Origin of the sequence: Streptomyces sp. NPDC050636, assembly GCF_040654775.1 — a bacterium.
In the GTDB taxonomy this organism is placed as follows: domain Bacteria; phylum Actinomycetota; class Actinomycetes; order Streptomycetales; family Streptomycetaceae; genus Streptomyces.
Window position 1 is genome coordinate 1 of the sequence record NZ_JBFAIP010000023.1, and the last position, 103527, is coordinate 103527.

Consider the following 103527-nt stretch of genomic DNA (forward strand, 5'->3'; position numbering starts at 1 on the left):
CATCACCCAGGACCGCAACGGCCGCGCCCACGCCTGGAACGCCGTCAACCACAACGGCAAGATCACCTACGTCGACGCCCAAACCGGCCAACGCAACAACAAACCCCTCCACGACGGCACCAACGGCGTCCACGCCATCCCCCTCACCCCCAACCGTCGGCCTCTCCACGCTGGCCAGCCCACCACAACTCACAGGTCGGCCGACCGCCGACCGTCTGCCGAGCCGGCTGGGACCAGCAAGGAAGAAGACTGGGGGCAAAAAGATCACGAGAAATTCGATGAAGAGAGGACACGCGGAACCGCGCCGTTCAATACCAGGCAGGGTCCAGACCACAGGCACTACAGCACCCCGGATGATGACGGCATGCTGCCTGAGGAGTCGCAGCGACGCCTTCGCCTCGCGCTGGATGTCCGGCAAATCGGCCTTCAACATGTCCTCGATAGGCTTGAGGGATGGGCGAATGACGGCTCCCTGTATCGCGTGGCCGATGAAGCAGCAACGAACGGTAAAATTACCCATAGCAAGCTTTGTCAGCTCCTGGGAGACGGCTTCCGTGACCTGGACGACGGGACCAAACTCGCGATCGTTGCGTCCATCGGGCGATTGAGTTCCGCCTACCATGGGGCCCATGCGGTTGGTGTGAGCCCCGAACCAATGGACCCTGGCAGAGTGCGGCCTTCAGCTCCGGCAGGAACGCCAAGGCATCCAGGCCATGCCTTGCACGAAACGCACCTCGTCGGCAACGGAGACGGCCCTACAGCGGACGCCCGAAAATATGCGGTAATAGAGGAAGCCGGTGGCGCCGACGCGGATTCAGCAGCCATCGCCAAGAAAGACGCGGAGTTCCGGGAACTGCGAAGGCATCACGGCACGGGTAATTTGCAACCAGACATGTCCGGTAAGAATTACGCCGCTGTCATGCTGGTGGAACGAGACAAACACGGAAATGTGACGGACATCCATTACGTCGTCGACTCTTCAGTTCCATCAGCTGGCAGCCCGCACCATATCCCCGATCATTCAGAGCCTCATCTCGGCGAATGGATACTCGATATACAGAAGAAATATTCACAGTACGAACTCGCGCAACTTTACACGGAATTTGAGCCATGCGGAGATGGAACTGGCACTGGCGGGGCAAACTGCTCCGACTATCTCACATATGACATGTGGCGCGGAGACGACGATGATCGCTTTTCCAAGAAAAGGGGGCGAGAATCAAGAGACCCGGAAATTCTCAAGAATCCCCCTGAGCGGCCATTGATCGTCTACTACGGAATTGGCTACCGGAAGCCACCAACAGACGACGAGCTGGTTCCGAAGCAGGACCTACTGGAAGCCGAGAGGGCAACCTGGCGGGCCAAGGAGGCGGTAGAAGAGGCCAAGAAGAATCAGAGTCCCGACCTCAAAGCGGCACGTGCCGCACAAAGGGTGGCAAACAAAGAGTTCAAAGAGGCGAAGGAGGCCGTCAAGAATCTGGGAAGCGATGGTAACGACGCTCGCGCCGAGCTCAAGAAAATGTACGACAGCGATATGAACAAATTCCGTGGCGAGCTGGCGCGAATCTGGATGGCAGCAGCACGAGCAAGGGAAAATGGCGTTGCACCGCCGCCCATCACTCCGGGATCCGGCGAGGAAGATACCTAAGAGCAGGTAGCCTTCGCAGGAGACTTGTGATACCGATCGGAAACCGCCTGTGAACTCATCTCAATCTGTACGGGAACAGCTGGACCTGTGGCTGTCGGAGCCTCGCCACAGGGGCGGCACGCTTCTGCTGCGAGGAGAGGAGAGCGTCGGTACGAGTGCACTGCTGCGCGACGTCTGTCGCGATGCTCCCGGCGCCGTTCTGGTCGACTGCCGGGGACTCACGGCCGAAGAAGTAGCGGAGAAAGCTCTCTCTGGTTTGGGAGTGGCGGCAGAACAGGCGCGCGCACGCCAAAGCCTGGGGAATGCCATTGGGCATGTCCAGCATGACGGCGTTCTGGCACTCGCCAATGCTCAGTGGGCGGGGCCAACCATTACGTCGGTGGAGCCGCTACGCATCGCCCTCACAGTGGCAAAGCGCTTCGGGAAAACAAGGCACCACGACATACGAGTCATCGTCGAGGGCGATGCTGCGCGCCTACGGATTCCCTCACTCCCGCTTCGTCCTGAGTTGATGATCACTGATCAGACGACTACATGCACCGGGCTCGAACGGGAGCCCGTGGTTCAGCGGCACTCGGCGCTTCGTGCTCTTGCGGCGGCGGAGACGCGGTGGGTGGCACTACCCGTCTGGTCCGCCTTGTGCGAGGCGCTCGGCACCCCGATGAGAGAGGAGGACTTGCGGGACGTCGCTTCGAACCGGCCGGATCTGCTGGCCGTCAGTTTCGATGAGAGCGGCGAAGAGCGTGTGCACATCATCTCGGAGGCCGTCCGGTTGCGGATCCGGGAACTCGATGAGGCCACCGCCCATGACCAGCATCGCATTGTGCGCAGACTTTCGGCCGAATCGCCGGCCGGCTCAGTGGAACGCTATGTCGCGCAGGCTTTGCCTGTACATGCCGCGCTTGCCGGGGTGATGGAAGAAATCCTGGCCGACGGCGGTCTCCTGGTGCGGGTGGATCGGTATGCGCTCCTGCAGGGACTGGCCGTCGCCTGGCCGGACGGGGTACCTCAGGGCAGCATCGCGACGGACATCCACTACTCCGAGCGGGAGGGAATCGATCCCCGCTCGCACGGTGATTGGATCTCCTGGTTGCATTGGGCTGCCGTGACTCGAGGCCTGACCGAAGTGGCGTCGGGGCTGGCGGCTTCTGCCGTCGACATGCCCTGGCGCACTCTCTGGTCACGATGGCGCCCGCACGGCACGTTCGGTCGAATTCCCAGTGAAGTGGGCAAAATCCTCTTCTACGACCAACTACAGGCTGGAGTCATTGGCGAAGAGCCGGTCGCGGCGGCACGCAAAGTACTTCAGTGGGACACCATGGGCGGCCCGCTGGACGACCGCTACCTCGAGCGTGCATTCCGTGTCACTGATGGCATCGAAGTGACTCCCCCCGCCCCACTCCAGCTCCATTACGAGAACGGCGAAGAGGTACGCATAGGCGGAGCCAGCGGGTGGGTCAGCGCTGCATCGGCGGAGGTGCCGGAGTATCCGGAGACATCTCCGCCGTGGACGCCTCGCACCGGTGATCCAGTAGTACCCGCCGGTGCTGGGCGATGGCTCATCGGAGGTCACGGGGGGCTCTACGCGGTCGAGCTGCAAGCGTCGACGGACCCAGATGTCGACATGAGGGCCCGAGGACCCCTCCTTGGTCCTGTCACTGACATGGCTACGTGGCAGTGCCCGGAGGCTGCACTTGCCGCTGATGGCCCATCACGGTTTTGGCTAGAGGGAATCTTCGGCAGCGGGGCGTGCCGAACAGTGCAGGAGTCAGACCTGCCCGCAGGTGTACGGAATGAAAGGGCACGGCGCTTCCTCACCACCGTCGGGATGCCGTCCCTCCCGAAGGAAATCCCCTTCATGTCCACGGTCGCCCTGGATGAGCAGGGATTGGTGCCCGTGGAATGGCCTGCGGATGCACCCGCCCCCGAGAGCGAAGGCCCCTTCTATCATCTCGGTTTCTGGACAGGAGGAATGGTCCTTCTGGACGGAAGCAGCGGTGCAGTGCTTCAGGATACGAACAGCGGTTATTCGTCAGAGGTGTTGGCCAGTAGCCTTCTCCAATTCACTACGCTACTCGCCCTCTATCGAGAGTATTTCACTAGTCTCTTCTCGACAGAGGCGGAGGTGCGGGATGCACGATGGAGCCTACGGGAATGGGCTGAACGAATTGACCCTGTCACGGAAGACGGCGACCACTGGGATGATGTACTTGATGGCTCCTTGGACGACCCGAATTCGCACTAACCACACAAGGCTCACCAAATGAAGGCGAGCCGGAGTCGACGGAAAGACCAAACTTCCTTTCCACTCGGTGAAGGCGTCGATGGCCTGGCCCGATGATCGTGACGAGGAATTGACATTCAAAAACCTCGCGTACAACGCCGCGTGCAGCTACGGGGAGGCGCCTGACCGGGACTGGCTGTCGTGTGCCTTGGAACATAGGCGACTCACTGGTGCTCGCCGGGCCAGGGCACTATCAAGGGGCTTGTCGAGGGTGACGACGAGGCCAATCTCCTGCCCAATCACTTACTCACCGCCCACAAGCGCATTGACCGAGTGAGGGCGAAGGCTCCCGCCCGGGCATACGGATTCCACAGTCATTGAGAGCCAGACAAACGGAAGACGCCCCGGCCCCCGAAAGCAAACCTCGCGTCAGCTCACCCTGAGCCCGGGCAACAAGGAGAAACCTCATGCCGGAGAACGAGCCGTCCGAGCCCGGGAATCCCGTGCCGACGACCGCCGAGGAAGCGCTGGAAATTGCTCGTACCCGCTTCCGGCCCCGCTGTCACGATGGCACCCCTGCATCCGTGCACGTCGAGGAATTCGATATCGGCTACGTCATCTACGCCACTTTCCCGCCCACCGAACCTCCTTCCTTCGGCGGCAGCCACCTCGTCGTCTCCAAAGCTGACGGGAAGCTCACCTACGTACCCAACTTCCCCCCGAAATCGGCGATCGCCCGCTACCGCAGGCGCCACCACCCCAACCCCTAGTACGGCTTGCGCTCCAACCGGGCCATGCCTCAGGTGAGTTCGTCGGCAAGAAGGTCCATCAGAAGACCGTCCGCCCAGCCGCCCGTCCGGTAGTCGCGCCCGTATGCACGCATGATGCCGACTGGCTTGAAACCGACCTTGCGGTAGCTGCTAATTGCTGCTGCGTTGGCTACGGCGGGGTCGATGGTCAGGCGGTGGTGGCCGCGCTCGTGGATCAGCCAGCGTGCGAGGGTACGGACGGCGTCCGTGCCGAGGCCGTGGCCGTGGCGGCTTGTCGTGAGGAAGATGTCGATGCTTGCGTGGCGGAATTCGGGGTCGGTTTCCTCGGAGAATTGGATGGCGCCGATTACCTGCCCGTCTAAGAGGATGGCGAGCATGTCGTCGTAGTCGTCAGGGACCGACCACCAGGCGGCGACTTCCGGTTCGCGGACGATCCGGTCGAGGGTTGCGATGTCCTGCTTCGCCGTCGGCCGCAGGACGACCACCGCCCCCTGCAGCTCCCAGTCACTACCCATGTCCGTGTTCATATCGCAGCTCCAGTTCGCACCACACCGTCTTGCCGACGTCGAGCATATGGATGCCCCAAAGGCCAAGGGGTGGTGCAACGACGCGCCGCTTCCTCCGATGCAGGAGTGCGCCGGCCTGGAGAGTGCCGCCAAGATCATCAAGACGTGGCAGGTCGTCTTCGTTCCGGGGCTGCTGCAACCCCCGACTACGTACGCGCGTTGAACTCGGACGACCACTTCGTGACCGGACGGCTGGCCCGCCAAGCCCGGCTCGTGGAAGACCCTCCGCTCCGCCTCCAGGCCGTCGTGCACGAGGCCGTGCTGAGGAACCTCGTCGGCGGCGTTGACGTAATGCGCGGGCAACTTGAGCACCTCACCAACCTGTCCCAGCACCCGAACATCAGCGTCCAAGTGCTCCCGTTCAGCATGATGAACTGCTCGAGTGAGTCGCAGGCCAAGCCCTCAGCCAGAGCGATTCACACGCGTTCATCAGCAGCCTCAGCAGGGAACTGTGAGCCATGCGCGAGTTCAGATACCGCAAGTCCAGCTACAGCGATCACGAGGCTGAGTGCGCCGAGGTAGCCACCAGCATCCCTCGCGCCGTCGCCGTCCGTGACTCCAAAGACCCCGACGGCCCGATACAACAGCTCGATCCCGCCTCGTGGACGGTGTTCCAAGGCGCCGTCGCCGGAGGCTGGTTCGAGCCGCAGAGGCCGCGCCGCTAGATCCATCGCCCGCAGCCGGCTCGCCGCGGATTGTCAGTGGGTCGCGCGACAATGGCGACATGACCGACAGCAACGACAGCAACGCCGGAGACGCCGGGGACGACAGCGACCACAGCGACCACAGGGTCGAGGAAATCCTCGCCGACGATGCCAAGATCGCGGCGCACGCGCGAGCGAACATGCTGGCGCTCGTGTCCGAGCTCACCGAGCGTGGATGTGAGGAGCCCTTGGCCTATCTCGACGGCGGGTATGCCGACGACGAACGGCCTGGATGCGTCGAGTTCACCTTGGAGTGCCCGGAGGGGTACGAAGGGGATCTCGTCATGCCCGGCGTGCCCCTCGCGATCGTGAAGAGCCAAGCCGCAGACGGGCAATGGGCGCTGCAGCACAACGATGCCCCGTACGCCTGGAACGACCTCGTGGAGGAGCTGTCCGCCTTCGACGCGGCTCGACGCACCATCTGGTCGAATACGGATCTGCTGGTGGGCGAGCTCATGAAGCGGGGGCTCCCGATCCAGCCTGCGGACGTCAGATCCGACGCGGACGCCAGCGGCAACTCCTCGGAGTCGTACAACATTGTTGTGAACGAGAGGAAGGTCAGGGTCTCCGTGCCGGACATAGCGGTGGGTCCGGGGCTTTCCCAGGAGATGTATGTGGACGGCTACCCGCATGCCTGGGAGTCGGCGCTGGACGCGATATTCGCTGCTGCGGGGCAGCCCGGGGCGGATTCGTAAAGGTGCAATGCGTACTTCACGCGGGTGGGGCAGAGTGGGCGCGGCACCACATGGTGATCGACGATCAAGAAGAGTCACGACCGCTGAAGACTCACGGCCGCTGAAGACTCACGGCCGCTGAAGAGCTACGGCCACTGAAGAGTCACGGCCGCTGAAGAGCTACGACCACTGGACGAGTTACTAGAGCTGCGACTGCTGGGGGCTGACAGTCATGACGAGCTTAGGAAACGGCATCGGACGGCGGCGCCTGCTCTCCGCCTCCGGTGGGATCGCGCTCACCGGAGCGCTCGCCGCATGCGGCTCCAACACCGGGCGGGGTGGTAGCGGCTCAGGTCCGGCGATCAGTCAGTGGTACCACCAGTACGGCGAGCCGGGCGCCGAGCAGGCCGTGAAGCGGTACGCCGCTGCGTACAAGAAGGCGAACGTCACGGTGCAGTGGCGGCCTGGGGATTACGACCGGCAGAGTGCGGCGGCCTTGCTGACGGACTCCGGGCCCGACGTTTTCGAGGTCAACGGGCCGCTGCTGAACCAGATTCAGGGTGGTCAGGTCGTTGATCTGACGGCCGAGGTCGAGTCGGTGAAGGATGACTTCAATCCGGCTGTGCTCGCGCCGAAGATCTGGCAGGACAAGGTTTGGGGGATCCCGCAGGTCGTGGACATGCAGATGCTCTTCTACCGGAAGAGCATGCTGAGGGATGCCGACCTCGAACCCCCGCAGACGCTTGACGAGTTGGTGGATGCGGCCAAGAAGCTGACCTCGAAGCTGAGCGCCAAGAAGGTCAAGGGGCTGTTCCTCGGGAACGACGGCGGGGTCGGGGTGCTCAGCGGGACGCCGCTCTTCGCCGCCGGGCTGAGTCTGATCAGCGAGGAGGGGGGTAGGGCCAAGGTCGGGTTTGATGATCCGGCTGCTGCTCGCGTCCTCGGGAAGATCCGCCAGCTGTACGCCGATAAGTCGCTGCTTCTGGGTGCCCCTACGGACTGGTCGGATCCGGCCGCGTTCATCCAGGGGCTGACCGCGATGCAGTGGTCGGGGCTGTGGGCGCTGCCGCAGATCAAGAAGGCGCTGGGGGACGACTTCGGGGTGTTGCCGTTCCCGAGGGACGGCGCGAGTGGGAAGCCGTCCGTACCGGTTGGTGCGTATGCCGCGGCGGTCAGTGCGCGTAGCAAGCACAAGGCGGAGGCCAAGGCGTTCGCGAAGTGGTTGTGGGTGGAACGTAGCGACTATCAGCTGGACTTCGCGCTGTCGTATGGGTTTCATATCCCGGCTCGGATCTCGCTCGCCAAGAAGGCCGAGGAGTTGCAGACAGGTGCGGCGGCGGACGCGGTCCGGTTCGCGACCGAGTACGGCTATGCCGAGCCGCTGCTGTGGACCAGCGCGGACCGTACGGCCTACCAGGACGCGCTCAGCCGCATCATCAAGGACGGTGCGAACCCGGAGAGTGAGTTGAAGGCTGTCGTGCGCAAGGTCAATGCCGAGCTTCAGCGGGTCAAGAAGACGTGACAGCCACCTCGTTCGGTGCCCGGCTGCTCGGGCCGCAGCGGCGGAATCTGTGGTTCTGGGTCTTCGTCGGGCCGTTCGCGGTCGGGCTGGGGCTGTTCACATACGTGCCGTTGGCGTGGAGCGTTTACCTCAGCTTCTTTGATGCGCACAACACGGTGAGCCCGTCGACGACCGACTTCGTCGGGCTGGGCAACTACGGGACGATGCTGAGCGATGACGCGTTCCTGGGGAGTCTGGGGACGTTTCTGCTGTTCACGGTGTTCATCGTGCCGGCTACGTATGCGCTCTCGCTCGGGCTCGCGCTGATGGTCAACCGGCTGCGGTTCGCCCAGGCCTTCTTCCGGTCGGTGTTCTTTCTGCCGACGGCGTGCTCGTATGTCGTCGCCTCGCTGATCTGGAAGTTGTCGATCTTCAACGGGGTGCGGTTCGGGTTGGCCAACACCGTGTTGGGACTTTTCGACACGGACCAGACCGCCTGGCTGTCCACCACCGACCCGCCCTGGTACTGGCTGGTCATCGTGACCGTACGGCTGTGGTTGCAGGCCGGGTTCTACATGATTCTGTTCCTGGCCGGGCTCCAGCGCATATCCCCGCAGTTGTACGAAGCGGCGGCGGTGGACGGGGCACGGCCGGGCTGGCAGGTGTTCCGGTACATCACGTTTCCGCAGTTGCGGGCCACTTCCGTGGCGGTGGTGCTGCTGCTGGTGATCAATGCGTTTCAGGCGTTCGACGAGTTCTACAACTTGTTGAGTGATGCGCGTGGCTATCCGCCGTATGCCCGACCGCCGTTGGTCTATCTCTACTACACGGCGCTGGGACGGGAGCAGAACCTCGGGCTGGGGAGTGCGGGTGCAGTGGTTCTGGCGCTGATCATCGCGGTGGCGACGATCGTCCAGGCCCGCTGGTTCGGACTCGGACGTAAGGGAGAGGACTGACCGCCCATGCATGACGCTCTCACCCGGGCCGGCCGTGCGCTGCGGGTCGTTCTGCTCATCGCCCTCGCGCTGCTCTTCCTGATCCCGTTCTATCTGCTGGTGCGGAACGGGCTGGCCACGGAGCAGGACATCACCGCGCCTGACTGGACCTTCTTTCCGCAGGACATCCAGTGGTCGAACCTGACCGAGGTCTTCCGGGATCCGAACCTCCCCATGGGGCGGGCGCTGCTCAACTCCACGCTGATCGCGGTGTCGACGACGGTCGGTACGGTCGTGCTGGCCTCGCTCGCGGGGTACGGGCTGGCGCGGATTCCGTACCGGCATGCGAACGTCGTCTTCTACGCGATCCTGGGGACGTTGATGGTGCCGGCGGCCGTGACGTTCGTGCCGAGCTTTGTGCTGGTGTCGTCGCTCGGGTGGATATCCACCCTGCGCGGGCTGGTCATTCCGACGCTGTTCAGCGCGTTCGCCTGCTTCATCTTCCGGCAGTACTTCCTGGGCTTCCCGAAGGAGCTGGAGGACGCTGCGCGGGTCGACGGGCTCGGCTACTGGCGTACGTACTGGCGCATCGTCGTCCCCAACGCCCGGCCGGTCTTCGCGGCGGTCGGCACCATCGTCTTCATCGGCGCCTGGAACGCGTTCCTGTGGCCGCTGGTGATCGGACAGGACCAGGAGGCGTGGACGGTCCAGGTCGCGCTGTCGACGTTCACCACTGCGCAGAACCTCAATCTGCATGAGCTGTTCGTGGCCGCGGCGGTGTCGATCGCCCCGTTGGTGGTCGTGTTCTTGCTGCTCCAGCGGTACATCGTGGCGGGGGTGGAGCGTAGTGGCATTGATGACTGAGGTAGCGGCCCCGATGAGTGATGCGTATCGATGAGTGATGGGTACCGACGAGTGATGGGTACCGACGAGTGATGGGTACCGATGAGTGTTGGATCTCGATGAGTGACGCATTGAGGACCCTTGTATGAGGGGGTACGGTGCGTGGCATGAGCACGCACCCGATCGTCCGTGAGGTGGAGCCGCGCGACCGCGGCCCCCACGGCGAGTGCGCGCCCCGCGGCATGAGCTTTCTGCGCCGCCGTGGCCGGGTGGGGTCTCCCCCGGCGTGTTGTTTCCGTACGGCCTGAGCAGCCCGAAGCCTCTGACGGGCGTTTCGGCCGGCGCCTCGCGTCGTAGCTCCACCGCTCCCCTCCCCCCAGTACGGGTTTTCCGACCTCCCTTTCCCCTCCAGGAGGACAAGTTGACGCCCTTCGCCAACCCTTCAGCTCCCGCCACCCTCCCCACCCTCCGCCCCCACCGCATCCCCGCCGACGGTCTCTACGAAGGCCGCCGCATCCTGCGCCGTACCCCCGACGGCTGGGATGACCGGGCGTACGAGCTCTTCGAGGTGGTGCCTCAGGGGGCCACCATCGGGGCCGAAATCCGTGGTCTCGACCTGTCCCGGCCGGTGTCGTCGGCGCTGCGCGACGAGCTGAACCGGGCACTGCTGGAGTGGAAGGTGCTGTTCTTCCGCGGGCAGCATCTCAGCTCCGCCGCTCAGCGCGAATTCGCCCGCAATTGGGGCGAGTTGGAGACCAATCCGCTACTGGCGAGGGGCGATTCGAAGGAAGTGGTGCGCTTCGACAAGGCGGTCGACGAAGCGGCCGGCGAGGTCCCCACGTTCGAGAATATCTGGCATGCGGATGTTACTTTCCGCGAGCGCCCGGCGATGGGTGCGGTGTTGCAGCTGCGCGAGGTGCCGCCGTCGGGCGGCGACACGATGTGGGCCGATATGGCGGCGGCGTACGAGAATCTCGCGCCGGAGGTCCGAGAGCGGATCAACGGGGCGATGGCTGTGCACGACTATCTGCCGGGCTTCTCGCGCTTCTACTCGGCGGCTCAACTCATGTCGTTCCAGGCGGAGTTCCCACCCGTTGAACATCCGGTGGTGCGCTGTCATCCGGAGACCGGGCGGCGGATGCTTTTCGTCAATGCTTCGTTCACAACTCGGATCGTGGGGCTTGAAGAAGCGGAGAGCGACCGGCTGTTGCGGCTGTTGTTCCAGCAGGCGCACGTTCCGGAATTCCAGATTCGGTTCCGCTGGAAGGCGGGGGATGTCGCCTTCTGGGACAACCGCGCCACGCAGCACTATGCGGTGAACGATTACGGCACTGACCGACGGGTTGCCGAGCGGGTCGCCATCGCAGGGGATCGCCCGTACTGAGCGTCCCCCATCGAGTCCCGCACCGAGCGGTCCCACCAAGTCCCGCGCTGAGCGATCCCCTCGACGTCGCCGTCGTGCGCAGCCTCACGCCAACCGCTCATAAGCCGCCGCCTCCGCCGGCCGCGACCCGCGCAGCAGCGCCGCGCCCAGCGGCGTCAGCGTGTGCAGCACCGCGTTGCCCTGGCGCAGGGTGACCAGGAGGCCGGCCTCGCGCAGTACCGTCGCGTGCTGACTGGCGGACGCGACGGAGACATCGACGCGGCGGGCGAGTTCGCTGGTGGTGCAGCCGACGCCGATGCCCTGGAGGATCGCTGAGCGGGTCTGGCCGACGAGCCTGCCCAGGCAGCGATCCGACCGGGGCGGTGGTGTCAGCCGGGGCGCCTGATGCTCGACGGGGTAGACGAGGACGGGCGTCAGTTCCGGGTTGTGGAAGGTGACCGGGGTGCGACGGCAGAAGTAGGAGGGCAGGAGGAGCAGGCCGCGGCCGTTGAGGTACAGGTCGCGGTCCACTGGGTAGTCCGCCTCCAGGACGGGCGCGCGCCAGCGCAGCATCGGCGGGAGCGAGGCCAGCAGCCGGTCCGCGCCGCCGTCGAGGAGCGCCCGGCCACGAGTCGCCCGGTCGGCCTCGATACGGCCCTGTACGCGCGGCCAGTACGGCGCGACGGCCGCCTCGTAATAGCGCTGGAGCGTTCCTGCGAGCCGACTCAGCGGGCGCGTCTCCCCCTCGGCCATCGCCCGTATCCACGACGGGAGCGGGCGGGCGGTGGAGAGCCGGGAGAGCTCGTCGTGCAGCCGCGCGGCGGGTGTCTCGCGCAGCGCGGACAGCGCCTCGTCCATGCCGAGGAGCCCTTCGGCGGGCGTCAGGAAATCGGGAAAATAGCCGCGGGTGGGAACGAGCGGCGCCAGCAGTCGCGCTTCGCCATTCAACCTTCCACGGGTTTCCGAGCGCCATTTCCCGAACGCCGAATCGTCACGTCGGTCGCGTAGTCGGTGAAAGCTTAAGACGGTCTCCCACAGCGCGTCAGGGCGTGCGGCAATCCGCACGCGTGCCAGATCGAGTCCACTGAAATGGACGCGTAACACCGAACCCCCACACTAGGTTTTCCCACTCGGCCCCCGGCACGCCTGAGTATGCACGCCAACACGCGCGGTCACCATGCCCTTTTGGCCAGAGTTGAAACGGGTCGCGCCACCGGGCCGGTGGCAGGAATGCTGTACTCAATTCAACGGCGGTGCGAACGGAACGGATTGCTCGATCCCGTGGGGGGTGATGGGCAAATAACCGACCGCTCAGCAGTTCCGTTGAAGGCCGCCTTCCCTCGCCGACTGGGATGGCGGCAGCTCCCGAGGGGGGAGTCCGGAGAAAAAGCGAGGGCGGGACCTCCGCACAGGTCCCGCCCTCGTTGGGGTGCCGGAGCCGACAGCGAGGCTGAGGGTCGGCTGCCATACAGTGCCGGCTCCGGTGGTTCTGGCAGGGCTGCCACCGCGCGCGTGGCAGCCCCCTACGGGTCAGCGGCTGTCGCTGCCCTTGCTCTCGGCCGCCGCGCGGCCCGCCTCCAGTCGTGCGACCGGAATGCGGAACGGGGAGCAGGAGACGTAGTCCAGGCCGACCTCGTGGAAGAAGTGGACGGACTCCGGGTCGCCTCCGTGCTCACCGCAGACACCGAGCTTGAGGTCCGGGCGGGTGGCGCGGCCCGCCTTGGCGGCGCTGCGGACCAGCGAGCCCACGCCGTCCTTGTCGATGGTCTCGAACGGGCTGACGCCGAAGATGCCCTTCTCCAGGTACGCGGTGAAGAAGCTGGCCTCGACGTCGTCGCGGGAGAAGCCCCAGACCGTCTGCGTGAGGTCGTTCGTACCGAAGGAGAAGAAGTCGGCGGACTCGGCGATCTGGCCGGCCGTCAGCGCGGCGCGGGGCAGCTCGATCATGGTGCCGAGGGTGAGCTTGAGGCTGACGTCGTAGGCCTTCTCGACCTCGGCGATGACCTGCTCCGCCTCCTCGCGGACGATCTCCAGCTCCTGGACGGTGCCGACCAGCGGAATCATGATCTCCGCACGGGGGTCGCCCTTGGCGTTCTTCCGCTCGGCGGCGGCCTCGGCGATCGCGCGGACCTGCATCGCGAACAGGCCGGGGATGACCAGACCGAGCCGTACGCCGCGCAGACCCAGCATCGGGTTCTGCTCGTGCAGCTTGTGCACGGCCTGGAGGAGGCGCAGGTCGTTCTCGTGCTTCTCGTGGCGGGCCTCGGCCAGTGCCACGCGCACCGACAGGTCGGTGATGTCGGGCAGGAACTCGTGCAGCGGCGGGTCCAGCAGCCGTACGGTCACCGGCAGCCCGTCCATGGCCTCGAACAGCTCGATGAAGTCGGCCTTCTGGAGCGGCAGGAGGTCGCCCAGCGCGGCCTCCCGGTCGGCTTCGGTGTCGGCCAGGATGAGGCGTTCGACCATCTCGCGGCGCTCGCCGAGGAACATGTGCTCGGTGCGGCACAGGCCGATGCCCTGGGCGCCGAACCGGCGGGCGCGGGCGGCGTCCTCGGCGTTGTCGGCGTTGGCCCGTACGCGCAGCCGGCGCACCCGGTCCGCGTACGCCATGATCCGGTGGACGGCCTTGACCAGCTCGTCCGCGTCCTCGGCGCCGGCGTGCATGCGGCCCTCGAAGTACTCCACGACCGGGGACGGCACGACCGGCACCTCGCCGGAGTAGACCCTGCCGGTGGAGCCGTCGATGGAGACGACGTCGCCCTCCTCGATGACGGTCCCTTCCCGGGTCGTCATCCGGCGGGCCTTGGTGTCGACCTCCAGCTCCTCGGCGCCGCAGACACAGGTCTTGCCCATGCCGCGGGCGACGACGGCGGCGTGCGAGGTCTTGCCGCCGCGGGAGGTGAGGATGCCCTCGGCGGCGATCATGCCGTTGAGGTCGTCGGGGTTGGTCTCCCGGCGGATGAGGATGACCTTCTCGCCGGACCGGGACCACTTGACGGCGGTGTACGAGTCGAAGACGGCCTTGCCGACCGCGGCGCCCGGCGAGGCGGCGATGCCGCGGCCGATCATCGCGGACTTCGCGCCCAGGTCGAAGCGGGGGAACATCAGCTGCGCGAGCTGCGCGCCGTTGACCCGCTGGAGCGCCTCGGCCTCGTCGATCAGGCCCTGGTCGACGAGCTGGGTGGCGATCCGGAAGGCGGCACCGGCGGTGCGCTTGCCGACCCGGGTCTGCAGCATCCAGAGCTTGCCGCTCTCAATGGTGAACTCGATGTCGCACAGGTCCTTGTAGTGCGTTTCGAGCGTCTCCATGATCTGCATCAGCTCGTCGTACGACGCCTTGTCGATGCCTTCGAGGTCGGCGAGCGGCACGGTGTTGCGGATACCGGCGACGACGTCCTCGCCCTGCGCGTTCTGCAGGTAGTCGCCGTAGACGCCCTGGTGGCCGCTGGCCGGGTCGCGGGTGAAGGCGACGCCGGTGCCCGAGTCGGGGCCGAGGTTGCCGAAGACCATGGAGCAGACGTTGACCGCGGTGCCGAGGTCGCCGGGGATGCGCTCCTGGCGGCGGTAGAGCTTGGCGCGGTCGGTGTTCCACGAGTCGAAGACCGCACGCACGGCGAGGTCCATCTGCTCGCGCGGCTCCTGCGGGAAGTCCCGCCCGGTCTCCTTGGCGACGATGTTCTTGAACTGGTCGACCAGCGCGCGCAGATCGGCGGCGTCCAGGTCGACGTCGACGGTGACGCCCTTGGCCCGCTTGGCCTCGTCCAGCGCGTCCTCGAAGAGCTCGCCATCGACGTCCAGCACGGTCTTGCCGAACATCTGGATGAGGCGGCGGTAGGAGTCCCACGCGAACCGCTCGTCGCCGGCCTGCGTCGCAAGGCCGGAAACCGACGCATCCGACAGGCCGATGTTGAGGACGGTGTCCATCATGCCGGGCATCGAGAACTTCGCGCCGGAACGCACCGATACGAGCAGCGGGTCGTCGGCCTGGCCGAGCTTCTTGCCCATCTTCCGCTCAAGGGCGTCGAGGTGCTCCGAGACCTCGGCACGCAGTGCCGCGGGCTCCGTGCCGCTCTCCAGGTAGACCTTGCAGGCTTCGGTGGTGATCGTGAAGCCCGGAGGGACGGGAAGTCCCAGGTTGGTCATCTCGGCGAGGTTGGCGCCCTTGCCACCGAGGAGGTCCTTGAGGTCCTTGTTGCCCTCGGTGAAGTCGTAGACGAACTTCGTGGACGCAAGCTGGGTTACGTGGGGATCTTGTGTTTCCGACACGGGACTGGACTCCTCGCGGACGGCTGCCCTGACGGCGAGGAACATACCCAGATCGAAGGCTCATGGGTACGTCCACTTGGTCGACATGTGTGCGTAACCCGCCGTCAGCCAGCAGATCGAAAGTGATCTATCGCTTGAAGGTGAGTTCACTAGCTGAATGCATCACTCCGCTACGGAGTCGAAGGAGGGCCTCTTCGCTACTCAGAGCAATGGATCTCTTGATCACTCGAACGGATGAAGCGTGGCACCCGGTGCCATCATTGGAGAGGTGGAGTCCTCCGATGAGCGCTCATCTGAGCGCACCCCCTATCAGGGGTGGCGAGAATCACGCGTTCCGGGGGCACTGGATCCCATCATCCGGACCACTGCCGGACCCGACCCGACAACGCCTCCACCAGGGCTCGCGGGCATCGCCGGCCCCGTTCGCCGGGTGGCGCAACCCCCGTTCCGGGGCGATCCAGGTGCTCATTCGAGCCACCTGGCGCGGTGCCCTGTGCATCGGGATCAAGCCATAGTTCACGAGGTGGCGGGAACGGCACGTCGACGTGCGGGGTCGTATACCGAAGGGGCCTGTCCCACGGACCCCTCGCCGCCAGGGTGCGCCTACCGGGACAGCGGACTGTCCTCGCGCCCCGGCACGCCCGGCACGTCCGGCACTCCCTGCGCGTCCGTCACCCCCGGCATACCCTGCGCGTCCGTCACCCCCGGCACGCCCTTGGCCCGCCGTCCGCTGCGCCGTGGCCGCGGGTCCGCGCCGTCCAGGAGTTCCAGCCGGCGGTCCGCGCCGTGCGTCTCGACCTGCACCACGATCCGGCGCAGCAGATCCGCCAGCGTCAGCACCTCGTCATCGCTCAACGCATCGGTGACAAAGGCCTCTTCGGCATGGAACTGCGGGAAGGTCCGGGCCATCAGCCGCTCCCCCTCGGGCGTGAGCGAGAGCAGCGCGAGCCGGCCGTCGGTGGGGTGGCCGTTGCGTTCCATCAGACCGCGGCCCTGCAGCGTACGGGCGACGCCGGTGAGCGTCCCCTTGGAGATCCCGGCTTCCTCGGCGACCCGGCGGGTCTCCGTCTCCCCCCGGATCCACACCACCCACAGCACCACGAAGGAGGTCCAGGTCAGCTCGGCCGCGCGCAGCACCGAGTTCTCGAAGTGCTGCCGTACGGCGGCCGCAGCGCGGTAGATGTTCGCCACCGCCGCCATCCGCTCATGCCGGACGGGCATATCGCCGAGCCTGGCCCGTACCGCCTTCTCCGTGTCCCCGATGGACCGATACCCGCTCACCACGGCGTCTCGCGTCTCCTCGCTCCGTACCCCGTACGGGCTGGAACGGTAGCGCGGGCCGGGCGCCCGGCGGCGTCACCCGCCCGACGTGTCCAGCTCCGCGTCCGCGTCCACGCCCGTGCAGTCGTACGGGTCGTCCAGCCAGCCGTCGGGGAGCACGACCCGGTTGCGGCCCGACGTACGGCCGCGCGGGCCGTCGGCGCCGACCGGCCACGGCTGGTCCAGGTCCAGCTCCGACAGCAGCGCGTCCAGCTCGTCGAGGGATGAGGTGACCGCGAGGTTCCGGCGCATCTCGGAGCCGATCGAGAAGCCCTTGGTGTACCAGGCGACATGCTTGCGGAAGTCGATGACGCCGCGCGCCTCGTCGCCGATCCACTCGCCGAGCAGCGTGGCATGCCGCAGCATCACGGCCGCGACCTCCTTGAGGGTGGGCGCTGCGAAAGCAACATCACGGCCGCCGGCCTGGGGTCCGGTGCCTTCGAAGGCCGCCACCAGATCGCCGAACAGCCACGGCCGCCCCAGGCAGCCGCGCCCCACGACCACACCGTCGCAGCCGGTCTCCCGCATCATCCGTACCGCGTCGTCCGCCGACCAGATGTCGCCGTTGCCGAGCACCGGGATCTCCGGGACATGCTCCTTGAGGCGCGCGATGGCGTCCCAGTCCGCGGTGCCCCCGTAGTGCTGGGCCGCCGTCCGCCCGTGCAGCGCGATCGCCGTGACGCCCTCCTCGGCCGCGATCCGCCCCGCGTCGAGATAGGTGATGTGGTCGTCGTCGATGCCCTTGCGCATCTTCATGGTCACCGGCAGCGCGCCCGCGTTCGCCACCGCGTCGCGCAGGATCGAGCGCAGCAGGTTCCGCTTGTAGGGCAGCGCGGAGCCGCCGCCCTTACGGGTCACCTTGGGGACCGGGCACCCGAAGTTCAGGTCGATGTGATCGGCGAGGTCCTCGTCGGCGATCATGCGGACGGCCTTGCCGACGGTGTCCGGGTCGACGCCGTACAGCTGGATCGAGCGCGGCTTCTCGGTCTCGTCGAAGTGGATCAGCTGCATGGTCTTCTCATTGCGCTCGACCAGCGCCCGAGTCGTGATCATCTCGCTGACGAACAGGCCCTTGCCGCCGCTGAACTCCCGGCACAGCGTCCGGAAGGGGGCATTGGTGATCCCGGCCATCGGGGCGAGCACCACCGGCGGCTGCACCGCGTGCGGTCCGATCTGCAGCAAAGTCATGGAGGCGGATTCCTTCTGCTTCCTTCGGCGGGGAGGGGCCGCGGCCGACAGGCTTTCCGGCCGCCGCGACCTCCCATTGTCCCGCACCGCGCGACCGGCCTCGTCAAGGCCGGCGGCACCATATCGTTGTAGCGTTCAACCATGCCTGAGCTCAGCCGGCGGAGGCGCCACCTCGTGCTGGCGATCTGCTGTTTGAGTCTGCTGATCGTCAGCCTCGACAACACCATCCTGAACGTCGCGCTGCCGACCCTCCAGCGCGAGTTGCACGCCTCGGTCTCCGGCATGCAGTGGACGATCGACGCGTACACGCTGGTCCTGGCGTCGCTGCTGATGCTGTTCGGTTCGACCGCCGACCGGCTCGGCCGGCGCCGGATCTTCGTGATCGGCCTGGTCGTCTTCGCGATCGGCTCGCTGCTGTGCAGCCTTGCGCCCGGTCTGGACTGGTTGGTGGTCTTCCGGATGGTGCAGGCGGTCGGCGGCTCGATGCTCAACCCGGTCGCGATGTCGATCATCACCAACACCTTCACCGAACCCCGCGAGCGAGCCCGTGCCATCGGGGTGTGGGGCGGCGTCGTCGGCATCAGCATGGCGGCCGGGCCGGTCATCGGCGGGCTGCTGGTGCAGAGCGTCGGCTGGCGCTCGATCTTCTGGATCAACGTCCCGATCGGCGCGCTCGCGCTCTTCCTCACCCTGCGCTACGTCCCGGAGTCGCGCGCCCCCAAGCCGCGCCGGGTGGACCCGGTGGGCCAGCTGCTGGTGATCACACTGCTCGGCTCGCTGACCTACGCGATCATCGAGGCCCCTGAAGCGGGCTGGCTGTCGGTGAAGATCCTCGCGTTCGCCCTACTGGCGCTGGTCGCGTTGGGCGGCCTGATCGCGTACGAGAGACGGCGCCGGGAACCTCTGATCGACCTGCGGTTCTTCCACAGCGCGCCGTTCAGTGGGGCGACGGTCGTCGCGGTCTGCGCGTTCGCCGCGCTCGGCGGCTTCCTCTTCGTCAACACTCTCTACCTCCAGAACGTCCGCGGCCTGTCCGCCCTGGATGCCGGCCTCTACATGCTCCCCATGGCCGGCATGACGCTGATCTTCGCGCCGCTGTCCGGGCGGCTGGTCGGCAGCCGCGGGCCCCGGCTACCGCTGCTGCTGGCGGGTACGGGAATGTGCCTGAGCGGGCTGCTCTTCGCGGGGTTCGACGCCCAGTCGACGACGGCGCTGCTGTTCACCGGCTATGTGCTGTTCGGTATCGGCTTCGGCCTGGTCAATGCCCCCATTACGAACACGGCGGTGTCGGGGATGCCGCGCGCGCAGGCCGGTGTGGCGGCCGCCGTCGCCTCCACCAGCCGGCAGGTCGGACAGACGCTCGGTGTCGCGGTGATCGGCGCGGTGCTGGCGAGCGGGACGCATGCGGCGACGGGCGACGGCGACTTCATCGCGGCCGGCCGCGCGGCGTGGTGGATCATCAGCGGCTGCGGCGCGGCCGTCCTGCTGCTGGGCGCCCTGACCACCGGCCAGCGGGCGCGCGCCACGGCCCGCCGCACGGCCGAGCTGTTCGAGGAGGAGCCGCCGCGGGGGCACAGTACGGCGAGTGCGAGTTCGTAGGAACGTAGTCGCCTTCGTAGAACGTAGTCGCGTTCGTAGGCAGGTAGACGAGCCCGTGGTAGGTAGACGAGCCCGTAAGCAAGTGGGCAGGTGGACCGCTCAGCCCCGGGCCAGCGCCATTTCCTGGAGCCGTTCCAGGCGCTCCCGCGACGTCTCGTCCACGGGGGTGTAGGTCACCAGCTTGGGGCCCGGGTTGGGGCCCGTCCACAGGCTGGTGGCCGAGAGCTCCATGGCGCCCACCCTCGGGTTCTGGAAGACCTTGGTGCTGCTGACCGGGCGTACGACCTCGTGCCGCGCCCAGATCTCACGGAACTCCGGCGACGCCTCCGACAGCCGCGCGACCAGCGCCTTCCAGGCCGGTTCCGCGACATGCTCGGCCATTGACGCCCGGAACTTGGCGGCCATCATGCGCACCGTGGCATCCAGATCGGCCATGGTCGCCCGGTACTCGGGGTGCGTGAACGCCAGCCACATGCAGTTGCGGTCCTCCTCGGGCAGCGCGTCGAGGTCGCACATCAGCTGCCCGTAGGTGCAGTTGTAAGCGAGGATGTCGAACCGGCTGTTCTGTACGACCGCGGGGAACGGCGCGAGCTGGTGCAGGACCTGCCGCATCGCCCGCGGGACGCTGGTGCATTCGGTGCCGGGCAGCGGATCGACCGCCCCGGCCAGCGCGAACAGATGACGGCGCTCGGCGCGGTCGAGCAGCATCGCGCGGGCGACCGCGTCCAGGACCTGCGGTGAGACATGGATGTCCCGGGCCTGTTCGAGCCACGTGTACCACGTGACGCCGACCGCGGCGAGATGCGCGACCTCCTCGCGGCGCAGCCCCGGGGTACGGCGGCGGCTGCCGCGCGGCAGGCCGACCTGCTCGGGTGTGATCCGCTCCCGCCGGCTGCGGAGAAACGCGGCGAGCTCGGCCCGGCGGACGGCGTCGTCGCCGCGCGGGGCGGCGATCGCACCGCCGGTCGCACCGCCGGTCGCGTCTTTGGTCCCGGTCCGGCTCGCGGTGGCCTGCGTCATGGTCACATCCACGGTCATGCTTCCAGAGTGCCGGAGTCGCCATCCGGTTGCCAGGTAGCACTGGTACCAGGATAAGAAGACTCTGGTACCCCTTTGAGCGGTGGACGATCGTCGTATCCGTGAGCGATACCGATACCGATACCGATACCTATACCGATACCCGCGTACAGACCGCCACCGACAGCCGCGTCACGGCCGCCGTCCCGGAAGACGGCCCGGCCCGCTCCCTCTCGGTCACGACCGTGCTGACCCCGCTGGGGCTGCTGACCGTCCTGCTCGGCGCGGCCCTCCCCATGATCGACTTCTTTATCGTCAATGTCGCGCTGCCGACCATCGACCATGACCTGCACGCGGGGCCCGCGGTCCTGGAGATGGTGGTGGCGGGCTACGGCGTCGCCTACGCCACTCTGCTCGTCCTCGGCGGGCGGCTCGGCGACATGGTCGGGCGCCGCCGGCTGTTCCTCTGGGGTCTGGCCGCCTTCGGCCTGACCTCGCTCGCCTGCGGACTCGCCCCGGACGCCTGGACGCTGGTGGCCGCCCGGGTCACCCAGGGGGCCGCGGCCGCGCTGCTGCTGCCGCAGGTGCTGGCCACCATCCAGGCCACGACCACCGGCAAGCGGCGCGCGAAGGCCGTCAGCCTGTACGGCGGCACGGCCGGTGTCTCCAGCGCCGTGGGCCAGGTGCTCGGCGGGCTGCTGGTCTCCGCCGACCTGGCGGGCTCCGGATGGCGCGCGGTCTTCCTGGTGAACGTCCCGATCGCGGCCGCGGCCTGGCTGCTGGCCGCCCGCACGGTTCCCGAGACCCGTTCCCCGCACCCGACCCGGGTGGACGCCCCGGGCACGGCGCTGCTCGCCGCCACGCTGATCACCCTGCTGCTGCCGCTGACCGAGGGCCGGGCAGCCGGCTGGCCCCTCTGGTCCTGGCTGCTTCTCGCCGCCTTCCCGTTCACCGCCGCCGCGTTCGTCATCATCGAGCGCCGCGCCGAACGCATGGGCCGTACGCCGCTCGTCCCACTGTCCCTGCTCCGTATCCCCTCCGTACACAGCGGCCTCTCCATGATGGTCCCGTTCTCGGTGGGCTTCGGCGGCTTCATGTTCGTGGTGGCCGTCGCGCTCCAAACCGGCCTGCACTACGGGGCGTTCGCGGCCGGCCTGTCCCTGGCGCCGCTCTGCGTCACGTTCTTCCTGGCCTCACTGGCCGGTCCGCGGCTGGTGCGGCGCTTCGGGCGGCGGGTGGTGATCACCGGCTCGCTGATCCAGGCCATCGGGCTGATCACCCTCGCTCTGACCGTCCGCGCGGGCTGGCCCGACATATCGGTGGCCGGCCTCGCGCCGAGCATGGCGGTACTGGGCATCGGCCAGGGCATGGTCCTGCCGGTACTGATGCGGATCGTGCTGAGCGAGCTGCCGGTGGCGCAGGCCGGGGTGGGCGGCGGCGTCATGGTCACCACCCAGCAGTCGGGCCTCGCGCTCGGCGTCGCCACGCTCGGCACCCTGTTCTTCTCGCTGCTCCCGTCCCTCGGCATACGCGACGCGCTGATCGCGGCGCTGCTGGCCCAACTGGCGATCGTGCTGGTCACGACGGTGCTGGCGCTGCGGCTGCCGCGCGCCGTGCGCTGACGGGTCGGCGGACGGGAGCCTTACGGCACCCCTGCCCCTTCCGGACAACTTTACGGCTGACAGATATTGAAATCTGTCAGCCGTCATGTCATGGTGGATGCACGAGCCGCCCCATCGCGACCCGTTCGCACTTCCACAACCGGCTCCCGCCCCGCCTCCCACCCCGTTCAGGAGCACACCGTGCAGACCCGCACCCTCGGCACCACCGGCCCGCAGACCGCCGCCCTCGGCCTCGGCTGCATGGGCATGTCCGCCCTCTACGGCGACGCCGACCGCGCCGAGTCCATCGCCACCGTCCACGCCGCCCTCGAAGCGGGCATCACCCTGCTCGACACCGGCGACTTCTACGGCATGGGCCACAACGAACTGCTCATCAACGAAGCCCTGCGCACGGCCCCCGCGGCCGCCCGCGAAACGGCGCAGACCAGCGTCAAGTTCGGCGCCCTGCGCACCGTCGAAGGCGCCTTCACCGGCTATGACGGCCGGCCGAACGCGGTGAAGAACTTCGCCGCGTACTCCCTCCAGCGCCTCGGCACCGACCACATCGACATCTACCGGATCGCCCGTGTCGACCCGGCCGTGCCGATCGAGGAGACCATCGGTGCCATCGCCGAGCTGGTCGAGGCCGGACACGTCCGCCATATCGGCCTGTCCGAGGTGGGCGCGGACACCCTGCGCCGGGCCGCCGCCGTCGCCCCGATCTCCGACCTCCAGATCGAGTACTCGCTGCTCTCCCGCGGCATCGAGGACGAGATCCTGCCCACCGCCCGCGAGCTGGGCATCGGCATCACCGCCTACGGCGTGCTGTCCCGCGGCCTGATCAGCGGCCACTTCACCCGCGACCGCAAGCTGGCCGCGAACGACTTCCGTGGCATGAGCCCGCGTTTCCAGGGCGAGAATCTCCACCGCAACCTCGACCTGGTGGACGCGCTCCGCAAGATCGCCGAGCAGAAGGGCGTCACGGTCGCCCAGACCGCCATCGCCTGGGCGCTCTCCCGTGGCGAGGACATCGTTCCGCTGGTCGGCGCCCGTCGCCGGGACCGGCTGACCGAGGCGCTCGGCGCCGCGGAGGTCACGCTGGACGCCGAGGACCTGGCTGCGATCGAGCGCGCGGTACCGGCCGGTGCCGCCGCGGGCGAGCGGTACCCCGCCGACCAGATGGCCCACCTGGACAGCGAGCGCTGACCGTCGGGGCGGGTGCCGGGGGCGCCAGGTACCGTCCCTAGGTACCTGGCGTACGCACCCGCCGGGTGTCCCCGCACACCGACCCCGCCCGCTCCTCTCCGAAAGGCCGGCCCGCCCCATGCCCCCCGAGACGTTGACCCCCGAGCGCATCCTCGAAGCCACCGAGGAGGTGCTGCGTCGCTACGGCCCCGCCAAGGCCACGGTCGTCGACGTGGCGCGCGCCCTGGGCGTCAGCCACGGCAGCGTCTACCGCCACTTCCGCACCAAGGCGGCGCTGCGGGAGGCGGTCACGGAGCGCTGGCTGAACCGTACGAGCGAGGAGCTGTCGGCCATCGTCACGGCGGCGGATCCGGCCCCGGACCGGCTGGACCGTTGGCTTACCGCCCTCTTCGAAGCCAAGCGGCACAAGGCGGGCGACGACCCCGAGCTCTTCGCCACGTACATGACCCTGATCGGCGAAATCGGCGGTGTGGTCGACCGCCATATCACCGACCTCGAAGCCCAGCTCACCACGATCATCGAAGCCGGTGTCACCGAGGGCGCCTTCAACACCCCCTCCCCCACGACCTCCGCCCGCGCCGTCTTCAACGCCACCGGCCGCTTCCACGACCCCTGCTACGCCCCGGAATGGTCCCGCCCCACGATCACCACCGACTTCGAGGCGGTCCGATCACTGATCCTGCGAGGCCTGACGAGCTAGCGTCCGCCGCCGCCACGCGGGCGAGCAGCGCCTAGCCCCCCACCCCCAAGAAGTGCAGTACCGCCAGCACCCGACGGTGGTCGGCGTCCGCCTTTGGGAGGTCGAGTTTCGCCAGGATGTTGTTGATGTGTTTGGCCACCGCGCTTTCGCTCACCACCAGTTGGGCGGCGATGCCCGCGTTGGAGCGGCCCTCGGCCATCAGGGCCAGGACGTCCCGCTCGCGGGCGGTGAGGCGTTCCAGGGGGTCGCTCGACCGGCGGACCAGCAGCTGAGCGACGACCTGAGGGTCCAGGGCCGTGCCGCCGGCCGCCACCCGGCGCAGCGCCTCGATGAACTCCTCGACGTCCGCGACCCGTTGCTTGAGCAGATAGCCGACCCCGCTCGTGTTCGTGGCGAGGAGATCGGCCGCGTAGCGCTCCTCGACGTACTGGGACAGCAGCAAGACGGCGGTGGCAGGCCACTTCTGGCGGATGGCGAGGGCGGCGCGCACTCCCTCGTCCGTGAAGTCGGGCGGCATCCGGACATCCACCACCGCGATGTCCGGCCGGTGCTCCTCGACCGCCGCCAGCAGTCCCTGTGCGTCCCCCGCCTCCGCCACCACCTCGAACCCGGCCATCTCCAACACCTTGACCAGCCCGATCCGCAGCAGAACGGAGTCCTCGGCGATCACGGCACGCCTCACATCGGGCACGGCAGCTCCACGCTCATCATGGTCGGGCCCCCCACGGGGCTGCTCATCCGGAAGGTTCCGTCCACGGACCGCACACGCTGCGCGAGCCCCTTCAGACCGCTCCCCTTGGACGGATCGGCGCCGCCCGCACCATCGTCGGCGATCACCACCCGCAGTATCCCGCCGAGCCGGGTGACCGTCACATCGGCCCGGGTCGCCTCCCGCGCATGCTTGGCGATATTCGTCAGCGCCTCGGAGACGACGAAGTACGCGACCGCCTCGACCGCCGGCGCGGCCCGCTGCGGCAGCTGCGGCGGCAGGTCGACCCGCAGCCGTACGGGCAGCGGGGCACGGGCCGCGAGCCCCGACAGCGCCGCGTCCAGCCCGAGTTCGTCCAGGACGGCCGGGTGCAGTCCGCGCACGAGATTGCTGAGCTCCTCGATCGCGTCCTTCGCCTCGCGGTGCGCCGCGTCGATGACCTCCCGGGCCTCCGGAGGCAGATCCGTGAGCGTCGCCTTGGCCAGCCCGAGGTTCAGGGCCAGCGATACGAGGCGCTGCTGCGCACCGTCGTGCAGGTCGCGTTCGATACGGCGGCGTTCCGCGTCGGCGGCGTCGACCGCGCCGGCCCGGCTCTCGGTGAGGTCCTCGACCCGGCGCGCCAGGTCCTCGCTCGGGCCAGGTCCCAGCAGAGCGGGCCCGAGGTGTGCCTCCAGGCGTACCAGGGCTGCAGCGAGGGCGGGGACGGCGGCGAGCGCGGCGAGGCCGGAGAGGGTGACGTAGAACGCCTGGGTGCTGTAGCCGGGGTGGTCGACCCGCCACTGCCAGGGAACCGCCCATATCCATACGTACACCGTGGCGGCGGCCAAGCCCGCCAACAGCAGGGACAGCAGCAGCACTTCGAGCCCACCGAGCAGCGCCCCGACCAGGCAGTGGTAGCCGAACCGGCGCTGCGACCGCTGCCACCCCGGACGGGGGATGTCGATGCCGAGCAGCTGCCGGAAGCGCCAGCGCTGGGCGGCGGTCAGCGCCGGTGCGGAGAACACCGTCAGCACCAGCGCGAACCCCAGGACCACCGGCACGCTGTTGTCGTTCCCATTGATGATCTCCCACACCAACCCGAAGATCATGAAGAGCAGGAACCCCGTGACGAGGTGCAGCGGCACCCCCAGGGCAAGGAAGGACGTATCGCGGGTCAGGCGGGTGAGCGCGCGCCGCAGCCGGGGCGGGATGTTCATGATCCGAGGCTATGCGGCGGCCATGCCGCGCAGCCATGAAGGCAGGTTCCGGAACCGGGGTGCAACTAGTGCCACCCCAAGTCGGACAGCGGCATTACTGACTGTGGCCGACGGAAACCGGAGTGTTGATCACGAGCCCGAATGCCGGGTTCGCGACAGCCGAAAGAGGCACACTCCATGGCCCTCATCGCCTTCAACTCCCCTGTATCTCACGGCAGTTACGCCCACCGCCCGGTGCGGCTCAGCGCCGCGCGCCGCTGGCAGGGGCGGATCCTGACGGGTGCCGGACTGGCTCTGCTGCCGTGGCTCGGCTACCTCGCCGGGACGCTCCCGCCGGCCGAGGCGGCGGCCTGGGTGGCGCTGGACACGTTGGAGGCCGCCTGCCTCCTGACGGCCGGCACCCGGCTGCTCCGAGGCGAGCCGGGCCATCGCGCGGCCGCGGCGGCGGCCGCGCTGCTCCTCACCGCCGACGCCTGCATCGACGTGGCGACCGCCGCCCCCGGCACGGAGCTGGCGACCGCCATAGCCATGGCCCTCGGCGCGGAACTCCCGCTGGCGGCCTTGTGCGTGGTGCTCGCCGCACACAAAGGCGCCGGCCAGGCCCGAAAGAATCCGAGCCCGGCCGGCGCCTCGCGAGAACCGGAGAACTAGCAGCCGAGGAGCCGCGCACCCAGGTACGACTGGATCTGGTCCAGGCTGACCCGCTCCTGCTTCATCGTGTCGCGCTCGCGCACCGTGACGGCGTCGTCGTCGAGGGTGTCGAAGTCGACCGTGACGCAGAACGGGGTGCCGATCTCGTCCTGGCGGCGGTAGCGGCGGCCGATCGCGCCCGCGTCGTCGAACTCGATGTTCCAGTTCTTGCGCAGGTCGGCGGCGAGACCCTTCGCCTTCGGCGACAGCTGCGGGTTACGGGACAGCGGCAGGACCGCGACCTTGACCGGCGCCAGGCGCGGGTCGAGGCGCATGACCGTGCGCTTCTCCATCTTGCCCTTGGCGTTCGGCGCCTCGTCCTCGATGTACGCGTCGAGCAGGAAGGCGAGCATCGCACGGCCGACACCGGCCGCGGGCTCGATGACGTACGGAGTCCAGCGCTCGCCGGCCTCCTGGTCGAAGTAGGAGAGGTCCTGGCCCGAGGCCTTGGAGTGCGAGGAGAGGTCGTAGTCGGTGCGGTTGGCGACACCCTCCAGCTCGCCCCACTCCGAGCCGCCGAACTGGAAGCGGTACTCGATGTCGGCGGTGCGCTTGGAGTAGTGCGAGAGCTTCTCCTCCGGGTGCTCGAACCAGCGGATGTTCTCCTCACGGAGACCGAGGTCGACGTACCAGTTCCAGCGCTGCTGCATCCAGTACTCCTGCCACTCCTCGTCCTCGCCCGGCTTGACGAAGAACTCCATCTCCATCTGCTCGAACTCACGGGTCCGGAAGATGAAGTTGCCCGGAGTGATCTCGTTCCGGAAGGACTTGCCCATCTGCGCGATGCCGAACGGCGGCTTCTTGCGCGAAGTCTGCTGCACCTGCGCGAAGTTGGTGAAAATACCCTGCGCGGTCTCGGGGCGCAGATACGCGACCGAGGCGGTGTCCTGGGACGGGCCGAGGTGGGTGGAGAGCAGGCCGGAGAACTGCTTGGGCTCGGTGAAGCCGCCCTTGTTGCCGCAGTGCGGGCAGTTGATGTCGGCGAGGCCGTTGTCGGGGCCGCGGCCGTGCTTGGCCTCGTAGGCCTCCTCCAGGTGGTCCGCGCGGAAGCGCTTGTGGCAGGAGGTGCACTCGGTGAGCGGGTCGGTGAAGGTGGCGACGTGGCCGGACGCCTGCCACACCTCGGGGGCCAGGATCACCGACGAGTCGAGACCGACGACGTCGTCGCGCGAGGTGACCATGGAGCGCCACCACTGACGCTTGATGTTCTCCTTGAGCTCAACGCCGAGGGGGCCGTAGTCCCAGGCAGCACGGGTGCCGCCGTAGATCTCACTGGAGGGGTATACGAAGCCACGGCGCTTGCTCAGGCTGACGATGGTATCGATCTTGTCGGCGGCCACGGTGCTCTCTTCATTACGACGACGAACAGCGAATGGCTCAGGGTACCGGCGGCCGTACCCTCCGGATCAAATCGGTTCCGGACCTCTCGCCACCGGTGCGCGACCCGCCTGGTCCGACTATCTGCTTTGTTGACAATCGTTTCCAGTTTTGTTGAAAATGACTGTCATGAACATACGCCGCCGCATATCCACCGCCGCTGTGGCCGGAGCCTCGGTGCTCGGGCTCCTGGCCCTCTCCGCCTGCTCCTCCTCCGACGCCGCGGGCAGTGGCGGCGGCAAGGTGAAGGTGACGGCGTCCTTCTACCCCATGGAGTTTCTCGCCGCGCAGATCGGCGGGAAGCACGTCGAGGTGACCGACCTCACCAAGCCCGGTACCGAGCCGCACGACCTGGATCTCACCGCGCAGCAGACCGCCCAGGTCAGCGAGTCCGACGCGATCTTCTACATCAAGGGTCTGCAGCCCGCCGTGGACGAGGTCATCAAGCAGTCCGGCGTCGAGAACGTCGTCGAGGCGACCTCCCTCACCAGCCTCAAGGAGCACGGCACCGAGGTCGACAGCCACGGGCACGGAGAAGAGGAGCACGGGCACGAGGACGAGCACGCGCACGAGGAAGAAGGCGGCAAGGACCCACACATCTGGCTCGACCCCGTGAAGTACGCCGAGGTCGCCAAGGGTGTGAATCAGGCCCTCGCCAAGGCCGACCCAGACCACAAGGCCGACTACCAGAAGAACACCGACGCCCTGGTGAAGAAGCTGGAAGGGCTGGACGCGGACTTCAAGAAGGGCCTGAAGAACCGGGGCTCGGACACCTTCATCTCCACCCACGCGGCCTTCGGCTACCTCGCCGAGCGCTACGGCCTCACCCAGGAGGCCATCAGCGGCCTCGACCCCGAGTCCGAGCCCAGCGCCAACCGCGTCAAGGAGCTGCACACCCTCGCCAAGGAGCACCACGTCTCCACGGTCTTCTTCGAGACGATCGCCAACCCGGCCACCGCGAAGGCCCTGGCCGGCGATCTGCGCCTGAAGACCGATGTCCTCGACCCGATCGAGGGGATCTCGGCCAAGTCCCGCGGCAAGGACTACTTCGGCGTGATGCGGGCCAACCTCGCCGCGCTGCAGAAGGCGCTCGGCAGCAAGTGAGCATGCCAGCCACCCCGCACATGACGGAGGCCTCCATGAACCAGCCGCTGCACCAGCCAGTCATCGACCTGCGCGGGGCCACCGCGTCGCTGGGCGCGCGCCCCGTGCTGCGCGGCGTCGACCTCACCGTGCGCTCCGGTGAGGTGGTCGCGCTGCTCGGCGCCAACGGCTCCGGCAAGTCCACGGCCGTACGGTCGGTGATCGGCCAGGTGCCGCTCACCGGCGGCGAGCTGTCACTGTTCGGCACGGAGTTCCGGCGCTTCAAGGACTGGGCCCGCGTCGGCTATGTCCCGCAGCGCACCACCGCCTCCAGCGGCGTCCCCGCCACCGTCCGCGAGGTCGTCACGGCCGGGCGGCTGGCCCGTACGAAGCTGGGGGTCCTGCGCAAGGCCGACCGGGCCGCCGTGCACCGCGCCCTGGAGCTGGTGGGCATGGCGGACCGCGCCGGGGACTCCGTCAACGCGCTCTCCGGCGGCCAGCACCAGCGGGTGCTGATCGCCCGCGCGCTGGCCGGCGAACCGGAACTGCTGATCATGGACGAGCCGATGGCCGGCGTCGACCTGGCCAGCCAGGAAGTGCTGGCCGCGGCGCTGCGCGCGCAGGTCGGCGCGGGCACCACGGTGCTGCTCGTCCTGCATGAGCTGGGCCCGCTGGAGCCGCTGATCGACCGTGCGGTGGTACTGCGGGACGGCTGTGTCGTGCACGACGGCCCGCCGCCCGAGGCCGTCGGCCAGCACGCGCTGCCCGGTCACGACCATGTCCATCCGCACGCCGACGCGTCCGCGGAACCGATCCGGACGGGGCTGCTGACCTGATGGAAATCCTGAACTACGCCTTCATGCAGCGGGCCCTGCTCGCCGCCCTGATCGTCGGCGTCACCGCGCCGGCCATCGGCATCTACCTCGTCCAGCGCCGCCAGGCCCTGATGGGCGACGGCATCGGCCATGTCGCCCTCACCGGCGTCGGCCTGGGCTTTCTGCTCAACACCAGCCCGGTCTGGGTCGCCACCGCCGTCGCCGTCCTCGGCTCCGTCGTCATGGAACTGATCCGCTGGTACGGCAAGACCCGCGGCGATCTCGCGCTGGCCATGCTGTTCTACGGCGGTATGGCGGGCGGTGTGATGCTGATGAGCCTCTCCGACGCCGGCTCCAACGCCAACCTCGGTACGTATCTCTTCGGGTCGATCACCACGGTCTCGCCGGAGGACATGACGACGATCTGTGTGCTGGCCGCCCTGGTGCTGCTGATCACGGTCGGCCTGCGCCGTCAGCTGTTCGCGGTCTGCCAGGACGAGGAGTTCGCCCGGGTGACGGGGCTCCCGGTGCGGCTGATGAATCTGCTGATCGCGGTCACCGCCGCGGTCACCGTCACCGTCGCCATGCGCGTCGTCGGCCTGCTGCTGGTCAGCGCGCTGATGGTGATCCCGGTCGCGGCCGCCCAGCAGATCAGCCGCAGCTTCGCGATGACCTTCGGCCTGGCCATCGGGATCGGCGTCGTGGTCACCCTCGCGGGTACCACCACCTCGTACTACGTGGACGTACCGTCCGGCGCGACCATCGTGCTGCTCGCCATCGGACTGTTCGTGGTCTTCACGGCGCTCGCCGCGCCCTTGGCGAAAAAACGCGCCAAGGCGGCCGCAGGAACGGCCAAGGGGTGCACCCTGGAGGTGTCGGGCAGCCGGACCCCGGCGGACGACGTCAGCGTGTGATCAGTGTGCTGAGCATGCACGGCGGCGCGGCACCGGGATCGGAGCGTCGTAAGCGACAAGCCAGGGATCCGATCACCACCTGGCACAATGGCCGGACGTTCCCCCACGCCTTCAGGGCGCGGGAGGGGCCCCCACGGGGGAAGAATCCGACGTCCTAGGGAGGCAACGGTGGCGACGAGCGCGGGATCTCCGGTACGCGGCCGGTCGACGCGGCAGCGGACCGCGGTTTCGGCCGCACTCGACGAGGTCGACGAGTTCCGCAGCGCGCAGGAGCTCCACGACATGCTCAAGCACCGGGGTGACTCGGTCGGGCTGACCACCGTCTACCGGACGCTGCAGTCCCTGGCCGATGCCGGCGAGGTCGATGTGCTGCGCACCAGCGACGGCGAGGCCGTCTACCGCCGGTGCAGCACCGACGACCATCACCACCACCTGGTGTGCCGGGCCTGCGGCAAGGCCGTCGAGGTCGAGGGCCCCGCGGTCGAGAAGTGGGCCGACCAGATCGCCGCCGAGCACGGCTTCCGTGACGTCGCGCACACCATCGAGATCTTCGGTACGTGCGGCGACTGCGCGGAGCGGTCCAAGGAGCAGCAGTAGCACCACGAACAGCACGAACGGGCCGTCTCCCAGGGGAGGCGGCCCGTTCCGCGTGTGTACGCCGTCCTACTTCGCCGACTGCCCGTCCGGCGCCGCCCCGAACCGGCGGTCGCGCCGCGCGTACTCAAGGCAGGCGTCCCACAGGTTCCGCCGGTCGAAGTCCGGCCACAGGATGTCCTGGAAGACCATCTCGGCGTACGCGCTCTGCCAGATCAGATAGTTCGACGTCCGCTGCTCGCCCGACGGCCGGACGAACAGGTCCACATCCGGCATGTCCGGGTAGTACATGTACTTCGCGACGGTCTTCTCATTGACCTTGGACGGGTCCAGCTTTCCGGCCCTCACATCCGCCGCGATCGCCGCCGCGGCGTCCGCGATCTCCGCCCGACCGCCGTAATTCACGCAGAAGTACAGCGTCATCGCGTCATTGTTCTTGGTCTGCTCCTGCGCGACCTGGAGCTCCTGCACCACGGACTTCCACAGCTTCGGCATCCGCCCGACCCACCGGATGCGGATGCCCAGCGCGTCCATCTCGTCCCGGCGCCGCCGGATCACATCCCGGTTGAAGTTCATCAGGAACTTGACCTCGTCGGGCGACCGCTTCCAGTTCTCCGTCGAGAAGGCGTACAGCGAGAGGTTCTTCACGCCCATCTCGATGCAGCCCTTGAGCACGTCCAGCACGACGCCCTCGCCGACCTTGTGGCCCTCGGTACGCGGCAGCCCGCGCTCCTTGGCCCACCGGCCGTTGCCGTCCATGACGACCGCCACATGGTTCGGGACGAGCTCCCCGGGGATCTTCGGCGGCCGCGCACCGGAAGGGTGCGGCTCGGGCGTCTCGTACTCACGTCGATTACGGCCCAGAATCCCGCGTCGTGCCATGCGGCCCACATCTCCTATGTGTCGGATGCGTCGTGTACGTCGTGTACGTCGGTCAGCTATTTCTCTACGTAACGGAGGGAGCGCAGGCCCCGCTCCAGATGCCACTGCAGATACGCCGCGACGAGCCCGCTGCCCTCCCGGACATGCCGCGCCTCGCAGGCGTCCGCCGTCTCCCAGTCGCCGGTGAGCAGCGCGCCCAGGAGCCCGATGGCCTCAGAGGAGGGTACGACGCTTCCCGGCACCCGGCAGTCGCCGCATACGACGCCGCCCGACGCCACCGAGAAGAACCGGTTCGGACCGGGCAGCCCGCACTTGGCGCAGCTGCCGAAACTGGGTGCGTAGCCGTTCACGGCGAGTGAGCGCAGCAGGAAGGCGTCCAGCACCAGATGCGGTTCGTGCTCGCCGCGGGCGAGCGTCCGCAGCCCGCCGACCAGCAGCAGATACTGCTGCACGGCCGGCTCGCCCTCGTGGTCGGTGAACCGCTCGGCGGTCTCCAGCATCGCGGTGCCGGCGGTGTAGCGGGCGTAGTCGGTGACGATCCCGCCGCCGTACGCCGAGATCGTCTCGCTCTGTGTGCACAGCGGCAGCCCGCGTCCGATCAGCTCGCCGCCGCGCGCGAAGAACTGCACATCCACATGCGAGAAGGGTTCCAGCCGCGCCCCGAACTTCGATTTCGTCCGGCGCACGCCACGGGCCACCGCACGGACCCGGCCGTGGCCCCGGGTGAGCAGCGTGATGATCCGGTCCGCTTCTCCCAGCTTCTGGGTGCGCAGCACGATGCCGTCGTCGCGGAACAGACTCATGGAACCCATTCTCGCGCATCGGCGGGGCAGCCATCGGCCCCCTGCCCCGCGCCCCGGAATGACAGGGCCACATCACACCATCGTCCGGGTCATCGCGGGTGGAACGTGACCTTCCGTACTTCTCAGAACGCCGCTGGGGAACCAGCTCACGGCTCGTCAACTCCCCGGTAGCATCCGGTGATGATCGGCAGAAAATCGCCGTGACGGCAGGCCGACCCAGTACCCCATACGAGGATCTCGATGACATCCATACCGGAGGCGCTGTTGTGGTGCCTCAGCGCAGGTACGGCCGCCGCCGTGATCTTGGCGGCGCTCATGGTCCGCGCACGGAAGCAGTGCGCCGACCTGAGACAGCGCCTCACCGCCTCTGAGGAGCAGAACAGCGCCACGCTCCACAGCAATACGGAACTGTCGGCCCGGCTGCGGGCCACCGAGGCCGAGATCCGGCATCTGGCCGGGGCGCGGCTCCCCGACCTCACCATGGCGCTCGCCCATCCGCATGTGCCCGTGCGCGGGCTGCTGGACTCCCGGTTCGCCGGGTCGGAGACGGATCACGCACTGACCGCCGTACTGGACCAGATCGGCGAGGCGGTCACCAACGAGCGGCAACGCGTCGACGCGGCCGCGCAGTCCACCCTCCGCGGCGCGACCACCACCATCCAGGCGCTGCTCTACCGGCTCCAGACGGCCCTTCAGACCATGCAGCACCGCTACGACGACCCGCAGATCGCCCAGGACCTGCTGGACGCGGACTTCCTCAACGAGCAGGCGCTGCGCCGTATTCAGGCCACCGGTGTGGTGTGCGGCGCCTGGCCGGGGCTGACCCGCGAGGACTCCTACCTCGCCGAGCTGGTCGTCGGCGCCACCTCCCGGCTGCGCGGCTACGAGCGCGTCCAGGTCAGCAACCAGCTGCGCGACCCGGTCGCCGTCGTCGCCCGTGCCGTCGAACCGATCGCGATCACCGTCACCGAGCTGCTGGCCAACGCGCTGCACCACTCGCACCAGGAACTGCCCGTCACCATCACCCTCCAGCAGGGCAACAAGGGCGCGTCGGTCATCATCGACGACTACGGCGTGGGCATGCACGACGACGAGATCAAGCACGCGATGGAGCTGCTGTCCGGTGACGACGGCCTGCTGCTGACCCAGCTCGGCGACCCGCCGCGGTCCGGTTTCGCAGCCGCGGGCCAGCTGGTGCGGCAGTACGGCTTCGGCGTGCATGTGGAGCCGTCCCCGTACGGCGGTGTGCGCGCGGTCGTCTACATCCCCGGCGATCCCCTCCTCACCGTCCTCGACGAGAGTGCCCAGCCCATGTCCGTGATGGCTCCGCAGCCGCACCGTTCGGGTGTGCCGGACCGGTCCTCGTCCGTGCTGCCCACGGGTGCCGCGACGCCCTCCTCGGCCGCCGCACCCGCCCCGTCCACCGCGCGGCACGCCTCCCCCAAGGACCTTCGACAAGCTCCGGTCCAGGGGGGACCCCCATCCCCGGCTCCGGACCCGGCGGCCCGGCTCGATGCCGCACCCGCCGCACCCGACGCCCCCGCCGACGGCGAACTCCCGCGCCGGCGCCGCCGTCAGCCGACGTCCGAGCTCGAACAGAACGCCCCCCGCGCCGAATCGATTCCCCCGCGCTCCCCGGAAGAGACCGCCTCCCGCTGGGCCGCACTCCAGCAAGGCACCGAATCCGGCCGGGCCGCAGCCCAGTCAGAACCCCCTCGCAGTCCCGAAGGGAACGCCCACTGATGAACAGCCCCACTCGCCGCCGTGTCACCGAGGACAAGTCCTGGGTGCTGGCACCCCTCCTGGAGCTGCCGCATGTTATCCACGCAGCCGTCATCTCCGGCGACGGATTCATCGAGGGCGCCTCGCCCGGTCTGAAGCGCGACGCCGCCGAGGGCGTCGCGGCGATGATGTCCGCGCTCCAGGGCGCCGGGCGCGCCGTCACCGCGGCGTTCGCCGACCAGGACGACGCCAGGCTGCGGCAGACCGTCATCGAGTCCGAAGAGGGCTGGGTCTTCGCGATCCCGGCGGGCGAGAACACCTGCCTGGCCGTCTTCGCCGCGCCCGAGGTGAACATGGGCGTGGTCGCGCACCATATGCAGATCCAGGTGACGACCCTGGGCAACAAGGTCATGAACAGCCCGGCTCGGGACCTCGGTAATTCGGCATGACCCCGCGCCAGAGCAACAGGCGCCTCGTACCGGCCTATCTGGCGACCGGCGGACGCGCCCGACCCAGCCGCAACACGTTGGACCGGCTCTCCCTGCTGCACAGCGCGGGGATGCCGATCACCAGTGAGGTACGTCCGGAAGAGCGCCGGATCCTGGAGCTGCTCCAGCCCGGCGCCCTGTCTCTGGCCGAGGTCGCAGCCCACCTCCACCTGCCCGTCAGCGTGGTGAAGGTGCTGGTGGCCGATCTTGTCGATGCCGGCCGCCTGCACGCCCGTGTCCCCATCCCCGAAGCCGAGCAATTCGACCGGCAGATCCTGGAGAGGGTTCTCGATGGACTCCGCTCTCTCAAGTCCTAGCACCGGCGCCGCACCCGGTCCCCTCACCGGCAGCATGTACCTTTCCGGCGACGACCAGACGCTGGTCAAGCTCCTGGTCGCGGGGCCGTTCGGGGTCGGCAAGACCACACTCATCCGTGCGCTCTCCGAGACCCCGCCGCTGCACACCGAAGAGGTCATGACGCAGACCGGCGCGATCGTCGACGATCTCGCCGGTGTCCGGGACAAGACCACCACCACCGTCGCCATCGACTTCGGGCGGCTGACCCTGCCCGGGGACCTGGTGCTCTATCTGTTCGGCACGCCCGGACAGAGGCGCTTCCGTCCCCTGTGGCAGGACATCGCCCGTGGCGCGCTGGGCGCCCTCGTCCTCGCGGACACCCGCCGGCTGGCGGACTCCTTCGAGGTGATGGACATCGTCGAGGAGGCCGGGCTGCGCTACGCCGTCGCGGTCAACACCTTCCCCGACGCGCCGCAGTACGACGTCGAAAAGCTCCGCGACGCCCTCGATCTGCACCCCGAGACGCCGCTTGTGCTGTGCGACGCCCGCGACCGGGACCAGTCCGTCGACGCGCTGATCGCGCTCGTCGGCCATGTCCTGGCCCACACGCCCCAGGAGAACCAGAACTCGTGACTTCCCCGCACCAGCCGGGTGCCACACCGCCACCGGGCTGCCCGGCACACGCCGCACCACCGCCGCGGGGCGCTGCCCAGCCTCCGGCCCAGCCCGACGCACACGCGCCGGTGAAGCTCTACGGACCGGACTTCGCCGCCGACCCGGACCGCTTCTACCGGCACCTGCGCCAGTACGGCGCGCTGGCGCCCGTCGAGATCGCGCCCGACGTGACCGCAATGCTGGTCACCGACTACCGGGCCGCACTGGACCTGCTGCACGACGACAGCACCTGGTCCAAGGACTCCCGGGCCTGGATGCAGACCGTCCCGGCCGACTCGCCGATCATGCCGATGCTGGGCTGGCGCCCCAACGTCTTCTTCAGCGACGGCGCGGCGCACCACCGCTACCGCGAGGTCATCACCGACAGCTTCCGTCTCGTCGAACCGCATGAGCTGCGCGCGCGTACCCACCAGGCCGCGGACACCCTCATCCAGCAGTTCGGCGCGCGCGGCGAGGCCGACCTGATCGCCGAGTACGCCCGCCTCATCCCCCTCCTCATGTTCAACGGCCTCTTCGGCATGTCCGACTCCTACAGCGAGCGGCTCATCGAGGCCATCGCCGGGATGCTGGAGGGCAACTCCCCCGAGGAAGCGGCCGCCGCCAACGAGGCGTTCACGACGTGCATCATGGAGCTCGTCGGCGCGAAGAAGGCACAGCGCGGGCCGGACCTGACCTCCTGGTTCATGGACCACCCCAACGAACTGTCCGACGAAGAGCTGGTCCACCAGATCATCCTGACGATGGGCGCGGGCAACGAACCGCTCGCCAACCTCATCGGTAACGCGCTCTCCCGGATGCTCTCCGACGACCGCTACTACAACACCCTGTCGGGCGGCGCGCTGACCGCACACGACGCCATCAACGAGGTGCTGTGGCACGACCCGCCGCTCACCAACTACTCCGCCCACTTCCCACTGCGTGACGTGTTCTTCCACGGCACCTGGGTCCGCGCGGGACAGCTGGTGATGGTGTCCTACGCGGCCGCCAACAACCAGTTCGGCACCGGGTCCCTGGACCGGCCCGGCTCGGGCAGCGGCTCGCACCTCTCGTGGGCGGCGGGCCCGCACGCCTGCCCCGTGAAGCGACACGCACTGCTGATCGCCACCACCGCGATCGAGCGGCTCACCGCCTGGCTCTCCGACATCGAACTCGCCGTGGAACACAGCGAGTTGGTGTGGCGCAACGGCGCCTTCCACCGGGCACTCGCCGCCCTCCCCGCCCGCTTCACCCCGATCACCCCCGACCAGGCAGGAGCCACCCCATGGCACAACAGGGACAGCAGCCCGTCGTCATCGACCCGGTCGGAGCCGATATCCACGGAGAGGCGGCCCGCCTCCGCGAGCTAGGCCCGGCCGCCCTCGTCGAACTCCCCGGCGGCATCGAGGCCTGGTCCGTCACCAGCCACACGCTCCTCAAGGAACTCCTCACCGACGCCCGCGTCTCCAAGAACCCGCGCGAGCACTGGCCGGCCTGGCAGCGCGACGAGATACGCGGCAGCTGGCTGCAGTCCTGGATCGGCGTCACCAACATGTTCACCGCGTACGGCGCCGACCATCGGCGGCTGCGCAAACTGATCGCCCCGGCGTTCACCGCCCGCCGCACCGACGCCATGCTGCCGTGCGTGGAGCGCATCACCGCGGCGCTCCTGGACGGCCTCGCGGACGTCCCCGCCGGCGAAGTCATCGACCTGCGCGAGGCGTTCACCCACCCCCTCCCCATGCAGGTCATCTGCGAGCTGTTCGGCTACCCGGAGGGCGAGCCGCGCGCCGAACTGGCCCGCCTCGTCCAGGCCATCATGGACACCACGGCCACCCCGGAGGAGGCCAGCGCCACCGCCGCTTCCGTAGGCGCGCTCCTGAGCGACCTGGTGGCCGGCAAGCGGGAACGGCCCGGCGACGACCTGACCAGCCTCCTGGTCTCCGCCCGGGACGACGACGGCGAGCGGATGACGGAACAGGAGCTCCTCGACACCCTGCTCCTCGTCATCGGCGCCGGTCACGAGACCACCGTCGATCTCCTCGGCAACGCCGTCACCGCCCTCCTGACCCACCCCGACCAGCTCAAGCTGGTCCTCTCGGGCCAGTCCTCCTGGGACGACGTCATCGAGGAAACGCTGCGCTGGGTCCCCAGCATCGCCAGCCTCCCGCTCCGCTTCGCCGTCGAGGACATCGCCATCCCGGACGGCCCCACCATCCGCAAGGGCGAAGCGATCCTCCCGGCATACGCGGCGGCCGGCCGCGACCCCGGGTTCCACGGCGACACCGCCTCCCACTTCGACATCCAGCGCCAGGCCGGCGAACACCTGGCCTTCGGCTACGGCGTCCACCGCTGCCTCGGCGCCCCCCTGGCCCGTATGGAGGCCCGAACCGCCCTCCCGGCCCTCTTCGCCCGCTTCCCCGACATCCAACTGGCCGCCCCTGCCGAGGACTTGGTCCCCACCGGCGGCTTCATCTCGGGCGGCTACCGGACGGTGCCGGTGCGGCTGACGCGAGGCTGACCCGCTCCGCGAGCTCTGCGTGCGCGACCCCGCCACCTTCCGGGTGGCGGGGTCGCGGCGTTCGGGCCGGGGTGTGTCAGGACGGCGTACGCGCCGCCGCCAGCAGCCGGTTGGTGTCGGCCGGGCGCAGCAGCAGGGCGGCGCCGACGGTGCTCAGAACCTCGCGTTCGGCGGGGGTGTAGGAACCGTCGGCCAGGGCGATGCGGGCGCCCTGGAGGAGGAGGGACTCGCGGCCGGCCGGGGCGAGGTGGGGGGCCAGCGGCTCCAGGGACTCGTGGAGCTCTATGGCCAGTGCGGTGCCGCACGGGTCGAGGCCGTTGTGGCCGCACTCGCCGCCGGTCACCGCGTCGTAGGTGCCGGTGAGGCGGCCGGTATCGGCGGCGAGGGCGGCGAGGAGGGTGAGCAGCTGGTCCTCGGAGCAGTCGGCGAAGCCCGCCGCGCGGACCGTACAGACGGCGGTGTCGCGTACGGCGCTGGAGGAGGTGCCGCCGGCGGCCAGCAGGGCGAGCGTGATGGTGTGGACGGCGTCCCGGAGCATTGCGGAGAAGCGGACGGTGGTGGGGTGGTCCAGGGCGTCCAGGCCGAAGTGGCCGTGGCAGGCGGAGCATGCGAGGACCGGGCCCGCGGCGCCGCGGGAGAGGACGGGGACGCCGAGGACGGTGAGCCGGCGGCGGCCTGCCTGGCGGAGGTAGTTGCGGTCGCCGCCGCAGTCCGGGCAGAAGAACTCGCCATCGGCGACGGTACGCCAGGACGTGCGCACGCCCATCACACACATCTTGTGCATCACGTCAGTCCTCCGTAACTCTCCCGTACCCCCCAAGGCACGGGAGATACCCCCACGACCCCATCGCCATGTGGGACGTGATGTTAGCCACATCGGTGATGCGGCGTCAGCACCTCTCACCGGACTACTGGCCGGATGGCGAAGGGCCCCACCCCTCCGGAGGGAGCGTGCCGAGGCCCGTTGACGCCGGTCATGACGCAGTGCAGGACGCTGTCAGGGCGCAACCGGGAGCCGGGGGAACATACGTACGTCACCCGTGACGGGCATCGGGGACTTGGCCTGAACCATGGGGTTGGCGGGGCTGCCGGGAGTGGCCGGCAGGCCCCGCCGAACGATGGGGGTCCCCCCGCGCCGTTCAGGCGTGGGGGAAGGTCAGCGGCCCGCGCGGTTGACCGCCGAGACGATCGCCTTGATCGAGGCGCGGACGATGTTCGCGTCGATGCCGACGCCCCACAGCACCTTGTCGCCGATCGCGCACTCGATGTACGCGGCGGCCTGGGCGCCGGCGCCCTCGCTCAGGGTGTGCTCGCTGTAGTCCAGCAGGCGCACATCCACGTCGACGGCGTGCAGCGCGTCGAAGAAGGCGGCCAGCGGGCCGTTGCCGGTGCCGGTCAGCACCGTGTCGGCGCCGTCCACCACGGCCTCGACAGTGAGCGCGTCGGTGCCCTCGCTCGTCGACGAGGTCTGGGCGGTGCGCAGCGCGATCCGGCCCCAGGCGTTGTCCGGCGTGGGCAGGTACTCGTCCTGGAAGACCGACCAGATCGCGGCCGGCGTGACCTCGCCGCCCTCGGAGTCGGTCTTCTCCTGGATGATCCGGGAGAACTCGATCTGCATCCGGCGCGGCAGGTCCAGCTTGTGGTCGTTCTTCAGGACGTAGGCGATACCGCCCTTGCCGGACTGCGAGTTGACGCGGATGACGGCCTCGTAGGAGCGGCCGACGTCCTTGGGGTCGATGGGCAGGTACGGGACCGCCCACTCCAGATCATCGACGGTGACGCCTGGGCCCTGGGCGGCCGCGTCGGCCTCCATGGCGTCGAAACCCTTCTTGATGGCGTCCTGGTGGGAGCCGGAGAAGGCGGTGTAGACCAGATCGCCCGCGTAGGGGTGGCGCGGGTGGATCTCCATCTGGTTGCAGTACTCGGAGGTGCGGCGGATCTCGTCGATCTGGGAGAAGTCGATCTGCGGGTCGACGCCCTGGGAGAAGAGGTTCATGCCCAGGGTGACCAGGTCGACGTTGCCGGTGCGCTCGCCCTGGCCGAACAGGCAGCCTTCGATGCGGTCCGCGCCGGCCATGATCGCCAGCTCGGCGGCGGCGACGGCGGTGCCGCGGTCGTTGTGCGGGTGCACCGACAGGCATACATGCTCGCGGCGCGACAGGTTGCGCGACATCCACTCGAAGCGGTCGGCGTGGGTGGACGGCGTGGAGCGCTCCACGGTCGCGGGCAGGTTCAGGATGATCTCGCGGCCGGCCTCGGGCTGCCAGACGTCACAGACGGCCTCGCAGACCTCCAGGGCGAAGTCCAGCTCGGTGTCGGTGAAGATCTCCGGGCTGTACTGGTAGCCGAAGATCGTCTCGTCGCCGAGGATCTTGTCGGCGTACTCCATGACCAGTCGGGTGCCGTCCACCGCGATCTGCTTGACCTGCTCCTTCGAGCCGCGGAAGACGACCCGGCGGAAGGTGGGGGCGGTGGCGTTGTACAGGTGGACGGTGGCGCGGTGGGCGCCGCGCAGCGATTCCACCGTCCGCTCGATCAGTTCCTCGCGGGCCTGCGTCAGGACGGAGATCGTCACGTCCTCGGGGATCGCGCCCTCTTCGATGATGGAGCGGACGAACGCGAAGTCGGTCTCGCCGGAGGACGGGAAGCCGACCTCGATCTCCTTGTAGCCCATGCGCACCAGCAGGTCGAACATCTCGCGCTTGCGGGCCGGCGACATCGGGTCGATCAGCGCCTGGTTGCCGTCCCGCAGGTCCGTCGACAGCCAGCGGGGGGCGACGGTGATGCGGTTGTCCGGCCAGGTGCGGTCGGGGATGTCCACGGCGTCGTACGGGCCGTACTTGTGGACCGGCATCCCGGAGGGCCGCTGCAGCTGAGTCGCGTTGGTGACCGGGGTGCGGCGGCCGACGGCATTGTCTGCGGGGCTCGACGGATTCGTCATGGTGCGTAGGGCTCCTCGTGTGTCCACTGGGTAGGGACGGCCGACGGGGCGAAAGATCGCAACACCGAACTCCGCGGGGAGGGGGTCGGCCTACGACTACAGGCCCTCGCCGCGGCAGCTAAGGAGAAGCAGCCCGAAACGCATGATGCACAGCACCCTAGCCGAGGTACGCCGTGAGTGGCGGTCGCGTATCAGTATGCGGGACCGGACGGACGTAACAGCAGAATTGCGACCAACCACACGTTTTCAGGAATCTTGGCGGCAGGCAGTGACAGCAGGGTCACACAATGCCACCGTTTTGTTCATGGACTCCACTGTGACCCCACGCACCCCGGCCTCCCCCGTCTTCTGCACCATCATCCCGCCGCACGTCCTCGACGCCCTGGCGCGGAACGACGACCCCGCACGGCACGAGCCCGCCCGCCGCACCCTCGACCACGACCACCGGCAGCGCACCCGGCGCCGCGAAGTCGCCGCCCGCGGCTTCACCCCGGGAGATCCGGGCGCCGCGGCGGACAAGCCCCACCGCACCATCTACGACGCCGAGCACCGGGAGGAACTGCCCGGCACAAAGGTGCACTCCGAGGGCGACAAGCCCGCCAAGGACGCCTCCGTCAACCGCGCGCACGCCGGCCTGGGCGCCACGTTCGACCTGTATCTGGAGGTCTACGGCCGGAAGTCCATCGACGGCGCGGGCCTGCCGCTCGACGCCACCGTCCACTACGGCGAGAAGTACGGCAACGCCTTCTGGGACGGCGAGCGGATGGTCTTCGGCGACGGGGACAACGACCTGTTCCTGGACTTCACCATCCCCGTCGACGTCATCGGCCACGAGCTGACGCACGGCGTCACGCAGTACACCGCCAACCTCGACTACGAGGGCCAGTCCGGCGCGCTGAACGAGTCGGTCTCGGATGTCTTCGGCGCCCTGATCAAGCAGTACGCCCTCGGCCAGAGCGCCGACCAGGCCGACTGGCTGATCGGCGCCGGGCTCCTCGGCCCGGGCGTCGACAACGGTACGGCGCTGCGCTCCATGAAGGCACCCGGGACCGCGTACGACGACGATGTCCTGGGCAAGGACCCGCAGCCCGCGACGATGAAGGACTTCGTCGAGACGGAGGACGACAACGGCGGGGTGCACATCAACTCCGGCATCCCCAACCACGCCTTCTACCTCGCCGCCACCGCGCTCGGCGGCAACGCCTGGGAGCGGGCCGGGCAGATCTGGTACGACGTGCTGACCGGCGGCGAGCTCGCCAAGAACGCCCGGTTCGCCGACTTCGCCGCGCTCACCATCGCCGCCGCCCGCACCCGGTTCGGCGACGGTGACGAGCATCAGGCGCTGCTCAAGGCCTGGTCGCAGGTCGGAGTGACCGGCAAGGACACCGGGAAGGCGGCCGGCGAATAGCGGCACCGCGGCCGCCCCGCCGCCGTACCGGGTAGGAGGCCCTCATGCGCATTCAGATCCGACGTACCGGTGGCTTCGCGGGCATCGAGCGCCGCGCCGAGGTCGACACCTCGGAGCGGCCCGATGCCGGCGACTGGCACACCCTGGCCGAAGAGTCCGTCGCCGCCGCCCATGAGAAGCCCCCGGGCGGGGTGCCGGACGGCTTCAGCTACCAGATCACCGTCGACGGGCGGACGGTGTACTGCTCCGACCCCCGGTTGACCGACGCACAACGGAAGTTGATCACCCGGGTGATGAAGGAGGGCGGCTGACCGACGGCCGAAGGGGGCGGGCGCCTCAACTCCCCGCCCCCGCACACCCGTTACGTGCACATCCCTTACGCGCGCATCCCTTACGCGCACATCCCTTGACAGTGTTACCGGCGGTTACGAAGATCCGTCCATGACAACGGTGCCGCACGATCCGCGTCGACCGCTCCCCCGCTTCCCCCGCGACTTCCTGTGGGGCGTGTCCACCTCGGCCCAGCAGATCGAGGGGGCGGTGGACGAGGACGGGCGGGGGCCCTCGGCCTGGGACGCGTTCACGGCCGAGGCTGGGCGGGTCAAGGACGGGTCCGATGCCCGCGTCGCGACCGATCACTATCACCGCTACCGCGAGGATGTCGCACTGCTCAAGGAGCTCGGGGTCGGGGCCTACCGCTTCTCGGTGTCCTGGCCGCGGGTCGTCCCGGACGGCCGCGGCGCGGTCAACGCGGCCGGGCTCGACTTCTACGACCGGCTGGTGGACGAGCTGCTGGCGGCGGGGGTCGAGCCGGTGCCGACCCTGTTCCACTGGGACACTCCGCAGGCGCTCGAAGCCGGTGGCATCGGCGGGTCCGCCGCGACTGGTGGCTGGCTCGTACGGGAAACCTCCGAGCACTTCGCGGCGTACGCGGATGCCGTGGCGGCCCGGCTCGGGGACCGCGTCGACCGGTGGATCACGCTCAACGAGCCCGCCGAGCTGACACTGCTGGGCTACGGCCTGGGGCAGCACGCGCCCGGCCGCCGGCTGCTCTTCGACGCGCTGCCCGCCGCCCACCACCAGCTGCTGGGCCACGGCCTAGCTGTCCAGGCGCTCCGCGCCCGCGGCGCGACGAACATCGGCATCGCCAACTCGCACGGCCCGACCTGGTCGGCGTCGCGGTCCGAGGCCGACACCGGCGCCGCCGACCTGTACGACCTGCTGCTGAACCGGCTGTTCGCAGACCCGGTCCTGCTCGGCCGCTACCCGGACGAGGAGCTGGCGGCGCTGCTGCCGGGCCCCGTCGCGGACGACCTCAAGATCATCTCCCAGCCGCTGGACTGGTACGGCATCAACTACTACCAGCCGACACTGGTAGGCGCCCCGGACCCGGCGGCGACCGCCCCCACCGACTTCGGGGGCATCCCCCTGCCACCCGAACTCCCCTTCTCCCCCAGGGAGATCGAGGGTCGTCCGCGTACCGACTTCGGCTGGCCGGTGGTCCCCGAGGCGCTCACCGAGCTGCTGCTGTCCTTCCGCGAGCGGTACGGGGCGAGCCTGCCGCCGGTCATGATCACCGAGAACGGCTGCTCGTACGACGGCACCGAGGACCCGGACCGGATCGCCTTCCTCGACGCCCACCTGCGGGCCCTCCACGACGCGATATCCGCCGGAGTCGACGTCCGCGGCTATTTCGTCTGGTCCCTGATGGACAACTTCGAGTGGGCCGAGGGGTATGCGCGGCGGTTCGGCCTGGTGCACATCGACTACCGGACCCTGGCCCGTACGCCGAAGTCCTCCTACCACTGGCTACGGGACGCGCTGCGCGACCAGGCCGCCCGGGGATGAGCCGGGCGGGCGGGGCCGGGAAGCCCCGCGCCGCCGCGGCGGCTCCGCCGGCGCTGGCGGAGCCGTCGGCGCTGGCGGAACCGTCCGAGCGGGCCGGCCGCGGCTGGACCGCCTCGCTGTCGCTGGCGAACTGCGCGATCTGGGCCGGCTGGTACGGCCCGCTCCAGATCCTGCTCGCCCTCCAGGCCGCCGAGGTCGCGCCGCCCGGCACCGCCAAGGAATCCGTACTGGCCTGGGTAGCGGGCCTGGGCGCCGCGGTCTCCCTCCTCGCCAACCCCCTCGTCGGCGCGCTGTCGGACCGTACGACGTCCCGCTACGGGCGCCGTATGCCGTGGGTCCTCGCCGGGGTGCTGGGCGGGGCCGCCTCCCTGACCCTGCTGGCGTCGGCGCGGACCGTCCCGCTGATGATGCTGGGCTGGTGCCTGGTGCAGCTCACGCTGAACGCGGCCTTCGCGGCGGTCACCGCGGCCGTCCCGGACCGCGTCCCGCACCTCCAGCGGGGCGCGGTGGGCGGCTGGCTGGGCGCCGCGCAGATCCTGGGCGTTCTGGCCGGCACGGGGCTGGCCACCCTGGCAGGCGGATTGGTGGCCGGCTACCTGGCCTGCGCTGCCTTCACGCTCCTGGCGACCCTCCCGTACGTCCTCCTCCACAAGGACCTGGTGCTGCCGGCCGACCGGCGCCCGCCCTTCACCTGGCGGGCCTTCCTCGCCGGCTTCTGGATCAGCCCGCGCCGCCATCCCGACCTGGGCTGGGCCTGGCTGACCCGCTTCCTCATCAACCTCGGCAACGCGCTGGCGCTGCTCTACCTGCTCTACTACCTGCGGGATGCGCTGCACCACCCCGACCCGGACGGCGGGGTCCTCGTCCTGACAGCGGTCAACGGCGCAACTCTCCTCGGCACCGTCGTCATCAGCGGAATCTGGTCCGACCGGGTCGGCCGCAGGCAGCCGTTCGTACTGTGGGCGGGCGCGATCATGGCAGCGGCCACCGTGCTGCTGGCGGCCTGGCAGACCTGGCCGGGGGCGCTGTGCGCGGCGGCGCTGCTGGGCGTCGGCTTCGGCGTCTTCACCTCGGTCGACTTCGCGCTGATGACGGACGTCCTGCCGGCCGCCGCCCACCGCGGCAAGGACCTGGGCATCATCAACATCGCCAACTCCCTGCCCCAGGTGGCCGCCCCGGCACTGGCCGCGCCCCTCGTGAACCACCTGGGCGGCTACCGGGTGCTGTATCTGGTCGCCGCGGCGATCGGACTGCTGGGTGCGGTGCTGGTGCGGCGGGTACGGGGGGTGGCTTAGGGCCTGCCCGATGGGTGGGGGTCGGGCCCGCGGCGTGCTGCCGCACCGACTGCCCGCCTGGTGCTAGAAGCCCAGCTTGCGCAGCTGCTTCGGGTCGCGCTGCCAGTCCTTGGCGACCTTGACGTGCAGGTCGAGGAAGACCGGCGTGCCGAGGAGCGCCTCGATGTGCTTGCGGGACTTCACGCCGACGTCCTTCAAGCGCTTGCCCTTCGGGCCGATGATGATGCCCTTCTGGCTGGGGCGCTCGATGTAGACATTCGCGTGGATGTCGAGGAGCGGCTTGTCGGCGGGGCGGTCCTCGCGCGGGATCATCTCCTCGACGACCACCGCGATGGAGTGCGGGAGCTCGTCGCGTACGCCCTCCAGCGCCGCCTCGCGGATCAGCTCGGCGACCATGACCTGCTCGGGCTCGTCGGTGAGATCGCCCTCGGGGTAGAGCGCCGGGCTCTCGGGGAGCAGGGGGACGAGGAGGTCGGCGAGGAGGGAGACCTGGGTGTCGCCGACCGCCGAGACCGGGATGATCTCGGCCCATTCGATGCCCAGCTCCTTGCCGAGCTGGTCGATGGCGATCAGTTGCGCGGCCAGGGCCTTGGAGTCGACCAGGTCGGTCTTGGTGACGATGGCGACCTTGGGGGTCTTCTTGATGCCGGCGAGTTCGGTGGCGATATAGCGGTCGCCGGGGCCGAGCTTCTGGTCGGCGGGCAGGCAGAAGCCGATGACGTCGACCTCGGCCCAGGTGGTGCGGACGACGTCGTTGAGGCGTTCGCCGAGCAGCGTGCGCGGCTTGTGCAGACCAGGGGTGTCGACGAGGACCAACTGCGCCTCGGGGCGGTGCACGATCCCGCGCACCGTGTGGCGGGTGGTCTGCGGCCGGTTGGAGGTGATGGCCACCTTCGTGCCGACGAGAGCGTTCGTGAGGGTGGACTTGCCCGCGTTCGGGCGGCCGACGAAGCACGCGAAGCCGGCGCGGTGCGGGGCGGAGGAGTCTGTACGAACGCTCATGGCGCCCATTCTCCCCGATCCCCGGGGACTCTCCGACCACCGGCCGGTCGTCGTCGCCACGGGAGCCGCGCCGGACGGGGCGCGGGATACGGGCGAGGGTGTAGGCGGACAGCTCGATCCAGGCGGCGGCACGGTTCTCCGCGATGTGCGCGGGGGCGGGTGCGGCTGCCGGGAGGAGGGCGGGTCCCTCGTGGGAGGAACCCTGCCGGTCCTCGTCCAGGGCCTTTCCGACCCTGCCCCATCGGACAGGCCCTACGCCTCGCCCGCCGGCACCGTCGTGCGCAGGGCACCGTCGAGGCCCGCGACCAGAACCGGCGTCTCCGGGCCGCCCAGGTCGCGTACGGCGGCGCGGTCGGCGTCCGCGGCGCTCTCGGCCTCGGTGACAACGGCCGCGGCCTCCAAGGACGTGGCCCCGCTGGCGACGGCCATCGCCACGGCCGTCTGCAACGCGCTGAGCTGCAGCGAGTCCAGGGCGACCGTGCCCGCGACGTAAGTGCGGCCGGTCTCGTCGCGTACGGCGGCGCCCTCGGGCACGCCATTGCGGGCCCGCGCCGAGCGCGCGAGCGTGATGATCTTGCGGTCTTCGGGGTCCAGCGGTGCGGCTTCGCTCATACGGGCGAGCATATGCGGGGCACGGCGGGACGGCCTCAAGGGGCGGGCGGGCCTCATGGGTTACGGCCCTCATGGGGGTACGGCGTCGGCCCCCGCCCGCCGGCCCGCCGGCCCAGGACGTTTCCCTGGTCGCGGCCGGCCTGCGGCGGGTCCGTACCGGGCGCCGAGGCCGCGCCCGCAGGGATTGCTGCGGCCGACTCCGTACGGATGCTGACGAGGGCGGCTGCCCCGCTCCCCTGCACCGGGGCAACCACCCTTCAGCACCGCCCGGTCAGCACGCCGGGATCACACCGGGGATCACGTCGAACCGCTGCAGCTCACCACGAGGGAGCTGCCGGTGCCCGAGCCGGAATCCTTGTCGATGGACTTGCCGTCGACGAGCATTTCGCAGGCGACCTTCCCCTTCTTGCTGGCGTCCACCGGCCCGACCGAAATACTCGGGAAGCGGTCCGGGTCCACCTTGTACGTCTTGGACCACGGCGCCTTGACGTTCTTGATTTCCTCGCTGTGGCCGCTGTCTTCCGTGGTACCCCCCAGGGTCAGATCCAGCGGCAGGTCCGAGGTCACCTTGAACTCGACGGAACGCTTGCCGTCGCCCGCCGCGGAGCCCCCTCCGCCGCCCTTGCTCTCCGAACTCCCGGATTTCTTGTCGCCCTTGGAGCTACCGGAGTCGTCGGAGCCACTGGAGCAGCCCGTCAGCAGAGCCGCCACGGCGACCAGGCCGACCGCGGCATTGAGTGCACGCATACTGCTTCAACTTTCCTCTCACGCAAAACGGTTGGCGCTTTCGGCAACCGGCCCGAGCGATCTTTCCATGGCGCTCACGACGGAATCCAGCTTCCCGAAACATGGAACTCAGAACATTTCCAGTGCACTCGGGATCAGGAAGAAAGCGTGAAAGAGTGGTGATGAATACCAGAGGGTTTACCGGAGGATTTACCGGAGGAATTCCCGGAAGGCAAGGGATCGGTCGGCGGACGACCACCGCATCAGGACGGCTACCGCATCACGACGGCTGCCGCATCAGCCGTCGGACCGGCCGCCGGACCGCTGTTCGTCGGCCCCGCTCCCGCCCTCCGAGCGCATCGGTTCACACAGCACCGTGATGATCTTGTTGCGGCGACCGGCCGGCGATTCGGCGGTCAGCCGCAGCCCCTTCAGGCCCGGGTCCGAGGCGTGGTCCGAGAGATCGACCTCGGCCGTGGCACCCGCGATCGGCACCCGCCCGAGAAGCTTGGCGAGCAGTCCGCCGACCGTCTCGACGTCCTCGTCGTCCAGCTCGGCCAGGCCGTAGAGCTCACCGAGGTCACCGATGTCCAGCCGGGCGGTGACGCGGTAGCGACCGTCCCCGAGGTCCTCGACGGGCGGCAGCTCCCGGTCGTACTCGTCGGTGATCTCGCCGACGATCTCCTCCAGGATGTCCTCGATGGTGACGATGCCGGCCGTGCCGCCGTATTCGTCGATGACCACCGCGACGTGGTTGCGGTCCTGCTGCATCTCACGCAGCAGATCACCGGCGTTCTTGGTGTCCGGGACGAACACCGCCGGACGCATCGCCGAGGAGACCAGCTCGGTTTCGGCGTCCCGGCTGATGTGCACCTTGCGGGCCAGGTCCTTGAGGTAGACCACACCGACGATGTCGTCCTCGTTCTCGCCGGTCACCGGGATACGGGAGAAGCCGGAGCGCAGCGCGAGGGTCAGCGCCTGGCGGATGGTCTTGTAGCGCTCGACGGCCACCAGGTCCGTACGCGGCACCATCACCTCGCGGACGAGGGTGTCGCCGAGCTGGAAGACGGAGTGCACCATCCGGCGCTCCTCGTCCTCGATCAGCGACTCCTTCTCGGCGAGGTCGACCAGCGAGCGCAGCTCCGCCTCGGAGGCGAACGGGCCCTTGCGGAAACCCTTTCCGGGGGTGAGGGCGTTGCCGAGGAGGATGAGCAACTGCGGGATCGGGCCCATCACTCGGGCCAACGGCAGCAGGACGTACGCGGCGGCGGTCGCGGTGTTGAGGGGGTGCTGGCGGCCGATGGTGCGCGGGGAGACGCCGACGGCGACGTAGGAGACCAGCACCATCACCGCGGTGGCGACGGTCAGTGCCTGCCAGGTCTCCTCGAAGGAGCGCAGACAGGCGTAGGTGACGAGGACGCCGGCGGCCATCTCGCAGCCGACCCGCACCAGCAGCGCCACGTTCAGATAGCGGGTGGGGTCGGCGGCGACGGCGGCGAGCTTGGCGCTGCCGCGGCGGCCGGATCTGACGGCTTCCTCGGCGCGGAAGCTCGTCGTACGCGCCAGACCGGCCTCCGCGCAGGCGGCGAGCCAGGCGATCACGACGAGCAGGACCGCTACCGCGATCAGCTGGGTGGTCATCGGAGGTGCCCGGTCAGCTCACGGTGGGGGCCGGCGAGGGGCCGGTCAGGCCCTTCTCCGCGCGCCAGCCGTCGATGATCGCCGCTTGCAGGCCGAACATCTCGGCCTTCTCGTCGGGCTCTTCGTGGTCGTAGCCGAGGAGGTGCAGTACGCCGTGGACGGTCAGCAGCTGGAGTTCCTCGTCCATGGAGTGCCCGGTCGGCGCCTCCTCGCCCTGCTTCTTGGCGACCTCGGGGCAGAGCACGATGTCACCGAGGAGCCCCTGCGGGGGCTCCTCGTCGTCCTTGGCCGGCGGACGCAGTTCGTCCATCGGGAAGGACATGACATCGGTCGGGCCGGGGAGGTCCATCCACTGGATGTGGAGCTGCTCCATGGCCTCGGCGTCCACGACGATGACGGACAGCTCGGAGAGCGGGTGGATGCGCATCCGGGCGACGGCGTAGCGGGCGACGTCCAGGACGGCCTGCTCGTCGATGTCCGTGCCGGACTCGTTGTTGACGTCGATCGACATGTACCTGGGTCTTACTTTCCGTTGCGGCTGTCGTACTTCTCGTACGCGTCGACAATACGGCCGACGAGCTTGTGCCGGACGACATCCTGGCTGGTGAGGAGGGAGAAGTGGACATCGTCCACGCCGTCCAGGATCTCCCGGACCTGGCGCAGACCGCTCTTCGTACCGCCCGGGAGGTCGACCTGGGTGACGTCACCGGTGATGACGATCTTCGACTCGAAGCCGAGGCGGGTGAGGAACATCTTCATCTGCTCGGGGTTGGTGTTCTGCGCCTCGTCGAGAATGATGAACGCGTCATTGAGCGTACGACCCCTCATATACGCCAGCGGCGCCACCTCGATCGTCCCCGCCGCCATCAGCCGCGGAATCGAGTCGGGGTCGAGCATGTCGTGCAGCGCGTCGTAGAGCGGGCGCAGATACGGGTCGATCTTCTCGTAGAGGGTGCCGGGCAGGAAGCCCAGCCGCTCGCCGGCCTCGACCGCGGGGCGGGTCAGGATGATGCGGTTGACCTGCTTGGCCTGGAGCGCCTGCACGGCCTTGGCCATGGCGAGATAGGTCTTGCCGGTGCCGGCCGGGCCGATGCCGAAGACGACCGTGTGGTGGTCGATGGCGTCGACATAGCGCTTTTGGTTGAGGGTCTTGGGGCGGATCGTGCGGCCACGGTTGGAGAGGATGTTCTGGGTGAGCACCTCGGCGGGCGTCTCGGCCGCCCCTTCGCCGTTCTCCGCCGCGCGCAGCATGGCGATGGAGCGTTCCACTGCGTCCTCCGTCATCGGTTGTCCGGTGCGGAGCACCAGCATCATCTCGTCGAACAGGCGCTGGATGAGAGCGACTTCGCGGGCGTCGCCGACAGCGCTGACTTCGTTGCCCCGGACATGGATGTCGGTCGCCGGGAAGGCCTTTTCGATCACGCGCAGTAGCGAGTCTCCCGATCCCAGGACCGTGACCATCGGGTGCTTGGCCGGGACCGTGAACTGGGCGTGCGCCTGCGGTTGCGTGGGTGTCTGAGTCATGGGCCGGCTCTTGGCCTGCTCATCCCTCTCTCTGCACTCGACTCCTTGGGATACCAGAGTACGACGGTGCACTGACAACACCCGAGGGCTTTTCCACGGCCGCCCGCGGAGCGCGGCCGTCCCCCTCCGCCCCCTCCGCCGCCCGGCGCCGCTCAGGCCGGCCGGCGGAAGCCGATCGTCGGGACGGCGCGGGCCAGCGGGGCCGGCCGGTACGCCGCCGGCAGCACCGCGTCGAGGAACCCGTACTGGCGGCGCAGCCCGGCCGACGCCCCCGCCTCGCACCCCCGGACCCGCTGCCACCACGCGGCGATCTCCGCCCAGCCCGGTGCGGCGAGCGAACCGCCGAATTCCTGCACCGACAGGGCGGCGCTCAGCCCCGCGAAGGCCAGCCGGTCGGCGAGCGGCCAGCCGGCGAGGGTGCCGGTGACGAACCCGGCGACGAAGACATCTCCGGCGCCGGTCGGGTCCAGCGCCTCGACGTCGATGGCGGGCACCTCGGCGGTGTCCCCGGTCCGCCCGTCCACGGCGCAGGCGCCCTCCACGCCCATGGTGACCACCGCGAGCGGGACCCGTTCCGCGAGCTTGCGGGCGGCCGCGCGCGGGCAGTCCGTGCGGGTGTAGCGCATCGCCTCCTCGGCGTTGGGCAGGAACGCCTCGCAGTGTTCGAGGTCCGCGAGGTCGGCCGGGTCCCAGCGGCCGCTGTCGTCCCAGCCCACATCCGCGAAGATGCGGCTGCCGCGGCCGGCCGCGCAGCCCAGCCAGCCCTCCCGCCTGCCCGGTACGAGCGAGGCGACGCAGGCGCGGGACGGCGGCGGGCAGCCCGGCGCGTGCTTGCCGTCGAAGGCGGATTCGGGCGGCGGCGCCTCGTGGCCGTGCGACACCATCGTGCGTTCGCCCTCGTACGCCATGGAGACGGTGACCGGGGAGTGCCAGCCGGGGACCGTGCGTGACAGCGCCAGGTCGATGCCTTCGCCCTGCTCCAGGGCCTCCCAGCAGTATTCGCCGTACATGTCGTCGCCGAACGCCGCGGCCAGCGAGGTGCGCAGCCCGAGGCGGGCCAGCGCGGTGGCCATGTTCGCGACGCCGCCGGGGCTGGAGCCCATGCCGCGGGCCCAGGACTCGGTGCCGCGTACCGGGGCGGAGTCCAGGCCGGTGAAGATGATGTCCAGGAAGACCGTGCCGGTGAGATAGACGTCGGTGCGCGGGTCGCCGTCGGCGCGCACCGCGGCCAGCGGATCGAGCACCGCCGGCACGGCACCCGTGTGCGCGGGTACGGGAACACCCGGGACATCTGTCGGGACACCGCGTGGACCACTGCTCACCGTGCTCGCCCCTCTCGCTCCAGCAGGTGCCGCCAGTGTGCCTGATGCTGAGGTACGTTCCGCCCCATGAGGCTCTCGATTCTGGGCGGTGGCGGTTTCCGGGTGCCGCTGGTCTACCGCGCGCTGCTGGACGACCCGGCACGCTCCGTCTCCGAGGTGACGCTGTACGACACCGATCCGCTGCGGGTGACGGTGATCGCCGACATCCTGGCCGGGCTCGCGGAGGGGCGTCCCGAGCCGGTATCCGTACGAGTGGCGAAGGATCTGGACGACGCGTTGACCGGCGCCGATTTCGTCTTCTCCGCGATACGGGTGGGCGGCACGGCCGGGCGGATCCGGGACGAGCGGATCCCGCTGTCGGAGGGCGTGCTCGGCCAGGAGACGGTCGGCGCCGGCGGCGTCCTGTACGGCCTGCGGACGATCCCGGTGGCGCTGCGCATCGCCGAACGGGTCGCCGCCCTCGCGCCGCGGGCGTGGGTCATCAACTTCACCAATCCCGCGGGCATGGTCACCGAGGCGATGTCCCACGTGCTGGGTGACCGAGTCATCGGGATCTGCGACTCACCCGTAGGGCTGGTGCGCCGGGCGGCCCGCGCGGCCGGCGCCGACCCGGCGGCGTTCCGGGACACAAGCCGGGTCTCGTACGACTACGTGGGGCTCAACCACCTCGGCTGGCTGCGGTCGTTGACCGTCGACGGCACCGAGCTGCTGCCGGAGCTGCTCGCCGACGATGCCGCGCTCGGCTCCTTCGAAGAGGGCCGGCTGTTCGGTCCCGACTGGCTGCGCACCTTGGGCGCGCTGCCGAACGAGTATCTGCACTACTACTACTTCCGCCGGGAGACCCTGCACTCCCTGCGGGACACCCACGAGACCCGTGGTGAGTTCCTCGACCAGCAGCAGGGCCGCTTCTTCGAGCGGGCCGCGGCGGCGGGCGGCCCGGACGCGGCGTACACGCTGTGGGAGCGGACGCGGCTGGAGCGCGAGGAGACGTACATGGCGCACAGCCGCGAGGCCAGCGGCGGCTGGCAGCGCGACAGTCATGACCTGGAAGGCGGCGGCTACGACCGGGTCGCGCTGGCCCTGATGCACGCCATCGCGGGCAACAGCGGCGCCCGGCTGATCCTCAACGTCCGCAACGGGACGACGGTGCCGCAGCTGGCGCCGGACGCGATCGTGGAGACGGTGTGCGAGGTCGGTTCCCAGGGCGCCCGCCCGCTGCCCTGCGGGCCTCTGCGCGAGGACCAGTTGGGGCTGATGCTCCAGGTCAAGGCGGTGGAACGGGCGGCGGTGGAGGCCGCGACGTACAAGGACCGGGGCGCTGCGCTGCGCGCGCTGGCGCTGCATCCGCTGGTGGACTCCCCCGCGGTGGCCGCCCGCATCCTGGAGCGGGCGGCCGAGGAAGAGTGACGTCGGGGCGCGGGGCTGGGCGGCACCTTGCCGATCAGGTCGTGAGCCAACGGAATACCGCCCACCGACCCCGCGTTGTGGCCCCGCAGGGGGCTCTCGCGTCCCCTACGGGATGTGTTCGCCCGCGCCCTAGGGACACTCCACGTCCCTCCCGCGGCGGAGCCGCTATTGGCGCAGCACCCACTCCTCCAGGTGCGGCGCCTCGTCGCCGATGGTCGTCGAATCGCCGTGGCCGGTCCGTACCTCCGTCTGGGGCGGCAGGGCCAGCAGCCGGTCCCGGATCGACTCGATGATCGTCGGGAAGTCCGAGAAGGACCGGCCGGTGGCGCCGGGGCCGCCCTGGAAGAGGGTGTCGCCGGTGAAGACCGTGCCCAGGTCGGGTGCGTAGAGGCAGACCGCGCCGGGCGCATGGCCCGGCGTGTGAATCACCGTCAGGTCCGTGCCGGCGATGGTGAGCACCTGACCGTCCGCCAGTTCCGCGTCCGGGGCGTTGTCGGGGTGGGTCTGCTTCCACAACGGCAGGTCGTCGGGGTGCAGATGGATCCGGGCGCCGGTACGGGTGGCCAGCGTCGGCGCGGCGTCGATGTGGTCGTTGTGGGCGTGGGTGCAGATGATCGCGCGCAGCGTCCGGCCACCGAGCGCTTCAAGAATGGCGTCGGCGTCGTGGGCGGCATCGATGACGATCGCTTCCTCGTCATCGCCCACGATCCACACGTTGTTGTCGACGTCCCAGGTGCCGCCGTCGAGCGAGAAGGTGCCGGAGGTGACGAGGTGATCGATACGGGCCGTCATCAGAGCGTCACCACCGAACGCAGCACGTCGCCCGCGTGCATCCGCTCGAAGGCCTTCTCCACGTCCTCGATGCCGATGGTCTCGGTGACGAACGCGCCGAGGTCGATCCGGCCCTGCTGGTGCAGGTCGATGAGCATCGGGAAGTCGCGGGACGGCAGGCAGTCGCCGTACCAGGAGGACTTGAGGGCGCCGCCGCGGCCGAAGACGTCCAGTAGGGGAAGTTCCAGGGTCATCTCCGGGGTGGGGACGCCCACGAGGACGACGGTGCCGGCCAGGTCGCGGGCGTAGAACGCCTGCTTGTACGTCTCCGGGCGGCCGACCGCCTCGATGACGACATCCGCGCCGAAGCCGCCGGTCAGCTCGCGGATCGCGTCGACGGGGTCGGTGGTGCGGGAGTTGACCGTGTGGGTGGCGCCCATGGACCGGGCGGTCGTCAGCTTCCGGTCGTCGATGTCCACCGCGATGATCCGGGCGGCCCCGGCCAGCCGCGCGCCGACGACGGCCGCGTCGCCCACGCCGCCGCACCCGATGACCGCGACCGAGTCGCCGCGGCCGACCTTGCCGGTGTTGATGGCGGCACCGATCCCCGCCATCACCCCGCAGCCCAGCAGCCCGGCGACGGCGGGCGCGACCTCCGGGTCGACCTTGGTGCACTGCCCGGCGGCGACCAGCGTCTTGTCGGCGAACGCGCCGATGCCGAGCGCCGGGCTGAGCTCCGTACCGTCCTTCAGCGTCATCTTCTGCTTCGCGTTGTGCGTGTCGAAGCAGTACTGGGGGCGGCCGCGCAGACAGGCCCGGCACGCGCCGCACACCGCACGCCAGTTGAGGACGACGAAGTCCCCGGGCGCGACGTCCGTCACACCGGCACCGACCGACTCCACGACCCCGGCCGCCTCGTGCCCGAGCAGAAACGGGAAGTCGTCGTTGATGCCGCCCTGCTTGTAGTGCAGATCGGTGTGGCACACCCCGCACGCCTGGATCTTCACCACGGCCTCGCCGGGACCCGGATCCGGCACCAGGACCGTCTCCAGCCGGACCGGTTCGTTCTTCCCCGGCGCGATGACGCCGCGCACTTCCTGTGCCATTCGGTCAGCCCCTCTCAAAGATCAGGTACGGGACCACTGTGGCGCACAGCCACAAGCCGTGCCACACCGTACGCGCGCAGGGCGACGGCGCACAGGATCACGGCCGACGCCGCCATACCGTGGGCCGCCCGGGTCACCAGCGCGGGACGGCGGGGGTGACCCAGCCGGGGTCGGCCAGCCGCATGGCGGCGGCGTCGTCGCGGGAAAGCAGCGTGCCGTCGTCGGCCAGCCAGCGGCGGTGCAGTACGGCGAGCCGGTCGCGGTCGAGTTCGACGCCCAGGCCGGGGGCGTCGCTGACGTCGAGGCGGCCGCCGCGGAAGGTGAGCCGCTCGGTGAGGACGTCCTCGGTCTGCCAGGGGTAGTGGCTGTCGCAGGCGTGGTCGAGGTCGGGCACGGTCGCCGCGACCTGCGTCATGGCGGCGAGGCTGATGCCCAGGTGGGTGTTGGAGTGCATGGACAGGCCGACGCCGAAGGCGCGGCAGACGGCGGCGAGTTCGCGGGTGTTGCGCAGCCCGCCCCAGTAGTGGTGGTCGGAGAGCACGACCTGGACGGCGCCGCGGGTGAAGGCCTCGGCGATCTCGTCGAAGGTCGTGACGCACATGTTGGTGGCCAACGGGAGTTCCGTGCCGGCCGCCACCTCCGCCATCCGGTCCGTGCCGCTCACCGGGTCCTCCAGGTACTCCAGGACGTCCCCCAGTTCCTCCGCCACCCGGAGCGAAGTCGGCACGCTCCAGGCGCCGTTGGGGTCGAGGCGCAGCGGCCGGCCGGGGAACTCGGCGGCCAGTGCCTTGATGGCCGCGATCTCCTGCGCGGGTTCGAAGACACCGCCCTTGAGCTTGAAGGACGTGAACCCGTAGGTGTCCGCGAATCGGTGCGCCTGGGCGACGATCCCGGCCGGGTCGAGCGCCGCGCCCCAGTCGTCGCGCGCACCGCGTCCGCCCGGATGGCCGGCCCACCGGTAGAAGAGGTACGCGCTGTATTCGACCTGGTCGCGGACCTTGCCGCCGAGCAGCGCGTGGACGGGCAGGCCGGCGGCGCGGCCCCAGGCGTCCAGGCAGGCGACCTCGAAACCGGAGAGCACCGAGAGCCGCAGCTTGTCGGCGGTCTGCACACCGCGCAGCCCTCCGGCGTCCACGGTGTGCGCGCCGGTCGCGGCCGGGGAGTCGCCGCACACCTGGGCGGCGAGCGCGGGCAGCCCGTTCAGGTCCGTGACCGTTCTCCCGAGCAGCGCACCGGCCAACGGGCGGGCCAGATCGAGGTACTTGGTGTCCCCGTAGGTCTCGCCGAGTCCGGTGACGCCGCCCTCGGTGACCACCTCGATGATCAGGCGGGGGGTGTACGGCTGGTGCACGCCCTGGGTGTTCAGCAGCGGTGGGTCGGCGACCAGGATCGGCGTGAGCCGGACCTCCGCGATGGTGAGGTCCTTGGAGGCAGCTGGGTCGGCCATCAAGACACCTGTCTTCGTATGTAGACGATATCCACGTATGGGACTGGAGGTTAGGGAGCGCCCAGGAGGGCGTCAATACCCGCACCAGCAGCACCCCATCCGGAACCCTCCCCTCCGGCCAGCCTTTGCCAATCGTTGAATCTTCGCGCGTAGATACGGAAATGAGCCTCTGTTAGACCTACCTGGGTCTGGGTTTGGCTGTTTCACCTACCCGGGTCCCCCACACCTCCCGAAGGAGCCGCGCATGCCCCGCCCCGCCCTCTCCCGTCGCGTCCGCCTCGGCGGCGCGGCGGTCGCCGCCCTGGTCACCGGTACCGCCGTGTTCGGCGTCGGCCAGGCCACCGCCGAGCACTCCGTGCCGCACACCGACAAGGAGATACCGAACCTCACCCAGGTGCAGGACAAGATCAAGGCGTACTACGGCGACACGGTGACGGCCGACGGCCAGCACTACGCCTCCCCGGACAGCAACTACGCCCGCCAGGTCCGCGGCATCGAGGCCAAGGCCCGCGCGTACCTGACCAAGGCGCTCGCCGGCAAGCGCGCGGCCGAGGACGCCAAGCCCGCCATCGTCCTCGACATGGACGACACCACCCTGCTCACCTACAACTACGAGCTCCAGGTCGGCTTCGCCTTCACCCCGGAGAGCCAGGACAAGTACCTGGAGTCCACCGACATGGACCCGGTCTTCGGCATGAACCGGCTCGTCAACTGGGCGCACGACAAGGGCGCCGAGGTCTTCTTCCTGACCGGCCGCAAGGAGAAGCAGCGCGAGTGGAGCGTGCGCAACCTCAAGAACGTCGGCTACGGGGTGCCTCTGGACCGCAAGCATGTCTACCTGAAGGACAAGGAGCACCCGCCGCCGTACCTGCCCTGCGGCGCCACCTGCACCACCACCGAGTTCAAGTCCGGCACCCGTAAGCACATCGAGTCCCTCGGCTACAACGTCGTCGCCAACTTCGGGGACCAGTACAGCGACCTGAACGGCGGCTTCGGGGACCGGACCTTCAAGATGCCGAACCCGATGTACTACCTGCCGTAACGGCACGTCGGGCCCGCAGGGCGGTCAGCGCCTCTTGGGGAGCGGCACGCGCATCAGGTCCTGGGCGACGGTGAGTTCGCCGGTGAACCCCGCTGCGCGTGCCTGCCGCTCGAACTCCGAGGGGTCGGAGTAGCGCTGCGAGAAATGCGTCAGCACAAGGTGCCGCACGCCCGCATCCATGGCCACCCCGGCGGCCTGCCCAACCGTCAAGTGACCGTGATCGACGGCCAGTTGGACATCCTCGTCCAGGAATGTCGACTCGATGACGAGCATGTCCACGCCCTCCGCGAGCGCGTACACCCCCGAACACAGCCGGGTGTCCATCACGAACGCGAACCGCTGGCCGGGCCGGACCTCGCTCACCTCGTCGAGGGTGACGCCGTTGAGCTCACCGGCCCGCAGCAGCCGGCCGACGTCCGGTCCCGCGATGCCGTGCGCGGCCAGCCGGTCGGGCAGCATCCGCCGGGCGTCCGGCTCCACGAGGCGGTAGCCGTACGACTCGACGGGATGCGAGAGCTTCCGCGCCTCCAGCGTGTACGACGCCGAACGGTCCAGCTCGCCGTCGCTGTCGACCGGCCGCTGGGTGAGGCGGACCGTCTCCCGGTACGCGGTGGCATAGCGCAGCCGGTCGAAGAAGCGCTGCCCGCTGGCCGGATAGTGGGCGGTGACGGGGTGCGGCACCTGGTCCAGGTTGATCCGCTGGATCACCCCGGCCAGGCCCAGCGAGTGGTCGCCGTGGAAGTGGGTGATGCAGATCCGGTTGAGGTCGTGGGCGGCGACCCCGGCGCGCAGCATCTGACGCTGCGTCCCCTCACCGGGGTCGAAGAGCAGCCCCTGGCCGTCCCACCGCAGCAGATAGCCGTTGTGGTTGCGGTGCCGGGTGGGGACCTGGCTTGCGGTGCCGAGGACGACCAGTTCGCGTACGGACACGGCTGTTACCCGGGGGGCCACTGGAGGCCGCGGCCGCCGAGCACGTGCAGATGCGCGTGGAAGACGGTCTGGCCCGCGCCGGCGCCGGTGTTGAAGACGACCCGGTAGCCCCTGTCCTCGACCTTGTCCTCGGCGGCGACCTCGCGGGACTCGCGCAGTATGTCGGCGATGACCTGAGGTTCGGCGGCGGCGAGGGCCGCGGCGTCCGGGTAGTGCACCTTGGGGATCACCAGGACATGCGTCGGGGCCTGGGGGTTGATGTCGCGGAACGCGACGGTGGTCTCGGTCTCCCGCACGATGGTCGCCGGTACCTCCCCCGCCACGATCTTGCAGAACAGGCAGTCGGCCTGCGGTTCTCCCGCCACCGGTGGCTCCTCCCGGGTCATCGGTCGTACGCACGGTGCGCACGGCCTCGGATGCTACCGGGCGGCGCCTGCGGGGCCGGCCACCGCACCCCTACGCGGCGCGGACGGGCCGTCACCCTCCGCGGCGGGCGGGGCCCCGGGCCTCCACCGGACAGGCTCTAAGCTGACCGCTGATCACTTTCGCCCACAACCGGGAGTTATGCACCATGGCAACCACGCGCACCGCCAACACCCACTGGGAAGGCAACCTCCTGGAGGGCAAGGGCACCGTCGCCCTGTCCTCTTCCAACATCGGTACGTACGACGTGAACTGGCCCGCCCGCGCGGAGCAGCCGAACGGCGTCACCAGCCCCGAGGAGCTCATCGCGGCGGCCCACTCCTCCTGCTACTCCATGGCCTTCTCGCACGGCCTGGCGGGCAAGGGCCACACCGTCGCGTCGCTGGACACCCAGGCCGATGTGACCTTCCAGCCGGGCGAGGGCATCACCGGCATCGTCCTGACCGTCCGGGCCAGCGTCCCCGGCCTGTCCGAGGAGGAGTTCCAGGCCGCGGCCGAGGACGCCAAGAAGAACTGCCCGGTGAGCCAGGCGCTGGCGGGCGTCAAGAACATCACGCTCGACGCCCGGCTGGTCTGACGCCAGGGCCGGCCGATCCGGCCGGCGGATACCTGTACGCGAACGGCGGTGCGCCGACCGGCTCCTGAGGGCCGGTCGGCGCACCGCTGCGTTGTCAGTGGGTCATGTCACGATCGTTTTGTGCCGCCTGCTCGTCGTGTGTGGGAGCGGTGGCCCGGACGCACGTCCGACGCGGGCCGAGGGCGCAGCGTGCGATCACCCGAATGGGGCACGCCGGATGCCTGCGCGGCTCGCCGGGGCACTCAGCTCCAGCGCCCCGTGCGGCCCAGCAGCAGCGCCGTGGCGGCCGTGCCGGCGGTGGAGGTGCGCAGGACGGTCGTGCCGAGGCGATAGGGCTTGGCGCCGGCCTCGGCGAAGGCGTTGAGCTCCTCCGGGGAGACACCGCCCTCGGGGCCGACGACGAGCACGATACGGCCGGTGGTGGGGAGTTCGGCGGTGGCGAGCGGGCTGCTGCCCTCCTCGTGGAGGACCGCGGCGAAGTCGGCGTCGGCGAGCAGCGCCGCCACCTGCCTGGTCGTCAGCGGGTCCGCGACCTCGGGGAAGGTCAGCCGGCGCGACTGCTTGCCCGCCTCGCGGGCCGTGGCACGCCACTTCGCCAGCGACTTGGCGGCCCGCTCGCCCTTCCACTGGGTGACGCAACGCGCCGCCGCCCAGGGGACGATGGCATCGACACCGGTCTCCGTCATCGTCTCGACGGCCAGCTCGCCGCGGTCGCCCTTGGGCAGCGCCTGGACGACGGTGATCAGGGGCGTCGGTGTGGCCTCGGTGCGGATTCCGGTGACCGCGACGGTGAGCCGGTCCTTGCCCTCGACGGCCGCGACGGTGCCCTCGGCGCCGGTACCGCCGCCGTCCGTCAGCACGATCTCCTCGCCGACCCGCAGCCGGCGCACCGACACCGCGTGCCGGCCCTCCGGTCCGTCCAGGGTCAGCGTGCCGCCGGCCCGTACGTCCGCGAGCGAATCGACGAGGAAGACCGGCGCCGTCACGACACGGCCCCGGCGCCGCCGAGCTTCAACGCGGCGCGCGCCGCGTCCAGTTCGGCCACCAGCACCTCCACCAGCTGCCCGGCGGGCAGCTCGCGCGCCATCCGGTGGCCCTGCCCGGCCCACAGCGCCATGCCCTGCGCATCACCCGCCTTGGCCGCGGCCTTGCGCAGGCCCGAGGTGAGGTGGTGGACGGCGGGGTAGGCGGCCGGGGCGTACGGGCCGTGCTCGCGCAGGAAACGGTTCACCAGGCCGCGGGCCGGGCGCCCGGAGAACGCCCGGGTCAGCTCGGTGCGGGTGAACAGCGGGTTGGTCAGCGCCTGCTTGTGCAGGATGTTCGCGCCCGACTCGGGGGTGATCAGGAACGCCGTGCCGAGCTGCGCCATGGCGGCACCCGCAGACAGCACGGCGGCGATCTGTGAGCCGCGCATCAGCCCGCCCGCGGCGATGATCGGGATCTGCACCGCCTCGTAGACCTGCGCGATCAGGGAGAGCAGCCCGATGCCGGCGCCGGTGCCGTCGGCCTGCGGGTCGTCGCGGTGGGTGCTCTGGTGGCCGCCGGCCTCGATGCCCTGGACGCACACGGCGTCCGCACCGGACCACTGCGCGGCCTGTGCCTCGGCGGTGGTGGTGACGGTCACGACGGTGTACGTACCGACCTTGGCGAGCGAGTCGAGCACCGCGCGGGAGGGGCAGCCGAAGGCGAAGGAGACCACCGGCACCGGGTCCTCGCGGAGGATCGCCAGCTTGGCCTCGTAGCCGTCGTCGACGCCGCCGTACGGGTCGAGCTCGCCGAGCGGGGTCTCGTACCAGGCCGATTCGCCGGCGAGTTGCTCGCGGTAGGCCTCGACGGCCGTGACATCGGCGAGCGTGGGCTGCGGCATGAAGAGGTTGACGCCGAAGGGCCGCTCGGTCAGCCGGCGCAGCTGCTTGATCTCCTGGTACATCCCGTCGGCGGTTTTGTAACCGGCGGCGAGGAAACCGAGACCACCGGCTTCACTGACGGCGGCGGCGAGCTCCGGACAGGCGGCGCCGCCCGCCATCGGGGCCTGCACGATCGGGTAGCGGCAGAGATCGGTCAGCGCGGTGGGCATGACGACATCGTGTCACGCCCACCGCCGTGTTCCGAACGGGGGCCGGGTGTGAACTACCGCCCGTTGAACGCATCCTTCAGCCGCGAGAAGAGTCCCTGCTGCCCCGGTTGAAACTGGCCCGTGGGGCGTTCTTCACCACGGAGCTTGGCCAGCCGCCGCAGCAGCTCTTCCTGTTCCGGGTCGAGCTTGGACGGGGTCTGTACCTCGACGTGGACGATCAGATCGCCCCGGCCGCCGCCGCGCAGATGCGTCACACCGCGCTGGTGCAGCGGGATCGACTGGCCCGACTGCGTGCCGGGACGGACGTCGATCTCCTCCACCCCGTCCAGCGTCTCCAGCGGGCACTTCGTGCCCAGGGAGGCCGCCGTCATCGGGATGGTGACCGTGCAGTGCAGATCGTCGCCGCGCCGCTGGAAGACCGGGTGCGGCAGCTCATGGATCTCGACGTAGAGGTCGCCGGCGGGGCCGCCGCCGGGGCCGACCTCGCCCTCGCCCGCGAGCTGGATCCGGGTCCCGTTGTCGACACCGGCCGGGATCTTGACGGTCAGGGTGCGGCGGGAGCGGATGCGCCCGTCGCCCGCGCACTCCGGGCACGGCGTCGGCACGACCGTCCCGAAGCCCTGGCACTGGGGGCACGGCCGGGACGTCATGACCTGGCCGAGGAAGGACCGGGTGACCTGCGAGACCTCACCGCGGCCGCGGCACATGTCACAGGTCTGCGCCGAGGTCCCCGGCGCCGCGCCCTCACCGGTGCATGTCGTACAGACGATGGCGGTGTCGACCTGGATGTCCTTGGTCGTGCCGAAGGCCGACTCGCTCAGCTCGATGTCGAGCCGGATCATGGCGTCCTGGCCGCGGCGGGTGCGCGAGCGCGGTCCGCGCTGCGAGGCCGTGCCGAAGAAGGCGTCCATGATGTCGGAGAAGTTGCCGAAGCCCGCACCGAAGCCGCCCGCGCCGCCACCGGCTCCGCCGGACTGCGAAAGGGGGTCGCCGCCGAGGTCGTAGACCTGCTTCTTCTGCGGGTCCGACAGGACCTCGTAAGCGGCGTTGATCTCCTTGAACCGCTCCTGGGTCTTGGGATCAGGGTTCACATCCGGGTGCAGCTCACGCGCCAGACGCCGGAAAGCCTTCTTGATCTCGTCCTGGGATGCATCGCGCCGAACGCCCAGGACCGCGTAGTAATCCGTGGCCACTTACGACTCCGCGAGGATTTGTCCGACGTAACGTGCCACTGCGCGTACCGCTCCCATCGTTCCGGGGTAGTCCATGCGGGTCGGTCCGACCACGCCGAGTTTGGCGACTGCCTCGTCGCCCGAACCGTAGCCGACCGCGACGACCGATGTGGACGCCAGGCCTTCATGGGCATTCTCATGCCCGATTCGTACGGTCATGCCCGAGTCCTTGGCCTCCCCGAGCAGCTTGAGCAGCACCACATGCTCCTCAAGGGCCTCCAGCACCGGCCGGATGGTCAGTGGGAAATCGTGCCCGAAGCGCGTGAGATTGGCGGTGCCGCCGATCACCAGTCGCTCCTCGGTCTCCTCCACCAAAGTCTCCAGCAACACCGACAGCACTGTCGAGACCGTGCTGCGGTCGTCCTGCTCGAAGGATTCCGGCAGATCCTGCACCAGTTGCGGCACATCCGCGAACTTGCGCCCCACGACACGGCTGTTGAGCCGCGCCCGGAGATCCGCCAGGGACGTTTCGGCGAACGGCGTCTCGCAGTCGACCAGCCGCTGCTCGACCCGTCCGGTGTCCGTGATCAGTACGAGCATCAGGCGGGCCGGGGCCAGCGCCAGCAGCTCGACATGCCGGACCGTGGACCGGGTCAGGGAGGGGTACTGCACGACTGCGACCTGCCGGGTCAGCTGCGCCAGCAGCCGGACCGTACGGCCCACCACGTCGTCGAGGTCGACGGCGCCGTCCAGGAAGTTCTGGATGGCCCGCCGCTCCGGGGAGGACAGCGGCTTGACGCCGGCGAGCTTGTCGACGAACAGGCGGTAGCCCTTGTCGGTCGGGATCCGCCCGGCGCTGGTGTGCGGCTGGGCGATGAATCCCTCGTCCTCCAGGGCCGCCATGTCGTTGCGGACCGTGGCCGGGGAGACGCCGAGCTGATGGCGCTCGGTGAGGGCCTTGGAGCCGACCGGCTCCTCCGTCCCGACATAGTCCTGGACGATGGCGCGCAGCACTTCGAGCCTGCGTTCACTGAGCATCCTGCGCACCTCCAGTCCGGCCGTCCCGCCGATATCGTCTCGCCTGGCACTCACACGGGCCGAGTGCCAAGCCCTGAGCCAGTGTACGGCCGGGTAGCACGGCCGCGGCAAGGGCAGCCATACCCAGTACTTGCCCCGGGACCGGCCGAGTACGTGCCCCGGGGCCGGGAAAAGCAGGTCCGCGGGGCAGTCATCGGGCAACGCTATCGCGGGAGAGCTAGCGTCTCGGTATGCACACTGCTTGGGAAAACGCCCCTTGGGAAGAGGCCGGCTGGGAACGGCTCGGTGACGGTGTGGCGCGGCGTCGGATGCCCGGCTGGGACGAGACGATCGGCGTGATCGCGGGAGCGACCGGGGTGCTGATCGTCGACACCGGTGCGACCCTCCGCGACGGCGCGGACCTGCGGCGCGCGATCCGCGGTGTGCTCGGCCGGGAAGTGACGCATGTCGCTCTCACCCACCCGCATTTCGATCATGTGCTGGGGACCGCCGCGTTCGCGGGCGTCGAGGTGTTCGGCGCGGCCGGCCTGGCGGAGCTGCTGGATCGTGAGCGTGACGCGCTGCGGCATGACGCCATGCGCCATGGAGTCGACCGGGACGCCGCCGCGGAGGCCACCGACCTGCTGGTCCGTCCGCATCACCACGTCCATGGCGAGCTGAGTGTGAATCTCGGCGGCCGGTCGGTACTGCTCGCCAACGTCGGCCCCGGTCACACCGCCCACGACCTGGCCGTACTGGTGCCGGGCCGGGGCGGCGAACCGGAGATCGTCTTCTGCGGCGACCTGGTCGAGGAGTCCGGTGAGCCCCAGGCGGGCCGTGACGCGCTGCCCCAGCAGTGGCCCGGGGCCCTGGACCGGCTGCTGGCCCTCGGCGGCGAGGACGCGGTGTACGTACCGGGGCACGGCGCCGCGGTGAATGCCCGTTTCGTCCGTGACCAACGCGACGCGCTCGCCGCCCGCTTCGGCGTGTCCCGCGCCTGAGGCGTCGTCTCCCCTTACCTTCCTTCAGGTCCCGGCTGCATCCATCGGGGGACGGCCCCCGAACCACCAGCCGACTGCGTCCCCCGGGGGAGAACCCCGGACCCGCAGCCGAAATACCCAGCCACCCCGGAACAGGCACCCATGCAAAGCAACCGCTACAGCCCCGACCTCACCCCTCCATGGAAGAAGCAGCGGCCGGCGCCGGAGGTGGCGGCCGAGCCGGACCTCGTGGTCGAGGAGATCACCTCGGGCTTCTGCGGGGCCGTGATCCGCTGCGAGAAGACCGCCGAGGGACCGACCGTGACGCTTGAGGACCGCTTCGGCAAGCACCGGGTCTTCCCCATGGCACCGCGCGGCTTCCTTCTGGAGGGCAAAGTCGTCACGCTCGTACGGCCCTCGGCCCCGCCCCGGCAGCAGGGCCCGCAGCGCACCGCGTCCGGCTCACTGGCCGTCCCCGGGGCCCGCGCCCGGGTCGCCCGTGCGGGCCGCATCTACGTGGAGGGCCGCCATGACGCGGAGCTGGTCGAACGTGTCTGGGGCGACGACCTGCGTATCGAGGGCGTGGTCGTGGAGTACCTGGAGGGCATCGACGACCTCCCGGCGATCGTCCGCTCCTTCTCCCCCGGCCCCGACGCCCGCCTCGGCGTCCTCGTCGACCACCTGGTCCCCGGCTCGAAGGAATCCCGCATCGCGGCATCGGTCACAGACGCAAATGTGCTGGTCGTCGGCCACCCGTACATCGACGTCTGGGAAGCCGTGAAGCCGGCGTCGATCGGCATCCCGGCCTGGCCGTCCGTCCCCCACGGCCAGGACTGGAAGACCGGGGTGTGCCGCGCCCTGCGCTGGCCGGAGAACACCGGCGCGGCGTGGCAGCGGATTCTGTCCGGCGTGCGCTCGTACCGGGATCTCGAACCGGCGTTGCTGGGCGCGGTCGAGCGGCTCATCGATCACGTGACCGTGCCGTAGCGAGCCGACTTTTCGTTGGCAGCCCGGAGGGCTGACCGGCTTGCGCTCCGCACGTGCGGAGATGGTCCGTCGATGAGCTCGTCGACACTGCCGAGCAAAGCTTGCTCCCCGCGCACGCGGGGATGCCGGTCAGTCCACCAGATCCCGCACCACAGCGTCCGCGAGCAGCCGCCCGCGCAACGTCAGCACGGCCCGGCCTGCCTCGTACGGCCCGGGCTCCAGCAGCCCGTCGTCCAGGGCACGGGACGCGGCGCGCGCGCCCGCCGGGGCGAGGAGGGCCAGCGGGCAGCCGTCCACCAGGCGGAGTTCCAGGAGGATGCGTTCGACGCGGCGGTCCTCGTCGGGGAGGATCTCGCGGCCGGCGCCCGGGGAACGGCCCTCGGTGAGGGCCTGGGCGTAGGCGCCGGGGTGCTTGACGTTCCACCAGCGCACGCCGCCGACGTGGCTGTGTGCGCCGGGGCCCGCGCCCCACCAGTCCGCGCCGGTCCAGTACAGCTCGTTGTGGCGGCAGCGGGCGGCCTCGGTGGTCGCCCAGTTCGAGACCTCGTACCAGGTGAAACCGGCTGCGGCGAGGCGTTCGTCGGCGATGAGATAGCGGTCGGCGTGCACATCGTCGTCGGTCATCGGGACCTCGCCGCGGCGGATCCGGCGGGCCAGCTGGGTGCCTTCCTCGACGATCAGGGCGTAGGCGGAGACATGGTCGGGGCCGGCGCCGATCGCCGCGTCCAGGGATGCCCGCCAGTCGTCGTCGGTCTCGCCCGGTGTGCCGTAGATCAGATCGAGGTTGACGTGGTCGAATCCGGCCGCGCGGGCCTCCGCGACGCAGGCCTCGGGGCGGCCCGGGGTGTGCGTGCGGTCGAGGATCTTGAGTACGTGCTGGCGCGCGCTCTGCATGCCGAAGGAGACACGGTTGAAACCGCCCTCGCGCAGCTCGGCGAGATAGCGCGGATCGACGGATTCCGGATTGGCCTCGGTGGTGATCTCGGCGCCCGGCGCGAGGCCGAATTCCTCGCGGATGGCGGCCAGCATCCGGCCGAGGTCGGCGGCGGGGAGCAGGGTCGGGGTACCGCCGCCCACGAAGACCGTCTCGACGGGGCGGGGGTCGGCGCCCAGCACCTTGCGGGCCAGCCGGATCTCTTCCACGACGGTGTCGGCGTAGTTGTCGCGGGAGGCCAGCGCGCCGCCGGAGCCGCGCAGCTCACTCGCGGTGTAGGTGTTGAAATCGCAGTAGCCGCAGCGGGTCGCGCAGTACGGCACATGCAGATAGAAGCCGAGGGGTCGCTCGGCCGCCCCCGTCAGCGCATGACCGGGCAGCGACCCGTCCTCGGGCATCGGCTCACCATCAGGCAGTGCGGAAGGCATGGGGCCATTGTCCGTCATACGGGGGCGGGGTCGGTCCGCTCGCTGACGCCGCCCTACGGCGCCCCGCTCGCCGCCGCCTGGAGGACCAGCAGGGCCAGGTCGTCGTCGGGCGGGTTCGGGGCGAAGGCGTGGACGGCGTTGCGGATGTGTTCCGCGATGGCGGTGACACCCAGGCCGGTGGTGGCGGCGAAAGCCGTGGCCAGGCCGTCCTCGTCGTCGAACTGGTGCCGTCCCGAGCGGCGCTCGGTCACCCCGTCCGTCACACACAGCAGCGTTTCACCGGGACAGAGGTCGAACGATTCGCTGACGTACGAGGCGTCCTCGACCACTCCCAGCAGCATCTGCGGCGCCGCGACGACCCGCACCACGCCGTCCACGCCCAGCACCAGCGGCAGCGGGTGGCCGGCACTGGCGAGGGTGCAGCGGGCACCGCCGGAGTCGCCCTGGTACGGCACGATCTCGCCGTAGAGGAGGGACAGGAAGCGGGCCTGTTCGCCCTCGTCGCGGATCTCGACGGGCGCCTCCGCCCCGGCGCCGGCCGCCGCCACCGCCGCCGCGACCGCCGCGACGGAGTCCGCGGCCTCCCGCGCCATGGTCTTGTTGAGCCGGTCGAGCACCTCCGAGACGCCGAAGCCGTCGCGGGCCAGCAGCCGCAGTACGGGCCGGGCCAGGCCGGTCACCGCGGCCGCCTCGGGGCCACTGCCGCAGACATCGCCGAGGGCGAAGCACCAGCGGCCGTCGCCGGCGTCGAAGAGATCCCAGAAGTCGCCGCCCGCCCAGGCGCCCTCACGCGGTTCGTAGACGACCGCCGACTCCACCCCGGGCACCAGTGCGCGCCCCCGGGGCAGCAGCCTGCGTTGCAGGACCTGGCTGATGCGCTCCTGGCGGCTGTAAGCGCGGGCGGTGGCGACGGCGCGGGCGACGCGGCGGCACAGGTCCTCGATCAGGCCGAGGACCTCGTCGGGGAAGCGCCGCAGACCGTCCCGGCCGAGCAGCAGCGTGCCGAGCCGGCGACCGCCGGCCACCAGGGGGCAGACCAGGGCCGCGCCGCCGGGCTCGTACCCGCCCGGGTCGTGCGGCCAGGGCCAGGAGGCCGCGGTGGGCGTGCTGCCCGCGCCGCCCGTGTCGCCGCCCGCCATCGCCGGCGGCTGCTTCTCCAAGGCGGTACGCAGAGAATCGATCCGGCTCTCGTTGGAGTGCCAGACGCGCGCGAGCCGCTGCGCCTGGGCGTCCGCGGCTATGCCACGTCCGGGCGCGCCGCCGTCGCCGTCGTACAGCCACACCGCGCACCAGTCGGCGAGCCGCGGCACGATCAACTGGGCGGCGAGGGAAGCGACTTGGTCGGCGTCGAGCTGACCGGAGAGCAGGTCGGAGGCCTCGGCGAGGAAGGAGAGGGCGCCCTGGTGGATCCAGTCGGTGTCGGAGTGCCGGCGGGTGGCACGGCGCGGCGCCGGGGCGAGGAGTTCGGCGGCGCGCAGTCCGTGCTGGAGCATCTGGCTGTCGAAATCGGCCTCAAGCTCGGGCCGTACGCCGCCCTCGGGGGCGCCCGCGGGCAGCCGGAACCACACGGTCTTCATGGCGCGGCGGTAGGTGATGCCCCAGGATTCGGCGACCGCCCCGACCAACTGCAGGCCATGACCACCGCTTTCGGAGGCTGCGCCGCCCTCGCCGCCTTCGTGGCCGCGCACCGGCCGCGCGGAGTGGTGGTCGGAGACCTCGATGACGACACCCACACGGGAGAAGTCGTCCGGGTCGCCCGCGCCCGGTACGGCGTCGGGGTCCGCGACCCGCTCCGGGTAGGCCACCGGCTCCGGCTGGTGCACCGGCTCCTCCAGCCGGCAGCGCAGTTCGACGGCGGTGCCGGCGTGCACCACGGCGTTCGTGACCAACTCGCTGACCAGCAGCACCGCTTCGTCCGCCAGCCGGTCGGTGAGCCCTTCGGCGCCGGGCAGCCCCTGGGCGGTCCAGTCGGCGAACGCGGCCCGGACGAACTGCCGGGCGGCGGCAGCGGCCCGCGGGTCCCCGGGCAGGCTGGCCCGCAGGGAGCGGGCGGCCGGCCCCTCGCCGGAGCCGCCGCAGGAGCGGCCGCCGGCCGTCGCTCTCGCGACGTCGTCCCGTTGAACCGAAGTTGTCGTCCTCATTGACCAACTCCCGAGCAGCTCCGCTACAGCGCCGGATGCGCCAACGACAGAGTGACAGACAGAGGGCGGCCATAAGCGACGAGTCACCGAAGTGGGTAGCCTCGACGGACGATTCGGCCGACGCGCCATGGGAGTTGGCCGACGCGCGCGGGGAATCTGGAGGGACAGCTTCCGCACACAGGGCACCTTCCAGAACACCTGCCCGTACGGGAACAGCGCCACGGGGCGGCGCGGAAGCGGCTCTCGCCACTCCGCACCGCCCCGTACGACGGACCCGCGCGACCTCGGGCCCGTCCGGCGCGCGTAGGACCTACCCGTCAGGCCTCGCGCGACCCCGCGTACATCTCGTCCAGCAGGTCCTTGAACGCCCGCTCCACCACCGGCCGCTTGACCTTGAGGCTGGGTGTCACCTCACCGTGCTCGATGTCCAGGTCACGCGGCAGCAGCCGGAACTTACGGATCTGCTGCCAGCGCTGCAGACCCTCGTTGACCCGCTCGACATAGCCGTCGATCAGCTCCCGGACCTGGTCGGTGGCGACGACCTCGGCGTACGTCGTGCCGGCGACGCCGCGTTCCTTCGCCCAGCCCAGGATCGTCGGCTCGTCGAGCGCGATCAGCGCGGTGCAGAAGTTCCGGTTGGCGCCGTGCACCAGCACATTGGAGACGAACGGGCAGACCGCCTTGAACTGGCCCTCCACCTCGGCCGGCGCGATGTACTTGCCGCCCGAGGTCTTGATCAGGTCCTTCTTGCGGTCGGTGATCCGCAGATAGCCGTCCGGGGACAGCTCGCCGATGTCGCCGGTGTGGAACCAGCCGTCCGGCTCCAGGACCTCGGCGGTCTTGTCCGGCAGGCCGTGGTAGCCCTGCATGATGCCGGGGCCGCGCAGCAGGATCTCGCCGTCCTCGGCGATCCGTACCTCGGTGCCGGGCAGCGGCTTGCCGACGGTACCGGTGCGGTAGGCCTCGCCGGGGTTGACGAAGCTGGCGGCGCTGGACTCCGTCAGGCCGTAGCCCTCCAGAATGTGGATGCCGGCGCCGGAGAAGAAGTAGCCGATCTCCGGCGCGAGCGCGGCCGAGCCGGAGACCGCGGCGCGCAGCCGGCCGCCGAAGGCCTCCCGCAGCTTGGCGTAGACGAGCGCGTCGGCGACCTTGTGCTTGGCGCCGAGCGCGAACGGCACCGAGGCGTTGCCGGTGCGCCGGAAGTTGTCCTGCGAGACCTTGGCGTACTCGCGGGCCACCCCGGCCGCCCACTGGAAGATCTTGTACTTCGCGCCGCCGCCCGCCCGGGCCTTGGCCACGACACCGTTGTAGACCTTCTCGAAGATCCGCGGCACGGCGGCCATATACGTCGGCTGCACCACCGGCAGATTCTCGATGATCTTGTCGACCCGGCCGTCCACGGCGATCACATGCCCCACCGAGATCTGCCCCGCGGTGAGCACCTTCCCGAAGACATGCGCCAGCGGGAGCCACAGGTACTGCACATCGTCGTCGGTGACCAGCCCGGTCGCCTGGATCGCGCGGGCCATGTACGACCAGCAGTCGTGCGGGAGCCGTACGCCCTTGGGGCGGCCGGTGGTCCCGGAGGTGTAGATCAGCGTCGCCAGCTGGTCGGCGCGCAGCGCGGCGACCCGCTCCTTCACACAGCCCGGGTTCTTCTCCAGATGGGCGGCACCGCGCCGCTCCAGCTCGGCGAGCGAGAGCACCCAGCCCTCCGGGTCGCCCTCCGCGGGCTGCGCGTCCGCCTCCTCGATGACGACGACATGCGCCAGATCAGGCAGCTCGGCGCGCTTCTCGCGGGCCTTGGCGAGCTGTCCGGCATCCTCCGCGATCAGCACCCGGCTGCCGGAGTCGGCCAGGATGTAGGCCGTCTCCTCGACGTTGGTGCTGGGGTAGACCGTGGTCGTGGCGGCGCCGGAGCACAGCACACCGAGGTCGGCGAGGATCCAGTCGACGCGGGTGTTGGCGGCCAGCGCCACCCGCTCCTCGGGCTGCACGCCCAGCGCGATCAGACCGGCCGCGGCGGCGAAGACCCGCTCCGCGGCCTCGGCCCAGGAGACCGCCTTCCAGTCGTCCGGGCCGGTGCCCGAGGCCGGTGGGACGGGATAGCGGTAGGCCTCGGTATCGGGAGTGGCGGCGACCCGCTCCAGGAAGAGATTCGCCACCGAGGGCGGCCGGCTTTCGATAAGCGTGTGGGTGTCCGTCACGGCATCCTCCGGGGCCCGCTTCGTTGCTGGTGACTCGCGAGTAACCTTTGAGCAGTGATCAGAGTAGAGCGCGTTTCGCCGGCGCGTAAGGGGCTGCGGCCGACTCGTTCACGATGTGACCAGTGCGATAGGTGTATGTGACACACGCGCCACCCGACGGGCCGCCACCCCGAGCACAAAACCGCAGGCCACGCGTGCAATACGGACCGTACAGGCCCGGCGACGCCACGCTCCGTATCCGCCACGGCACCCACCCGGACAGCCGACAGGGCGCCGGCCCCCTGGGGACCGGCGCCCTGCTCTGCGGTGACGCGTCTCGATTGGCGAGGTTTGCCGCTTCGGTCCGCTCGCCGGCTACTTCTTCGACTTCGCGTCGCCGTCGGAGTCCGAGGACAGCACCGCGATGAAGGCCTCCTGCGGGACCTCCACGTTGCCGACCATCTTCATCCGCTTCTTGCCTTCCTTCTGCTTCTCCAGCAGCTTCCGCTTACGGGAGATGTCACCGCCGTAGCACTTGGCGAGGACGTCCTTGCGGATGGCGCGGACCGTCTCACGGGCGATGACCCGGCTGCCGATGGCGGCCTGGATCGGCACCTCGAAGTTCTGCCGCGGAATCAGCTCCCGCAGCTTGGCGACCAGCCGCACACCGTAGGCGTACGCCTTGTCCTTGTGGGTGATCGCGGAGAACGCGTCGACCTTGTCGCCGTGCAGCAGGATGTCGACCTTGACCAGCTCGGAGGTCTGCTCGCCGGTGGGCTCGTAGTCCAGCGAGGCATAGCCGCGGGTCTTGGACTTGAGCTGGTCGAAGAAGTCGAAGACGACCTCGGCGAGCGGCAGGGTGTAGCGGATCTCGACACGGTCCTCGGAGAGGTAGTCCATGCCGAGCAGCGTGCCGCGGCGGTTCTGGCACAGCTCCATGATCGCGCCGATGAACTCGCTCGGCGCCAGGATCGTGGCCCGTACGACCGGCTCATGGACCTGGTCGATCTTGCCGGTGGGGAACTCGCTGGGGTTGGTGACGGTGTGCTCGGCGCCGTCCTCCATGTCCACCCGGTAGACCACGTTGGGCGCGGTGGCGATCAGATCGAGGCCGAACTCGCGCTCCAGGCGCTCGCGGACGACCTCAAGGTGCAGCAGCCCCAGGAAGCCGACGCGGAAGCCGAAGCCGAGGGCCGCGGAGGTCTCCGGTTCGTAGACCAGCGCGGCATCGTTGAGCTGGAGCTTGTCCAGCGCCTCGCGCAGCTCCGGGTAGTCCGAGCCGTCCAGCGGGTACAGGCCCGAGAACACCATCGGCTTGGGGTCCTTGTAGCCGCCCAGCGCCTCGGTGGCACCCTTGCTGAGCTGGGTGATCGTGTCGCCGACCTTGGACTGGCGGACATCCTTCACACCGGTGATCAGATAGCCCACCTCACCGACGGACAGGCCGTCGGCGGCCGTCATCTCCGGCGAGTTGGTGCCGATCTCCAGCAGCTCGTGCGCGGCGCCGGTGGACATCATCTTGATCCGCTCACGCTTGCTCAGCGTGCCGTCGACGACCTTTACATACGTCACCACGCCGCGGTAGGCGTCGTAGACCGAGTCGAAGATCATTGCGCGGGCGGGGCTGTCCTTGACGCCGACCGGGGGCGGCACCTCGCGGACGACCTTGTCCAGCAGCTCGGGGACGCCGACGCCGGTCTTGGCTGAGACCTTCAGGACGTCCTCGGGGTCGCAGCCGACGAGGTTCGCCAGCTCGGCGGCGAACTTCTCGGGCTGTGCGGCCGGCAGGTCGATCTTGTTGAGGACGGGGATGATCGTGAGGTCGTTCTCCATCGCCAGGTAGAGGTTGGCGAGGGTCTGCGCCTCAATGCCCTGAGCTGCGTCGACCAGCAGAATGCAGGCCTCGCACGCGGCCAGCGAGCGGGAGACCTCGTAGGTGAAGTCGACGTGGCCCGGAGTGTCGATCATGTTGAGGATGTGGGTCGGGCCACCTTCCTCGTCCGTACGGGCCCAGGGCAGCCGGACCGCCTGGGACTTGATCGTGATGCCGCGCTCGCGCTCGATGTCCATGCGGTCGAGGTACTGCGCGCGCATCTGCCGCGAGTCGACGACACCGGTGAGCTGGAGCATCCGGTCGGCGAGCGTCGACTTGCCGTGGTCGATGTGCGCGATGATGCAGAAGTTACGGAGGAGAGCCGGGTCGGTACGGCTCGGCTCCGGCACGTTCGTAGGGGTCGCGGGCACGCAGGGTCCATTCAGTGAACGCGGGTAGGCGGGACTCGTATGTGATGTCTCCCCCTATCGTCCCATGAGCGGCGTCCCCGGTCCGGTTCGGGCGAGCACAGATGGCGGCCCAGGTGGCGGCTCGGGCCCGGTTTGGGAGGCCGTAGACCCTGCTGGTAACCTGGTCCACTGCGCTTCGTGCCCTCTCTCGGTGCGCGGCGCAACTCGAAACTCCAACGAACCTGAAAAGGCTCTTTCGTGGCGAACATCAAGTCCCAGATGAAGCGGATCAAGACGAACGAGAAGGCTCGTCAGCGCAACAAGGCTGTCAAGTCGGCTCTGAAGACCTCGATCCGTCGCACCCGCGAGGCCATCGAGGCCGGTGACCTGGCGAAGGCCACCACCGCCCAGGCCGAGGCTGCCAAGAAGCTCGACAAGGCCGTCAGCAAGGGTGTCATTCACAAGAACGCCGCCGCCAACAAGAAGTCGGCGCTGGCCAAGAAGGTCGCCGGCCTCAAGGGCTGAACCTTCGTCTGACTGCAGTACCCGGACCGTACGGTCCACCTCTGCGGTCAGGGATCCAGCGGCCCCTCTCTCCGCTCCCTGATCGATGCACCACCGCGCCGCACACGGCCTGCGTTCGCCACGCGGGTGCGGCGCACTCGGCCCGGCCGGCGGATTCCGCCGCAGGAGCCGCGAATACGTTGTACGAAGACCCCGCCTTTGCCCCCATTCCCCGGGGGCGGGCGGGGTTTTTCGTTGTGGGGACGGGACCGAGTCCGTGGGTCGGGGATTCCGTGAGGGTTCGGTTTTTCCGGGGGCCCGCTACTCTGCGGGCATATCCATCTCGGGGGAGCAAATATGTCGGTCTCGGGGGAACAGAACAATCCCTACACGCAGCCACAGTCACAGCCCAATCCGTACGGGCAGGTGCCCGCGCAGCAGAACCCGTACGCTCAGCAGCCGCCGCCGCAGGGGCCCGGCGGCTACGCCTACCCGACGGCGGGCACTCCGGGCGCTCCGGGCACTCCGGGCGCGCCCATAGGGGTGCCGGGCGCTCCCGGGGTGGATACGGGCCGGGGCGCGTCCGGCTGGCTGTGGGCGATCGGCGGGGCGGTCGCCGCCTCCGCGATGTGGGCCTCCGTGATGTTCGCCACCGGGGCCTTCTCCTCCGAGCCGAGCCCTGACCTGGCGGGCTACTCGTACACCAGCGATCTCTGTGCGGCCACCTCGCTGAAGCCCTTCAAGGACGCCCACTACCGGCCGAAGCAGAACACCGGCACGGCCTCGAAGGACCCCAATCCGGCGCACAGCGGCGCCCAGGAGAAGTCACTGGACTCCATGTGGTGCAACGTCACGATGGAGCAGGAGAACGCCGGCAGCTCCGACTACTCCTCGACCTGGCTCTACAGCACCGCCACCCTGCACAAGAAGAGCGATCCGGCACTGGAGTTCGCGGACACCTACCGCGCGTACGAGAAGCAGGACGTCGCGGCCGGCTACCAGGTCGAGCCCGTGACGGGCATCGGCGACGAGGCATATCTGGTGACGCGGAAGGACAGCGGCACCAGCGGCAGCTCGTATGCGATCCTCGGCGTCCGCGACGGCTGGATGACGTATCAGTCGACGTGGTCGAGCTATGCCTCGACGAGCGGCTCCGCCAAGCAGCCGAGCTCCGGTGAGGTGGCGACGATGCTGAAGAGCAGCGCTACGGAGACGCTGAAGCAGCTGCGGGGGTCGGGGGCACGCTGACGGGTGGCTGACGGTGTGTGCCCCTACGTACGCATCGCACCCGTCCTACGCATCGCACCAGTCGTACGCATCGCACCCGTCGTACACACTGCACGTCGTACACACCGCGCGCCGTACAGCCTCAGTGGGAGCGGGACCGTGCCGCGCGGGCGATCGCCACGACGGCCTTCTCCAGGGCGTATTCGGGATCGTCGCCGCCGCCCTTGACGCCCGCGTCGGCCTCGGCCACCGCCAGCAGCGCCGTCGCGACACCGTCCGCCGTCCAGCCGCGCATCTGCTGCCGCACCCGGTCGATCTTCCACGGCGGCATGCCCAGATCGCGGGCGAGGTCGCCGGGGCGGGCGCCGCGTGGCGCGGAGGCCAGCTTGCCGATGGCCCGGACGCCCTGGGCGAGCGCGCTGGTGATCATGACGGGAGCGACGCCGGTCGACATCGCCCAGCGCAGCGCCTCCAGCGCCTCGGCGGCGCGGCCCTCCACGGCGCGGTCCGCGACGGTGAAACTCGACGCCTCGGCACGGCCCGTGTAGTAACGCCCCACGATCGCCTCATCGATCGTGCCCTCGATATCGGCGGTCAACTGCGAACAGGCCGAGGCCAGCTCGCGCAGATCGCTGCCGATCGCGTCGACCAGCGACTGACAGGCCTCCGGTGTCGCGGAGCGCCCGAGCGAGCGGAACTCGCCCCGTACAAAGGACAGCCGGTCGGCCGGTTTCGTCATCTTGGGGCAGGCCACCTCGCGCGCCCCGGCCTTACGGGCGGCGTCCAGCAGGCCCTTGCCCTTGGCACCGCCGGCGTGCAGCAGCACCAGGGTGATCTCCTCGGCGGGCGCGCCGAGATATCCCTTGACGTCCTTGATGGTGTCCGCGGAGAGGTCCTGGGAGCCGCGCACCACCACGACCTTGCGCTCGGCGAAGAGCGAGGGGCTGGTCAGCTCGGCGAGGGTGCCGGGCTGCAGCTGGTCGGAGGTGAGGTCGCGTACGTCGGTGTCCGCGTCGGCCGCGCGGGCGGCCGCCACCACCTGCTGCACGGCGCGGTCCAGCAGCAGGTCTTCCTGGCCCACCGCGATCGTGACGGGGGTGAGGGGGTCGTCGTTAGCTGTCTTCCTGGCCATCGCGGTCCAGCATCCCACGCCCCACTGACAGCGCCGTCCGGATCTGCGTCCGGGCCCCCGCTCGGGACGCCGGCCCGCTGCCGGACAATGGTCCGGTGAGCGATGCACAACACGTACGACACCTACGTCATGTCCTGGTATTGCCCGACCGCGACGCGGCCGAGGAACTGATCGAGGAACTGGCCGAGCGGTTCGGCCTCGCCGAGGAACCCCAGCTGGTACGGGACGCGCTGGCCGGTGAGGACGACGCGGAGGACGCGCAGTGGCTGGTCGTGGTCGAGGATCCGGACGCCGCCTACGACCCGGCGCGGCTGGACGGGCTCGCGGCGGAGTACGAGGGGTGGCGGGAGGCCGAGTGAACGGCCGGGGGCCAGTGGTGGCAGGTGTCTGGTGGCGGGGGGGGCGGGTCGCTAGCGGCCAGCGGCCTCGGCTGGCCGCTGGTCGTCGGTCGCCGGCCGGTCCGACCGACTCGGTGTCTGACCCGGCCGCGGAATCCGGTCCAGCGTGATGCCGAAGTGGGTCCGGTAGGCGGGGAGGATCTCGGGATCGGCCAGCTCCCGTTCGTCGCGGGCACCATCGGCCCCGGTGATCACGAGCGTTGGGCCGGAGAGGGTGACCCGGCCGGTCTCCGTCAGCCGTGAGCAGACCAGCGACTGGGTGAAGTGCGAGGCGGGCGAGGTGCGGTTCCACCAGCAGCCGACCTCGAAATCGGCGAGTGCGCGCGGGCGTTGTTCGAGGCGGTACTGCGGGGCGCCGTCCCGAAGGACGTCGAGGTCACCCTCGGGTGTCTCCTCGATACGGAAGACGCCGCCGGGATCGGGCTGATCGGCCCGGCCGTCCAGCCGCAGCGGATAGTGGCTGTGCTTCCCGAAGCCGACGTCCACGAGCCACGGCCCGCCGGGCATGTCCACCCGCAGTGCGAGGTGGTCGTACGGGATGCCCCAGCCCCTGGGGCCGAAGACGCGGGCGGACAGCAGCTCGACGGTGTAGCCGAGGCCACCTAGCAGAGCCGCGAAGGCGCCGTTGAGTTCGTAGCAGAAGCCGCCGCGCCGAGCGCCGACGATCTTGTCCAGCAGTGGCTGCTCCGCGAGCACGATCTCCTCGCCGAGGTGGACGGAGAGGTTCTCGAAGGGGACGCTGCGCAGATGTCGCAGGTGCAGCGTGCGCAGCCCCTCGGCGTCGGGGGACGCGGGGCGGGCGGCGCCTATCCGGCGAAGGTAGGCATCGGTGGCGGCGGCATCCATAAGGCGTATGTCCTTCACATGCGCGTTCATCACTTGCGCGTTCATCAGGTGTGAATTCATCAGGTGTGAATTCATCGATCTGCGCTCTTCAGCTGTGCGTCCGCTCCGAGGCGAACCAGCGGCGGGTGCGGTCGACCGCCGACGCGGGAACGCCGGCCATGACATCGGCGACGGTCTGCGCGGCGAGCTCCCGGCGCCAGGCGAGCTCGGCCTTACGCATGGCCGTCGAGATACCGCAGGGCCGGCCCAACTCCCGTGCGGGCGCCTCGGCTCCGGCTCCCTGACGGCGGATCTCGGTGCAGCGGAAGACGTCGTCGGTGCCCTCGATCGCCGCGACGACATCCATCAGCGTGATCCGCTCCGGCGGCCGCGCGAGCCGGAAGCCGCCGCGCGCGCCGGGGGTGGAGCTCAGGATTCCGGCCCGTACGAGCGCCTGCAGCCGCTTGTTGAGATAGGGCGCGGGAAGCTCGAAGGACGCCGCGAGCCGTGCCGTCGACACGGGCCCTTCCCCTTCGAGCCAGGCCAGCGTCACACAGCAGTGCAGGCCCCACTCGACACCCTCACTCATCCTCATAATCTGGAGTCTACAGATCCTGATTTACGGGACGACGTGGGCAGAACGCCGCGCGGTGTACCGGGCGGGGCGGGGTACCAGGCGGGGCGACGTACCGGGCGGGGCGGGGCCCGAGGGGCCACCGGAGACAGCGGATGAACCTCTGGTGACGGGCTGCCGAAGCCCTCTCGGCTCCCGGTGGCCGTCCCTACAGTGCAGTCATCCCGCCTTCCGATCATTCGTGCGAGGTTGCTGTGGCTGTGCCGGACACCGAGACGATCCTCACCGCGGCCGGACTGGTGGCGACGGCCGTCGTCTGGGCCGTCGAGCGCTTCCTGCCGGGCCGCAAGCGGATCGGCTATCGCGTGCAGATGGACACCGCGATCGGCATGAACCCCCAAGACGCCCACAGCCTGGTGCAGTTGCGGCTGCTGCGGCAGGACCAGGAGATCAGCGATGCGACGCTGGCGCTGCTGCGGTTCGAGAACGACGGCGGCAAGGACATCGTCCGGCAGGACTACCAGGAGCCGCTGACCGTCGAGTTCGCCGGCCGCACCGTCATCGGCGTCGAGGTGCCGGACGCCAACCCGACGGACCTGGTGGGCATGCTCACCCGCAACGGCGGCGGGCTGCGGCACAGCGGCGGCCGGCTGCACGTCCCCAAAGTGCCGCTGAACAAGCGCAATCACTTCAAGCTGCTGGTGCTGCTCTCGGGCCCCGGCACCGGGCCCGCCACGGATGACGGCACCACCGGCGGCCTCGGTGAGGTCACCGTCGGCGGGTTCATCAGCGGCGGCCGGATCCGGCGCAACGCCCAACGCTGGGGCCCCCGCAAACTCAGCCTCGCGCTGGGTGGCACCTTCATCGTCCTGCTCGGGCTGCTCGGCGGTCTGCTGCTCAGCGGCCATACGGGGCCGGCGCCGAGCGAATGTGCCACCGGGCGGCTGACCATCGACGGGTCCTCGGCCTTCGCCCCGCCGATGCGGGAGATCGCCCGGCAGTACCGGGCCCGGTGCGCGGGCGCCGACATCAGCGTCTCGGAGAACGGAAGCCTGTCCGGGCTCGGCAATCTCAACCGGGAGGGCAGGCCCGCGACCACCGAGGGCCCTGGCTTCATCGCCGTTTCGGATGTGCCGGCGCCGTCCCTCTACCGGCGGCTGGAGGGCGAGCCCGTGGGCGTCATCCTGCTCAGCCTGGTGACGAACGAGAAGGCCGGCATCGACGATCTCACCGTGGACCAGATCCGCAAGATCTACGACGGCACATTCACCAACTGGAAGCAGCTGAACGGCAACGACCTCCCGATCCGTCTCGTCAGCCGGGACGCCGGCTCGGGCACCCGGCGGGCGTTCGAGACGTCCGTGCTGCACCGGTCGGAGCCCGGCGTGGTGTCGTCGTACGACTGCGGTGACAAGGACCGCGACGAGCGGGCGCACCTGACACGCTGCGAGGTGAACAGCACCAAGGGCCTGCTGGACGCGGTGGACCGCGTGCCGGGCGCGATCGGCTACGCCGAGGTGTACGCGGCGGCGAAGCGGACGCATGTGGTCAGTGTGCGGCTGGACGGGCACGAGCCGGACATCGAATGGGGAAAGCAACGCGACTACCCCTTCTGGACGATGGAGTACCTCTATACGTACGGGCGGCCCGAAGACGGCTCACTGACCGCGAAGTTCCTGGCGTTCATGGACTCCGACACGGCGAAGAACATCATGCGGATGTACAAGCACGTGCCCTGCGCCGACCGCCAGAGCCTGCCGGACGCCGTCTGCCGCCCGTGAGGCGACGGACCGTGACCCGCGGTCCTGACCGGGGGAGACCTGGGGCCCGACGAGGGGGACCGGGCCCTGGAACGGCGGCGGACCGCGACACAACGGACCCTGGCGCGTTGGCGTTTGGCTCGGCGGTGCCCTTTGGCCCTGCCGTGGCCATTGGCTCTACTGTGCCCATTGGCTCTGCGGCCGCTGACCGTCGCGGAGAGCCGCTCCCGGGTACCGAGCACCGCGATGGCTCCATCGGTGTCGGTGCGCAGCACCCCGGCACCCTGGGCACGCAGCGCTCCGATGGTGCGCGGCGCCGGGTGGCCATACGGGTTGCCGGCGCCGGCCGAGACCAGCGCCAGACGCGGTGCCAGTCTGCGCATCAGCCCCGGGTCCTGATAGGCGGAGCCGTGGTGCGCCACCTTGAGGACGTCAACGGCGGCCAGCTCCGGATGAGTGGCCAACAGGGCTTGCTGGGCGGGTGGTTCAAGGTCGCCCAACAGCAGGAGGCTGAGCCCGCCGGTACGGACGAGCAGGGTGACGCTGGCGTCGTTGGGTCCGTGGTCGGCGGGCGATGGAGGGAGCGGGGCCGAAGCCCCGGATGCGATGGAGCCCGGTGGCCAGAGGACCTCCCAGGTGAGCGGTCCCAGACGGCGTCGCTCCCCCGATACGGCGCGGATGATCGGCACCCGGGCGGCCGCGGCCGTCTCGCGTACGAACTCGGCCTGCCCTGGCGGCTCTTGCAGGGTCGTGGTCTCGATCGCGCCGACCGAACGGCCGCGCAGCGCACCGGGAAGCCCGTCCACATGGTCTGCGTGAAAATGCGTCAGAACGAGGAGCGGGATACGGCGAATGCCCAGGTCGGTGAGGCAGCGGTCGATGGCGCGGGGCTCGGGGCCGGTGTCCACCACCAGCGCCGTACCGTCCCCGGCCGCCAGGACCAGGCCGTCCCCTTGCCCGACATCGCAGACCACGGCCCGCCACCCGGGCGGCGGCCACCCCGTGAGAACCCGGGTGACCGGGGTCGGGCGCCAGATCGCCACTACCAGGGCCAGCGCACAGACCACACACAACCACGGCCGGCGCGACAGCCTTCGGCCCACCGGCACCAGGGCGACGGTGGCGGCCGCCAGCAGCAGCCCGCCCGTCCAGCCGCCCGGCCAACCGAACTCCGCCCCCGGCAGCGCCGCCCCCGTACGGGCGATGCCGGCGATCCATTCGGCGGGCCAGCCCGCGCACCAGGCAAGCGCCTCGGCGACCGGCAGGGCGACCGGGGCGACGGCGAGCGCCGCGAAGCCGAGGACGGTCGCGGGCGCCACGGCCAGCTCGGCCAGCAGGTTGCAGGGCACCGCGACCAGCCCGACCCGGGCGGCGATCACCGCGCCGACAGGTGCGCAGATCGCCTGGGCGGCGGCCGCGGCGGCGATCACCTCGGCGAGGCGGGGCGGCATCCGTCGGCGTTGGAGGGCGGCGCTCCACCGCGGGGCGAGCAGGAGCAGCGCGCCCGTGGCCAGGACGGAGAGCAGAAAGCCGTAACTGCGGGCCAGCCAGGGATCGTAGAGGACGAGAAGAAGTACGGCGGCGGCGAGCGCGGGGAGCAGCGAGCGGCGGCGCCCGGAGCCGATCGCGAGCAGTGTGATCAGCCCGCAGGCGGCGGCCCGCAACACGCTCGGGTCCGGTCGGCACACCACCACGAAGACCAGGGCGAGCGCACCGCCGATGAGGGCGGTGCCGCGCAACGACAGGCCCAGTCGCGGTGCCAGCCCGCGGCGTTCGGCACGTACCGCGAGATGAGGTGGGCCGATCAGCAGAGCGAGCACGATCGTCAGATTGCTGCCGGAGACGGCAAGCAGATGCGTCAGGTCGGTGGCGCGAAAGGCGTCGTCGAGCTCCGGCGGCACCCGGGAGGTGTCCCCGACAACGAGGCCGGGCAGCAGCGCACGGGCATCGGGGCGCAGTCCGTCGGTGGCCTCACGGAGCCCGGCGCGCAGGCTTCCGGCCAGCCGCTGAAGGGCTGACGGCGGGCCGACCTTGAGCGGCGGCGCATCGGCGGTGACGCGGAGCACCGCGGCAACCTGGTCGCCCGGCGACATCGGCGGGGAGGAGCGGGCCACCACACGGATATGGGTCGACGGCAGCAGCCCGCGCCACGCCGGGGAGGGCCCGCCGCGCTCCTCGTCACGGGTGCTTGGCCCTTGTGGGGTGGCTACCGGCTTCCGCGACCTGCCCGGCCCCTCCCCCACCCCACCGTCCCCTCTCTGTTGCTGCACGACGACCAGGGCCGGCGTACGAACGGCCGTGACCGCGCCGTCCGGTCCGGTGACCCGGACGGCATCGGCGGTGAACACCAGCGCCGGGGGCGTCCGTTGGGATCCGCGCACCTTGGGCCGGGACAGCCGCGGGTCGCCGGTCACCTCCAGCTCGGCCGTCACCTGGGCATACCGCTGTGCCCAAGCGGGCAGCGGGCCGCGCCGCAGATCCGCCGCATGCAGCGCCGCGGACGCGGCCCCCGCCGCGGCACACAGCAGCACCGCCGCAACGGCGGCCAACGCGCCGGCCGACCAGAGGCGGGGAACGCCGGGCCGCCGGGACCCAGGCACGTGCCCGCCGCCGCCCTCCGGCTCGGGCACCCCCGCACGCTCTGCTCGGCGCCCGGCCACACCCCACACGAGTACCGCCAGGACGACGGCTACGGCACAGGCCACCGCCACCCCACCGCCCGGGGCACCCAGGGCGATCGCCGCGGCCGCCCAGGCCGCCAGTGCGGGCGCGACCAGCCGCAGATCGGCCGGGCCCTCCTGGTGCGGGTCCGAGGCACCGTACGGCGACGCCGCCGAGGCGTGCACCGTGGCGCGGCCGGCGGTCACGGCTGCACCAGGGGACGGAGATCGGCGAACCGGCGATCACCGATACCGGTCACCTGGCGAAGCTGGTCCACCGAGGTGAACCCACCGTGCTGGGTGCGGAATTCGATGATGTGCCGGGCGAGCACGGGCCCGACTCCGGGCAGGGCGTCGAGCTGCTGCTCGGTCGCCGTGCTGAGGCTCACCGGCCCGCTCGGCCCGCCTCCTGCGCCCGGCGGACCGTTGCCTGAGCCTCCAGCAACGGCCTCACCCGCACCCGCACCGCTACCGGCCCCCGCTCCCGCCGTCCCTTCGGCCCCGACCACGATCTGCTCACCGTCGGCCAGCAGTCGCGCCCGGTTCAGTCCACGGAGGCTCGCACCGCGCAGCACGCCGCCCGCGGCCCGTAGCGCATCGGTCACCCGGGACCCCGGAGGCAGCCGGTGAATGCCGGGGCGCCGGACCTTGCCGGTGACATCGACGACCAGTCGCCGGCCCGCGCCGCCCGGCGGACCGTTCGCCACCGAGGCCGGTGACGATAGCGGCGAGGGCGACGAGGGCTGCCGGGAGTCAGGACCGGGCGCCGCTACGCCGCGTTCAGCCGCGGGGGCGCGTACCTGCTCGGGGCGTGCGGCCCAGAAGTGGTGGACGGCGAAGCCCACGGCCACCACCAGCACCATGACCAGAGCGGCGAGCGCCTTCGGATTCGTGCCGCACCGTAACTGCACCCACAACGGCAGCCGTTCACGTACCGCAAGCAGCGCCCGCTGCCGGCGCCGCGCGCCCGGCGGGTCATGCTGCCGGTGCGGTGGATCGGATACATCGGGTGCATCGGGTGCATCGGGTGCATCGGGTGCATCGGGTGCATCGGGTGCATCGGGCGGATCGAAAGGGTCGGCGGGGGCGGCGGGGGCGGCGGTTCGGACACCGAAACCGCCGCTCCCATCGGCGAAGAGCGCGGCGGCCCGTGCCCGCACCGCCGCCGTGGCGTCACGATGCCGGTCGGCACGCCGCGCCCCAGCCCGGAGCCGCCGCGCCCGCTCCCGCTGACGATGGCGAACGTGCGAGTCAGGGCCTGCGGCCCGGCCAGGCCCGGTCCTCGCGGCACCTGACCGAGCCGAGGAGCCAGACGGAGCGGCTGGAAGGGACGAAGCTGATGAAGCCGAAGGAGACGACGGGGTCGACAGGGTCGACGGGGTCGGCAGGATCGGCGGGATCGGTGAATTTGCCGGGACCACAGAAGCTGATCGAGAAGTCATGCAATCGACGGTAGGCACCCCACGCCGATCCCGCCGAGCAGCGTCAATTCCCGTGGACAGCCAGCCAGTTGTGGATAACTCCGTCACCCACAGGGCATTCAGAAACGCCCTCTCACCGCGGCGACACCACAGCCCCCAACAGACCCGGCCCAGTGTGCGCGCCGATGACCGCGCCCACCTCACTCACATGCAGCTCGTTCAGCCCCGGCACCCGGTCACGCAACCGCTGTGCCAGCGCGTCCGCCCGCTCCGCCGCCGCGAGATGGTGCACCGCGATATCGACCTGGCTCTCGCCGGCCCGCTCCGCGGCGATCTCCTCCAGCCGTGCGATGGCCTTGGACGCCGTACGGACCTTCTCCCGCAGTTCGATCCGCCCGTCGGCCAGTTGCAGGATCGGTTTGACGGCGAGCGCCGAGCCGAGCAGCGCTTGGGCCGCGCCTATCCGGCCGCCGCGCCGCAGATAGTCCAGCGTGTCGACGTAGAAGTAGGCGGAGGTGCCGGCGGCGCGCTTCTCCGCCGCCGCAACCGCCTCATCGACGTTCCCGCCGGCCTCCGCCGTCTCCGCGGCCGCCAGGGCGCAGAACCCGAGGGCCATCGCGACCATTCCGGTGTCCACGACGCGTACCGGAACCGGGGCGTCCTTGGCCGCGAGCACCGCCGCGTCATATGTGCCGGAGAACTCCGAGGTGAGATGGAGGGAGATGATGCTGCTCGCGCCGTCCGCCGCAACCGCGCGATAGGTCTCCGCGAAGGTCTCGCGGCTGGGCCGGGAGGTCGTCACCGGCCGGTGCTTCTGGAGCGCCTGGGCAAGGGATCTCGCGGAGATCTCGGTGCCGTCTTCGAGGGCCTGGTCCCCCAGGACGACGGTCAGCGGCACAACCGTGATGTGGTGGCGCTCGATTGCCGCCCGCGGCAGGTAGGCCGTGGAATCGGTGACGATCGCGACATGGCGGGACATGACTGGGAGGTTATCCGGCCACCCCGACGCCCGACAGTGCGGGCCCCACCCAAGGCGGTGCGGGCCCCGCCCGAGATCTTCCCGGGTTCACCGAGGCTCTGCCAAGTGCCCACCGGGCGCGCCGTTGAGTACCTCGCCCCTGGGGACCCCGCCCCCGCCCCACCCCTCCCCCGTCGATGCCTCGCAGCCTCAGGGCGGCGTGCCCTCCGTCCTGGGCATGCCCTCCGCCCTGGGGGCCTTCTGCCACGGGTAGGACGGCTGGGTGCGCGGGTCCTTGGCGGTGATCGCCGGTGCTTCTTCGGCCGCTGCCGGTTCCTCGGCCGTGGGTCCCCAGGAGTACGGTCCGTCGGCGCGGCCTGTCCGCGCACCGTCGCCCGAAGCCGCCGTGGCCCCGTCCACCGGCGACTCCCCTGCCGGTTCCCGCGTCCAGTGCCGGAGCGCTCCCGCCTCCATGTCGATCTGGTCGCTGAGCGCCGCCAGGTCGTCGTCCGCGAACTTCCGCGCCCGGTCGCGGGCCGCCCAGCGCAGCGACTCCGCGGAGTGCGTGATCCGCTCGGTGCGCTCCCGGAGGTCCGGCAGCCGGGCGGCGATGGTGGCCCTGTCGGGCTCCCGCTCCAGCCGCTTGAGCTCGTCGTCCAGCTCATGGCCATGGGCGCTGAGCCGCTCGAAGAGGCTCAGGGTCTCGCTGAGCGAGGCGTCCTCCTGGGAGCCGGTGCGCAGCACCTCCTGGGTGGCCCGCATGGACGTACGCAGCGACAGCCGCAGCTGCGCCAGCTCGCCGGTCACGCCGGGCTGGGTGTACTGCCGGGCGCGCAGGCTGGTGTCCTCGACGGTTCTGCGGGCCTGGGCGACCGTGCGGTCCACGCCGCGCTTGGCCGCCTGCACGGCCTTGACCGTGACGAATACCCCCGCCGCAACGAACAGCACGAAGAGCAGCCCGAGGATGGCGACTAGGGCTTCCATGGGCGTCCCCCAGAGGTGTCGGCGGCGCAGGTTCGTCACCCGCGCCCTGTGTCTCCACGGTAAACGGTTCGGGCAGGTCAGGGGTTCCCTTTGAACCCCCAACCTGCCCGTAGGGGAAAGCACCTATACCGCGCGTTTACGGCGCCCGAAGCGCCGCTGCAGCGGGGCCCGGCCGCTACGCCGGGACGATGTTGACCAGCTTCGGCGCCCGGACGATCACCTTCCGGATGCCCGCGCCGCCCAGCGCGGCGACCACGGCGGGCTCGGCCAGCGCGGCCGCCTCCAGGTCCGCGTCGGAGATCGACGGGGCGACCTCCAGGCGGGCCTTGACCTTGCCCTTGATCTGCACGACGCAGGTCACGGCCTCGTCCACGACGTACGCGGGGTCGGCCACCGGGAAGTCCGCGTGCACGACCGTCTCGGTGTGGCCCAGCTTGCGCCACAGCTCCTCGGCGATATGCGGCGCCAGCGGGGCCATCAGCAGCACCAGCCGCTCCGCGACCGTGCGCGAGACCGGGTCGCCCACCTTGGTCAGGTGGTTGTTCAGCTCGGTCACCTTGGCGATGGCGGTGTTGAAGCGCAGGTTCGCCATGTCCTGGGTGACGCCGTCGATCACCTTGTGCAGCGCGCGCAGGGTCGCCTCGTCCGGCTCGGTGTCGACGACGGTGACCTCGCCGGTCGCCTCGTCCACGACGTTGCGCCACAGGCGCTGCAGCAGGCGGTACTGGCCGACGACCGCGCGGGTGTCCCACGGGCGGGACACATCCAGCGGGCCCATCGCCATCTCGTACAGCCGCAGCGTGTCCGCACCGAATTCGGCACAGATCTCGTCCGGGGTGACGGCGTTCTTCAGGGACTTGCCCATCTTGCCCAGGACGCGGCTGACCTTGTCGCCCTGGTAGTAGTACGCGCCGTCGCGCTCCTCGACCTCGGCGGCGGGGACGGCGATACCGCGGCTGTCCCGGTACACGAAGGCCTGGATCATGCCCTGGTTGTACAGCTTGTGGAACGGCTCACGCGAGGAGACGTGCCCCAGGTCGTGCAGCACCTTGGACCAGAAGCGGGCGTACAGCAGATGCAGTACGGCGTGCTCGGCGCCGCCCACATACAGGTCGACACCACCGTGCGGCTGCCCGCCGCGCGGCCCCATCCAGTACTGCTCGATACCCGGCTCGACCAGCGCGTCGGCGTTGTTCGGGTCCAGGTAGCGCATCTCGTACCAGCACGACCCCGCCCAGTTGGGCATGGTGTTGGTCTCGCGGCGGTAGCGCTTGACGCCGTCGCCGAGGTCCAGCTCGACGTTGACCCAGTCCTCGTTCCGGGACAGCGGGGTCTCCGGCTGGGTGTCGGCGTCGTCCGCGTCGAAGGTGCGCGGCGAGTAGTCGTCGACCTCCGGCAGTTCCAGCGGCAGCATCGACTCGGGCAGCGCGTGCGCCACACCGTCCTCGTCGTAGACGATCGGGAACGGCTCGCCCCAGTAGCGCTGCCGGCTGAACAGCCAGTCGCGCAGCCGGAAGTTGACGGTGCCCTCGCCGATGCCCTTGACGGCCAGCCAGTCGGTGATCTTCGCCTTGGCGTCCGCCACGCCCAGGCCGTCCAGCGAGATCTCCGAGTCGGACGAGTTGACGATCTTCGCCTCGTACGAGGAGAAGGCATCCTCCCAGGTCGACGGGTCGGTGCCACGGTCGTCCGACGGCTCCACGACGCAGCGCATCGGCAGCTCGAAGGCGCGGGCGAAGGCGAAGTCACGGCTGTCGTGGGCCGGGACCGCCATGATCGCGCCGGTGCCGTAGCCCATCAGGACGTAGTCGGCGATGAAGACCGGTACCCGCTCGCCGCTGACCGGGTTGGTGGCGTACACACCGGTGAAGACGCCGGTCTTGTCCTTGGCCTCGGCCTGCCGCTCGATGTCCGACTTGGCGGCGGCCTGCTTGCGGTACGCGGCGACAGCGTCAGCCGGGGTGGCATGACCGCCGGTCCACACCTCGTGGGTGCCCTCGGGCCAGGCGTCCGGAACGATGGAGCCGGTGCCGTTGCCGTTCTCGGGGTCCGCGATCAGCGGGTGCTCCGGAGCCAGCACCATGTACGTCGCGCCGAACAGGGTGTCCTGGCGGGTGGTGAACACGGTGATCTTCTCGTCGCCCGCCGGGAAGTCGACGCGCGCGCCTTCGGAGCGGCCGATCCAGTTGCGCTGCTGCAGCTTGATGGCCTCGGGCCAGTCCAGCGCGTCCAGGTCGTTCAGCAGCCGGTCCGCGTAGGCGGTGATGCGCATGTTCCACTGGCGCAGCTTGGCCTTGAAGACCGGGAAGTTGCCGCGCTCGGACCGGCCGTCGGCGGTGACCTCCTCATTGGCCAGCACGGTGCCCAGCCCGGGGCACCAGTTGACCGGCGCGTCCGAGGCGTACGCCAGGCGGTACTCGCCCAGAACACCGGCCCGCTCGGCGTTGCTCAGCTCCGCCCAGGCCCGGCCGTCGGGGGTCTCCCGGGTGCCGGCCTCGAACTGCGCCACCAGGGTTTCGATCGGGCGTGCCGCGTCCGCCTCCGGGTCGTACCAGGAGTTGAAGATCTGCAGGAAGATCCACTGGGTCCACTTGTAGTACGCCGGGTCGATCGTCTCGATCGAGCGGCGCTGGTCGTGGCCCAGGCCCAGGCGGCGCAGCTGCGCCTTCATGGTGACGATGTTGGCCTCGGTGGAGACCCGCGGGTGCGTACCGGTCTGGACGGCGTACTGCTCGGCGGGCAGGCCGAAGGCGTCGAAGCCCAGGGTGTGCAGGACGTTGTGGCCCGTCATGCGGTGGAAGCGGGCGTAGACGTCGGTGGCGATGTAGCCCAGGGGGTGGCCGACGTGCAGTCCCGCCCCCGAGGGGTACGGGAACATGTCCATGATGAACTTCTTGGGGCGGGCGATCAGCGCGGCGTCGCCGGCCAGGTCACCACTCGGGTTCGGGGCCTCGTAGGTCCCCTCCGACTCCCAGAAGTCCTGCCAGCGTGCCTCGATGTCGGCGGCCAGCGCAGCCGTATAGCGGTGCGGCGCTGCCACCTCGGCAGCGGTAGTCGTCTCGCTCATCGTCCTCAAAGCTCCATCGATCGTCTCTGCCTGCGGCTGCTGCGGACACGGTTTCTGCGGAAACAAAAATGCCCCTCGCACAGGAGGGGACGCCGCGCCGATGCCGACCCGGGCGGCCACAGCGGATGGCCCGGTCGGGACTGATCAGCGCGGCCCGCTAAGCAGAAGGCGTACGGCACGCATGGCGTCAGGGTACCGCAGGGCGCACGGGGCCCGCGCCGAGGATTCCCCCGTGCGGACCCCGTCCGCGTCAGGGCCGGTGGGAGCTCACATATCCGGCGCCCGGTGTCCCCACGCCGGTGACATCGCCGTGGCCGACGACCGCGCGCAGCGAGCTGTCCTTGCCCAGGCTGCGCAGCCAGGTCGTGAGACCTGGAGCAGGCGGGCAACTCGCCGTGCGCGACCATCCGTTGACCGGGCATCAGGTCGATCCGGGAGGAACTCCGCGTCCGTACGGCCGGATCTGTCGCAGCGCACAACAGAGCGGGCCGTCCGATTCGGACGACCCACTCTGAATATTGTGGAGCTAAGGAGAATTGAACTCCTGACCTCCTGCATGCCATGCAGGCGCTCTACCAACTGAGCTATAGCCCCTTGTCTTGCTCCGCGCGGTCCCCCGCTGCGGCATCGCCTACATTACACGGCCATCCCGGGCTTTCGCCAAATCGTTCTCCCGCGGGCCGTTCGGCGCGACGCGCGGTACTGTCGGCGATCTGTGCCCGATTCGTCCTGGGGAGCCGTACGCCGTGACCGCGCTGGAGCTGCAACAGTCCGCCGACCCCCGCGGCTCCGCCCCCGTCAGGGGCCTCATCCGCCGGCACCCGACCGCGGCGGCGGCCCTGGCCTGCGTCGTCTCCTTCGCCGCCTTCTGGGTCGCGCAGCGCCTCGCGCATGTGACGATGATCGACCTCATGGTCTACCGCGCCGAGGGCTGGACCGCCCGCAACGGCGAGGACCTCTACGACATGGTCGCGACCTCGGCGCATCTGCCCAACACCTACCCGCCCTTCGCCGCCCTGCTGTTCACCCCGCTCACCCTGATCGGTGTGCCGACGATGCGGACCCTGGCCACCGCCGGGAACCTCCTGCTGTTCGTCTCCGTCGTCCATCTCTCGCTACGGCTGGTGAACCGGCCTCGGCGGCTCCCCCGGCCCGCGGCCACGCTCGCGCTCTCCGCGCTGCTGGTGTGGTGCGAGCCGGTGTGGACGACCCTGCGCTACGGCCAGATCAACCTCCTCCTGGCCGTGCTGGTCCTGTGGGACCTGACCCGCAAGGACACCAACCGCTGGGCGGGCATCGGCATCGGCATCGCGGCCGGCCTCAAACTCACCCCGGCGCTGTTCGCCGTCTTCCTCGCGGTGGCCGGCGCTGTCTGCGCCGGCCGGCGGATACGGGCCGGCGCAGGGGTGCGCGCCGCCTGGAACCCCTGGCTGCGGCAGGCCTGCGTCGCCATCGTGGCCTTCCTCGGCACCGCCCTCCTCTCCGCCCTCGTCCTGCCCCGTGACTCGCACCGCTTCTGGACCGAGATCGTGTTCGCCGCCGACCGGGTCGGTGAGGTGGAAATCACCGCGAACCAGTCGCTGCGTGGCGCCCTCGCCCGGCTGCTGCACACCCACGACCCGGGCATGGCCTGGCTCGTGGTGGCGGGCCTGACGGCCGCGCTCGGGCTGGCCCTGGCCGTTGGATCACTGCTGCGTGGAGAACGCGCCTGGGCCGCCGTCGCCTGCGCCGCGACCGCCCTGCTGGTCAGCCCGGTCTCCTGGTCGCACCACTGGGTGTGGAACGTCCCGATGCTGATCCTGCTCGGCGCCGAGGCGCTGCGCCGCACCGGAGGCGCCGCCCGCCACTGGTGGGCGACGACCACCGCGATGGGCCTCCTGTTCTGCTCGTTCGCGCTGTGGTGGGTTCCACACCGCTGGCACCACCACGAGGAACTGCACCAGAACGGCATCCAGATGCTGCTCTCCGGCAGCTATCCACTCGCCGGCCTGGCACTGCTCGCACTGACCGCGGCCCGGCTGTGGCGGATCGGCGGGCGCTCTGATCGCGTCCCCCGCCCGGCTGATGGTGGTGAAACACCAGTGCCTCCGGCGGCATGACGACGACGTCCGACGTACCGCCAGGTCTTGTGCAGCAGACGGCCCGTCAGCCGGCCTTCCTCGTCCATATCGAGGGTGCGGTCCTGGATGTTGAGCGGTATCTCCCGCCCCCGGGAAGGAAGTTGGAGGGAGCCGTGGTGTCACCGGGCCGCCGCGCGGTGGTCGTTGGGATACTCCGACGGCTGCGCGTCGGTGGCATGCTCAGCGCTTCGGTGAACGGCCTCAGCTGAGCCGCGGCTTCCCGTCTTTCGCTCCGCTGGGCACCTTCGACCGCCGCAGTCCAGACAGGCTTGATCTCGGTATCGGTCACGATGCGACCCCCGTGTCGCTTCCCCCGTGCCGCCGGCCATTCGCAGCAGCGGCTCTTGATCCCACAACGTCCGGCAAATCCGTGGGAGTTCCGCTCTGCCCGGAACTGCCCGAAAAAATCTTGGAACGGGCGAAAGCGGGCGGTGGAGGCGGTAGCGGTGCGGTATCGGCGATGACCGGCCGGAACTGGCCGACTCAGGCCGTCGCGAACGAGTAGAACCGCTTCAGCGTGCAGTGCTCGTCCAGCAGCCGGCCGTAAATCGGCTCCCCGTCGAGCTCCCGGTAGGTCTCGATGGGGTCGCCTTTTATGACCAGGGCCCGTGCGCATTCCTCGCACCAGTACTGGTAGTCGGCGTTGACCGGCTCCATGTCACGGACGATCGGCGTCCCGCTGCCGCACCAGTCGCATTTCCTGCTATGAGCGCCCATCAGTCAGCTCCAACTGTGGCCGCAGGCGGTACAGACGAACGAAATCCCTCCGTTGTCGCCCAACATCTGCGCGACATGCGACGAACCACAGGAGGGGCACTGCAGGGCGGAACCATCGCCTCCACGGCACTCAGCCCCTGGGCCGTCGAGCGGGCAGGTGAAGCGAAGCGCGTATTCCGGCAGCCAGTCATAACCCTGCGCCTCGGCCACTTCGAGCAGGTCATTGACCTCCTCGAGGATGCTCGTGGGCATCGCGATATCTCCTCCCCTGCCGGCGCCGTCCGATTCTGCCACGGACCGCCTACCGGGTCAGGCCCGCCTTCGCGCCACCCTGGTCGACCCACCGGCGCCGCCGGGGCCGTCAGCGCGAGCTTGCTCACCCACAGTGCACGCGTGTCCATGCCCGGCCCTCTGCATTGAGCTGATTCAGGAAGAGCATCCCGAAAAGCGAGGTAACCAGCAGCAGTCCGGCCCAGGTGGCGGTCACCACAAGCCCGTTCGCACCCGCCGCGCGCTCCCTGCGCAAGGACTCCAAAACACCCCGGAGAGGTTTGGGACGGCGGCGAACCCGCCCCCGGGCCCCAACCCCGACATACGCGACGAATACCCAGGCCGGTCACTCGCGTCACCGTTGTCACTGCCACCACCGTTAATGGTCACCTGAGTTGGCGGAGTGAGCACAGCCGTCGGCGGCGCCCCTGCCACCCTGCCGCTTCCCGCCTGTCGCGTCAGGCTTGCCGGGAAGCCTGGCCGGAGCGTCCCCCACGTCCCCGCCCGTGAGGGGGACGTGGAATCGGTCGCCCCAGGGGGCACGCGATCATCGAGGCGCTGCGCTCCTGCCTTCGCGGTCTGGAGCGGCGGTACAACGCAGAGATCCCGCCCTCTCGCCATCCAGTGCCGTGCACTGACTCCGCGAGGAGACGGGATCATCCGGGTTGTGGAGCTAAGGAGAATTGAACTCCTGACCTCCTGCATGCCATGCAGGCGCTCTACCAACTGAGCTATAGCCCCGGGTCTTGTTCCGCTCCCCCGGGTCTCCCCCGGCGGCGCCGCGAACAAGATGAACTTTAGCCTGCGACCTGCCCAGATGTGAAATCCGGCCGACCGGCCCCCGGCCGCGGGGATCGGACACGGGGATCAGATGTCGTCACCGATCACCGGCTCGGGCAGCGTGCCGGCGTTGTGCTCCAGCAGGCGCCAGCCGCGCGCGCCCTCGCCCAGCACGGACCAGCAGCAGTTGGACAGCCCGCCCAGGCCCTCCCAGTTATGGGGGTCCAGGCCGAGCAGCCGCCCGATGGTGGTGCGGATCGTGCCGCCGTGGCTGACGACGACCAGGGTGCCGTTGTCGGGCAGCTTGTCGGCGTGGCCGAGCACGAACGGGGCGGCCCGGTCGGCGACCTCGGTCTCCAGCTCGCCGCCGCCGCGGCGCACCGGCTCGCCACGTTTCCAGGCGGTGTACTGCTCGCCGTACTGCGCGAGGATCTCCTCGTGCGTCAGCCCCTGCCAGGCGCCCGCGTACGTCTCGCGCAAGGCCGCGTCGTACGTCACATCGAGCCGGGCGAGGTCGGCCAGCTCGCGCGCCGTCGCCGCGGCCCGCTGGAGGTCGGAGGCGACGATGGCGTCCGGCTTGAGGGCCGCGAGCAGCCGGGCCGAGCGGCGCGCCTGCCCGAGGCCCGTCTCCGTCAGCTCGATGTCCGTGGATCCCTGGAAGCGGCGCTCCAGATTCCAGGCCGTCTGACCATGGCGCCACAGGACGACGCGGCGGCCCCGGTCGACCTTGGTGCCGTTCAGTGCAGGTCTCCGTCCTGCTCGCCGGTCGAGGCCTCGGCGTGCGCGGCGGCCTTGCCGCGGGTCGCCTTGGCCTCCTCGGGGAGGTCGATCTCGGGGCAGTCCTTCCAGAGGCGCTCAAGCGCGTAGAAGACGCGCTCCTCGCTGTGCTGGACGTGCACCACGATGTCGACGTAGTCCAGCAGCACCCAGCGGGCGTCGCGGTCGCCTTCGCGGCGGACCGGCTTGGCGCCGAGGTCCTTGTTGAGGCGTTCCTCGATCTCGTCGACGATCGACTTGACCTGGCGGTCACTGGGGGCCGAGGCCAGCAGGAAGGCGTCGGTGATCGAGAGGACGTCGCTGACGTCGTAGGCGATGATGTCGTGCGCGAGCTTGTCGGCCGCTGCCTGGGCGGCGGCGTTGATGAGCTCGATGGAGCGGTCCGTGGCGGTCACAAGCGGCTTTCCGGGTCGAGGGCAGCTTCTCCGGCCGGGGCAGGCGGCTCGCGGCGGCAACGCGGCGCGCCACCGCCATGGGCGGCCGGATCGGCGGTCAGGTACCTCTCAAGGGTCTCACGGACCACCGACACTCCCGGATGGCTTTTCGAACACACCGGCCGGCCGATGACCGGTCCGCCCCGCCGGCCGGGCCCGGCCGACCCGGCCGAACCCCTGGTGGGACGCCTCGTCCGCGCCTCCGGTCAGCCCTTGAAGTCCTGGCCCAGGACGACGGTGATATCGGCGTTCGAAGCGCCCCTGCCCTGCTTGACCGCGCTCACGGGCAGGCCCAGCGTCTTGGCGACCTCTGCGGCCTTGGCCTTCTGGCCGGCGTCCGCGTAGGTCACCTGGGACGTGGCGACCGCCGTGCCGGTGCCGTCGTCGACAAAGGTGTAGCCGCCGTTGACCAGCGCGACCTGTGCCTTTCCGGTGGCGTCCCTGGTGCCGCTGGCATTACGGACCGCGACCCGGGAGGCCGCTTCGGGGTCGGTCTTCTTGACCGTGCCGCCGAGCACGTCCTTGACCACGGTGTCCGAGGCCGTCTGGCTGAGCGTGCCGTTCGCCTGCACCGGCAGCAGGGCGGTGCGGTAGGCGCCGGTCTTCGCCAGCTCCGCGCGCTGCGCCAGCGAGCTGCCCAGCTCGGCCTCGGTGAGCGGCGGGTCGAGCACCTGCAGCAGCGCCTTCACGATGGCGGTGGCACCGTCCGCGTCGCTGGAGACCTTCTTCAGCGTGGCCTGCATGACCTGACCGAACCGCTGCAGCTGCTTGACCTGGGTCTCGCCCGGCGCCTGGTAGGTGGCGTACGCGACGGCCGCCTGTCCGTTGACGTCCTGTGCGCTGCCCTGCTTGACCAGCGGGGAGTCGCCCTTCTTGGCGCCGGGCACGGTGGCATCGGCGTCGAGGGAGATGCCGCCGACCGTCTCGACGAGGTTCTCCAGATACGGGGTGTCCAGCCGCCAGCTGGCCTTGAGGTCGGCGCCCAGGAGGGTGTTGAGGGAGTCCCTGGTCGGGTCGGAGCCCTCGTCCTTCACGGACTTGCCGAGGGTCGTGGCGGTCCCGTCGTCCTTGGTGACGACGAGGTTGTTGGGCAGGAGGACGGTGGTGCCCTTGTGGGTGGTCTCGTTGTCCACAAGCAGCGCCGTCGAGCTGTTCCCGGACTTGGTGTCCCGCAGATGCACGACGAGGACATCGCGCTTCTCGCCTTGTCCGCCGGCCTCCTGGCCGGTGGCCGCGCCGGACAGTCCCGGGAGCTTGCCCGCCCACCACAGATAGCCGACGCCGCCGGCCACCACCAGGGCCAGCACGACGGTCAGCGCGACGATCCGGCTGCGGCCGCGGCGCTTGGCCTCCTCGCGCCGCTCGGTGCGGCTCTCGGTGAACTTCAGCCAGTCGATGACGTCTTCGGAGTCCTCGTCCGGCTCCTCGATGAAGGAGAACTGCTCGGTGCGGTACTCCGGGGCGGAGGACGACGGACCGCCCGGACCGGACGCGCCACGGGACTCCGCGCCGACCTCCGGTGCGCCACCCGCTGACGGGCCGCCGGCCGACGGTGCGCGGCGCTGCGCCGGCGGCCGCGGCTCCTCGTACTGCTGCGGCCGGGCCTCCTCGTAGCGGGACTCGTCGTACGGGACCTGCTCGTACGGCGTCCGCGGCGCCTGCTGGGGGACCCACTCCTGCTGCGGGTGCTGGGGCTGGGGCTGGGCATACGGGTCGTACTGCTGTGGGTAGCCGGGCTGCTGCCGGCCGCCGCCGTACGACGTGTCATAGCCGTACTCCTGCTGCCCCTGATGCGGCTGCTGCCCCTGGTACGGGTCGTAGCCGTCATAGGAGGTGGGGGCGGGCGCGGCCGGCTGCCCGTACGGGTCGTATCCCTGCTCGTACGGCTGCTGCGGCGCGTCGCGGTACACCGGCTGCCCGTAGGCGTCATAGGTGTAACCCGGCTGCCCCTGGTGCTCCTGGGCATACGGGTCGTGGGCATACGGGTCCTGCGGCCCGTACGGATCCTGTCGGTCGCTCACCGGTGCCCCTTTCCGTCAGCCCCGTCAGCGGTCGTTGCGGTACAGCTGCTTTTTGTCGATGTAGCGCACCACACCGTCCGGAACCAGGTACCAGACCGGGTCCCGCTGGGCGACCCGCGCCCGGCAGTCGGTCGAGGAGATGGCCAGCGCGGGCACCTCGACCAGGGACACCGCGCCCTCGGGCAGGCCGGGGTCCGCGAGGACATGGCCGGGCCTGGTGACGCCGATGAAATGGGCGAGCGAGACCAGTTCCTCGGCGTCGTGCCAGGTGAGGATCTGGCCGAGCGCGTCGGCGCCGGTGATGAAGAAGAGATCCGCGTCTATGTGCTCGGCACGCAGATCACGCAGGGTGTCGATGGTGTACGTCTTGCCGCCGCGGTCGATGTCGATACGGCTGACGGAGAACTGCGGGTTCGAGGCGGTCGCGATGACCGTCATCAGATACCGGTCCTCGGCCGGGGACACCGTCTTGTGGCTCTTCTGCCACGGCTGCCCCGTAGGCACGAAGATGACCTCGTCGAGGTGGAACTGGCTGGCCACCTCGCTGGCGGCGACCAGGTGACCGTGATGGATCGGGTCGAACGTGCCGCCCATCACTCCGAGTCGCCGCTTCACGGGCCCTGTGTGCTCTCCCATGCGTGCAGACCCTACTTGGCGGGGCGCGCTGCCGGGGGCCGGGTGTTCAGGCTCAGCGGTCCCGGTTGAAGCGGGTGGTGACCCAGAGCAGGAGGAGCAGGATAAAAAGGGCGCCGCCACCGGTCAGGTACGGGCTGAGGCTGGCGTGACCGCCCTCATGTCCGGGTTCGGCAGCGAGGGAGACCAGGGACTGTGCGGTGGTGTGCAGGCTCATCGTCGGCAGAACCAATCCGGGCTGGGGTCGGGCAGAGACTTCCGCCACATCGTAAGCATCAGCTCACCGCGGGCTCACGGCGACTCCACCCCCGGGCACTCCGGAAGCCCGCGCCATGGGCGTCCATGATGCCCGCTTCGTCAGTCCTGGTTGCCGTAACCGCGCAGCAGGAACCAGGCGAGGAAGGCGACACCCACGACGCCGACGACGATCACGGCGCGCAGCAGCCACCCGGGACCATCGGCCTTGGAGGTCTCCTGCGCTGCGGCGAGCAGCACGCTCGGAATCGGCATGACGGTGCGCTCCCTTTTGTGCGGGCTTGTGCGGTCATTCGGTGCGATCGCCAGCGTACGCCCGAGCATCCATTTGCCTGTCAGTGGCGTCCTCTAGTCTGAACACACGCAGTCGAACAGGGGGAGGCCCCAATGACGGAGAGCCCAGGCGGCAGCGAGAACGTACCGAGCCGGGACCGCAGGCGTTTCCCCGGAATCTCGTCCCGCTCGTACGAGCACCCGGCGGACCGCTCGGCGCTGGTGGCGCTGCGCAAGCTGAGCGGATTCGACACCGTATTCAAGACGCTGAGCGGCCTGCTGCCGGAGCGCAGCCTGCGGCTGCTCTTCCTGTCGGACTCGGTCCGCGTCAGCGAGCAGCAGTTCGCCCATCTCAACGACATGCTGCGCGACGCCTGCTACATCCTGGACCTGGAGAAGGTCCCGCCGATGTACGTGAATCAGGACCCGCAGCCCAATGCCATGTGTATCGGTCTGGACGAGCCGATCATCGTGGTGACGACCGGCCTCGTCGAGCTCCTGGACGAGGAGGAGATGCGGGCGGTCATCGGCCACGAGGTCGGGCACGCGCTGTCCGGTCACGCCGTTTACCGCACGATCCTGCTCTTCCTGACGAACCTCGCCATGAAGGTCGCCTGGATCCCGCTGGGCAATGTCGCGATCATGGCGATCGTGACCGCGCTGCGCGAGTGGTTCCGCAAGTCGGAGCTGTCCGCGGACCGCGCCGGGCTGCTGGTCGGGCAGGATCTGCAGGCCTCGATGCGCGGTCTGATGAAGCTGGCCGGCGGCAATCATCTGCACGAGATGAATGTGGACGCCTTCCTGGAGCAGGCGGACGATTACGAGTCGGGCGGCGATCTGCGCGACTCCGTGCTGAAGATTCTCAACCTCCTGCCGCGCAGCCACCCGTTCACGACCGTGCGGGCGGCCGAGCTGAAGAAGTGGGCGGCCAGCCGCGACTACCAGCGGATCATGGACGGCCACTACCCACGGCGTGACGAGGACAAGGACACCTCGGTGTCCGACTCGTTCAAGGACTCCGCGGCGCACTACGCCGACTCGATGCGCAACAGCAAGGACCCGCTGATGGGCCTGGTGCGCGATATCGCGGGCGGCGCGGGCGACTTGGGCGGCAAGCTGCGGGACACGGTCTTCCGTAGCGGCCAGCGGCCCGACGGCTCCGGCGGCGCGGACGGCGCTAACGGATCGGGTGACTCGGGCTCGGCTGGGAAGTAGCCGCCAGCTCGCCGCAGAGCGAGGGGTTGGCCCGGCTCCTGGAGTAGGGGTCGGTGCCCGACGGCCGGTCAACGCCGGCGCGCTGTCCCGCAAGCAGCGGACGCAGCGCGTCGGCCGGCTTCGAGGAGCAGGCGAGCGGTCCTGCCTGCAGGCTGCTCTGCAGCACCTCCAGGCGGTGGTCGTTGAGGTCGTCCCGGTCGAGCCGGAAATGCAGCTCGCGGCGGACGGTGAACAGCGAGGCGGCACCCGGCGTGACCTTGCCGGCGGCCTGGTCCGCGGGGTCGGCCCGCAGCGCGTCCTTGGTGGGCCGGACCGCGTAGACGAAGGTGTAGTCGGCGACGACGTCGAGCGCGTCCGGGCTCGACTCCCTTGCGGACAGCGTCCCGTCGACCCGTACGTCACGGTCGGCGAGCTCGGTCCGCTCCGGGTCGAAGCGGGTCAGCCAGCCGGTGGCCGCATACCGCCCGTCATCGTCGGGATGCGCCAAGCTCCGGTCGAACTGGTCGAGTTGGGCGGTGTCGAGCAGCAGCCGGACCGGCCGCACCGAACCGCCGGTGAGGGTGGCCGGGTCCAGCGAGGAGCGGACGATGTAGTCCTTCGCGATGCTCAGAGCGGAGACGATCTGGCCGTCGGAGAAGTGCTCGGTGCGCTGAACGGCAGGCATGTTGACGCCCGCGGCGCCGATGCGGAAATCGGCCGCGGGGCTGTGCGCGAAGAGGTCGCGGGGGGTCGCGCCCGGCACCGTACCGGTCGGTGCGAGCGGCACGACCGCGGACCGCAGCGGCTGCGCCCGGGACGTTTCCGGGACCTTGTAGGGGTGGCGCACGCCCATGTAGACGGCGGTGCCGAAGGCGAGCACGATCAGCAGCACCAGCAGGATCGCCTGCCGGGAGCCGCCGGCCCGCAGCCAGTTGTGCCGGGTCTTGACGGCCGGCGAATGGTGCTCACCCAGCCGCTCGTCCGCGGAGAATTCCTGCAGCCGTGCAGCGCGCACGAACGATTCGTCGAAGACAACGGATCGGTATTCGTCCTCACCGCCTCCCGAGGCGCCGTTAGGCGTCCCTTCGGGAGGGTCACCAGGCCCGCTCATACAACTAGGGTAGGTCTGCCAAGGCCCCGGTAAACGCCCCGGTGCGGCACAACTTCAGTGGACGACTCCGGGTTGCCCGCAATTTTCCGTGCGAGCGCCGTGAATTTCCGCACCCGGCGGCAGGACGGCCCAGAAACGGCGTCAGTGGGCCCGCGGCACCGCGGAGGCCGTCGGCCGCCCGGACCCGGCCGACGCGGACGGCAGCAGCCCTGGGCGCACCTTCTGGACGCCGCCCGCCCCGCTGGACGACGGCGCGTCCGCACCGGCGGAGGAGGTCGCATCCACCTCGCTGGAGGCGGGCGCCGGCGCCGGGCTCTGGTTCCTGCCGGAGGCCCCGCGGTAGACGGCACTGAAGGCCAGCGCCACCAGACCGATGCCCATCACGACGGCCAGCACCCAGGCGATCGGCCGGTGCCAGCGGGCGCTGCTGCGGTAGGGGCGCAGCGCCCCGCCGTAGGGTCCGTACGGACTGCGCGGACCGTAGTCGTCGTAGTCCCCGTGGCCACCGTATTCGCCACGTATGTCGTAGTCGTCGGCGTCCGGATCCAGACCGTCCCGGCCCTCATGGCCGTCCGCGCCCTCACCGCCGAAACCGGACCCCGAGCGGGCCGCCTCGGCCTCGGCGCGCGCCTCCGCCGCGGCCAGCAGCCGCTCGACCGCGGAAGGCTCATGGAACGGCGCGGACCGTACGAAATCCTCGTCGAAAACCACGGAGGCGAATTCTTCATCCGCGTTTCCGTGGCTCCCGTGGCGGTGCTCTTCGGGCTCTTCGCCGTCCGGGAACGGCTTGCCCCCCACGTCGTCCGGCACCCGTCCAGGTTAGCCCCGGCCGGTCGTTTTGGGCAGGGAGAACGCAGAGAGAACGACGCGGGGCGAAGGGCGAATCCGGGGGACGCTTCAGCGGGTGTGTCCGTCTCCCGTGACGATGTACTTCGTGGACGTGAGCTCCGGCAGCCCCATGGGGCCACGGGCGTGCAGCTTCTGCGTCGAGATGCCGATCTCCGCGCCGAAGCCGAACTGGCCGCCGTCGGTGAAGCGGGTGGAGGCGTTCACCGCGACGGTCGTGGAATCCACCAATTGGGTGAAGCGGCGGGCCGCGGCCTGCGAGGTGGTGACGATGGCCTCGGTGTGGCCGGAGGTCCAGCGGCGGATATGCGCCACCGCCGCGTCCAGGTCGGGCACCACGGCGGCCGCGATGTCGTACGAGAGGTACTCGGTGGCCCAGTCGTCGTCGGTGGCGGGGGCGACCAGACCGGGGCCCGCCTGCTGCCAGGCCGCGTCGCCGTGCACGATCACGCCGGCCTGGGTCAGCGCGTCCAGGGCGCGCGGCAGGAACTTCTCCGCGATCCCGGCGTGCACCAGCACCGTCTCCGCGGCGTTGCAGACGCTGGGCCGCTGCGCCTTGGAGTTGATGAGGATGTCGATCGCCATGTCGATGTCGGCGGCCTCGTCGACGTAGACATGGCAGTTGCCGGTGCCGGTCTCGATCACCGGGACGGTGGACTCCTCGACGACCGTACGGATCAGCGAGGCGCCACCGCGCGGGATCAGCACATCGACCAGGCCGCGGGCCCGCATCAGCTCGCGCACCGAGTCGCGGCTCTCGCCGGGCACCAGCTGCACCGCATCGGCCGGCAGCCCGGCGCTCACGACGGCGTCCCGCAGCACCTCCACCAGGGCGCTGTTGGAGGCGTACGCGGACGACGAGCCGCGCAGCAGTACGGCGTTGCCGGACTTCAGGCACAGGGCCGCGGCGTCCACCGTCACATTCGGCCGGGCCTCGTAGATGATCCCGATCACGCCGAGCGGGACCCGGACCTGGCGCAGGTCGAGGCCGTTGGGCAGGGTCGAGCCGCGTACCACCTCGCCCACCGGGTCGGGCAGCGCCACGACATCGCGGACGTCCGCGGCGATCGCCGCGATCCGCTCGGGGGTGAGGGTGAGCCGGTCCACGATCGATGCGGCGGTGCCGGCCTCCTGCGCCTTGGCGACGTCCTCGGCGTTGGCCGCGATGATCACGTCGGTGCGCGCCACCAGGGCGTCGGCGATGGCGAGCAGCGCTCCGTCACGGGCCGTACGCGGCAGCGGCGCCAGGACGGCGGCCGCCTCCCTGGCGCGACGGGCGGTGTCAAGGACGGGCGAGGAGTGCGATGCGCTGCTGGTCATGGCCGCAGCCTAGCTCGGTGGCGGACTGCGGCCATGCCGGATTTCACAGTGCGGGACACGGTGCACACCGGCGCGCACCGTACGGCGTGGTGAACCGGGGCAGGAGCCGTTGTCGGTCGCGGTTGGTGGTTCGGGGCGGGCTAGGTGTGCTGTCCCGGCACGTTGGTGACACGCGTGCTGGGTGCTTGAACGGGTGAGGGCCTTCTGGGTTCGGTGTGGATTGCGACACTCC

At 70.0% G+C, this 103527-nt stretch carries 94 protein-coding genes, 2 tRNA genes and 2 pseudogenes; 43 read left to right on the top strand and 55 right to left on the bottom strand.

Annotated elements, in window-relative coordinates; genetic code table 11:
* From AB0I10_RS18930 to AB0I10_RS18940, 3 genes are all read left to right on the top strand, one after another.
* On the top strand, positions 1-1648 hold a 1648-nt coding region (locus AB0I10_RS18930), incomplete at its 5' end, for a toxin glutamine deamidase domain-containing protein (RefSeq protein ID WP_363153630.1).
* Between the two features lie 379 nt (positions 1649-2027).
* Complete coding sequence (locus tag AB0I10_RS18935) at positions 2028-3893, top strand: SUKH-4 family immunity protein (RefSeq protein ID WP_363153631.1); 1866 nt, start codon at positions 2028-2030, stop codon at positions 3891-3893.
* Positions 3894-4339: 446 nt separating this feature from the next.
* Complete coding sequence (locus AB0I10_RS18940; protein ID WP_363153632.1) at positions 4340-4642, top strand: hypothetical protein; 303 nt, start codon at positions 4340-4342, stop codon at positions 4640-4642.
* 29 nt (positions 4643-4671) lie between these two features.
* Here AB0I10_RS18940 and aac(6') read toward each other — a convergent pair whose 3' ends face one another.
* Positions 4672-5157, bottom strand: coding sequence for an aminoglycoside 6'-N-acetyltransferase (aac(6'), locus tag AB0I10_RS18945; protein WP_363153717.1), 486 nt, complete (start codon positions 5155-5157; stop codon positions 4672-4674).
* On the opposite strand from aac(6'), the gene AB0I10_RS18950 reads away from it, so the two are divergent.
* From AB0I10_RS18950 to AB0I10_RS18990, 9 genes are all read left to right on the top strand, one after another.
* Complete coding sequence (locus tag AB0I10_RS18950) at positions 5156-5371, top strand: hypothetical protein (RefSeq protein WP_363153633.1); 216 nt, start codon at positions 5156-5158, stop codon at positions 5369-5371. The two genes, aac(6') and AB0I10_RS18950, sit on opposite strands and share 2 nt — an antisense overlap.
* Positions 5372-5388: 17 nt before the next feature.
* A complete protein-coding gene (locus AB0I10_RS18955) occupies positions 5389-5730 on the top strand; it encodes a Scr1 family TA system antitoxin-like transcriptional regulator (RefSeq protein ID WP_363153718.1) in 342 nt (113 codons plus the stop codon).
* On the top strand, positions 5667-5873 hold the full coding sequence (locus AB0I10_RS18960; RefSeq protein WP_363153634.1) for a DUF397 domain-containing protein: 207 nt from the start codon (positions 5667-5669) through the stop codon (positions 5871-5873). Before AB0I10_RS18955 ends, AB0I10_RS18960 begins: the two co-directional genes overlap by 64 nt.
* Before the next feature lie 59 nt (positions 5874-5932).
* A complete protein-coding gene (locus AB0I10_RS18965) occupies positions 5933-6607 on the top strand; it encodes a hypothetical protein (protein WP_363153635.1) in 675 nt (224 codons plus the stop codon).
* 211 nt (positions 6608-6818) lie between these two features.
* Positions 6819-8108 (top strand): sugar ABC transporter substrate-binding protein, encoded by a 1290-nt coding sequence (locus tag AB0I10_RS18970; RefSeq protein ID WP_363153636.1) that lies wholly within the window; start codon positions 6819-6821, stop codon positions 8106-8108.
* On the top strand, positions 8105-9043 hold the full coding sequence (locus AB0I10_RS18975) for a sugar ABC transporter permease (RefSeq protein ID WP_363153637.1): 939 nt from the start codon (positions 8105-8107) through the stop codon (positions 9041-9043). Before AB0I10_RS18970 ends, AB0I10_RS18975 begins: the two co-directional genes overlap by 4 nt.
* Positions 9044-9049: 6 nt before the next feature.
* Positions 9050-9886, top strand: a complete 837-nt coding sequence (locus tag AB0I10_RS18980) for a carbohydrate ABC transporter permease (RefSeq protein WP_363153638.1) — start codon at positions 9050-9052, stop codon at positions 9884-9886.
* A 146-nt stretch (positions 9887-10032) separates the two neighbouring features.
* A complete protein-coding gene (locus AB0I10_RS18985) occupies positions 10033-10173 on the top strand; it encodes a hypothetical protein (RefSeq protein ID WP_363153639.1) in 141 nt (46 codons plus the stop codon).
* A 113-nt stretch (positions 10174-10286) separates the two neighbouring features.
* Positions 10287-11249 carry a TauD/TfdA family dioxygenase gene (locus AB0I10_RS18990; protein ID WP_363153640.1) on the top strand — a complete coding sequence of 321 codons (963 nt, stop codon included), beginning with the start codon at positions 10287-10289 and terminating at the stop codon, positions 11247-11249.
* An 84-nt stretch (positions 11250-11333) separates the two neighbouring features.
* Here the strand turns inward: AB0I10_RS18990 and AB0I10_RS18995 are convergent, their stop codons facing one another.
* The 4 genes and pseudogenes from AB0I10_RS18995 to dusB form a co-directional block, all read right to left on the bottom strand.
* Positions 11334-12176 carry a winged helix-turn-helix domain-containing protein gene (locus AB0I10_RS18995; protein WP_363153641.1) on the bottom strand — a complete coding sequence of 281 codons (843 nt, stop codon included), beginning with the start codon at positions 12174-12176 and terminating at the stop codon, positions 11334-11336.
* Positions 12177-12758: 582 nt separating this feature from the next.
* Positions 12759-15494 carry a pyruvate, phosphate dikinase gene (gene ppdK, locus AB0I10_RS19000; protein ID WP_363153642.1) on the bottom strand — a complete coding sequence of 912 codons (2736 nt, stop codon included), beginning with the start codon at positions 15492-15494 and terminating at the stop codon, positions 12759-12761.
* Positions 15495-16208: 714 nt separating this feature from the next.
* Positions 16209-16775, bottom strand: a pseudogene (locus AB0I10_RS19005) (MarR family winged helix-turn-helix transcriptional regulator); the annotation flags it as partial.
* A 75-nt stretch (positions 16776-16850) separates the two neighbouring features.
* Complete coding sequence (gene dusB, locus AB0I10_RS19010) at positions 16851-18002, bottom strand: tRNA dihydrouridine synthase DusB (protein ID WP_363153643.1); 1152 nt, start codon at positions 18000-18002, stop codon at positions 16851-16853.
* A gap of 141 nt (positions 18003-18143) precedes the next feature.
* Here dusB and AB0I10_RS19015 point away from each other — a divergent pair, with 141 nt between their 5' ends.
* Positions 18144-19601: an MFS transporter gene (locus tag AB0I10_RS19015; protein ID WP_363153644.1), complete on the top strand. Its 1458-nt coding sequence runs from the start codon at positions 18144-18146 to the stop codon at positions 19599-19601.
* 99 nt (positions 19602-19700) lie between these two features.
* Here AB0I10_RS19015 and AB0I10_RS19020 read toward each other — a convergent pair whose 3' ends face one another.
* Positions 19701-20639 (bottom strand): helix-turn-helix transcriptional regulator, encoded by a 939-nt coding sequence (locus AB0I10_RS19020; RefSeq protein WP_363153645.1) that lies wholly within the window; start codon positions 20637-20639, stop codon positions 19701-19703.
* Between the two features lie 224 nt (positions 20640-20863).
* Between AB0I10_RS19020 and AB0I10_RS19025 the strand changes: the two genes are divergently transcribed.
* The 3 genes from AB0I10_RS19025 (at position 20864) to AB0I10_RS19035 (ending at position 24125) form a co-directional block, all read left to right on the top strand.
* The gene (locus AB0I10_RS19025) at positions 20864-22240 is read left to right on the top strand and encodes an MFS transporter (protein ID WP_363153719.1); all 1377 of its coding nucleotides are present in this window, start codon (positions 20864-20866) and stop codon (positions 22238-22240) included.
* Positions 22241-22420: 180 nt separating this feature from the next.
* The gene (locus AB0I10_RS19030; protein WP_363153646.1) at positions 22421-23425 is read left to right on the top strand and encodes an aldo/keto reductase; all 1005 of its coding nucleotides are present in this window, start codon (positions 22421-22423) and stop codon (positions 23423-23425) included.
* Positions 23426-23543: 118 nt separating this feature from the next.
* Positions 23544-24125, top strand: coding sequence for a TetR family transcriptional regulator (locus AB0I10_RS19035; RefSeq protein WP_363153647.1), 582 nt, complete (start codon positions 23544-23546; stop codon positions 24123-24125).
* A gap of 31 nt (positions 24126-24156) precedes the next feature.
* Here the strand turns inward: AB0I10_RS19035 and AB0I10_RS19040 are convergent, their stop codons facing one another.
* Both AB0I10_RS19040 and AB0I10_RS19045 read right to left on the bottom strand, forming a co-directional pair.
* On the bottom strand, positions 24157-24795 hold the full coding sequence (locus AB0I10_RS19040; protein WP_363153720.1) for a response regulator transcription factor: 639 nt from the start codon (positions 24793-24795) through the stop codon (positions 24157-24159).
* A gap of 8 nt (positions 24796-24803) precedes the next feature.
* Complete coding sequence (locus tag AB0I10_RS19045; RefSeq protein WP_363153648.1) at positions 24804-26030, bottom strand: sensor histidine kinase; 1227 nt, start codon at positions 26028-26030, stop codon at positions 24804-24806.
* A gap of 177 nt (positions 26031-26207) precedes the next feature.
* Here AB0I10_RS19045 and AB0I10_RS19050 point away from each other — a divergent pair, with 177 nt between their 5' ends.
* On the top strand, positions 26208-26681 hold the full coding sequence (locus tag AB0I10_RS19050; RefSeq protein ID WP_363153649.1) for a hypothetical protein: 474 nt from the start codon (positions 26208-26210) through the stop codon (positions 26679-26681).
* Here the strand turns inward: AB0I10_RS19050 and AB0I10_RS19055 are convergent.
* Positions 26678-28060 carry a glycine--tRNA ligase gene (locus tag AB0I10_RS19055; protein WP_363153650.1) on the bottom strand — a complete coding sequence of 461 codons (1383 nt, stop codon included), beginning with the start codon at positions 28058-28060 and terminating at the stop codon, positions 26678-26680. The two genes, AB0I10_RS19050 and AB0I10_RS19055, sit on opposite strands and share 4 nt — an antisense overlap.
* A gap of 166 nt (positions 28061-28226) precedes the next feature.
* On the opposite strand from AB0I10_RS19055, the gene AB0I10_RS19060 reads away from it, so the two are divergent.
* The 4 genes from AB0I10_RS19060 to AB0I10_RS19075 all read left to right on the top strand — a co-directional run bounded on the left by AB0I10_RS19060 (position 28227) and on the right by AB0I10_RS19075 (position 31506).
* Positions 28227-29201, top strand: a complete 975-nt coding sequence (locus AB0I10_RS19060; protein WP_363153651.1) for a metal ABC transporter substrate-binding protein — start codon at positions 28227-28229, stop codon at positions 29199-29201.
* 35 nt (positions 29202-29236) lie between these two features.
* On the top strand, positions 29237-30016 hold the full coding sequence (locus tag AB0I10_RS19065; protein WP_363153653.1) for a metal ABC transporter ATP-binding protein: 780 nt from the start codon (positions 29237-29239) through the stop codon (positions 30014-30016).
* Complete coding sequence (locus tag AB0I10_RS19070) at positions 30016-30909, top strand: metal ABC transporter permease (protein WP_363153655.1); 894 nt, start codon at positions 30016-30018, stop codon at positions 30907-30909. The genes AB0I10_RS19065 and AB0I10_RS19070 overlap by 1 nt, the downstream gene beginning before the upstream one ends.
* Before the next feature lie 168 nt (positions 30910-31077).
* On the top strand, positions 31078-31506 hold the full coding sequence (locus tag AB0I10_RS19075; RefSeq protein ID WP_363153656.1) for a transcriptional repressor: 429 nt from the start codon (positions 31078-31080) through the stop codon (positions 31504-31506).
* A 66-nt stretch (positions 31507-31572) separates the two neighbouring features.
* Here AB0I10_RS19075 and AB0I10_RS19080 read toward each other — a convergent pair whose 3' ends face one another.
* Both AB0I10_RS19080 and recO read right to left on the bottom strand, forming a co-directional pair.
* A complete protein-coding gene (locus tag AB0I10_RS19080) occupies positions 31573-32385 on the bottom strand; it encodes an isoprenyl transferase (protein WP_363153657.1) in 813 nt (270 codons plus the stop codon).
* 56 nt (positions 32386-32441) lie between these two features.
* Complete coding sequence (gene recO / locus AB0I10_RS19085) at positions 32442-33188, bottom strand: DNA repair protein RecO (RefSeq protein WP_363153658.1); 747 nt, start codon at positions 33186-33188, stop codon at positions 32442-32444.
* A 240-nt stretch (positions 33189-33428) separates the two neighbouring features.
* Here recO and AB0I10_RS19090 point away from each other — a divergent pair, with 240 nt between their 5' ends.
* From AB0I10_RS19090 to AB0I10_RS19115, 6 genes are read left to right on the top strand one after another with little or no spacing between them, the layout of a single operon-like run.
* Complete coding sequence (locus AB0I10_RS19090; protein WP_363153659.1) at positions 33429-34931, top strand: ATP-binding protein; 1503 nt, start codon at positions 33429-33431, stop codon at positions 34929-34931.
* Positions 34931-35359 carry a roadblock/LC7 domain-containing protein gene (locus AB0I10_RS19095; protein ID WP_363153660.1) on the top strand — a complete coding sequence of 143 codons (429 nt, stop codon included), beginning with the start codon at positions 34931-34933 and terminating at the stop codon, positions 35357-35359. Before AB0I10_RS19090 ends, AB0I10_RS19095 begins: the two co-directional genes overlap by 1 nt.
* The gene (locus AB0I10_RS19100; protein WP_363153661.1) at positions 35356-35715 is read left to right on the top strand and encodes a DUF742 domain-containing protein; all 360 of its coding nucleotides are present in this window, start codon (positions 35356-35358) and stop codon (positions 35713-35715) included. Before AB0I10_RS19095 ends, AB0I10_RS19100 begins: the two co-directional genes overlap by 4 nt.
* Positions 35716-35749: 34 nt before the next feature.
* The gene (locus AB0I10_RS19105; RefSeq protein ID WP_363153662.1) at positions 35750-36328 is read left to right on the top strand and encodes an ATP/GTP-binding protein; all 579 of its coding nucleotides are present in this window, start codon (positions 35750-35752) and stop codon (positions 36326-36328) included.
* A complete protein-coding gene (locus AB0I10_RS19110) occupies positions 36325-37716 on the top strand; it encodes a cytochrome P450 (RefSeq protein ID WP_363153663.1) in 1392 nt (463 codons plus the stop codon). The genes AB0I10_RS19105 and AB0I10_RS19110 overlap by 4 nt, the downstream gene beginning before the upstream one ends.
* Complete coding sequence (locus AB0I10_RS19115) at positions 37632-38867, top strand: cytochrome P450 (RefSeq protein WP_363153664.1); 1236 nt, start codon at positions 37632-37634, stop codon at positions 38865-38867. Before AB0I10_RS19110 ends, AB0I10_RS19115 begins: the two co-directional genes overlap by 85 nt.
* Positions 38868-38943: 76 nt before the next feature.
* On the opposite strand, the gene AB0I10_RS19120 is transcribed toward AB0I10_RS19115, so the two are convergent.
* Both AB0I10_RS19120 and leuA read right to left on the bottom strand, forming a co-directional pair.
* Entirely contained in the window at positions 38944-39651 is a 708-nt protein-coding gene (locus tag AB0I10_RS19120) for a TerB family tellurite resistance protein (protein ID WP_363153721.1), read from the bottom strand.
* Between the two features lie 372 nt (positions 39652-40023).
* Positions 40024-41808 carry a 2-isopropylmalate synthase gene (gene leuA / locus AB0I10_RS19125; protein WP_363153665.1) on the bottom strand — a complete coding sequence of 595 codons (1785 nt, stop codon included), beginning with the start codon at positions 41806-41808 and terminating at the stop codon, positions 40024-40026.
* A 304-nt stretch (positions 41809-42112) separates the two neighbouring features.
* Here leuA and AB0I10_RS19130 point away from each other — a divergent pair, with 304 nt between their 5' ends.
* From AB0I10_RS19130 to AB0I10_RS19145, 4 genes are all read left to right on the top strand, one after another.
* Positions 42113-43216 (top strand): M4 family metallopeptidase, encoded by a 1104-nt coding sequence (locus AB0I10_RS19130; protein ID WP_363153666.1) that lies wholly within the window; start codon positions 42113-42115, stop codon positions 43214-43216.
* 44 nt (positions 43217-43260) lie between these two features.
* Positions 43261-43527 carry a protealysin inhibitor emfourin gene (locus AB0I10_RS19135; RefSeq protein WP_363153667.1) on the top strand — a complete coding sequence of 89 codons (267 nt, stop codon included), beginning with the start codon at positions 43261-43263 and terminating at the stop codon, positions 43525-43527.
* A 130-nt stretch (positions 43528-43657) separates the two neighbouring features.
* Positions 43658-45064 carry a GH1 family beta-glucosidase gene (locus tag AB0I10_RS19140; RefSeq protein ID WP_363153668.1) on the top strand — a complete coding sequence of 469 codons (1407 nt, stop codon included), beginning with the start codon at positions 43658-43660 and terminating at the stop codon, positions 45062-45064.
* Positions 45061-46359 carry an MFS transporter gene (locus AB0I10_RS19145; RefSeq protein WP_363153669.1) on the top strand — a complete coding sequence of 433 codons (1299 nt, stop codon included), beginning with the start codon at positions 45061-45063 and terminating at the stop codon, positions 46357-46359. The genes AB0I10_RS19140 and AB0I10_RS19145 overlap by 4 nt, the downstream gene beginning before the upstream one ends.
* Positions 46360-46422: 63 nt before the next feature.
* Here AB0I10_RS19145 and era read toward each other — a convergent pair whose 3' ends face one another.
* The 7 genes from era to AB0I10_RS19180 form a co-directional block, all read right to left on the bottom strand.
* Positions 46423-47361, bottom strand: a complete 939-nt coding sequence (era, locus tag AB0I10_RS19150) for a GTPase Era (RefSeq protein WP_363153670.1) — start codon at positions 47359-47361, stop codon at positions 46423-46425.
* 252 nt (positions 47362-47613) lie between these two features.
* Positions 47614-47973, bottom strand: coding sequence for a cytidine deaminase (locus AB0I10_RS19155; protein ID WP_363153672.1), 360 nt, complete (start codon positions 47971-47973; stop codon positions 47614-47616).
* Positions 47974-48270: 297 nt separating this feature from the next.
* Positions 48271-48720 carry a hypothetical protein gene (locus AB0I10_RS19160; protein WP_363153673.1) on the bottom strand — a complete coding sequence of 150 codons (450 nt, stop codon included), beginning with the start codon at positions 48718-48720 and terminating at the stop codon, positions 48271-48273.
* 276 nt (positions 48721-48996) lie between these two features.
* Positions 48997-50340 carry a hemolysin family protein gene (locus tag AB0I10_RS19165; RefSeq protein ID WP_363153674.1) on the bottom strand — a complete coding sequence of 448 codons (1344 nt, stop codon included), beginning with the start codon at positions 50338-50340 and terminating at the stop codon, positions 48997-48999.
* Positions 50341-50353: 13 nt separating this feature from the next.
* Positions 50354-50851, bottom strand: a complete 498-nt coding sequence (ybeY, locus tag AB0I10_RS19170; RefSeq protein ID WP_363153675.1) for an rRNA maturation RNase YbeY — start codon at positions 50849-50851, stop codon at positions 50354-50356.
* 11 nt (positions 50852-50862) lie between these two features.
* Positions 50863-51864: a PhoH family protein gene (locus tag AB0I10_RS19175; RefSeq protein ID WP_363153676.1), complete on the bottom strand. Its 1002-nt coding sequence runs from the start codon at positions 51862-51864 to the stop codon at positions 50863-50865.
* A 152-nt stretch (positions 51865-52016) separates the two neighbouring features.
* Entirely contained in the window at positions 52017-53117 is a 1101-nt protein-coding gene (locus AB0I10_RS19180) for a PfkB family carbohydrate kinase (protein WP_363153677.1), read from the bottom strand.
* 135 nt (positions 53118-53252) lie between these two features.
* On the opposite strand from AB0I10_RS19180, the gene AB0I10_RS19185 reads away from it, so the two are divergent.
* Positions 53253-54593, top strand: a complete 1341-nt coding sequence (locus tag AB0I10_RS19185) for a 6-phospho-beta-glucosidase (protein ID WP_363153678.1) — start codon at positions 53253-53255, stop codon at positions 54591-54593.
* A gap of 165 nt (positions 54594-54758) precedes the next feature.
* Here AB0I10_RS19185 and AB0I10_RS19190 read toward each other — a convergent pair whose 3' ends face one another.
* The 3 genes from AB0I10_RS19190 to AB0I10_RS19200 form a co-directional block, all read right to left on the bottom strand.
* Complete coding sequence (locus AB0I10_RS19190) at positions 54759-55385, bottom strand: MBL fold metallo-hydrolase (RefSeq protein ID WP_363153679.1); 627 nt, start codon at positions 55383-55385, stop codon at positions 54759-54761.
* Positions 55385-56470 carry an S-(hydroxymethyl)mycothiol dehydrogenase gene (locus tag AB0I10_RS19195; protein WP_363153680.1) on the bottom strand — a complete coding sequence of 362 codons (1086 nt, stop codon included), beginning with the start codon at positions 56468-56470 and terminating at the stop codon, positions 55385-55387. Before AB0I10_RS19195 ends, AB0I10_RS19190 begins: the two co-directional genes overlap by 1 nt.
* 133 nt (positions 56471-56603) lie before the next feature.
* Entirely contained in the window at positions 56604-57917 is a 1314-nt protein-coding gene (locus AB0I10_RS19200) for a glucarate dehydratase family protein (protein ID WP_363153681.1), read from the bottom strand.
* Between the two features lie 244 nt (positions 57918-58161).
* Here AB0I10_RS19200 and AB0I10_RS19205 point away from each other — a divergent pair, with 244 nt between their 5' ends.
* Complete coding sequence (locus AB0I10_RS19205; protein WP_363153682.1) at positions 58162-58959, top strand: HAD family acid phosphatase; 798 nt, start codon at positions 58162-58164, stop codon at positions 58957-58959.
* Between the two features lie 24 nt (positions 58960-58983).
* Here the strand turns inward: AB0I10_RS19205 and AB0I10_RS19210 are convergent, their stop codons facing one another.
* Together AB0I10_RS19210 and AB0I10_RS19215 are read right to left on the bottom strand one after the other, a co-directional pair.
* Entirely contained in the window at positions 58984-59889 is a 906-nt protein-coding gene (locus AB0I10_RS19210) for a ribonuclease Z (protein WP_363153683.1), read from the bottom strand.
* A 5-nt stretch (positions 59890-59894) separates the two neighbouring features.
* Positions 59895-60254: a histidine triad nucleotide-binding protein gene (locus AB0I10_RS19215; protein WP_363153684.1), complete on the bottom strand. Its 360-nt coding sequence runs from the start codon at positions 60252-60254 to the stop codon at positions 59895-59897.
* Positions 60255-60460: 206 nt separating this feature from the next.
* Between AB0I10_RS19215 and AB0I10_RS19220 the strand changes: the two genes are divergently transcribed.
* On the top strand, positions 60461-60889 hold the full coding sequence (locus tag AB0I10_RS19220; protein ID WP_363153685.1) for an OsmC family protein: 429 nt from the start codon (positions 60461-60463) through the stop codon (positions 60887-60889).
* Between the two features lie 242 nt (positions 60890-61131).
* On the opposite strand, the gene AB0I10_RS19225 is transcribed toward AB0I10_RS19220, so the two are convergent.
* Genes AB0I10_RS19225 through hrcA form a run of 4 tightly spaced genes read right to left on the bottom strand, consistent with a single transcriptional unit; the run spans position 61132 to position 65176 of the window.
* Positions 61132-61875: a 16S rRNA (uracil(1498)-N(3))-methyltransferase gene (locus tag AB0I10_RS19225; RefSeq protein ID WP_363153686.1), complete on the bottom strand. Its 744-nt coding sequence runs from the start codon at positions 61873-61875 to the stop codon at positions 61132-61134.
* Positions 61872-62966, bottom strand: coding sequence for a nitronate monooxygenase (locus tag AB0I10_RS19230; protein WP_363153687.1), 1095 nt, complete (start codon positions 62964-62966; stop codon positions 61872-61874). The genes AB0I10_RS19225 and AB0I10_RS19230 overlap by 4 nt, the downstream gene beginning before the upstream one ends.
* A 53-nt stretch (positions 62967-63019) precedes the next feature.
* The gene (gene dnaJ / locus AB0I10_RS19235) at positions 63020-64159 is read right to left on the bottom strand and encodes a molecular chaperone DnaJ (protein WP_363153688.1); all 1140 of its coding nucleotides are present in this window, start codon (positions 64157-64159) and stop codon (positions 63020-63022) included.
* Positions 64160-65176 (bottom strand): heat-inducible transcriptional repressor HrcA, encoded by a 1017-nt coding sequence (gene hrcA / locus AB0I10_RS19240; protein WP_363153689.1) that lies wholly within the window; start codon positions 65174-65176, stop codon positions 64160-64162.
* A gap of 230 nt (positions 65177-65406) precedes the next feature.
* Between hrcA and AB0I10_RS19245 the strand changes: the two genes are divergently transcribed.
* Both AB0I10_RS19245 and AB0I10_RS19250 read left to right on the top strand, forming a co-directional pair.
* The gene (locus tag AB0I10_RS19245) at positions 65407-66156 is read left to right on the top strand and encodes an MBL fold metallo-hydrolase (protein WP_363153690.1); all 750 of its coding nucleotides are present in this window, start codon (positions 65407-65409) and stop codon (positions 66154-66156) included.
* A gap of 141 nt (positions 66157-66297) precedes the next feature.
* Complete coding sequence (locus AB0I10_RS19250) at positions 66298-67122, top strand: DUF3097 domain-containing protein (RefSeq protein ID WP_363153691.1); 825 nt, start codon at positions 66298-66300, stop codon at positions 67120-67122.
* Between the two features lie 129 nt (positions 67123-67251).
* On the opposite strand, the gene hemW is transcribed toward AB0I10_RS19250, so the two are convergent.
* The 4 genes from hemW to lepA all read right to left on the bottom strand — a co-directional run bounded on the left by hemW (position 67252) and on the right by lepA (position 75055).
* Positions 67252-68484 carry a radical SAM family heme chaperone HemW gene (gene hemW / locus AB0I10_RS19255; RefSeq protein WP_363153692.1) on the bottom strand — a complete coding sequence of 411 codons (1233 nt, stop codon included), beginning with the start codon at positions 68482-68484 and terminating at the stop codon, positions 67252-67254.
* Between the two features lie 53 nt (positions 68485-68537).
* Positions 68538-70625: a SpoIIE family protein phosphatase gene (locus AB0I10_RS19260; RefSeq protein ID WP_363153693.1), complete on the bottom strand. Its 2088-nt coding sequence runs from the start codon at positions 70623-70625 to the stop codon at positions 68538-68540.
* A 317-nt stretch (positions 70626-70942) separates the two neighbouring features.
* Positions 70943-72832 carry an AMP-binding protein gene (locus tag AB0I10_RS19265; protein ID WP_363153694.1) on the bottom strand — a complete coding sequence of 630 codons (1890 nt, stop codon included), beginning with the start codon at positions 72830-72832 and terminating at the stop codon, positions 70943-70945.
* A 354-nt stretch (positions 72833-73186) separates the two neighbouring features.
* A complete protein-coding gene (lepA, locus tag AB0I10_RS19270) occupies positions 73187-75055 on the bottom strand; it encodes a translation elongation factor 4 (protein ID WP_363153695.1) in 1869 nt (622 codons plus the stop codon).
* A 237-nt stretch (positions 75056-75292) separates the two neighbouring features.
* Between lepA and rpsT the strand changes: the two genes are divergently transcribed.
* Together rpsT and AB0I10_RS19280 are read left to right on the top strand one after the other, a co-directional pair.
* On the top strand, positions 75293-75559 hold the full coding sequence (gene rpsT, locus AB0I10_RS19275; protein ID WP_363153696.1) for a 30S ribosomal protein S20: 267 nt from the start codon (positions 75293-75295) through the stop codon (positions 75557-75559).
* Between the two features lie 336 nt (positions 75560-75895).
* On the top strand, positions 75896-76786 hold the full coding sequence (locus AB0I10_RS19280; protein ID WP_363153697.1) for a hypothetical protein: 891 nt from the start codon (positions 75896-75898) through the stop codon (positions 76784-76786).
* 121 nt (positions 76787-76907) lie between these two features.
* Here AB0I10_RS19280 and holA read toward each other — a convergent pair whose 3' ends face one another.
* Positions 76908-77897 (bottom strand): DNA polymerase III subunit delta, encoded by a 990-nt coding sequence (gene holA, locus AB0I10_RS19285; RefSeq protein ID WP_363153698.1) that lies wholly within the window; start codon positions 77895-77897, stop codon positions 76908-76910.
* 95 nt (positions 77898-77992) lie between these two features.
* Here holA and AB0I10_RS19290 point away from each other — a divergent pair, with 95 nt between their 5' ends.
* Positions 77993-78256: a hypothetical protein gene (locus AB0I10_RS19290; protein ID WP_363153699.1), complete on the top strand. Its 264-nt coding sequence runs from the start codon at positions 77993-77995 to the stop codon at positions 78254-78256.
* A 51-nt stretch (positions 78257-78307) separates the two neighbouring features.
* Here AB0I10_RS19290 and AB0I10_RS19295 read toward each other — a convergent pair whose 3' ends face one another.
* Both AB0I10_RS19295 and AB0I10_RS19300 read right to left on the bottom strand, forming a co-directional pair.
* Positions 78308-79141, bottom strand: coding sequence for an arylamine N-acetyltransferase (locus AB0I10_RS19295; RefSeq protein WP_363153722.1), 834 nt, complete (start codon positions 79139-79141; stop codon positions 78308-78310).
* A gap of 88 nt (positions 79142-79229) precedes the next feature.
* Positions 79230-79715 carry an Rrf2 family transcriptional regulator gene (locus AB0I10_RS19300; RefSeq protein WP_363153700.1) on the bottom strand — a complete coding sequence of 162 codons (486 nt, stop codon included), beginning with the start codon at positions 79713-79715 and terminating at the stop codon, positions 79230-79232.
* Between the two features lie 584 nt (positions 79716-80299).
* Between AB0I10_RS19300 and AB0I10_RS19305 the strand changes: the two are divergent.
* Positions 80300-81331, top strand: a pseudogene (locus AB0I10_RS19305) (substrate-binding domain-containing protein); the annotation flags it as partial.
* On the opposite strand, the gene AB0I10_RS19310 reads toward AB0I10_RS19305, so the two are convergent.
* From AB0I10_RS19310 to AB0I10_RS19340, 7 genes are all read right to left on the bottom strand, one after another.
* Positions 81325-84321, bottom strand: coding sequence for a ComEC/Rec2 family competence protein (locus AB0I10_RS19310; RefSeq protein ID WP_363153701.1), 2997 nt, complete (start codon positions 84319-84321; stop codon positions 81325-81327). The pseudogene AB0I10_RS19305 and the gene AB0I10_RS19310 overlap by 7 nt on opposite strands.
* Positions 84318-85025 carry a ComEA family DNA-binding protein gene (locus AB0I10_RS19315; protein WP_363153702.1) on the bottom strand — a complete coding sequence of 236 codons (708 nt, stop codon included), beginning with the start codon at positions 85023-85025 and terminating at the stop codon, positions 84318-84320. The genes AB0I10_RS19310 and AB0I10_RS19315 overlap by 4 nt, the downstream gene beginning before the upstream one ends.
* A gap of 340 nt (positions 85026-85365) precedes the next feature.
* Positions 85366-85560, bottom strand: a complete 195-nt coding sequence (locus tag AB0I10_RS19320; RefSeq protein ID WP_363153703.1) for a hypothetical protein — start codon at positions 85558-85560, stop codon at positions 85366-85368.
* A 108-nt stretch (positions 85561-85668) separates the two neighbouring features.
* A complete protein-coding gene (locus AB0I10_RS19325; protein WP_363153704.1) occupies positions 85669-86514 on the bottom strand; it encodes a DegV family protein in 846 nt (281 codons plus the stop codon).
* 189 nt (positions 86515-86703) lie between these two features.
* Positions 86704-87477, bottom strand: a complete 774-nt coding sequence (locus AB0I10_RS19330) for a hypothetical protein (protein ID WP_363153705.1) — start codon at positions 87475-87477, stop codon at positions 86704-86706.
* Positions 87478-87652: 175 nt separating this feature from the next.
* The gene (locus AB0I10_RS19335; RefSeq protein WP_363153706.1) at positions 87653-90544 is read right to left on the bottom strand and encodes a class I tRNA ligase family protein; all 2892 of its coding nucleotides are present in this window, start codon (positions 90542-90544) and stop codon (positions 87653-87655) included.
* A gap of 521 nt (positions 90545-91065) precedes the next feature.
* Positions 91066-91138: transfer RNA gene (locus AB0I10_RS19340), tRNA-Ala, on the bottom strand.
* Positions 91139-91290: 152 nt separating this feature from the next.
* Between AB0I10_RS19340 and AB0I10_RS19345 the strand changes: the two genes are divergently transcribed.
* Together AB0I10_RS19345 and AB0I10_RS19350 are read left to right on the top strand one after the other, a co-directional pair.
* Positions 91291-92643 carry a glycosyltransferase 87 family protein gene (locus AB0I10_RS19345; protein WP_363153707.1) on the top strand — a complete coding sequence of 451 codons (1353 nt, stop codon included), beginning with the start codon at positions 91291-91293 and terminating at the stop codon, positions 92641-92643.
* Positions 92640-92873 carry a hypothetical protein gene (locus tag AB0I10_RS19350; protein ID WP_363153708.1) on the top strand — a complete coding sequence of 78 codons (234 nt, stop codon included), beginning with the start codon at positions 92640-92642 and terminating at the stop codon, positions 92871-92873. The genes AB0I10_RS19345 and AB0I10_RS19350 overlap by 4 nt, the downstream gene beginning before the upstream one ends.
* A gap of 274 nt (positions 92874-93147) precedes the next feature.
* On the opposite strand, the gene AB0I10_RS19355 is transcribed toward AB0I10_RS19350, so the two are convergent.
* The 9 genes from AB0I10_RS19355 to AB0I10_RS19395 form a co-directional block, all read right to left on the bottom strand.
* On the bottom strand, positions 93148-93381 hold the full coding sequence (locus AB0I10_RS19355; protein WP_004571982.1) for a hypothetical protein: 234 nt from the start codon (positions 93379-93381) through the stop codon (positions 93148-93150).
* A 3-nt stretch (positions 93382-93384) separates the two neighbouring features.
* On the bottom strand, positions 93385-93564 hold the full coding sequence (locus AB0I10_RS19360; RefSeq protein ID WP_363153723.1) for a hypothetical protein: 180 nt from the start codon (positions 93562-93564) through the stop codon (positions 93385-93387).
* Between the two features lie 755 nt (positions 93565-94319).
* Positions 94320-94392 (bottom strand) — tRNA-Ala (locus tag AB0I10_RS19365).
* 126 nt (positions 94393-94518) lie between these two features.
* Positions 94519-95172, bottom strand: coding sequence for a histidine phosphatase family protein (locus AB0I10_RS19370; protein WP_363153724.1), 654 nt, complete (start codon positions 95170-95172; stop codon positions 94519-94521).
* Positions 95169-95603 (bottom strand): ribosome silencing factor, encoded by a 435-nt coding sequence (gene rsfS / locus AB0I10_RS19375; RefSeq protein ID WP_363153709.1) that lies wholly within the window; start codon positions 95601-95603, stop codon positions 95169-95171. Before rsfS ends, AB0I10_RS19370 begins: the two co-directional genes overlap by 4 nt.
* Positions 95604-95848: 245 nt before the next feature.
* Positions 95849-97663, bottom strand: coding sequence for a LytR C-terminal domain-containing protein (locus tag AB0I10_RS19380; RefSeq protein ID WP_363153710.1), 1815 nt, complete (start codon positions 97661-97663; stop codon positions 95849-95851).
* 24 nt (positions 97664-97687) lie between these two features.
* Positions 97688-98299, bottom strand: coding sequence for a nicotinate-nucleotide adenylyltransferase (gene nadD / locus AB0I10_RS19385; RefSeq protein WP_363153711.1), 612 nt, complete (start codon positions 98297-98299; stop codon positions 97688-97690).
* A gap of 52 nt (positions 98300-98351) precedes the next feature.
* Positions 98352-98561, bottom strand: coding sequence for a hypothetical protein (locus AB0I10_RS19390; RefSeq protein ID WP_363153725.1), 210 nt, complete (start codon positions 98559-98561; stop codon positions 98352-98354).
* Positions 98562-98653: 92 nt separating this feature from the next.
* Positions 98654-98806 (bottom strand): hypothetical protein, encoded by a 153-nt coding sequence (locus tag AB0I10_RS19395; RefSeq protein ID WP_363153712.1) that lies wholly within the window; start codon positions 98804-98806, stop codon positions 98654-98656.
* 132 nt (positions 98807-98938) lie between these two features.
* Between AB0I10_RS19395 and AB0I10_RS19400 the strand changes: the two genes are divergently transcribed.
* On the top strand, positions 98939-100039 hold the full coding sequence (locus AB0I10_RS19400) for a M48 family metallopeptidase (RefSeq protein ID WP_363153713.1): 1101 nt from the start codon (positions 98939-98941) through the stop codon (positions 100037-100039).
* On the opposite strand, the gene AB0I10_RS19405 is transcribed toward AB0I10_RS19400, so the two are convergent.
* From AB0I10_RS19405 to AB0I10_RS19415, 3 genes are all read right to left on the bottom strand, one after another.
* Positions 100002-101129 carry a hypothetical protein gene (locus tag AB0I10_RS19405; RefSeq protein WP_363153714.1) on the bottom strand — a complete coding sequence of 376 codons (1128 nt, stop codon included), beginning with the start codon at positions 101127-101129 and terminating at the stop codon, positions 100002-100004. The two genes, AB0I10_RS19400 and AB0I10_RS19405, sit on opposite strands and share 38 nt — an antisense overlap.
* A 141-nt stretch (positions 101130-101270) precedes the next feature.
* Positions 101271-101939: a hypothetical protein gene (locus AB0I10_RS19410; protein WP_363153715.1), complete on the bottom strand. Its 669-nt coding sequence runs from the start codon at positions 101937-101939 to the stop codon at positions 101271-101273.
* Between the two features lie 87 nt (positions 101940-102026).
* The gene (locus AB0I10_RS19415) at positions 102027-103295 is read right to left on the bottom strand and encodes a glutamate-5-semialdehyde dehydrogenase (RefSeq protein WP_363153716.1); all 1269 of its coding nucleotides are present in this window, start codon (positions 103293-103295) and stop codon (positions 102027-102029) included.
* Between the last annotated feature and the right edge of the window lie 232 nt (positions 103296-103527).

Excerpts from the sequence above, each read along its gene's own strand:
- AB0I10_RS18940 (WP_363153632.1), top strand. The coding sequence starts at position 4,340 with ATGCCGGAGAACGAGCCGTCCGAGCCCGGGAATCCCGTGCCGACGACC.
- AB0I10_RS18950 (WP_363153633.1), top strand. The coding sequence starts at position 5,156 with ATGTCCGTGTTCATATCGCAGCTCCAGTTCGCACCACACCGTCTTGCC.
- AB0I10_RS18960 (WP_363153634.1), top strand. The coding sequence starts at position 5,667 with ATGCGCGAGTTCAGATACCGCAAGTCCAGCTACAGCGATCACGAGGCT.
- AB0I10_RS18965 (WP_363153635.1), top strand. The coding sequence starts at position 5,933 with ATGACCGACAGCAACGACAGCAACGCCGGAGACGCCGGGGACGACAGC.
- AB0I10_RS18970 (WP_363153636.1), top strand. The coding sequence starts at position 6,819 with ATGACGAGCTTAGGAAACGGCATCGGACGGCGGCGCCTGCTCTCCGCC.
- AB0I10_RS18980 (WP_363153638.1), top strand. The coding sequence starts at position 9,050 with ATGCATGACGCTCTCACCCGGGCCGGCCGTGCGCTGCGGGTCGTTCTG.
- AB0I10_RS18985 (WP_363153639.1), top strand. The coding sequence starts at position 10,033 with ATGAGCACGCACCCGATCGTCCGTGAGGTGGAGCCGCGCGACCGCGGC.
- dusB (WP_363153643.1), bottom strand. The coding sequence starts at position 18,002 with ATGACTTTGCTGCAGATCGGACCGCACGCGGTGCAGCCGCCGGTGGTG.
- AB0I10_RS19015 (WP_363153644.1), top strand. The coding sequence starts at position 18,144 with ATGCCTGAGCTCAGCCGGCGGAGGCGCCACCTCGTGCTGGCGATCTGC.
- AB0I10_RS19020 (WP_363153645.1), bottom strand. The coding sequence starts at position 20,639 with ATGACCGTGGATGTGACCATGACGCAGGCCACCGCGAGCCGGACCGGG.
- AB0I10_RS19035 (WP_363153647.1), top strand. The coding sequence starts at position 23,544 with ATGCCCCCCGAGACGTTGACCCCCGAGCGCATCCTCGAAGCCACCGAG.
- AB0I10_RS19045 (WP_363153648.1), bottom strand. The coding sequence starts at position 26,030 with ATGAACATCCCGCCCCGGCTGCGGCGCGCGCTCACCCGCCTGACCCGC.
- AB0I10_RS19050 (WP_363153649.1), top strand. The coding sequence starts at position 26,208 with ATGGCCCTCATCGCCTTCAACTCCCCTGTATCTCACGGCAGTTACGCC.
- AB0I10_RS19060 (WP_363153651.1), top strand. The coding sequence starts at position 28,227 with ATGAACATACGCCGCCGCATATCCACCGCCGCTGTGGCCGGAGCCTCG.
- AB0I10_RS19065 (WP_363153653.1), top strand. The coding sequence starts at position 29,237 with ATGAACCAGCCGCTGCACCAGCCAGTCATCGACCTGCGCGGGGCCACC.
- AB0I10_RS19070 (WP_363153655.1), top strand. The coding sequence starts at position 30,016 with ATGGAAATCCTGAACTACGCCTTCATGCAGCGGGCCCTGCTCGCCGCC.
- AB0I10_RS19080 (WP_363153657.1), bottom strand. The coding sequence starts at position 32,385 with ATGGCACGACGCGGGATTCTGGGCCGTAATCGACGTGAGTACGAGACG.
- recO (WP_363153658.1), bottom strand. The coding sequence starts at position 33,188 with ATGAGTCTGTTCCGCGACGACGGCATCGTGCTGCGCACCCAGAAGCTG.
- AB0I10_RS19090 (WP_363153659.1), top strand. The coding sequence starts at position 33,429 with ATGACATCCATACCGGAGGCGCTGTTGTGGTGCCTCAGCGCAGGTACG.
- AB0I10_RS19095 (WP_363153660.1), top strand. The coding sequence starts at position 34,931 with ATGAACAGCCCCACTCGCCGCCGTGTCACCGAGGACAAGTCCTGGGTG.
- AB0I10_RS19100 (WP_363153661.1), top strand. The coding sequence starts at position 35,356 with ATGACCCCGCGCCAGAGCAACAGGCGCCTCGTACCGGCCTATCTGGCG.
- AB0I10_RS19105 (WP_363153662.1), top strand. The coding sequence starts at position 35,750 with ATGTACCTTTCCGGCGACGACCAGACGCTGGTCAAGCTCCTGGTCGCG.
- AB0I10_RS19115 (WP_363153664.1), top strand. The coding sequence starts at position 37,632 with ATGGCACAACAGGGACAGCAGCCCGTCGTCATCGACCCGGTCGGAGCC.
- AB0I10_RS19120 (WP_363153721.1), bottom strand. The coding sequence starts at position 39,651 with ATGCACAAGATGTGTGTGATGGGCGTGCGCACGTCCTGGCGTACCGTC.
- leuA (WP_363153665.1), bottom strand. The coding sequence starts at position 41,808 with ATGACGAATCCGTCGAGCCCCGCAGACAATGCCGTCGGCCGCCGCACC.
- AB0I10_RS19130 (WP_363153666.1), top strand. The coding sequence starts at position 42,113 with ATGGACTCCACTGTGACCCCACGCACCCCGGCCTCCCCCGTCTTCTGC.
- AB0I10_RS19135 (WP_363153667.1), top strand. The coding sequence starts at position 43,261 with ATGCGCATTCAGATCCGACGTACCGGTGGCTTCGCGGGCATCGAGCGC.
- AB0I10_RS19140 (WP_363153668.1), top strand. The coding sequence starts at position 43,658 with ATGACAACGGTGCCGCACGATCCGCGTCGACCGCTCCCCCGCTTCCCC.
- AB0I10_RS19145 (WP_363153669.1), top strand. The coding sequence starts at position 45,061 with ATGAGCCGGGCGGGCGGGGCCGGGAAGCCCCGCGCCGCCGCGGCGGCT.
- era (WP_363153670.1), bottom strand. The coding sequence starts at position 47,361 with ATGAGCGTTCGTACAGACTCCTCCGCCCCGCACCGCGCCGGCTTCGCG.
- AB0I10_RS19155 (WP_363153672.1), bottom strand. The coding sequence starts at position 47,973 with ATGAGCGAAGCCGCACCGCTGGACCCCGAAGACCGCAAGATCATCACG.
- AB0I10_RS19160 (WP_363153673.1), bottom strand. The coding sequence starts at position 48,720 with ATGCGTGCACTCAATGCCGCGGTCGGCCTGGTCGCCGTGGCGGCTCTG.
- AB0I10_RS19165 (WP_363153674.1), bottom strand. The coding sequence starts at position 50,340 with ATGACCACCCAGCTGATCGCGGTAGCGGTCCTGCTCGTCGTGATCGCC.
- ybeY (WP_363153675.1), bottom strand. The coding sequence starts at position 50,851 with ATGTCGATCGACGTCAACAACGAGTCCGGCACGGACATCGACGAGCAG.
- AB0I10_RS19175 (WP_363153676.1), bottom strand. The coding sequence starts at position 51,864 with ATGACTCAGACACCCACGCAACCGCAGGCGCACGCCCAGTTCACGGTC.
- AB0I10_RS19185 (WP_363153678.1), top strand. The coding sequence starts at position 53,253 with ATGAGGCTCTCGATTCTGGGCGGTGGCGGTTTCCGGGTGCCGCTGGTC.
- AB0I10_RS19190 (WP_363153679.1), bottom strand. The coding sequence starts at position 55,385 with ATGACGGCCCGTATCGATCACCTCGTCACCTCCGGCACCTTCTCGCTC.
- AB0I10_RS19195 (WP_363153680.1), bottom strand. The coding sequence starts at position 56,470 with ATGGCACAGGAAGTGCGCGGCGTCATCGCGCCGGGGAAGAACGAACCG.
- AB0I10_RS19200 (WP_363153681.1), bottom strand. The coding sequence starts at position 57,917 with ATGGCCGACCCAGCTGCCTCCAAGGACCTCACCATCGCGGAGGTCCGG.
- AB0I10_RS19205 (WP_363153682.1), top strand. The coding sequence starts at position 58,162 with ATGCCCCGCCCCGCCCTCTCCCGTCGCGTCCGCCTCGGCGGCGCGGCG.
- AB0I10_RS19220 (WP_363153685.1), top strand. The coding sequence starts at position 60,461 with ATGGCAACCACGCGCACCGCCAACACCCACTGGGAAGGCAACCTCCTG.
- AB0I10_RS19230 (WP_363153687.1), bottom strand. The coding sequence starts at position 62,966 with ATGCCCACCGCGCTGACCGATCTCTGCCGCTACCCGATCGTGCAGGCC.
- hrcA (WP_363153689.1), bottom strand. The coding sequence starts at position 65,176 with ATGCTCAGTGAACGCAGGCTCGAAGTGCTGCGCGCCATCGTCCAGGAC.
- AB0I10_RS19245 (WP_363153690.1), top strand. The coding sequence starts at position 65,407 with ATGCACACTGCTTGGGAAAACGCCCCTTGGGAAGAGGCCGGCTGGGAA.
- AB0I10_RS19250 (WP_363153691.1), top strand. The coding sequence starts at position 66,298 with ATGCAAAGCAACCGCTACAGCCCCGACCTCACCCCTCCATGGAAGAAG.
- hemW (WP_363153692.1), bottom strand. The coding sequence starts at position 68,484 with ATGCCTTCCGCACTGCCTGATGGTGAGCCGATGCCCGAGGACGGGTCG.
- AB0I10_RS19260 (WP_363153693.1), bottom strand. The coding sequence starts at position 70,625 with ATGAGGACGACAACTTCGGTTCAACGGGACGACGTCGCGAGAGCGACG.
- AB0I10_RS19280 (WP_363153697.1), top strand. The coding sequence starts at position 75,896 with ATGTCGGTCTCGGGGGAACAGAACAATCCCTACACGCAGCCACAGTCA.
- holA (WP_363153698.1), bottom strand. The coding sequence starts at position 77,897 with ATGGCCAGGAAGACAGCTAACGACGACCCCCTCACCCCCGTCACGATC.
- AB0I10_RS19295 (WP_363153722.1), bottom strand. The coding sequence starts at position 79,141 with ATGGATGCCGCCGCCACCGATGCCTACCTTCGCCGGATAGGCGCCGCC.
- AB0I10_RS19300 (WP_363153700.1), bottom strand. The coding sequence starts at position 79,715 with ATGAGGATGAGTGAGGGTGTCGAGTGGGGCCTGCACTGCTGTGTGACG.
- AB0I10_RS19325 (WP_363153704.1), bottom strand. The coding sequence starts at position 86,514 with ATGTCCCGCCATGTCGCGATCGTCACCGATTCCACGGCCTACCTGCCG.
- AB0I10_RS19330 (WP_363153705.1), bottom strand. The coding sequence starts at position 87,477 with ATGGAAGCCCTAGTCGCCATCCTCGGGCTGCTCTTCGTGCTGTTCGTT.
- AB0I10_RS19335 (WP_363153706.1), bottom strand. The coding sequence starts at position 90,544 with ATGAGCGAGACGACTACCGCTGCCGAGGTGGCAGCGCCGCACCGCTAT.
- AB0I10_RS19350 (WP_363153708.1), top strand. The coding sequence starts at position 92,640 with ATGACGACGACGTCCGACGTACCGCCAGGTCTTGTGCAGCAGACGGCC.
- AB0I10_RS19355 (WP_004571982.1), bottom strand. The coding sequence starts at position 93,381 with ATGGGCGCTCATAGCAGGAAATGCGACTGGTGCGGCAGCGGGACGCCG.
- nadD (WP_363153711.1), bottom strand. The coding sequence starts at position 98,299 with ATGGGAGAGCACACAGGGCCCGTGAAGCGGCGACTCGGAGTGATGGGC.
- AB0I10_RS19395 (WP_363153712.1), bottom strand. The coding sequence starts at position 98,806 with ATGCCGATTCCGAGCGTGCTGCTCGCCGCAGCGCAGGAGACCTCCAAG.
- AB0I10_RS19400 (WP_363153713.1), top strand. The coding sequence starts at position 98,939 with ATGACGGAGAGCCCAGGCGGCAGCGAGAACGTACCGAGCCGGGACCGC.
- AB0I10_RS19405 (WP_363153714.1), bottom strand. The coding sequence starts at position 101,129 with ATGAGCGGGCCTGGTGACCCTCCCGAAGGGACGCCTAACGGCGCCTCG.
- AB0I10_RS19415 (WP_363153716.1), bottom strand. The coding sequence starts at position 103,295 with ATGACCAGCAGCGCATCGCACTCCTCGCCCGTCCTTGACACCGCCCGT.